Origin of the sequence: Pseudoxanthomonas putridarboris (genome assembly GCF_038321125.1) — a bacterium.
In the GTDB taxonomy this organism is placed as follows: domain Bacteria; phylum Pseudomonadota; class Gammaproteobacteria; order Xanthomonadales; family Xanthomonadaceae; genus Pseudoxanthomonas_A; species Pseudoxanthomonas_A putridarboris.
Genome location: NZ_JBBWWT010000001.1, coordinates 229,035 through 344,377 on the forward strand (window position 1 = coordinate 229,035; position 115,343 = coordinate 344,377).

At 65.1% G+C, this 115,343-nt stretch carries 93 protein-coding genes (2 of these 93 cut by a window edge); 31 read left to right on the forward strand and 62 right to left on the reverse strand.

The window, feature by feature from the left end:
- Positions 1–105, reverse strand: the 5' end (the start) of a protein-coding gene (locus tag AAD027_RS01055; protein WP_341724161.1) for a rod shape-determining protein. Its footprint begins 942 nt before the window's first position; the window shows 105 of its 1,047 coding nt (coding positions 1–105); the start codon lies at positions 103–105; its stop codon lies beyond the left edge, outside the window.
- Positions 106–430: 325 nt separating this feature from the next.
- Between AAD027_RS01055 and AAD027_RS01060 the strand changes: the two genes are divergently transcribed.
- Entirely contained in the window at positions 431–1,363 is a 933-nt protein-coding gene (locus AAD027_RS01060) for a carbohydrate kinase family protein (protein WP_341724162.1), read from the forward strand.
- Between the two features lie 320 nt (positions 1,364–1,683).
- Here the strand turns inward: AAD027_RS01060 and AAD027_RS01065 are convergent, their stop codons facing one another.
- Complete coding sequence (locus AAD027_RS01065; RefSeq protein WP_341724163.1) at positions 1,684–2,994, reverse strand: dipeptidase; 1,311 nt, start codon at positions 2,992–2,994, stop codon at positions 1,684–1,686.
- A 483-nt stretch (positions 2,995–3,477) separates the two neighbouring features.
- Here AAD027_RS01065 and AAD027_RS01070 point away from each other — a divergent pair, with 483 nt between their 5' ends.
- Positions 3,478–4,932, forward strand: coding sequence for a GGDEF domain-containing protein (locus AAD027_RS01070; protein WP_341724164.1), 1,455 nt, complete (start codon positions 3,478–3,480; stop codon positions 4,930–4,932).
- Between the two features lie 112 nt (positions 4,933–5,044).
- On the opposite strand, the gene AAD027_RS01075 is transcribed toward AAD027_RS01070, so the two are convergent.
- From AAD027_RS01075 to AAD027_RS01095, 5 genes are all read right to left on the reverse strand, one after another.
- Complete coding sequence (locus tag AAD027_RS01075; RefSeq protein WP_341724165.1) at positions 5,045–5,770, reverse strand: hypothetical protein; 726 nt, start codon at positions 5,768–5,770, stop codon at positions 5,045–5,047.
- A 26-nt stretch (positions 5,771–5,796) separates the two neighbouring features.
- Complete coding sequence (locus AAD027_RS01080; protein WP_341724166.1) at positions 5,797–6,735, reverse strand: alpha/beta fold hydrolase; 939 nt, start codon at positions 6,733–6,735, stop codon at positions 5,797–5,799.
- 43 nt (positions 6,736–6,778) lie between these two features.
- Positions 6,779–8,692 (reverse strand): M1 family metallopeptidase, encoded by a 1,914-nt coding sequence (locus AAD027_RS01085; RefSeq protein WP_341724167.1) that lies wholly within the window; start codon positions 8,690–8,692, stop codon positions 6,779–6,781.
- Positions 8,693–8,826: 134 nt separating this feature from the next.
- Positions 8,827–9,603: a bifunctional demethylmenaquinone methyltransferase/2-methoxy-6-polyprenyl-1,4-benzoquinol methylase UbiE gene (gene ubiE / locus AAD027_RS01090; protein ID WP_341724168.1), complete on the reverse strand. Its 777-nt coding sequence runs from the start codon at positions 9,601–9,603 to the stop codon at positions 8,827–8,829.
- Between the two features lie 44 nt (positions 9,604–9,647).
- Positions 9,648–11,288, reverse strand: a complete 1,641-nt coding sequence (locus tag AAD027_RS01095) for a metallopeptidase domain-containing protein (protein ID WP_341724169.1) — start codon at positions 11,286–11,288, stop codon at positions 9,648–9,650.
- Positions 11,289–11,443: 155 nt separating this feature from the next.
- Here AAD027_RS01095 and AAD027_RS01100 point away from each other — a divergent pair, with 155 nt between their 5' ends.
- Positions 11,444–11,899: a nucleoside deaminase gene (locus AAD027_RS01100; RefSeq protein ID WP_341724170.1), complete on the forward strand. Its 456-nt coding sequence runs from the start codon at positions 11,444–11,446 to the stop codon at positions 11,897–11,899.
- A 289-nt stretch (positions 11,900–12,188) separates the two neighbouring features.
- On the opposite strand, the gene AAD027_RS01105 is transcribed toward AAD027_RS01100, so the two are convergent.
- Positions 12,189–12,533, reverse strand: a complete 345-nt coding sequence (locus AAD027_RS01105) for a zinc ribbon domain-containing protein YjdM (protein ID WP_341724171.1) — start codon at positions 12,531–12,533, stop codon at positions 12,189–12,191.
- A gap of 364 nt (positions 12,534–12,897) precedes the next feature.
- On the opposite strand from AAD027_RS01105, the gene AAD027_RS01110 reads away from it, so the two are divergent.
- Complete coding sequence (locus AAD027_RS01110; RefSeq protein ID WP_341724172.1) at positions 12,898–13,347, forward strand: hypothetical protein; 450 nt, start codon at positions 12,898–12,900, stop codon at positions 13,345–13,347.
- A 90-nt stretch (positions 13,348–13,437) separates the two neighbouring features.
- Here AAD027_RS01110 and AAD027_RS01115 read toward each other — a convergent pair whose 3' ends face one another.
- On the reverse strand, positions 13,438–14,301 hold the full coding sequence (locus tag AAD027_RS01115) for an MBL fold metallo-hydrolase (protein ID WP_341724173.1): 864 nt from the start codon (positions 14,299–14,301) through the stop codon (positions 13,438–13,440).
- Positions 14,298–15,122, reverse strand: a complete 825-nt coding sequence (locus AAD027_RS01120; protein WP_341724174.1) for an MBL fold metallo-hydrolase — start codon at positions 15,120–15,122, stop codon at positions 14,298–14,300. Before AAD027_RS01120 ends, AAD027_RS01115 begins: the two co-directional genes overlap by 4 nt.
- Positions 15,123–15,223: 101 nt before the next feature.
- On the opposite strand from AAD027_RS01120, the gene gcvA reads away from it, so the two are divergent.
- Positions 15,224–16,177 carry a transcriptional regulator GcvA gene (gcvA, locus tag AAD027_RS01125; protein ID WP_341724175.1) on the forward strand — a complete coding sequence of 318 codons (954 nt, stop codon included), beginning with the start codon at positions 15,224–15,226 and terminating at the stop codon, positions 16,175–16,177.
- A gap of 76 nt (positions 16,178–16,253) precedes the next feature.
- On the opposite strand, the gene hslU is transcribed toward gcvA, so the two are convergent.
- From hslU to AAD027_RS01175, 10 genes are all read right to left on the reverse strand, one after another.
- Positions 16,254–17,639 (reverse strand): ATP-dependent protease ATPase subunit HslU, encoded by a 1,386-nt coding sequence (gene hslU, locus AAD027_RS01130; RefSeq protein WP_341724176.1) that lies wholly within the window; start codon positions 17,637–17,639, stop codon positions 16,254–16,256.
- A 112-nt stretch (positions 17,640–17,751) separates the two neighbouring features.
- The gene (gene hslV, locus AAD027_RS01135) at positions 17,752–18,303 is read right to left on the reverse strand and encodes an ATP-dependent protease subunit HslV (protein WP_341724177.1); all 552 of its coding nucleotides are present in this window, start codon (positions 18,301–18,303) and stop codon (positions 17,752–17,754) included.
- 146 nt (positions 18,304–18,449) lie between these two features.
- Positions 18,450–19,334 carry a tyrosine recombinase XerC gene (gene xerC, locus AAD027_RS01140; RefSeq protein WP_341724178.1) on the reverse strand — a complete coding sequence of 295 codons (885 nt, stop codon included), beginning with the start codon at positions 19,332–19,334 and terminating at the stop codon, positions 18,450–18,452.
- A gap of 138 nt (positions 19,335–19,472) precedes the next feature.
- Complete coding sequence (locus tag AAD027_RS01145; RefSeq protein WP_341724179.1) at positions 19,473–20,147, reverse strand: DUF484 family protein; 675 nt, start codon at positions 20,145–20,147, stop codon at positions 19,473–19,475.
- Positions 20,144–21,007 carry a diaminopimelate epimerase gene (gene dapF / locus AAD027_RS01150; protein WP_425605363.1) on the reverse strand — a complete coding sequence of 288 codons (864 nt, stop codon included), beginning with the start codon at positions 21,005–21,007 and terminating at the stop codon, positions 20,144–20,146. Before dapF ends, AAD027_RS01145 begins: the two co-directional genes overlap by 4 nt.
- Positions 21,000–21,221 (reverse strand): LPS translocon maturation chaperone LptM, encoded by a 222-nt coding sequence (gene lptM, locus AAD027_RS01155; RefSeq protein ID WP_341724181.1) that lies wholly within the window; start codon positions 21,219–21,221, stop codon positions 21,000–21,002. The genes dapF and lptM overlap by 8 nt, the downstream gene beginning before the upstream one ends.
- A gap of 39 nt (positions 21,222–21,260) precedes the next feature.
- The gene (locus AAD027_RS01160) at positions 21,261–21,683 is read right to left on the reverse strand and encodes a YbaN family protein (protein ID WP_341724182.1); all 423 of its coding nucleotides are present in this window, start codon (positions 21,681–21,683) and stop codon (positions 21,261–21,263) included.
- Between the two features lie 240 nt (positions 21,684–21,923).
- A complete protein-coding gene (locus tag AAD027_RS01165) occupies positions 21,924–24,107 on the reverse strand; it encodes a S9 family peptidase (protein ID WP_341724183.1) in 2,184 nt (727 codons plus the stop codon).
- Positions 24,108–24,264: 157 nt separating this feature from the next.
- A complete protein-coding gene (locus AAD027_RS01170; RefSeq protein ID WP_341724184.1) occupies positions 24,265–26,370 on the reverse strand; it encodes a prolyl oligopeptidase family serine peptidase in 2,106 nt (701 codons plus the stop codon).
- Between the two features lie 77 nt (positions 26,371–26,447).
- Positions 26,448–26,783: a hypothetical protein gene (locus tag AAD027_RS01175; protein ID WP_341724185.1), complete on the reverse strand. Its 336-nt coding sequence runs from the start codon at positions 26,781–26,783 to the stop codon at positions 26,448–26,450.
- Positions 26,784–26,918: 135 nt separating this feature from the next.
- Between AAD027_RS01175 and AAD027_RS01180 the strand changes: the two genes are divergently transcribed.
- Complete coding sequence (locus tag AAD027_RS01180; RefSeq protein WP_341724186.1) at positions 26,919–27,500, forward strand: lipocalin family protein; 582 nt, start codon at positions 26,919–26,921, stop codon at positions 27,498–27,500.
- A gap of 444 nt (positions 27,501–27,944) precedes the next feature.
- Positions 27,945–28,472 (forward strand): IS1595 family transposase, encoded by a 528-nt coding sequence (locus AAD027_RS01185; protein ID WP_425605379.1) that lies wholly within the window; start codon positions 27,945–27,947, stop codon positions 28,470–28,472.
- A 242-nt stretch (positions 28,473–28,714) separates the two neighbouring features.
- Here the strand turns inward: AAD027_RS01185 and AAD027_RS01190 are convergent, their stop codons facing one another.
- Positions 28,715–29,686, reverse strand: a complete 972-nt coding sequence (locus AAD027_RS01190) for a helix-turn-helix transcriptional regulator (RefSeq protein WP_341724188.1) — start codon at positions 29,684–29,686, stop codon at positions 28,715–28,717.
- A 214-nt stretch (positions 29,687–29,900) separates the two neighbouring features.
- On the opposite strand from AAD027_RS01190, the gene AAD027_RS01195 reads away from it, so the two are divergent.
- The 3 genes from AAD027_RS01195 (at position 29,901) to AAD027_RS01205 (ending at position 32,286) form a co-directional block, all read left to right on the forward strand.
- Positions 29,901–30,536, forward strand: a complete 636-nt coding sequence (locus tag AAD027_RS01195; protein WP_341724189.1) for a hypothetical protein — start codon at positions 29,901–29,903, stop codon at positions 30,534–30,536.
- Positions 30,537–30,586: 50 nt separating this feature from the next.
- Positions 30,587–31,219 carry a hypothetical protein gene (locus tag AAD027_RS01200; protein WP_341724190.1) on the forward strand — a complete coding sequence of 211 codons (633 nt, stop codon included), beginning with the start codon at positions 30,587–30,589 and terminating at the stop codon, positions 31,217–31,219.
- A 281-nt stretch (positions 31,220–31,500) separates the two neighbouring features.
- On the forward strand, positions 31,501–32,286 hold the full coding sequence (locus AAD027_RS01205; protein WP_425605380.1) for a DUF481 domain-containing protein: 786 nt from the start codon (positions 31,501–31,503) through the stop codon (positions 32,284–32,286).
- A 207-nt stretch (positions 32,287–32,493) separates the two neighbouring features.
- Here the strand turns inward: AAD027_RS01205 and hemC are convergent, their stop codons facing one another.
- From hemC to AAD027_RS01225, 4 genes are all read right to left on the reverse strand, one after another.
- Entirely contained in the window at positions 32,494–33,402 is a 909-nt protein-coding gene (gene hemC, locus AAD027_RS01210) for a hydroxymethylbilane synthase (RefSeq protein WP_341724192.1), read from the reverse strand.
- Between the two features lie 95 nt (positions 33,403–33,497).
- Entirely contained in the window at positions 33,498–34,229 is a 732-nt protein-coding gene (locus AAD027_RS01215) for a LytR/AlgR family response regulator transcription factor (protein WP_341724193.1), read from the reverse strand.
- Between the two features lie 93 nt (positions 34,230–34,322).
- A complete protein-coding gene (locus AAD027_RS01220; RefSeq protein ID WP_341724194.1) occupies positions 34,323–35,012 on the reverse strand; it encodes an alpha/beta hydrolase in 690 nt (229 codons plus the stop codon).
- 36 nt (positions 35,013–35,048) lie between these two features.
- Positions 35,049–36,044, reverse strand: coding sequence for a TonB family protein (locus tag AAD027_RS01225; RefSeq protein ID WP_341724195.1), 996 nt, complete (start codon positions 36,042–36,044; stop codon positions 35,049–35,051).
- Between the two features lie 323 nt (positions 36,045–36,367).
- On the opposite strand from AAD027_RS01225, the gene AAD027_RS01230 reads away from it, so the two are divergent.
- Both AAD027_RS01230 and arsC read left to right on the forward strand, forming a co-directional pair.
- Positions 36,368–38,572 (forward strand): sensor domain-containing protein, encoded by a 2,205-nt coding sequence (locus AAD027_RS01230; RefSeq protein WP_341724196.1) that lies wholly within the window; start codon positions 36,368–36,370, stop codon positions 38,570–38,572.
- Positions 38,573–38,663: 91 nt separating this feature from the next.
- Positions 38,664–39,083: an arsenate reductase (glutaredoxin) gene (gene arsC, locus AAD027_RS01235; RefSeq protein WP_341724197.1), complete on the forward strand. Its 420-nt coding sequence runs from the start codon at positions 38,664–38,666 to the stop codon at positions 39,081–39,083.
- 9 nt (positions 39,084–39,092) lie between these two features.
- On the opposite strand, the gene AAD027_RS01240 is transcribed toward arsC, so the two are convergent.
- From AAD027_RS01240 to AAD027_RS01275, 8 genes are all read right to left on the reverse strand, one after another.
- Entirely contained in the window at positions 39,093–39,926 is an 834-nt protein-coding gene (locus AAD027_RS01240) for an NAD-dependent protein deacetylase (RefSeq protein ID WP_425605364.1), read from the reverse strand.
- A gap of 89 nt (positions 39,927–40,015) precedes the next feature.
- The gene (locus AAD027_RS01245) at positions 40,016–41,539 is read right to left on the reverse strand and encodes a tryptophan halogenase family protein (RefSeq protein WP_425605381.1); all 1,524 of its coding nucleotides are present in this window, start codon (positions 41,537–41,539) and stop codon (positions 40,016–40,018) included.
- On the reverse strand, positions 41,536–42,555 hold the full coding sequence (locus tag AAD027_RS01250) for a cupin-like domain-containing protein (protein ID WP_341724199.1): 1,020 nt from the start codon (positions 42,553–42,555) through the stop codon (positions 41,536–41,538). Before AAD027_RS01250 ends, AAD027_RS01245 begins: the two co-directional genes overlap by 4 nt.
- Positions 42,539–43,246, reverse strand: coding sequence for a SapC family protein (locus tag AAD027_RS01255; RefSeq protein ID WP_341724200.1), 708 nt, complete (start codon positions 43,244–43,246; stop codon positions 42,539–42,541). The genes AAD027_RS01250 and AAD027_RS01255 overlap by 17 nt, the downstream gene beginning before the upstream one ends.
- Before the next feature lie 90 nt (positions 43,247–43,336).
- Positions 43,337–44,890, reverse strand: coding sequence for a tryptophan halogenase family protein (locus AAD027_RS01260; protein WP_341724201.1), 1,554 nt, complete (start codon positions 44,888–44,890; stop codon positions 43,337–43,339).
- Between the two features lie 128 nt (positions 44,891–45,018).
- A complete protein-coding gene (locus tag AAD027_RS01265) occupies positions 45,019–48,024 on the reverse strand; it encodes a TonB-dependent receptor (protein WP_341724202.1) in 3,006 nt (1,001 codons plus the stop codon).
- Positions 48,025–48,154: 130 nt separating this feature from the next.
- A complete protein-coding gene (locus tag AAD027_RS01270; RefSeq protein ID WP_341724203.1) occupies positions 48,155–48,307 on the reverse strand; it encodes a hypothetical protein in 153 nt (50 codons plus the stop codon).
- Between the two features lie 118 nt (positions 48,308–48,425).
- Positions 48,426–49,436, reverse strand: coding sequence for a LacI family DNA-binding transcriptional regulator (locus tag AAD027_RS01275; RefSeq protein WP_341724204.1), 1,011 nt, complete (start codon positions 49,434–49,436; stop codon positions 48,426–48,428).
- A 372-nt stretch (positions 49,437–49,808) separates the two neighbouring features.
- Between AAD027_RS01275 and AAD027_RS01280 the strand changes: the two genes are divergently transcribed.
- Together AAD027_RS01280 and AAD027_RS01285 are read left to right on the forward strand one after the other, a co-directional pair.
- Positions 49,809–51,275: a glycoside hydrolase family 30 protein gene (locus AAD027_RS01280; protein ID WP_341724205.1), complete on the forward strand. Its 1,467-nt coding sequence runs from the start codon at positions 49,809–49,811 to the stop codon at positions 51,273–51,275.
- 15 nt (positions 51,276–51,290) lie between these two features.
- Positions 51,291–52,118: a polysaccharide deacetylase family protein gene (locus AAD027_RS01285; RefSeq protein WP_341724206.1), complete on the forward strand. Its 828-nt coding sequence runs from the start codon at positions 51,291–51,293 to the stop codon at positions 52,116–52,118.
- 83 nt (positions 52,119–52,201) lie between these two features.
- Here the strand turns inward: AAD027_RS01285 and AAD027_RS01290 are convergent, their stop codons facing one another.
- Positions 52,202–53,047, reverse strand: coding sequence for an oxidoreductase (locus tag AAD027_RS01290; RefSeq protein ID WP_341724207.1), 846 nt, complete (start codon positions 53,045–53,047; stop codon positions 52,202–52,204).
- A 176-nt stretch (positions 53,048–53,223) separates the two neighbouring features.
- Positions 53,224–53,964, reverse strand: coding sequence for an SDR family oxidoreductase (locus AAD027_RS01295; RefSeq protein ID WP_341724208.1), 741 nt, complete (start codon positions 53,962–53,964; stop codon positions 53,224–53,226).
- 201 nt (positions 53,965–54,165) lie between these two features.
- Here AAD027_RS01295 and AAD027_RS01300 point away from each other — a divergent pair, with 201 nt between their 5' ends.
- The 5 genes from AAD027_RS01300 to AAD027_RS01320 all read left to right on the forward strand — a co-directional run bounded on the left by AAD027_RS01300 (position 54,166) and on the right by AAD027_RS01320 (position 60,008).
- On the forward strand, positions 54,166–54,342 hold the full coding sequence (locus AAD027_RS01300) for a hypothetical protein (protein WP_341724209.1): 177 nt from the start codon (positions 54,166–54,168) through the stop codon (positions 54,340–54,342).
- A gap of 289 nt (positions 54,343–54,631) precedes the next feature.
- Positions 54,632–55,384, forward strand: coding sequence for a trehalose-phosphatase (gene otsB / locus AAD027_RS01305; RefSeq protein ID WP_341724210.1), 753 nt, complete (start codon positions 54,632–54,634; stop codon positions 55,382–55,384).
- 11 nt (positions 55,385–55,395) lie between these two features.
- Positions 55,396–56,838, forward strand: a complete 1,443-nt coding sequence (locus AAD027_RS01310; RefSeq protein WP_425605365.1) for an alpha,alpha-trehalose-phosphate synthase (UDP-forming) — start codon at positions 55,396–55,398, stop codon at positions 56,836–56,838.
- Positions 56,835–57,893, forward strand: a complete 1,059-nt coding sequence (locus AAD027_RS01315; protein ID WP_341724211.1) for a glycosyltransferase family 4 protein — start codon at positions 56,835–56,837, stop codon at positions 57,891–57,893. Before AAD027_RS01310 ends, AAD027_RS01315 begins: the two co-directional genes overlap by 4 nt.
- A 3-nt stretch (positions 57,894–57,896) precedes the next feature.
- A complete protein-coding gene (locus tag AAD027_RS01320; RefSeq protein ID WP_341724212.1) occupies positions 57,897–60,008 on the forward strand; it encodes an amylo-alpha-1,6-glucosidase in 2,112 nt (703 codons plus the stop codon).
- A 205-nt stretch (positions 60,009–60,213) separates the two neighbouring features.
- On the opposite strand, the gene AAD027_RS01325 is transcribed toward AAD027_RS01320, so the two are convergent.
- On the reverse strand, positions 60,214–61,365 hold the full coding sequence (locus AAD027_RS01325) for an alpha/beta hydrolase (protein ID WP_341724213.1): 1,152 nt from the start codon (positions 61,363–61,365) through the stop codon (positions 60,214–60,216).
- A 62-nt stretch (positions 61,366–61,427) separates the two neighbouring features.
- Positions 61,428–64,361 (reverse strand): TonB-dependent receptor plug domain-containing protein, encoded by a 2,934-nt coding sequence (locus AAD027_RS01330; protein ID WP_341724214.1) that lies wholly within the window; start codon positions 64,359–64,361, stop codon positions 61,428–61,430.
- Positions 64,362–64,789: 428 nt separating this feature from the next.
- Here AAD027_RS01330 and AAD027_RS01335 point away from each other — a divergent pair, with 428 nt between their 5' ends.
- On the forward strand, positions 64,790–65,494 hold the full coding sequence (locus AAD027_RS01335; protein ID WP_341724215.1) for a GntR family transcriptional regulator: 705 nt from the start codon (positions 64,790–64,792) through the stop codon (positions 65,492–65,494).
- A 64-nt stretch (positions 65,495–65,558) separates the two neighbouring features.
- On the opposite strand, the gene AAD027_RS01340 is transcribed toward AAD027_RS01335, so the two are convergent.
- The 5 genes from AAD027_RS01340 to AAD027_RS01360 are packed head-to-tail and all read right to left on the reverse strand — an operon-like array spanning position 65,559 to position 69,909.
- Positions 65,559–66,200, reverse strand: a complete 642-nt coding sequence (locus AAD027_RS01340) for a ChuX/HutX family heme-like substrate-binding protein (protein WP_341724216.1) — start codon at positions 66,198–66,200, stop codon at positions 65,559–65,561.
- A gap of 46 nt (positions 66,201–66,246) precedes the next feature.
- Positions 66,247–66,927 (reverse strand): class II aldolase/adducin family protein, encoded by a 681-nt coding sequence (locus tag AAD027_RS01345; RefSeq protein ID WP_341724217.1) that lies wholly within the window; start codon positions 66,925–66,927, stop codon positions 66,247–66,249.
- Positions 66,924–67,781, reverse strand: a complete 858-nt coding sequence (locus tag AAD027_RS01350) for a VOC family protein (RefSeq protein ID WP_341724218.1) — start codon at positions 67,779–67,781, stop codon at positions 66,924–66,926. Before AAD027_RS01350 ends, AAD027_RS01345 begins: the two co-directional genes overlap by 4 nt.
- The gene (locus tag AAD027_RS01355; protein WP_341724219.1) at positions 67,778–68,695 is read right to left on the reverse strand and encodes a VOC family protein; all 918 of its coding nucleotides are present in this window, start codon (positions 68,693–68,695) and stop codon (positions 67,778–67,780) included. Before AAD027_RS01355 ends, AAD027_RS01350 begins: the two co-directional genes overlap by 4 nt.
- Before the next feature lie 59 nt (positions 68,696–68,754).
- Entirely contained in the window at positions 68,755–69,909 is a 1,155-nt protein-coding gene (locus AAD027_RS01360) for an amidohydrolase (RefSeq protein WP_341724220.1), read from the reverse strand.
- Between the two features lie 241 nt (positions 69,910–70,150).
- Between AAD027_RS01360 and AAD027_RS01365 the strand changes: the two genes are divergently transcribed.
- The 11 genes from AAD027_RS01365 to AAD027_RS01415 all read left to right on the forward strand — a co-directional run bounded on the left by AAD027_RS01365 (position 70,151) and on the right by AAD027_RS01415 (position 80,692).
- Entirely contained in the window at positions 70,151–71,644 is a 1,494-nt protein-coding gene (locus AAD027_RS01365; protein ID WP_341724221.1) for a 2-hydroxymuconic semialdehyde dehydrogenase, read from the forward strand.
- Positions 71,625–72,425 carry a 2-keto-4-pentenoate hydratase gene (locus AAD027_RS01370; RefSeq protein WP_341724222.1) on the forward strand — a complete coding sequence of 267 codons (801 nt, stop codon included), beginning with the start codon at positions 71,625–71,627 and terminating at the stop codon, positions 72,423–72,425. The genes AAD027_RS01365 and AAD027_RS01370 overlap by 20 nt, the downstream gene beginning before the upstream one ends.
- A gap of 4 nt (positions 72,426–72,429) precedes the next feature.
- On the forward strand, positions 72,430–73,371 hold the full coding sequence (locus AAD027_RS01375; RefSeq protein WP_341724223.1) for an acetaldehyde dehydrogenase (acetylating): 942 nt from the start codon (positions 72,430–72,432) through the stop codon (positions 73,369–73,371).
- The gene (dmpG, locus tag AAD027_RS01380; protein ID WP_341724224.1) at positions 73,371–74,399 is read left to right on the forward strand and encodes a 4-hydroxy-2-oxovalerate aldolase; all 1,029 of its coding nucleotides are present in this window, start codon (positions 73,371–73,373) and stop codon (positions 74,397–74,399) included. The genes AAD027_RS01375 and dmpG overlap by 1 nt, the downstream gene beginning before the upstream one ends.
- Positions 74,396–75,163 carry a 2-keto-4-pentenoate hydratase gene (locus AAD027_RS01385; RefSeq protein WP_341724225.1) on the forward strand — a complete coding sequence of 256 codons (768 nt, stop codon included), beginning with the start codon at positions 74,396–74,398 and terminating at the stop codon, positions 75,161–75,163. The genes dmpG and AAD027_RS01385 overlap by 4 nt, the downstream gene beginning before the upstream one ends.
- Before the next feature lie 3 nt (positions 75,164–75,166).
- Positions 75,167–75,364: a tautomerase family protein gene (locus AAD027_RS01390; protein ID WP_341724226.1), complete on the forward strand. Its 198-nt coding sequence runs from the start codon at positions 75,167–75,169 to the stop codon at positions 75,362–75,364.
- 43 nt (positions 75,365–75,407) lie between these two features.
- Positions 75,408–76,754, forward strand: coding sequence for a DUF3100 domain-containing protein (locus AAD027_RS01395; RefSeq protein ID WP_341724227.1), 1,347 nt, complete (start codon positions 75,408–75,410; stop codon positions 76,752–76,754).
- 3 nt (positions 76,755–76,757) lie between these two features.
- Positions 76,758–77,348: a cytochrome b gene (locus AAD027_RS01400; RefSeq protein ID WP_341724228.1), complete on the forward strand. Its 591-nt coding sequence runs from the start codon at positions 76,758–76,760 to the stop codon at positions 77,346–77,348.
- A gap of 17 nt (positions 77,349–77,365) precedes the next feature.
- Complete coding sequence (locus AAD027_RS01405) at positions 77,366–78,748, forward strand: L-serine ammonia-lyase (protein ID WP_341724229.1); 1,383 nt, start codon at positions 77,366–77,368, stop codon at positions 78,746–78,748.
- Positions 78,749–78,802: 54 nt separating this feature from the next.
- Positions 78,803–80,149 (forward strand): putative porin, encoded by a 1,347-nt coding sequence (locus AAD027_RS01410; RefSeq protein WP_341724230.1) that lies wholly within the window; start codon positions 78,803–78,805, stop codon positions 80,147–80,149.
- 252 nt (positions 80,150–80,401) lie between these two features.
- Entirely contained in the window at positions 80,402–80,692 is a 291-nt protein-coding gene (locus tag AAD027_RS01415) for a hypothetical protein (RefSeq protein ID WP_341724231.1), read from the forward strand.
- Between the two features lie 722 nt (positions 80,693–81,414).
- On the opposite strand, the gene AAD027_RS01420 is transcribed toward AAD027_RS01415, so the two are convergent.
- The 20 genes from AAD027_RS01420 to AAD027_RS01510 all read right to left on the reverse strand — a co-directional run.
- The gene (locus tag AAD027_RS01420) at positions 81,415–81,681 is read right to left on the reverse strand and encodes a GNAT family N-acetyltransferase (protein ID WP_341724725.1); all 267 of its coding nucleotides are present in this window, start codon (positions 81,679–81,681) and stop codon (positions 81,415–81,417) included.
- Positions 81,682–82,046: 365 nt separating this feature from the next.
- Positions 82,047–84,818 carry a M16 family metallopeptidase gene (locus AAD027_RS01425; RefSeq protein WP_341724232.1) on the reverse strand — a complete coding sequence of 924 codons (2,772 nt, stop codon included), beginning with the start codon at positions 84,816–84,818 and terminating at the stop codon, positions 82,047–82,049.
- 174 nt (positions 84,819–84,992) lie between these two features.
- A complete protein-coding gene (locus tag AAD027_RS01430) occupies positions 84,993–87,026 on the reverse strand; it encodes a zinc-dependent metalloprotease (protein WP_341724233.1) in 2,034 nt (677 codons plus the stop codon).
- 156 nt (positions 87,027–87,182) lie between these two features.
- Positions 87,183–89,885 (reverse strand): TonB-dependent siderophore receptor, encoded by a 2,703-nt coding sequence (locus tag AAD027_RS01435; RefSeq protein WP_341724234.1) that lies wholly within the window; start codon positions 89,883–89,885, stop codon positions 87,183–87,185.
- A 238-nt stretch (positions 89,886–90,123) separates the two neighbouring features.
- A complete protein-coding gene (locus tag AAD027_RS01440) occupies positions 90,124–91,191 on the reverse strand; it encodes a FecR family protein (protein ID WP_341724235.1) in 1,068 nt (355 codons plus the stop codon).
- Positions 91,188–91,724 (reverse strand): RNA polymerase sigma factor, encoded by a 537-nt coding sequence (locus tag AAD027_RS01445; protein ID WP_341724236.1) that lies wholly within the window; start codon positions 91,722–91,724, stop codon positions 91,188–91,190. The genes AAD027_RS01440 and AAD027_RS01445 overlap by 4 nt, the downstream gene beginning before the upstream one ends.
- Positions 91,725–91,756: 32 nt before the next feature.
- Positions 91,757–92,455 carry an energy transducer TonB family protein gene (locus AAD027_RS01450; RefSeq protein ID WP_341724237.1) on the reverse strand — a complete coding sequence of 233 codons (699 nt, stop codon included), beginning with the start codon at positions 92,453–92,455 and terminating at the stop codon, positions 91,757–91,759.
- An 89-nt stretch (positions 92,456–92,544) separates the two neighbouring features.
- The gene (locus AAD027_RS01455; protein WP_341724238.1) at positions 92,545–92,970 is read right to left on the reverse strand and encodes a biopolymer transporter ExbD; all 426 of its coding nucleotides are present in this window, start codon (positions 92,968–92,970) and stop codon (positions 92,545–92,547) included.
- Complete coding sequence (gene exbB / locus AAD027_RS01460) at positions 92,960–93,682, reverse strand: tonB-system energizer ExbB (RefSeq protein ID WP_341724239.1); 723 nt, start codon at positions 93,680–93,682, stop codon at positions 92,960–92,962. Before exbB ends, AAD027_RS01455 begins: the two co-directional genes overlap by 11 nt.
- 380 nt (positions 93,683–94,062) lie before the next feature.
- The gene (locus AAD027_RS01465; protein WP_341724240.1) at positions 94,063–97,227 is read right to left on the reverse strand and encodes an amidohydrolase family protein; all 3,165 of its coding nucleotides are present in this window, start codon (positions 97,225–97,227) and stop codon (positions 94,063–94,065) included.
- A gap of 152 nt (positions 97,228–97,379) precedes the next feature.
- The gene (locus AAD027_RS01470) at positions 97,380–100,517 is read right to left on the reverse strand and encodes a TonB-dependent receptor (protein WP_341724241.1); all 3,138 of its coding nucleotides are present in this window, start codon (positions 100,515–100,517) and stop codon (positions 97,380–97,382) included.
- Positions 100,518–100,620: 103 nt separating this feature from the next.
- Positions 100,621–101,583, reverse strand: a complete 963-nt coding sequence (locus tag AAD027_RS01475; protein ID WP_341724242.1) for a FecR family protein — start codon at positions 101,581–101,583, stop codon at positions 100,621–100,623.
- A 1-nt stretch (position 101,584) separates the two neighbouring features.
- Positions 101,585–102,154, reverse strand: a complete 570-nt coding sequence (locus tag AAD027_RS01480) for an RNA polymerase sigma factor (RefSeq protein WP_341724243.1) — start codon at positions 102,152–102,154, stop codon at positions 101,585–101,587.
- 697 nt (positions 102,155–102,851) lie between these two features.
- On the reverse strand, positions 102,852–103,811 hold the full coding sequence (locus AAD027_RS01485; protein ID WP_341724244.1) for an SDR family oxidoreductase: 960 nt from the start codon (positions 103,809–103,811) through the stop codon (positions 102,852–102,854).
- Between the two features lie 45 nt (positions 103,812–103,856).
- Positions 103,857–104,450 (reverse strand): TetR/AcrR family transcriptional regulator, encoded by a 594-nt coding sequence (locus AAD027_RS01490; protein WP_341724245.1) that lies wholly within the window; start codon positions 104,448–104,450, stop codon positions 103,857–103,859.
- A 167-nt stretch (positions 104,451–104,617) separates the two neighbouring features.
- Entirely contained in the window at positions 104,618–105,121 is a 504-nt protein-coding gene (locus AAD027_RS19025) for a GNAT family N-acetyltransferase (protein ID WP_425605366.1), read from the reverse strand.
- Between the two features lie 102 nt (positions 105,122–105,223).
- Positions 105,224–108,067, reverse strand: coding sequence for a M16 family metallopeptidase (locus AAD027_RS01495; RefSeq protein WP_341724246.1), 2,844 nt, complete (start codon positions 108,065–108,067; stop codon positions 105,224–105,226).
- A gap of 20 nt (positions 108,068–108,087) precedes the next feature.
- Entirely contained in the window at positions 108,088–108,531 is a 444-nt protein-coding gene (locus tag AAD027_RS01500; RefSeq protein WP_341724247.1) for a fibronectin type III domain-containing protein, read from the reverse strand.
- Positions 108,521–114,148, reverse strand: coding sequence for a tetratricopeptide repeat protein (locus AAD027_RS01505; protein ID WP_341724248.1), 5,628 nt, complete (start codon positions 114,146–114,148; stop codon positions 108,521–108,523). The genes AAD027_RS01500 and AAD027_RS01505 overlap by 11 nt, the downstream gene beginning before the upstream one ends.
- Positions 114,145–115,343: the 3' portion of a VWA domain-containing protein gene (locus tag AAD027_RS01510; protein ID WP_341724249.1), read on the reverse strand. It continues 1,339 nt past the right edge of the window; the window shows 1,199 of its 2,538 coding nt (coding positions 1,340–2,538); its start codon lies off the right edge, out of view; it ends in the stop codon at positions 114,145–114,147. Before AAD027_RS01510 ends, AAD027_RS01505 begins: the two co-directional genes overlap by 4 nt.

The following is a 115,343-nucleotide window of genomic DNA, read 5'->3' on the forward strand; positions in this document are numbered from 1 at the left end:
TTCGTTCAACACGATGCCCTGCCCGCGCACGTAGATCAGGGTATTGGCCGTGCCCAGGTCGATGGACAGGTCGTTGGAGAACATGCCGCGGAGCTTCTTGAACATCGGGAGAAAGGTTCCTGCTGGTGGCGGATCGCCGGGAAGTGGCGATTTTTTGGGCAAAAAAGGGGTCGGCTAGCCTAACAACCCACCTGGGTGCGGGCAAGGAAAAATAGCGTGAATCCCGGACCTTTCGTTGCGCCTGCCCTTGCCTTGCGGCGGCGCGGGCGGCACCGGCGGAGAATGCGGCCGCCGGCACGCCGCTCCGGTCAAGACTGGCCGGGGCCGGTCGCAGCCGGTAACCTTCGCACCGGCGCGCCGGGAATGCGGCGCTCGTCCCGTTTCCCCGGGTGGCCCGGGACGGCCCACCCTCCTCCAGCCGAGCCTGCCGATGTCCGCACTGATCTGTGGTTCCCTTGCCTACGACACCATCATGGTGTTCCCGGACCAGTTCAAGAACCACATCCTGCCGGACAAGGTGCACATCCTGAACGTGTCCTTCCTGGTCCCACGCATGCGCCGCGAGTTCGGCGGCTGCGCCGGCAACATCGCCTACAATCTCAAGCTGCTGGGCGGCGAGCCGATCCCGATGGCCACGGTGGGCCAGGACTTCGGCCCGTACCGAGAGTGGTTCGTGGAGCAGGGCATCGACCTGAGCCAGGTGAAGGTGATCGACGAGCTGTTCACCCCGCAGGCGTTCATCACCACCGACCACGACAACAACCAGATCACCGCATTCCACCCGGGCGCGATGATGCGCAGCTACGAGAACCACGTGAAGGACGTGCCGGGCGTGACCTTCGGCATCGTCAGCCCGGACGGGCGCGAGGGCATGCTGCAGAACGCGGCCGAGTTCGCCGCCGCCGGCATCCCGTTCATCTTCGACCCTGGCCAGGCGATGCCGCTTTTCAACGGCGAGGAACTGCGCCAGTTCATCGAACTGGCGGACTACGTGACCGTCAACGACTACGAATCCAACCTGCTGCAGGAACGCACCGGCTGGAGCGAGGCCGACATCGTCAAGCGGGTGAAGGCCTACATCACCACCCGCGGCCCGCACGGCTCGCAGATCCACACGCCGGACAAGACCTTCGACATCCCGCCGGCGCACGAGCGCCGCGTGACCGACCCGACCGGTTGCGGCGACGCCTTCCGCGCCGGCCTGATCTTCGGCATCGAGAAGGGCTACGACTGGCTGACCATCGGCCGCATGGGCAATCTGATGGGTGCGCTGAAGGTGGAGCACCCGGGTACCCAGAACCAGCGCTTCGACTTCGACGAGTTCAACGAGCAGTTCAAGCAGCAGTTCGGGTATTCGCTGTGAGGCGGGAAAGTCGCCCGCCATGCGGGCGACAGTCGGCGGCTATGCCGCCTGCAAGGGGCCAGTGAAAGCCTGCTCCTGCTGACGGCGCGCCGCAGGCGTGCGACTTGTTCCTAAGAACCTGTTCACGATCTCGAACGGCGCGGCCGGTATTCGAGAAAAAAGACCCGTCATTCCGGCGCAAGCCGGAACCCAGTGTCTTTAGCTCTTCGGAATGCTCGCGTCGACTCAATGAAAGTCGCTGGATTCCGGCTTGCGCCGGAATGACGAACTCACGTTTTCGAGATCGTGAACAGTTTCCAACAGGCGGCGTAGCCGCCGACTTACCTCTCCCTCGCCGCTTCCGCCGCGCGCAGCACGCGCAGGAAGTTGCCGCCCCAGATCGCCGCGATCTGTTCCCGGGCATAGCCGCGCTTCACCAGTTCCGCGGTGACGCTGGGCGCATCCTTCTCGCCGTCGAAGCCATCGACGCCGGCGCCGTGGTCGAAGTCGCTGCCGATGCCGACGTGCTCCACGCCGATGCGCTTGGCCACGTAGTCGATGTGATCGACGAAATCCGACAGCGTCGCCCGCTTCACCTGCGCGCGCAGCGCATCCAGGAACGCGTCGCGCCTGTCTTCCGGCAGGTCGCCGTAGCCGTCGGTCGGCGACTTGAACTCCGCGGACAGGCCATGTTCGACGCGCACCTTGCGCGCCGCGGCCAATTCTTCGTCGCTCGGGTTGCGCAGGTAGGCGCTGAACGGGGTCAGCTGCACCACGCCGCCGTTGGCCTTGATCGCGTCCAGTTCGGCATCGCTCAGGTTACGGGTGTTGTCGACCAGCGCGCGCGCATCCGAATGCGTGGCCACCACCGGCGCGCGGGTCAGCGCCAGCGTCAGCGACAGCGCGGCCGTGGACAGCTGCGACACGTCGATCAGCACGCCCAGGTCGTTGAAGCGCCGCACCGCCTGCTTGCCGAGGCCGGACAGGCCCTGGTGGCGTTCGACCTGGGCCGGGTCGGAAGGACGCGAGGAGTCGGAGAACGCGTTGTGTCCGGCGTGGTTCAACGCGGCCACGCGCACGCCGGCTTCATGGTACCTGTCGAATGCGGCCAGGTCGGTGCCGAGGATGCGGGCGTTCTGGAACCCCAGCAGCACCGCGACCTTGCCGTCCTTGTGGATGCGCTCGACATCGTCGGCGCTGCGCGCCAGCTCCACCTTGCCGTCGCTGCCGGCGATGAATCCCTGGATCGCGGCAAGCTTGTCGTCGGCTTCCTTGCGCGCGGCGGCATCGCCCTCCGGGGTCTCGGGGCCGGGTCCGACCGCGATCGACAGCACCACCGCATCGACGCCGCCTTCGACCAGTTGCTCCAGGCTGGCGCGGGAACCGCCATCGGGCGCGTAATAGCGCTTCGGGGTCTCCGGTAGCAGGACATCCACATGGCTGTCCAGCACCAGCACCGCATCGTGGATGGCGCGCGCGTCCGTTGCCGCCGCGCCCGGTGCGCCGCCTTCATCATTGCCCGCACCGGCGCTTCGGCCCTTGTAGTAGTAGAACGCCCCGGCCGCCAGCGCGACGACGACCACTGCGGCGACGACAAGCCCCTTGCCGCGTTTCCTGCCTGCGCGCACAGGCACGGTTTCCGTTTCGCTCACGATGTCTTCTCCACGAATCGATATACCGTCGAAGCGACGGGGGTTCGTGGACGAATCTAGGACGCCGCACCCATCGCACATAACAACGATTGGTAATGACCTGGTAACGCTACGGCACGACTTGTCTCCCAAGCCCTGCCTGGACCGGAGGAGCCGGATGGCGCTGCGCCTCCTCTCCTGCTCCAGCCAGGCCGCCAGGTCCCACCGGCCGATGCCTGCGCGGCAGGTGCGCTGAAGATCAAGTCCCCCGGCAAGCAGAACCGGCGCCTCGACCTCGATACGTCAACGAGCAGTCCAGGCAGCAGTCCGGCCACCCACTCCGACCGCACGGCAGGCCGGACCCGCCCGGTGCCCGCAGCATCCCCGATCCCGGGATCACCCACGCGACTTGTCTCCGGGCCTTGGAACTGGCGTAAGGTAGGCGCCAGGGGGAAGCCAGCGGTTACCGCGCGTCCCACGCAGTCGGCAGCAGGCAGGGGCAGCATGGTCGGGCAGCAGGAACCCAGCACGCAGGAGCAGGCCGTCCGCGCGCCCTCCGATGTCCAGCCCCACCGCCTTGTGTTCAATGCCGTCCTGGTCGCCGTCGTGGTTTTCCTGGCCAGCGGCCTGGGCATCCTGAGCCGTCCCGAACATCAGCTGGCCGCGTTCTGGCCGACCAATGCGCTGCTGCTGGGCCTGTTCGCCCGCCGTCCCGCGCTGGCGTCGCCGGCCGGCTGGGCCGCCGCCGCGCTGGGTTACGTGGCGGCCGACCTGCTGACCGGCAGCAGCCTGCCCACCACCCTGCGCCTGACCGCGGCCAACCTGGCGGGCGTGGTGGCCGGCTACCTGATGTTCCGCCGCATCCGCCTCGAGGACCGTCGTCTGCAGCATCCGCTGTCCATGCTGTGGGTGCTGGTGGTCTCGTTCGTGGCGGCGGCGGCGGCCACGGTGGTCGGCAGCGTGACCGCGCACATGCTGGTGCACATGGACCTGCCCAAGGCCATCGGCATCTGGTTTTCCGCCGAACTGGTCAGCTACGTGGCGATCCTGCCGGTGGTGCTGCTGGCCCCGTCGTTGCCCGCGTTCGCGCGCGAATTCCGCCAGTACCTGGCGCGCGTGCGGCATACGCCCAGCCTGGCGCTGCCGCTGGCCGCGCTGGCGCTGGCCATCCTGCTGGGCGTGTTGATCGGGGGACCCGGTGCGATCGCGTTCCCGGTGCCGGCGCTGCTGTGGTGCGCGCTGGCCTACCGACTGTTCACCACCGCACTGGTGACCCTGCTGCTGTGCGTGTGGACATTGATCGCGATCGCCAATGGCGCGATCGACCTGCAGCTCCAGGATGGCGGCGGGCTGTCCGTCATTTCGCTGCGGATGGGCATGGCACTGCTGGCGGTGGCGCCGCTGACCGTGGCCGGCGTGAACGCGGCGCGCAACCAATTGTTGGCCGCGCTCAACCACGCCGCCAACCACGACGCATTGACCGGTGCGTTGAGTCGCAGCGCCTTCCTGCGACGCGGCCGCGGCATCCTGGAACAGGCCGCGCGGTCGCAGGGCACGGTGGTGGCGATGATGCTGGACATCGACCATTTCAAGTCGGTCAACGACCGGCACGGCCATGCGGCGGGCGACGCGGTGCTGACCGCCTTCGTGCAGCGCGTGCGCGCGCAGTTGCGCGACGACGACCTGCTCGGCCGATTCGGCGGCGAGGAATTCGCCGTGCTGATGCCGGGCCGCGATGCGTCCGCCGCCAGCGCCGTGGCCGAACGCCTGTGCCAGGTCGCCAGCGAACCGATCCCGCTGGACGATGGGCGCGTACTGGACATCACCGTCAGCGTGGGGCTGGCGGTGCTGGCCGGCGAAAACGAAGCCAGGCTGGAAACGTTGCTGAACCGCGCGGACAACGCGCTTTATCGCGCCAAGGCGATGGGACGCAACCGGGTCGCAACCGCAGACCCGTAGGGTGCGCCCCGGCGCACCATCGCAGAGTCTTCACGGCATCATGCTCCGGAACCGGAACCGGAAGCGAGGTGCGCCAGGGCGCCAGGGCGCACCCTACGTGCTTGTTCCGCGCTCAATCCCACCCCGGCATCTGGCTGCCGTCCAGCCCGCCGGTCTCGAACACCACCGTGCGCGTGCCGCCGGCCTTCACCGGGAACTCGACCTGCACCACCCTGGCCTTGCGCACCAGCCGCCACAGCGCCTTCTGGTCGGAGACGAACATCGCGATGGCCTCGTCGGTGTCGGGGCGGTCGGCGGCCATGCGCTTCGGCGCGGCATCGTCGGCCGTCACGGTCACGTTGCAGCTCCGGTAGCACTCCTTCGCGAAGTCGCCGCCCTGCAGCACCAGGTAGCTGCTGCGCTTCCACTCGGGATGGTCGCGGAACACCAGTTGCACCGGCTTGGCGCCGCTGCCGTCCACGTCCACCGGCTCCTTGCTCAGGATCGCCGCCGAACGCTGCGTGCCGCCCTTGGCGGCCACCTGCGAGTAGTCCCACAGCGCCTCGACGCGGCGCTGTTCGCGCGCGTCCGCGGCCTTGGCCTTCACCTCCTCCAGCGCCGGGCCGATGCGGGCGGCGGCCTGGCTCTGCGGATACTGCGACACCAGCGCCACGCCGTGGATGCGCGCCATGTCCCAGTCGTTGGAGACCACCGCGCTGTCGTACTTCTTCGCCAGCTCGTCGGCCTGCTGCTCGATGGCCGCGGCCTGCGCGGCGGCGGCGGCCTGGCGTTCCGCTTCGCGGTCGCCGCAGGCGGCCAGCGCCAGCAGGCAGGCCAGCACGATCAGGGGTCGCTTCATCGGGGTGCTCTTCATCGAGGTGTTCTTCATCGGGGTGTGCCTTGCGAGATCAACCGGGCGACCGCGGCCGCCACGTCGTCGGGTTTTTCCATGATGGACATGTGTCCGCAATCGTCCAGTGAAACCTGGATGGCCTGCGGCATCTGCGCGGCATACAGCGCCATCGCGCTGGGATCGATCACCCGGTCCTGCCGGCACCACAGCAGCAGCGCCGGTTGCCGGATCGCCGCTGCAGCCTGGCCGGGCAGGAAGCGCTGGTCGCTGCGGCCGATGCGGTCCAGCACCTGTTGTTCGAACGGCGCCTGGCGGATGCGCCAGCCGATCACCGCTTCCGAAACGGGCCACGGAAGCGATGGCTGCACCGCCCTGTCGTGGAAGACAGTGTCCAGGTAGCGCTGCAGCGATGCGGCGTCGCTGACGGCGAAGGGATTCTCGCCCGCCAGCACGTCGATGCCGAACTGATTGTCCTGGAAGCGCACGCCGGCGGCATCGATCAGGCCCACGCGCGCGACGAGCTGCGGATGCTCCGCCGCGGCGATCGCGGCGATGCCGCCGCCCATCGAGTGGCCCAGCAACACGATGGGGCTGCCGTCGCGGCGGACGTGGCGCAGGAAGTCCGCCAGCCGCGCGGCCTGCGCCGCGAAGCCGTAGTCGGCGCCGTCGATACGCTGGCTCTCGCCCCAGCCCGGCAGGTCGGGAACGACGAGGCGGTACCGCCCGCCCAGCCGCTCGGCCAGCGGATACCAGTTCTCCTTGCCGCCGGTGAAGCCGTGCACCATCACCACGGTGGGCGCACCGGCGACCTTCGCCTCGCGTTCGTCGTAGGCCCAGCGGTGGTCGCCGATGACCGCGTGCCTTTCGGACAATCCGATCCACCTGCCCTGCACCGCCAGCACGCCGCGCAAGGGCGCCATCGGGTCGCGCCACGCCCACACGGCCAGTGCGCAAACGAGAACGGCCGCCACTGCGGCGACCGTTCTCTTGCGGGGAAAACCCGATGCCATCGGCTTACTTGCCTTCCGATGCCTTGGCCAGCAGCGCCTCCACCGAGGCGGTGGTGATCGGGTGATAGCCCGGGCGGGCGCGGGCGAAGGATTCCTGCGCGAACGCCAGCCCGTCCGGCGTCTTCGCCAGTTCCTCGTAGATCGGCATGATCAGCTTGCGACGGCCGACGCGCTCGATGAAGCGGGCGATCTCCGGGCGCGCTTCCAGGTAACCGCTGCGCACGGTGAGCGGGTACCAGCGCATCGCGATCTCGCCGTTGGGGGTGCCGGTGAACCGGTAGGCCTTGTCCAGTTGCGCCAGCTGCTCGATGGTGAGCGTGTCGCCCATGCCTTCGATGAAGTGGACCCACTGCTGGGTCACCCAGTCGCCGGTCACCTGCGGGTTGGGCAACTGGCCGCTGCCCAGCCAGGCGATGCGCGCGGTGTCGGTGTTGGAGAACCCGCGCGACTGCGCCATCGGCGCGTTGACCGGGATGCCCGGGCCGTAGATCCAGGCCTGGATCTCGTCGTCGCCGACCAGGTTGGGATGCTTGGCGAACAGGTTCTTCTTCGCGTAGTCCAGGAAGGTCTCGGTGGTGATGCTCTGGAACGCGAAATGGTCGAAGTAGCCGCGCAGGAAGGCGTCGAACTCCTCCCGCCCGAAGCGCTCCTCCAGGAACTGCAGGAACCACGCGCCCTTGTCGTACGACACCGCGCTGAGCGCGTCGTCCGCGTCCAGCTTCGTGCCCGGCTTGACCGCCAGCGCCTGCGTGGCCTCCGGCATCGTGCCGATCTCCTTCTTCAGGCCGTTGCGGGCGATGGCGAATTCCATGTTGCTGAATTCCTTGCCGTACAGCGACTCGACGATGCGGTTTTCCACGTAGCTGGTGAAGCCTTCGTTCAACCAGCCGTGCTTGGCGCTGGAGAAGGTCACCAGGTTGCCCGACCAACTGTGCGCCAGTTCGTGCGCGATCAGCGACACCAGCGACTTGTCGCCGACGATCACCGTGGGCGTGATGAAGCTCAGGCGCGGGTTCTCCATGCCGCCGAACGGGAACGACGGCGGCAGCACCAGCATGTCGTAGCGCTCCCAGCGGTAGGGACCGTACAACCGCTCGGTGGTGGCGATCATCTTCTCGGTGTCCTCGAACTCCTTCGTGGCCTTGTCGACCATCGCCGGCTCGGCCCACACGCCGCTGCGCGCGGAGATCGGCTTGAACACCAGGTCGCCGGCGGCGATCGCCATCAGGTACGACGGGATCTTCTGCGGCATCTTGAACGTGTAGTCGCCATCGCGCGCGGCGGCCGGGTCGTTGTCGGCGCTCATCAGCACCATCACGTCCGGGCGCGCCGTCACGTGCGCGGTGTAGGTGTAGCGCACCTGCGGCGTGTCCTGCAGCGGCACCCAGCTGCGCGCATGGATCTGCTGCGACTGGCTGAACATGAAGGGCAGCTGCTTGCCCTCGGTCATCTCCGGGGTCAGCCATTGCAGGCCGGATGCCTCCGGCGAGCTGCGGTAGCTCACCCGCACCCTGGCATTGCGCTCGGGCGTCTCGATGGTCAGCCTGCTGCCCAGCACCGGGTCCTTGTCGGCCAGCGCGAACGGCAACGGCTGCCAGGCGCCATTCGCCTCGCCCTCGACCTTCTCGATGGCCAGGTCGCGGGTATCCAGCACCAGCTGCTTCGCGGCGGCATCCTTCCACTGCAGCGAATAGGTGGCCGTGCCGCCGATGGTCTTCGCGTCGAAGTCGATGGCGATGTCCAGGGCCAGGTCGTCGATGGCGACCTTGTCCGGCTCGGCGTAGGAGTGCTCGTCGTGGTCGGCGATCTTCACGGCGGCGGGCCTGGCGGACGGGGCCTGGGGGGCCGGGGTGGATTCGTTGGAACAACCGGCCGCCAGCACGGCGGCGCAGGACAACAGCAAAGCCAGTGAACGCATCAGGGGTTCCTGCATTCGGGGGAAACGGTGAGTTTACCCGCCCGCGCCCTCATCTCGCCCGCAGGAGCGCCCCATGGGCGCGATGCTGTTGTTTTTCAAGAGCATCGCGCCCATGGGGCGCTCCTACGGGCAGGCTAGACCTTGTAGCCGGTATGGATGGCGACGATGCCGGCGGACAGGTTCCTGAAGCTGGTCCGGACGAAGCCGGCCTCGTCCATCATGGCCTTCAGGGCTTCCTGCGGCGGATGCTTGCGAATGCTCTCGGCCAGGTACTGGTAGCTGCCGGCGTCCTGCGCGAACAGCTGGCCCAGCTTGGGCAGCACCTTGAACGAGTGGAAGTCGTACACCGGCTTGAACCAGTCCACGGTGACTTCGGAGAATTCCAGCACACGCGCCTGTCCGCCCACCTTCAGCACGCGGTGCATCTCGCGCAGCGCCGCCTCCTTGTCGGTGACGTTGCGCAGGCCGAAGGCGATGGTGACCAGGTCGAAGCTGGCATCGGGGAACGGCAGCGCCTCGGCATTGCACTGCACGTACTCCAGTCCCGCGACCAGGCCGCGGTCGGTCATGCGGTCGCGGCCCACCGACAGCATGCCGGCGTTGATGTCGCCCAGCACGACGCTTCCATCAGTAGCCGCGCCCGTATCGCCCACGCGGTCCTTCAACAGCGCGGCGATGTCGCCGGTGCCGCCGGCCAGGTCCAGCACGCGGTCGCCGCGCTTGACCTGGCAGGTGCCGACGAAGTAGCGCTTCCAGACCCGATGGATGCCCAGGCTCATCAGGTCGTTCATCAGGTCGTACTTGCTGGCGACCGAGGTGAAGACTTCGCCGACCAGTTTCTGCTTGTCCCTGGCGGCGACGTCGCGGAAGCCGAAGTGGGTGGTGCCGGTCTTGTAGGGGGATTCGCTCATGGCCGGATTATCGCATTACCGGCCGCGATGGTCCGTACCCGCCACTAGCGCACGCTGCACCGGACCCGTCCGCGCGCCATTCCCCGGGCGTCTCCGCAGAGCTCCTGACGCACCGGCACCGCAGCCGGCGCCACCGGCGCGGCGGCTCCCGCGGCGGAAGGCAGGGACGGCGCCGGAACGGGCGAGGGCTTCAGCAATGGCGGCAATGGGCTGCTCATCACCCGCGGCGGCACCGACGGACCGACGGTCAGGCGGAATCCCGTGGCGGTCGCGGCATCCACATGGATCGCGTGCGATCCGTCCGGCGTGACCCAGCGCTCGCCCACCTTGAACATCGAACCTTCGTTGTTGGACCGGGTGGCCGGCGGCACGTCGGCGTCGATGCTGTAGGCCGTGCCGGAATTCTCCACCTTGTGGATGATGACCGCCGTGCCGGCCAATGCGCCTTCGTACGCCCCTTCCGGCTTGCGCGCCTCCACCGTGTACACCACGGTCGCATAGGGATCGGGCTGCGGCGACAGGGACAGCACCAGCATCTGCGTGCTGCCGGAGCCCGCGAGATGGGCGAAATCCAGGTCCACCTGTCGCGTCGCGGTGTTGCCGTAGGGGATCACCAGCCGCCGCGCGCTATCCACCCAGCTCAACCGGTGGCGCTGGAAGATGTTGATGTGCTTCGGCCGCGAACCGTAGGTGGCATCGCGCACGGCATTGCTCCAGCTGTCGCTCATCACGTCCCACGGATTGTCGTAGGTGTCGTCGTCGCCATCGGAGTTGTCCGAATGCGGCAGCCCGTAGCCATGCCCCATCTCATGCGCCAGCGGCGCCAGGTTGTTGAACGACCATGGCGGGTTCCAGGTCACGCGCGTGCAGAAGTTGCGGCCTTCCAGCGTGGCGCAGCTGCTGCCGCCCCATGCGAATCCGTCCAGCTCGCCGTTGAACATCAGGTTGATGCCCTGCACGCCGTTGAAATCGACGCTGGGGTCGGCGGCCGCGCCGCAATCGGCGAACAGCTTCTTCAGGTCCGCCTTGTCCTTGCCATCCACTTTCGTGACGTAATGGGAACGCGGCTGCGGCAACGCGAACCAGCCGTGCGCCGTGCTTCCGGCCAGGTTGATCTTGTCGTACGAAACCTCTTTCCAGTAGTGCCCCAGCTGGCCCACGGCCTCGCCGTACTGGGACTGGAAGAAGCTCAACGCCTTCTGTTCCTCCGTGATGTCGCCGAACCTGCACATCAGCGTCACCCAGCGGGTGGTGCCGGTGACCGGCGCCGCCGCCATCACCCGCCCGTCCGCGCCCACCGCCGGTGCGCCCTGGGTCAGCCGGTCGGCCGGCACGATGACCTCGATGGCCGGCGCGGACGACATGACCCGCGTGGACGAGGCGAACGAAATGGCGACGCGGCGGTTCGCCAGCGCGTACAGGTCGCCCGCCGCGCGATGCGCCTGCGCGACGTCCAGTTCGCGGCGCGAGCCATCGTCCTGCTGCAGGTAAGCCACCAGTTGCGGCGCCTGCCTCGGCTGTCCCGGCACCGCCGGCGGCGGATCGCCCCACTGCAGTTGCAGCAGGCCTTGTTCGATGGATTGCGCCCAGGCGGGCGATGTCCCCAGGCATGCCAGTCCCAACAGGAACACACGACGGACCGGGGCCCACCTGGCTGCATCCACCTTGCCATCACGCTGCTTCATTGCACTCCCCTCATCCACCATCCCTGACGCGACCGATGCACCGGCAGGCATGTTTCCGGGCGTCACGGCGCCGGCTCCCCGCAGCAGCGCGATATCGCTCCCCCATCGCGCATGACACCATGGCGTCCCCACGTGCCACTGCCGCAAATTAGCCTATGGGCCCTTCCCCTGACTTCGATGCACTTCTCGAAACCGCCATCGCGGAGGCCCGCCAGGGGCTGGCCGAGGGCGGCATCCCGATCGGCGCCGCGCTCTACCGCAACGATGGCCTGCTGCTGGGCTGCGGCCACAACCGCCGCGTGCAGGAAAACGACCCGTCCGTGCATGGCGAGACCGATGCCTTCCGCAAGGCCGGCCGCCAGCGCCGCTACCAGGACACGATCATGGTCACCACGCTGGCACCGTGCTGGTACTGCAGCGGCCTGGTGCGGCAGTTCAACATCGGCACCGTGGTGGTCGGCGAATCGGTGAACTTCCGCGGCGGCATCGACTGGTTGCGCGAGAACGGCGTCAACGTCGTCGACCTGCACAACCAGGAGTGCATCGACCTGCTGGGCGACTACATCCGCGCGAATCCGGAAATCTGGAACGAGGATATCGGGGAGGATTGACGCGTCCTCCACAAACGGCGGCTTCGATGAAGGCGGCACGCGGAATCTTGTATACCGGCGTGCACCACATTGGCGGATCGCGCTTGCCGCCGAATGGCCCTCGGGCGGTGCGTTTCACCGGACAAGTCGAGCATCGAGCGCCTGCAGCGGGCCGCGCATGACCTGCTGGTCGAAGGACACGCGATGCCGCGCGACGGAAGCGCACGCCGCCCCGCAAACCCACCGACGACCGGGAAGAACAGCCTGCGATCGCACCTGGAGTGCCGGCGCGCCCGTCCGGCTCTCCGCCTCAGGCCTTGCGGACGAACTCCGATTTCAGCTTCATCGCGCCGATGCCGTCGATCTTGCAATCGATGTCGTGGTCGCCGTCGACCAGGCGGATATTCTTGACCTTGGTGCCGACCTTGACCACCAGCGAGGAGCCCTTGACCTTGAGATCCTTGATGACGGTGACGGTGTCGCCATCCTGCAGCACGTTGCCGTTGGCGTCCTTGATGACGCGTCCGTCCTCGTCGCTCGCGGCGGCCGCCGCATCGGCCGACCACTCGTGGCCGCACTCCGGGCAGACCAGCTGCGCGCCGTCCTCGTAGGTGTACTCGGACTGGCATTGCGGGCAGGGAGGCAGCGTGCTCATGGGCTCTCAAGAAGTGGGAAGAACGGACGCGATTATAATCGACGCCCTCCCTCGGCCCGGCCGCGCGCGAAAAACCCGCCTTTCCGTGGATTTCTCGGCATGCGGCGATCCCGCGTCCAGAGGATGTGGCGGCTCAGGTCCGGTTCCCGCACCACTCCGCCCGGATGCTGGATACGCAAGCCGTCCGTGCTGGCGGCCGCGAAAGCCCGCCCGCCAAGCGATAACGCCGCGGACAGACAGGAATTCCCTGCGTCCGATGCGGCGGCCGAACAGCTGGCCGTCGTTGCTCATGCGCGACCCTTCCCTCGCGTAAACATGCCGTCGTATAGGATGGAACCTCGCTTCCATCCACGAGGACGACGACATGAGGATCTCCCCCGCGCAGGCGGCCTTGCTGAACGCACGCGAGCGGCAACTGCTCGACACCAACGGTCCCTACGAAATCAGGCAGCTGGTTTCGCTGATCAAGCGTACTCGCGAGCTGCGCGACAAGCAGCGCGACCTCGCCCAGCGGCATCGCATCGCGGCCACCGGACGCAGCCAGTCCAAGGATTCGGCCGCCGTCGTTCGCACCCGGCAGAAAGAACAGCTGTTCGACAAGGCGCTCAAGCACTACCAGGCGCACCTGGAAAAGCTCGACCGCGAGTGCGACGCGGCCATGGACGAACTCGGCATGGGGAAGCAGGCGGCCTCCACCAAGCGCCGGACAGCGAAGACCACGCACAAGGCGGCCGCTCCGGCCAAGCCTGCGAAAGCCGCGAAGGGCCGCGCCGCCGGCAAGGCGCAGGCACGCCTGCAAGCGGCCTTCCGCTAGATCTCGCCAGCGACGCCCTGCACGGAACCCGCTTTCGCGCGGGTTCCGGGTTTCCCGCAGGCAAGGCTTACAGTCGGCGCACGCCCTTCTTCATCGCTCCCAGTCCACCCACGCCCCAGGCGCCAACGGCTGGACTTCGATGGGCTTTTCGCGGGTCGCCTCGCGCAACCGGCCGATCGGATCCTCGATCTCCACGTACTGTTCCATGCCGGATACGCCGTAGTGGATGGGAACCAGGCGGCGCGCGCCCAGGATGGTCGCGGCCGCCACCGCCTGCTCCGGGGTCAGCACGCCCGGCTGGCCGCTGACCGGCTCGCGAAAGCCGAAGCGCGCGCCGTTGACCGGTAGGAAGGCGGCGTCGAACGGGCCGAACTGGCGGCCGATCCGCCACCAGTGCCCGTGCCAGAGCGTGTCCCCACCGTGGAAGATGCGGCGGCCACCGGCCGACACCACCCACGACACCTGCGGGTCGCCGTAGCCGTCCGAGGCGGGCACGGCGGTGGCGGTGAAGTCGCCGAGCAGTTGCGGTTCCCACAGCGCGCTCGGCCGTGCCCGGGCCCCCTGGGGAACCGGCAGCGGATTCGTCCCGGCCGGATGCACCAGGGCGCCGCCGTTGCCCAGCGCATCGGCCACGGCCATCGCGTCGAAATGGTCGCCGTGCACATGGCTGATGAGGACATAGGTATCGCCCACGGCATCGCCGACCGGAATCAGCGGGTCCTTGAGCGCGGTTCCCCACGCCTCCGGATTGACCAGCGGGTCGATGAACAACGTCGCCTGCGGGAGTTGCAGGCGGATGCCCGCCCATGCCAGCCGCTGGATGCGCAAGCCATCCGCGCTGGCGGCCGCGAAAGCCCGCCCAGCAGGCAGCAGTGCCGTGGCCGCCAGGCCGGCGCAGGCGGTCAGGAATTCCCTGCGCCCGATGCGGCGGCCGAACACCTGGTCGTTGTTCATGCGCGGCCCTCCCGTGAGGCGATCGCGGTGTCGAGCGCGAAGACCGACTGCGCGACGACGGCCTCCAGGTTGTGCTGGTGCCATTCGCGTTCGAAACCGGTCGGTTCGACCCGCGGCGCCAGGCAGGATTCGATGGAAATCGCGGCGATGCGGTCTTCGGCCTCCTGCGCCGACGCATCGGTGCGGATGCGGACGACGGCGTCCTGCAGCCGGTCCAGGTAGTGGGTCGCGTTGTCGAGCGCGGCGGCGGGGAACCGGCCCATGTGCCCGCCGATGACCGTGCCCCGGCCGAACTGGCGCATCCGGCCGATCGCGGCGCGGATCAGCGCGGGGTCCGCCTTCGACAGGTAGACGATGTTGCCGACGATGTTGTCGCCGGCGCAGACCAGATCGGCGCTGGGCACGTCCACGCTGACGTGGTCCATGGTCTTGCCGGGGTTGTGCAGGAAGCGCATCTCGTGCCGACCCCAACGCAGAGCCATCGCGCTGTCGAACACCACCCGCGGTTCGCGGTAGAACGCATCGACCCGCCGGTTCTGCGACAGGAAGGTGTGGCGATGATGCCGGTGCGCGATCGTCAGCGCGTCCGGGAACAGCGACATGCCGGCGATGTGGTCGCTCATGAAGTGGGTCGCGGCGACGACACGCACCGTCTTGCCCATGTCCCCGCACAGGATCTGGCGCAGCCAGTGCGCGTCCTCCGTGCTGCCGAGCGAGTCGACCAGCAGCGCGTCGTCGCCGTCGAGGAACGCGGTGGCGACCGACTCGTGGTCGTCGCCGACGAACATCAGCACGTCGGAATCCAGCGCTTCGAATCTCATGATGACCGCCTATTGTTTCGAGGGGCCCATCATTGCCAGCGCCGGCGGCGGCGACAAACGAGATGTTTTCGCGGCCGCATTAGAAAAAGTAACTTGGTAGGATGCGGCTCCGCAGCCGCAAGCCCGAGGCGTTCGTGAAGCCCCGCCACCCTGTCCCGCTCAACGCCCTCCGCGCCTTCGAAGCGGCCGCGCGATGCCTCAGTTTCCAGGCGGCGGCCGAACAGTTGTTCGTCACCCCGGCGGCGGTCAGCCATCAGGTGAAGCGCCTGGAGGCGTACCTGGGCGTGAAGCTGTTCCACCGCGGCCATCGCGCGGTCGAACTGACCGCCGAGGGCGAGGCGCTGGCCGCGTCGCTGGGCGAGCTGTTCGGCCTGCTCGACCTGGCCCTGGACCGGGCCACCGCGCCCACGGCCGCGGACCTGCGCGTCAGCACCATGGAGTCCTTCGCCGCAAAATGGCTCGCGCCCCGGCTGCATCGCTTCCACCGCGACTGCCCCGACCTCAAGGTGCGCATCGAGACCGGCAACGAGCACGCCGATTTCGTCCGCGACGGCATCGATGTCGCCATCCGCTACGGGCGCGGCGGCTACACCGGCGTCTCCGCCGAGCGGCTGATGGACGCACCGGTGTTTCCGGTCTGCGCGCCTGCCTTGCCGGGCGACGGACGATGGCCGCTGGCGGTCCCCGACGATCTGCGGCACCACACGCTGCTCCACGACGAAAGCGCCGCCGGCCGCCCCGGCGTGCCGGACTGGCCCGCGTGGCTGGAAGCCGCCGGCGCGACGCGGGTGGACGCGGCGCACGGTCCGGTCTTCGCGAGCATCTACCTGGCCCAGGAGGCCGCCGCCGCCGGGCACGGCGTTGCGCTGGGCGTCGCCCCGCTGGTCGAGGAGGACCTGCACCGCGGTCGTCTGGTCAAGCCGTTCGATGATGCCCTGGACAACGCTTACGCCTTCTGGATCGTCCGTCGGCATGGTGCCGACAATAGCCCCGCTGTCGATGCCTTCTGCCGGTGGCTGCGGAAGGAGGCATCCGGGGAAGCGATGTCCCCGTGATGCCATTTTCCCGGCATGCCAGAACGGAACGGCCCGCACTGCGCGGGCCGTTCGCAATGGCAAGTTTTCCGCCGGCTCAGAGGATGTAGCGGCTCAGGTCCGGGTCCTGCACCAGTTCGCCCAGGTGCTGGTCCACGTAGGCACGGTCGATGCTCAGGCTCTGGCCGTCGCGGTCCGGGGCTTCGTAGCTCAGCGTGTCCAACAGGCGCTCCAGCACGGTGTGCAGGCGGCGCGCGCCGATGTTCTCCTGGCGCTCGTTGACCTGCGCGGCGATCTCGGCCAGCCGTTCGACCGCATCGCCGGTGAACTTCAGGTCCACGCCCTCGGTCTTCATCAGCGCTTCGTACTGCTTGACCAGCGCCGCGCGCGGCTCGGTCAGGATGCGGATGAAATCCTCCTTCGACAGCGCCGACAGTTCCACCCGGATCGGGAAGCGGCCCTGCAGTTCCGGGATCAGGTCGCTGGGCTTGGCCAGGTGGAACGCGCCGGAAGCGATGAACAGGATGTGGTCGGTCTTCACCGTGCCGTACTTGGTGGACACGTTGCTGCCTTCCACCAGCGGCAGCAGGTCGCGCTGCACGCCTTCGCGCGACACGTCGCCGCCACCGATGGTGTCGCCGCGCTTGGCCACCTTGTCGATCTCGTCGATGAAGACGATGCCGTGCTGCTCGCAGGCCTCGATGGCGGCGATGCGGATGTCGTCCTCGTTGACCAGCTTGGCGGCCTCTTCCTCGACCAGCTGCGGGCGCGCGGCCTTGATGGTCACCGTGCGCTTGTGGGTCTTGGCGCCGCCCAGGCTGGAGAACATCTGGCGCAGTTGCTGGCCCATTTCCTCCATGCCCGGCGGGGTCATGATGTCCACGCCGACGTTGGCGGCCAGTTCCAGTTCGATCTCGCGCTCGTCCAGTTCGCCCTTGCGCAGCTGGCGGCGCAGCTTCTGCCGCGTCTCCGACTCCTTCGACGACGGTTCGGCGCCGATGTCGACCGTGGTCGTGTCGGCGCCGAATCCGAAACCGCTGCCCGACGCCTCGCGACGCGGCAGCAGCGCGTCGAGGATGCGGTCTTCCGCGCGCTCCTCGGCCTGCGTGCGCACGCGCACCTTGGCCTGCTCGCGGTACATCTTCACCGCGGTATCGGCCAGGTCGCGGACGATCTGCTCCACGTCCTTGCCCACGTAGCCCACCTCGGTGAAGCGGGTGGCCTCGACCTTGACGAACGGCGCGTTGGCCAGCGTGGCCAGGCGTCGCGCGATCTCGGTCTTGCCGACGCCGGTGGGGCCGATCAGCAGGATGTTCTTCGGCATCACTTCGTTGCGCAGGTCCTCGTCCAGCTGCATGCGCCGCCAACGGTTGCGCAGCGCGATGGCGACCGCGCGCTTGGCCGCGTGCTGGCCGACGATGTGGCGGTCGAGTTCCTGCACGATCTCGCGCGGGGTCATGGTGGATGAGCCGGGATTGGTCATTGGGGATTCGGGATTCGTTGGCAAGGCGGGATGGGGGAGTCGGGATGGGGGATTCGCAGAAGCGGGATGCGGGCTTTTACGAATCCCCCATCCCGAATCACGAATCCCGGCTTCACAGCTCTTCCACCACCACGTTGCGGTTGGTGTAGATGCAGATGTCGCCGGCGATGCCGATCGCCTCGGTGGCGATGGTCCTGGCGTCGAGTTCGGTATGCGCCAGCAGCGCGCGTGCAGCGGACAGGGCGTAGGAACCGCCGGAACCGATGGCGATGATGCCGTCCTCCGGCTCGATCACGTCGCCGGTGCCGCTGATGATCAGCGAGGTTTCCCTGTCGGCCACGGCCAGCAGCGCTTCCAGCTTGCCCAGGCGGCGCTCGGTGCGCCAGTCCTTGGCCAGTTCGACGGCGGCGCGCTGCAACTGGCCGTGCTTCTCCAGCTTGGCCTCGAACAGCTCGAACAGCGTGAACGCATCGGCGGCCGCGCCGGCGAAGCCGGCCAGCACCTGGCCGTCGCGGCCCAGCCGGCGCACCTTGCGCGCATTGCCCTTCATCACCGTGTGGCCCAGCGTCACCTGGCCGTCGCCGGCGACGGCGACATGGCCGTTGCGGCGCACGGAGATGATGGTGGTGGCGTGGAAGACGTTGGGGTTCTGGCTGGGGTCCATGGGGCCTCCGGGGGTTCCTCCGGAGGTGGGGGCTCCACCCCCCGGGTTCAAGCATGACCTCCGGCCCACCGTAGGAGCGCGCCATGCGCGCGATGCTCTTGGTTGACGCCGAGGGAGCCAAAAAGCATCGCGCACATGGCGTGCTCCTACGGATTGCGGCCTTTCCGCTTGGCCCGCGGATGCGCGGCGTCGTAGACCTTGGCCAGATGCTGGAAGTCCAGGTGCGTGTAGATCTGGGTGGTGGCGATGTCGGCGTGGCCCAGCAGTTCCTGCACGCCGCGCAGGTCGCCGGAGGATTCCAGGATGTGGCTGGCGAAGCTATGCCGCAGCATGTGCGGGTGCACATGCTTGAACAGGCCCTGCCGCTGGGCCAATTGCTTGATGCGGATCTGCACGGCGCGCTGCGAGATCGGTCCCTCGCCACGGCCAGGGAAAATGTGGGCGTCATTGCCGGCAGGACGCTCCTGCCGCCACTCCAGCAGCGCATTGCGCGCGTGCGAGCCCACCGGCACCTTGCGCTCCTTGCCGCCCTTGCCCAGCACGGTGACGAAACCGCCCACCAGGTCCAGGTCGCGCCAGCGCAGCGCGCACAGCTCGCTCAGGCGCAGGCCGGAGGAATAGAACAGTTCCAGCAGCGCGCGGTCGCGCAGGCCCAGCGGCGCGTCGGTGGACACTTCGACCAGTCGCACCGCTTCGTCGGCATCCAGCACCTGCGGCAGCTTGCGCGGCGCCTTGGGCGCGCGCAGCACGGCGGCGGGACTGGCGGCGATGCGGCCGTGCTTGAGCAGCCACTGGTAGAAACTGCGGCAGGCCGACAGGCGCCGTTGCAGGCTTTTCGGCGACAGGCCACGGCGGTGTTCGGCCGCGACGAAGGTGCGCAGCTGTTCGGCATGCACGTCGGCCAGGTCCGCGATGCCCTGCGCGTTCGCCCACTCGGACAGCGCGGTCAGGTCGCGGCGGTACGCATCCAGCGTATGCGCCGAGACGCGGCGCTCGACTTCGAGATAGGCGAGGAAATCGGTGACGGACATGAACCTTCCCTGCCCCGTCATTCCCGCGAAAGCGGGAACCCAGCGACTTTGCCCTTCGTAAAGCCCGCCATACGCTCGGCGAAAGGCACTGGGTTCCCGCTTTCGCGGGAATGACGGGGGAAAATCACGGAGAAGGCTTCAGCCATCGAACCGCTTCAACGCCGTCGCCAGCGTCTCGCCCATCATGCGCAGGAACAGCGTGCCCATGCCGGGGTAGAAGCGGTTGCCGTCGCGGCTGCCGACCGCCACCAGGCCGATGCCCGGCAACGGCAGCAGCGCGGACGAGGCGACTTCCTCGGCGCGCGCGCCGTACAGCAACACGTGCTTCTCCGGCTGCAGGCGGCCGCAGATCGGTTCGCCGTCGCGCAGGCAGTCGCGGAACGGGCCCATGTGCGGGTTGTCGGCCGGCACCACCTGCAGCCATTCGTTCTCATCCAGGCCCGGCACCGGCGCCAGCATCACGATGCTGACGCGGTCGCCGTTGAAATCCTCGGCCAGCGAAGCGGCCATCGCGCGCAGCGTGTCGGCGGCGGTGCCCTGCTTCATCAGGGTGAGCGCCAGCTGGTGCGTGCGCACGGCCAGGCGCTCGTTTTCCTGCGCGTTGGCGAACAGGTCGTTGAGGCGCTTGGACAGCTCGCGGTTCTTGTCGCGCAGCACGTCCAGCTGGTAGCTGGCCAGCGAGGCGGTGGGGCCTTCGTCGCGGGGCACGATCATGCTCAGCGCCAGGTCCGGGAACTGCTTGAGGAACGTGGGATGGCGGCGCAGCCAGGCCGCGACTTCGTGGGCGCCCAGTTTTTCCTGTGTCTCGCTCATGCTTTCCATTCCCCTTCGAATACGAATGCCGCCGGCCCGGCCATGATGACCTGCGCGCGGTCGTCCGGCCAGCGGACATGCAGGTCGCCGCCGGGCAGCGAAACGATGGCGTCGCGGTCGATGCGTCCGCGCCGGACCAGCACGGCCGCCGCCGCGCAGGCGCCGCTGCCGCAAGCCAGCGTCTCGCCCACCCCGCGCTCGAACACGCGCAGGCGCACGCGGTCGCGCGACACGACCTCGGCGAAGCCGATATTGGCCGATTCCGGAAAGTGCGGCGACTGCTGCAACAAGGCCCCGTAGTGCGCGACCGGCACCCCGTCCACCGATGGCACTTCGATCACCGCATGCGGGTTGCCCATCGACACCGCGCCGAAGCGCAGGCGCAGGCCCTCGTCCACGTCGGCCTCGTACTCGTCCTGCGCGTGGTCGAAGCCGAGCAGCGGGATGCGCGCCGGCGCGAATTCGGGCACGCCCATGGCGATGGCGTAGCGGTCGTCGCCGATGCGTTCGACCGCGTGCGTGGCCAACGGACTGTCCACCTCGAACGCGCCGCCCTCCGCCACGCCGTCGCGCACCAGCCAGGCGGCCACGCAGCGTGCGCCGTTGCCGCACTGCTGCGACGGCGAGCCGTCGGAGTTCCAGATGCGGTAGGACGCCACCGCGCCTTCGCTGCGCGGCGCTTCGATGGTCAGGATCTGGTCGCAGCCCACGCCGAAATGGCGGTCGGCCAGCCGTGCCGCCAGCGCGGCGTCGGGCGGCCGCTGGCCGTCGCGCAGGTCCAGCACGACGAAGTCGTTGCCGGCGCCGTGCATCTTGGTGAAACGCATCGCCCTGGCCCGCGGGACGGGAGCGTCAGCCATTCCCGTCGGTGGCCGGCACGGTCGCCGGGTCGATCGGGGGCGTCGGCGGCAGGCCGTCGGTGGCGGGCGTTTCTTCGGTCGTCGCCGGTTCGGCGGGCGCGATGGGCGCTTCCTCGACCGGCTTCTCCGGCAGGAACAGCGGTCCCTTGGCACCGCAGGCGGACAGGACCGCCATCAGGGCGGCGGCGGTCAGGAGGCGTGTGTTTCGGCTCATGGCGCGAGTATAGCCAGAGCGCGATGAACGCGGCGCCGGTCAGCGCGGCTCGGGCCGCCGCCACAACCATGTCGCCACCGCCGCCATGCAGACGATGGGCAGCGCCGCCATCCACCAGCGGTGCGCGCCGGTCCACAGCATCACCGCCAGCAGGATCCCCGCACAGGCGAGCATCGCCCAGGTGGCCGCCCATTTGCCCCGCCGCGACACCGCGCCGCTGCGCTGCCAGTCGTGGATGGCCGGCCCGAAGCGCGGATGCGTCATCAGGTAGCGGTGCAGGCGCTCCGAGCCACGCGAGGCGGCGTAGGCCGCGATCAGGATGAAGACGGTGGTCGGCAGCCCCGGCACGAACACGCCCAGGATGCCCATCCCCAGGCTGGCATAGGCCAGCAGCCACCATGCCCAGCGGAAGCGGGTGCGTACCCTGTCAGCAGCAGGCGGTGGGGTGTCGGCGTCGTTCACCGCCCCCTTTTACCTCAACCGTGGGAGCGACGTAAGTCGCGACCGGTGGTTGGTTCTCCCGCAAGCCAAGGCCTTGTCCACGGATCAACGCGGATGGGCGCGGATGAAGCATCCTGTCTGTAACGGGTTCGATCCGCGTTCGTCCGTGGCTGCATTCCCCTTGCGGTCTTTGTCGCGACTCACGTCGCTCCCACAGGAAAGCGGGCCGGCTCCTTCCTTGAGCGGAAGGAGCCGTGGCACTCAATTCGCGGCGGGCGTGTCGGCCACGCCCAGCTGGTCGAGCATGAAGGCGAACATCTCGGCGCGCTCGCGGTACTGGCGGAAGCGGCCCGACTTGCCGCCGTGGCCGGCTTCCATGTTGGTGCGGAAGACGACCGGCCCGGTGCCGGTGTTCAGGTCGCGCAGGCGGGCGACGTACTTGGCCGGCTCCCAGTACTGCACCTGCGAATCCCACAGCCCGGTGCCGACGAACATCGCCGGGTAGGCCTTGGCTTCCAGATTGTCGTAGGGCGAGTACTTCAGGATGTAGTCGTAATAGCCCTTCTCTTCCGGGTTGCCCCACTCGTCGTATTCGTTGGTGGTCAGCGGGATGGTCGGGTCGAGCATCGTGGTCACCACGTCCACGAACGGCACCAGGGTCAGGATGACGCGGTACTTCTCCGGCGCCATGTTCGACACCGCGCCCATCAGCAGGCCGCCGGCGCTGCCGCCCATCGCTGCCACGCGGTCCTTGGCCGCATAGCCTTCCTTGACCAGGTAGTCGGTGACGTCGATGAAGTCGGTGAAGGTGTTGATCTTGTTGTAGAGCTTGCCGTCGTCGTACCACTTGCGGCCCATCTCCTGCCCGCCGCGGATGTGCGCCAGCGCGTAGACCACGCCGCGATCCAGCAGGCTGACGTTGGTGACGCTGAAATTGGGGTCCATCGACGCGCCGTAGCTGCCGTAGGCGTACTGCAGCATCGGCGCCGTGCCGTCGCGCTGGAAGCCCTTCCTGTAGACCAGCGTGACCGGAATCTTCGTCTTGCCGTCGCGGGCCGGCGCCCAGACGCGCTCGGTGACGTACTGCGAGCGATCGTAGCCGGGCACCGGCTGCTGCTTCAGCTGGCGGCGCTCGCCGGTCCTGGTGTTGATCTCGTAGGTCGTGGCCGGCGTGGTCTGCGACGTGTAGGTGTAGCGCAACCAGTCGGTGTCGGTTTCCGGGTTGGCGGACAGGCCCATCGAATACGCCGGCTCGTCGGCCTTCACGTACTCGCTGCCGCCGTCGGCCTTCAGCACGCGCAGGCTTTCCAGCGCGTTGGCGCGCTCGGCGACCACGCTGAAGCCGTCGAACAGCTCGAAGCCCTCGACGAACACGTCGTCGCGGTGCGCCACCCAGTCCTTCCAGTCCTGGCGCGAGGTGGTATCGCTCGGCGCGGTGACCAGCTTGAAGTTGGTGGCGCCGTCGGCGTTGGTGCGGATGACCCAGCGGTCGCCCAGGTGGTCGGCGTCGTATTCCACGTCGCGCTCGCGCGCCGCCAGCACCGCGAAAGACTGCGGGTCCGCGGCCGGCGCGTAGCGGTATTCGTTGGAGACCGTGCTGCTGAGGCCGATGACGATGTATTTGTCGTCGCGGCTGCGGCCGACGCCCATGTAGAAGCTGTCGTCCTCTTCCTCGTACACCAGGGCGTCGTCGCCGGCCGGCGTGCCGAGCACATGCTTCTTCACGCGCTTGCCGAGCAGGGTTTCCGGATCCTTCTCGACATAGAACAGCGTGCGGTTGTCGTCGGCCCAGATCAGGTTGGCCTCGACATTGGCGATCTGGTCGGGCAGCACCTCGCCCGTTTCCAGATTCTTGAAGCGCACGGTGTACTGGCGGCGGCCGTTGGTGTCGTCGGCATAGGCGAGCAGGCGGTTGTCCTGGCTGACATCGAAGTCGCCGACGCTGTAGTAGTCCTTGCCCTCGCCCAGTGCGTTGACGTCCAGCAGCACTTGCTCGCCAGCGAAATCGCCGGCCTCGTTGGCCTTCTGGATCGACAGCGCATCGACGCCCGGGCCGTCCTTGCGGCGCGCGTGCACCGGGTAGTCCTTGCCGGCCACGAAGCGCGAGTAGTACCACCAGCCGCGCTCGCGGTACGGCACGCTGCTGTCGTCCTGCTTGATGCGCGCGACGATCTCGTCGTAAAGCGTGTCCTCGACCGGCTTCAGCGGCGCCATCACCGTGTCGGTGTAGGCGTTCTCGGCCTTGAGGTAGGCCAGCATCTCCTCGTTTTCGCGCTTGTCGTCGCGCAGCCAGTAGTACTCGTCGTTGCGCTCGGCGCCGTGCGGTGCCCTGACGATATGCGGCTTCTTGGCGACGTCGGGCGGAGTGGCGGAAGCGGCAATGGCGGAGGTGATCGGGGTGCTCATCAGGACGGTCGCGGCAAGAAGAAGGGAGATCGGCTTCATGGATGGGGTCCGGGGTGGCGGGATGCAATGGTCGGAGATCGGCCCCCTCCCCCGCGCGCGGGGGAGGGTTGGGGTGGGGGCGAGCCCGGGAAACTACAGCCTGAGAGCGCCCCCATCCCAGCCTTCCCCCGCAAGCGGGGGAAGGGGCGGTTCACGATTACTTTGCCAACTGTTGCCACAGGAAGGTATAGGCCAGCGCATTCATGTGCGCCTGCTGCGCATTGTTGGCCGCACCGCCGTGGCCGCCCTCGATGTTTTCGTAATAACGCACGTCCTTGCCGGCCTCCAGCATCCTGGCCGCCATCTTGCGGGCATGGCCCGGATGCACGCGGTCGTCGCGGGTCGAGGTCATGAACAGCGTGGGCGGGTAGTCCTTCTTCGGGTCGAACAGGTGGTAGGGCGAGAAGGTCCGGATGAACTCCCAGTCCGCCGTGTCGGGGTTGCCGTACTCGGCCATCCACGAGGCGCCGGCCAGCAGGTGGCTGTAGCGTTTCATGTCCAGCAGCGGCACCTGCACCACGACCGCGCCGAACAGCTCCGGATACTGCGTCAGCATGTTGCCGGTCAGCAGGCCGCCGTTGCTGCCGCCCTGGATGCCCAGGTGCCGCGGCGAGGTGATCTTGCGGGCGATCAGGTCCTGCGCGACCGCGGCGAAGTCCTCGTAGGCCTTGTGGCGGTTGGCCTTCAACGCGGCCTGGTGCCAGCGCGGGCCGTATTCGCCGCCGCCGCGGATGTTGGCCACGGCGTACACGCCGCCCTTCTCCAGCCAGCCCTTGCCCACGCCGCCGGAATAGCCCGGGGTCAGCGAGATCTCGAAGCCGCCATAGCCGTACAGCAGCGTCGGCGTGCTGCCGTCGTACTTCAGGCCTTCCGGCCGGACCAGGAAGTACGGCACCCGGGTGCCGTCCTTGCTGGTGGCGAAGTGTTGTTCGATCACCTTGCCGGAGGCGTCGAAGAACGCCGGCATGGACTTCAACTGCTCGGGCTGCTGGCCGATCTCGGCCAGCGACAGCGTGGTCGGGGTCAGGTAGTCGGTGACGGTCAGCCACACCGCATCGCTTTCGTCTGCATCGACCGCGCCCACGCCGATGGTGCCGAAGGTCGGCGCGCCGGTGAAGGCACTGGTCTTCCAGCCACTGGCCGACGGCGTCAGCACGCTCAAACGGTTCTTCACGTCCTCCAGCACGTTCAGCACCAGATGGTTCCTGGTCCAGCTGAAGCCCGCCAGCGAAGTCTTGTCGGTCGGCGCGAACAGCACGTCGAAGTCGCGCTTGCCGGCCATGAAGTCGTCGAGCTTGGCCGCCAGCAGGCTGCCGGCCGCGTAGGTCTCGCCGCCCACGGTCCACGGCTCGCGCAGCTCCAGCGTCAGCCATTCGCGGTTGGCGCCCTTGTTGGCGGAGTTGGGCGCGTCGATCCTGGCCAGCGTGCCATCGGCGGCGCGCAGGTACAGTTCGTCGTTGTAGAAGGCCAGCGTGCGGCTGACGAAATCGCGCTGGAAACCCGGCGTGTCGTCGTGGAAGGCGGCGATGTACATGTCGTCCGGCTTGCCTTCGTACACCACCGTGGCGGCATCCAGCGGCGTGCCCCGCTTCCATTCCTTGACGATGCGCGGGTAGCCGGAACTGGTCAGGCTGCCGGCGCCGAAGTCGGTGTAGACGTAGACGGTGTCGGCGTCCTTCCAGCCCAGCGCGCCCTTGGCTTCGGGGCGGTAGAAACCGTCCTTCAGGAACACCTTGTTGACCAGATCGAACTCGCGGGTCTCGTCCGCGTCGGCGCCGCCGCGCGACAGCGCGATCAGGCAGCGGCTGTAGTCGGGCTTGCGGCAGTCGGCGCCGTGCCAGACCCAGTTCTTGCCTTCGGCCTGGTTCAGCGCGTCCAGGTCCAGCACGGTTTCCCACTGCGGCTGCGACTTGCGGTACTCGGCCAGCGTGGTGCGGCGCCAGATGCCGCGCTCGTGGTTCTTGTCCTTCCAGAAGTTGTAGTAGTAGTCGCCGATCTTCTGCACGCCGGGGATCTTGGCGTCGGAATCCAGGATGGCGCGGATGTCCGCCTCGAGCTGCTTGAACGCGGGGGTGGCGGCGATCTCGGCTTCGGATTTCGCATTCAGGGACTTCACCCAGTCCAGCGGCTTCTGGCCTTCCACCTCTTCCAGCCAGGCGTACGGGTCATGCGCCACGTCGGTCTCCTTGGCCTGGGCGGGGGCCGAAACGGCACCGGCAACGGCGAGGCCTGCCGCCAGGCAGGCATGGGCGAGTTTGGACATCGAATACGGCTCCGGGGGTGCGATTCATGAGCCTGCAAACCTAGCACAAGGCCCGGAGGGCACCCCCATGCCGAAGGTCAGGCCGCCCGGGCTCCCGCCCGCTGCGCCGGGCGGGAACGCCGGCGGGCCTGCGCCCGGCCCCGGCCCCGGCCCCGGCGACGGCGACCGGCAGGCGCCGCGCCAGCCCCCGGCCAGCGCGGCAGGCGGAAGCGGTGCAGCGCCCACCAGGCCGCGGCCGGCATGCCCACCAGCCACAGCGGCAGCCAGCCCAGCCAGGCGGTGTTGGCCCGGGCCAGCGGAACCAGCAGGACGACGACCAGCCCGGTCAGCACGGCGTTGCGCAGCGCGCGGTCGAGCCGGGGGTCGGGGGCCTGGTGGGGTGCGGCGGGAACATGAACGTGGAAGGTCGGCATGGCACTGGCTCCGTTGTGGCTCCATGTCACAGTGATGCATCGACATCTCACGGGTTGCGACGTCACCGGTTAACATCGCGCTCGCATCCTGGCAGCTAGCCTGTCGTCGACCTCACCGGGAGGAAGGAACCCCGCATGCCCACGCCACGCATCTCCCGCAGGTTGCACGCGCTCACCGGCCTGCTGCTGGCCTTCGCCCTCGCGGCGTGCGCCAGCCGTCCGCCCGCGGAGGGGCCGGCGGCGGTGGACCTGGCGCGCTTCATGGGCACGTGGCATGTGGTCGCGCACATTCCCTATTTCGCCGAACGCGGCCACGTCGCCGCGCGCTACGAATACGCCTTGCGCGAGGCCGACAAGATCGGCGTGGCCTATCTCTACCGCGAAGGCTTCGGCGAGCCGGAACAGACGCGCGAAGCGCGCGCCACGGTGAAGAGCGGCACCGGCAACCGCGAATGGACGCTGTGGTTCGTCGGCGTGGTGCCGGCCAAGCTGCGCATCCTGGAAGTGGCGCCGGACTATTCCTGGGCGCTGATCGACTACCCCGGCCGCGACATGGGCTGGATCTTCGGCCGCGAACCGGTCATGGACGATGCGCTGTACGACGGGCTGGTCAAGAAGATGCGCGACCACGGCGTCAACGCCCGCCAGCTGGTGCGCGTGCCGCAGGTGCCGGAGCAGGTGGGCAAGCCGGGCGTCGCGGGGCCGAAGGTGCCCTGACGGCACACTGTAGGAGCGGCTTCAGCCGCGACCGCGAGAACAGAACAAACGCAGGCCACGGATCACGCGGATGAACACGGATGAAGCTTGTTCGCATCCTATCTGTGTTAATCCGCGCGATCCGTGGTCAACAATGGCTTTTCTGTTTGGTAATTCCCAAGCAAACCGGACCAAATCTGAGAGGATTTGGTCATGAAGCAATGTCCTGCTTGCGGTGGTAGCCGACACTACGGCCTGTCGGATGGACGACTGAAATGTCGCGCCTGCGGCAAGCGGTTCACCTGGACATCGGTGTGGGACTCGGTGCGCTTACCAGGCACCAGCAAGCACCGCCTGCTGGAGTTGTTCGTGCTCGGTGTGCCGTCCTACCGGCAGCGTTTCCGGAGTGATACCACGGCCGCCACCCGTGAACGGTTCTACCGGCTGGTGCGTGCATGCTGCGCGATGGTGGAGCAACTGCGGGAGCCGTTCGAGGGCACGCTGGAACTGGACGAAACCACGTTTGGCGGCTCCAGGAAGGGCAAACGTGGTTGGGGTGCTGCCGGCAAGGTGATCGTCTTTGGACTGATCAAGCGCAACGGTCAGGTCAAGGCCATGCCGATCGCGGCGCATGACCGGGCCTCGGTCATGCAGCAGATCGATGCGCACAGCCGTGAAGGTTCGCTGTACTACACCGACGAGTGGCAGGCCTACGCCACCTTACGCTTGCGCGGCGAGCATGTGATGATCCGCAAGGAGAAGGGACGGCCTCTCGGACGTGACCACATCAATGGCATCGAGGGCTTCTGGAGCTATGCCAAGAACTGGCTGTATCCCTACCGGGGCGTGCCCTCCCAATACTTCCATCTGTACCTGGCCGAAGTTTGCTACCGCTTCAACCACCGCCAGCAGGATCTCAAACCCCTGCTTTTCAGGCTTTTGAAGGCCACTTCGATCCAGGAAATGCGGCCCATTCTGGTCCGGAAAGCTTAGGAATTACCTTTTTTCATGCTCCCCGTCGCGGCTGAAGCCGCTCCTACAAGGGCACGGCTACTTCTTCTCGTCGTTCGACAGCGACGTAGGGTGCGCCCTGGCGCACCGCTACGTGACACGTCATGAAAGCCTGCCTGTTCACCATTCGGGCGCGCTGCGGCGCGTTCATCATCAAGCGGACGGAATGGCCATCGGGGCGCGGTGCGCCAGGGCGCACCCCACGCGCTCCTACGGGGCTGCGGTCATTTCCCGGCGTAGTTGGACAACGCCAGTTCCAGCAGCGACTTGGCCTGTTCGCGCAGCACGGCGGGTTCGACGATCTCCGCGTCGGCGCCGTAGTGCAGGATGTCCATCAGCAACTCGCGCGAGACGCTGTAGGGAATCCTCAGTTCGTAGCGGCCGTCCGGCAGGTGACGCCCCTGCTGCTTGGAATGCCATTGCTCGTCGGCCACCCAGCGCGCGGCCTTGGCGCTGAACAGGATGGTGGCCCAGCCCTTGGGTTCGCCGGAGAAGATGCCGTAGCTGGAGGCCAGGTGCTGGTTCAGTTCGTCGTTGGGCAGGTCGCGTGCCGGCTCATCGCCCAGCCGCGCGTTGCCGATGCGGTCCACGGCGAAGCTGCGCAGCGCATTGCGCTCGTGGTCCCACGCGTCCAGGTACCAGTTGTCGCGGTAATGGGTGATGCGCTGCGGCGACACCGTGCGGCGCGTGCGTTCGTCGGTGGAGCGCGCGCGGTATTCGAACTGCAACTGCTTGCGCTCCAGCACGGCCGAAGCGACGCTGCGGAAACTGGCTTCGTCCAGCTTGCGGCCACGGTGCGGGATCACCCGCACGCGGTCCACCGGCCAGTGGTCGACGCCGGCATGGTCGGCCAGCAGGCCTTCGATGCGCTTCTGCAACGGCGCCAGCGCGCCGGACAGCACGCCGCCGCCGGTGCGCACCAGCAGCTGCTGCGCGGCCAGCAGGGCATAGAGTTCTTCCGAACTCAACCACAGGCCGGGCAGTTCGAAGCGCTCGCTCTCGGCGGCGTGGTAGCGGAAACCGGCTTCGCCGTCGCCCTCGATCGGCGCCATCAGCGCATCGCGCAGGTAGGCCAGGTCGCGGTAGACGGTGGCGCGCGAGCAGCCCAGTTCCTCCTGCAGGCGCTTCACCGTCACCGGGTAGCGCGCCGCCTTCAGGATGCGGTGCAGGGCAGTGATGCGTTCGATCTTGTCCATGGGGGGAGCGGCGGCAAGGCGGGCTTGGCCGGATTATCGCCGACCGATGGCCGTTTTCGTCGCCCGACTGCCGTTGTGGTGAAAGCAAGCCCGACGATTCCCGGCGGCTTGGGCCCGTGCGGTGCCAGGCGATGCGGCGTGTATCCCCGCTGCGGCGCCTCCAACGCACGGACCCAAGCCGCCGGCCCGCCGCGTTCCTTCCCGGGAACCCGCCATGAACCCAGCCCGCCGCACCCTGATGTTCGCCGCGCTGTGGACGCTCGCCGCCTGCCAGCCCGCGGCGGCGCCCGTCCAGCAGGTGCCGGCGACTTCGCCGACGCCCGCCACCACTCCCGCCGCGGTGGACGCGGTGCAGGAAGTGAAGGCGTCGATGAACCGCTTCCTGTCCGCCCGCAGTTTCCACGCCCGCATGGTGCTGGAAGGCGGCAGGCCGATGGCCAGCGACATGGACTACGTGGCGCCCGACCGCTACCGCATCACGCTGCCTACAGGCACGCAGACCGTCATCGGCGACACGCTGTACATGGAACTGCACGGCCGCGTGACTCAGGTGCCCTTGCCCAGGGAAACGCTGGCGCCGTGGCGCGATCCGCTGAAACTGCAGCAAGCGCAGGCCGGCCTGTCCGCCGAACGCGTCGGCAGCGATACCGTGGACGGAAAGGCCGCCACACGCTACCGCGTGCGCCATGCGCAACCGCAGGCGACGGAATTCGACTACTGGATCGGCCCCGATGGACTGCCGTTGCAACTGCGCCACGCCGGCACCGACAACGACGGCCGGCCGTACACGCTGCTGCAGACCTATTCGCGCTACAACGACCCGACCATCGCCATCGACCTGCCGCGCTGAACGGATAACCATCGATTCATTTCCAGGCCGACACACTCCGCGCACAGGGCATGGAGCGGATCGGCATGGCGCAGGGGAGGCAGGCGCAGGTCATTGCATCGGGCGTGGTGGTCGTGGTGCATCTGGCATTGCTGTGGACATTGTGGGAAAGCGGCAGGCGCACGGCATCGCATGCGGAAAGCGCGCCCTTGCGCGTGCGCTGGGTCGCGCGGCCGCGCGCGGTCGAAGCGCCCGGGCTCCCACCCGACCCGGCGCGCATCGATCCGGCCTCCGCGGGAACCGTCGCGCCAACGCACCCGCGGACGGCGGCCCCGTCCCCGGCCGCACCTTCCGCGCCCACTCCATCGCCGACGGCCGCCGATCTGCCGCCGCGACCCGACTATCTCGCCCAGGGGACGGAATGGGCACGACAGACCGCGCCGCCACCCGACTTCCAGCCGGACCTGCTGGCCAGCCGCGGACCCTCGCTGCCCGGCGGGAGCGGGCAGGAACGCATCCGGATGAAGGACCCCGTGACGCCCGCCAACGTGGTCGGCTTCATCGGCAGGCTGTTCGGCGATCCGGGCGATCCCTGCCCGCGCAAGCGCCGGAATGTCGATGACAGCCTGACCGACACCAGCCCGGAAGGGCGCCGCCGGCTGGAGTGGGAGCTGCGCGAATACCGGGAACACTGCCGACCGTGACGGCGATCGTGAATCCGTCGCCTTCGCATGGCACACTTCATGTCGCAATCCTGAATCGGAACAAGGACTTGGCTTGTGGCTGTTACCATGGATGCCTACCATGTAACCGTTTCCAAGCCGTTCCCTTCCCTGCCGCCCGCCCCACCGAGGCCGCCATGCCACGCCTGTTCGCCCCCGCCCTCCTTGCCATCGCCGTGTCCGCCGCCGCATCGCCCCAGGCCGATGCGATGAACGCGACGCCCCGCAACGACAAGGCGGACCTGGCCGACTCGGCCAAGACGCTGGGGAAGAATGCCTCGGTCGCACCGGTGGCCTCGGTGGCCGTCCGCCCTGCCGTCGAAGCCCCGCAGGCGGCGGCGCCGGCAGCCGCGCCCCCGCCTGCGCACCGGCTGACCGGCGGCGGCGAACTGGGCTTCGCCTCCTCGCACGGCAACAGCACCACCGAGAGCTTCAACGGCCGGCTGGACCTGACCTACACCGAGGGCAACTGGCGGCACAGCGGCAATCTGTTCGGCCTGCGCGCCAGTTCCGAATACAACAGGACGCTGGAGGACGGCAGCGTGCAGCGCGACCGCCGCACCACCGCCAACCGCTACACGGTCAACGCCAACAGCGCCTACCTGATGGACGAGCGCGGCACGATCAACACGGCGTTGCGCCACGAAGAAGACGATTTCGGCACCTACAACCGCCAACAGTCGATCAGCCTGAGCTACGGCAACCGCGTGATCGAGAACGAGCGCGCGCATCTGGACCTGCAGGTGGGGCCGGGTTACCGCCGCGCCCACGACGCGCTGGACGACCGCACCGAATCCAGCCTGATCGGCCGCGGCCTGGTCGACCTGCGCTACGCGCTGACCGACAACACCGAGATCGTCAACAAACTGCTGATCGAATCCGGCGAGTACAACACCTTCGCGCAGAACGACCTGGGCGTGTCGGTGACGATGAACTCGCACCTGGCCCTGAAGGCCGGCTGGCAGGCGCGCCACAACAGCGACGTGGCCCCGGACATCAAGAAGACCGACACGCTGACCACGATGAACGTGGTCTACCGCTTCAAGTGAAATGGCCACCGCGGGGAGTCGTGCACAACGAGCCGCGTGATCCGCGCCCCCGCACGCTGTAGGAGCGGGCCATGCCCGCGATGCTTTTTCCCGCGGCGGCCAGGAAAGCACGCGCCCATGGGGCGCTCCTACAATCGTGGCCGTGGCCGTTTGAGTGGCTTTGCGTAGCGGCGTGGACCGGGACAGCACCCCGGGCACTGCCGGGATTCAGGCGAGGAACTCGCCCGCGCCCAGGTCCAGCAACTGCTTCGCCAGCGCGCGGCCCAGCGACTCCGGATCGGACGCGCTGCCTTCGCCATCGGCGCGGATCGCCCGCCCTTCGGCCGCCGATCCCACCAGGCCCGACAGCGCCAACACTTCACGCTGCAAGCGCGCGAACGCCGCCACCGGCACGTGGCAGCTGCCATGCAGTGCGCGGTTCATCGCCCGCTCGGCTTCCACGCAGGTGCGGGTGGGCGCGTGCTCCAGCGGCGCGAAAAGCGCATGCGTCGCCGCGTCTTCCGCGCGGCATTCCACCGCGATGGCGCCCTGCGCCGGTGCCGGCAGCCAGTACGGCGCATCCAGGCGCGCACGGATGCGCGCCTCGAAACCCAGCCGCTGCAGGCCGGCGCAGGCCAGCACGATAGCGTCGTAGTCGCCGGCATCCAGCTTGGCCAGTCGCGTGTTGACGTTGCCGCGCAGGTCGAGCAGCCGCAGGTCCGGGCGCAATGCGCGCAACTGCGCCTGCCGGCGCAGCGACGACGTACCCACGCGCGCGCCCTGCGGCAACGCGGCGATGCCATCGTGATGATTGGAGACGAACGCATCGGCCGGATCGGCGCGGACCAGGATCGCCGGCAACGCGAACGGGCCTTCCAGTTCCATCGGCACGTCCTTCAGCGAATGCACGGCGCAGTCCGCCTCGCCGCGCAGCATGGCCAGCTCCAGTTCCTTCAGGAACAGGCCCTTGCCGCCGATCGCCGCCAGCGAGCGGTCCAGCACTTCGTCGCCGCGCGTGCTCATCGGCACCAGTTCGACGGACAGGCCCGGATGCGCGGCACGCAGCAGGTCGGCGACGTGTTCGCTCTGCCACAGGGCAAGCGGGCTTTTGCGGGTGGCGATGCGCAGCGGGGTCATCCGGGCATTATCCCGCATGGTGGCGCCGCTGTAGAGCGGAGCGTGCTCCGCCGCGCCATGCGATCCACCGTGGAGCCGGGCCTGTCGCGGCCCGGTCAGAGCATCTTCACCGTTTCGCGCAGGCCGGCCACGCAGCGGCGGCTGACTTCCAGCGGCGCCTTGCCGTGGCGCAGGATGGCCTGCACGTGGCCGTCGCCGACGCGCTTGATCTCGACCAGCTCGTGGCGGGCGACCAGGCAGTTGCGGTGGATGCGCACGAAGCGGCCGTTGAATTCCTCTTCCAGCGACTTCAGCGATTCCTCGATCAGGTCCTCGCCGCGCGCATGGTGGACCACCACGTATTTTTCCTCCGCCTGCAGGTAGTGCACTTCGTCCACCGGGATCAACCGCAGGCTGCCGCGCAGGCGGGCGCACAGGTGGGTGCGCGGTTGCGCGCTGGGCGACGCCGGCGCCTGGCTTTCGCGGCCGGCGATGAAGGTGCGCGCGCGCTCCAGCGCCGCCGCCAGGCGCTCGGCGCGGATCGGTTTCATCAGGTAGTCGATGGCCGCCGCCTCGAACGCCGACAGCGCATGCGCGTCGTAGGCGGTGCAGAACACCACCGCCGGGCGCGGATCGAAGGCGGCCAGGTGGCGCGCGGCTTCCAGCCCGTCCACGCCGGGCATGGCGATGTCCAGCAGCACCATGTCCGGGCGATGTTCGGCGCAGGCCTGCAACGCGTCCAGGCCATTCTCGGCCTCGGCCACGACGTCCACACCGGCGTGTTCGGCCAGCAGCGCGCGCAGGCGCTCGCGGGCCAGAGGTTCGTCGTCGGCGATGACCACTTTCACGGCAGTTCGTCCTCGTTGAACGTTGGCGTGATCCCCCGGCGCATGGTAACCACGGCCGTGGCCGCGCGTCACCCGCCGGGGAATCTGTGTGGATTACAACGCAAAACGCCGATCCATCCAGTCACCCAGGTCACGGATTTCCTCCGCGCAGACCTGGTGCGCCATCGGATAGCGCTGCCACTGCACGTCGAAACCCAGTCCCTTCAGCGCCTGTGCGCTCTGTTCGGCATATGCCAGCGGGATCACCGGATCGCCCGTGCCATGGGCCATGAAGACCGGCTGCCGGGTGGCATCCTGCGCCAGGTGCGCCGCGGCCTTGTCGGCGCCGGGCAGATAGGTGGACAGTGCGATCAGCCCCGCCAGCGGCACCTGCCGGCGCAGGCCGGCCGCCAGCGCGATCGCGCCGCCCTGCGAGAAACCGGCCAGCAACAGGCGCTCAGGGGCGATGCCTCGCGCCTGTTCGCGCGCGATCAAGGCTTCGACCTGGACGATGGATTCCCCGATGCCGGCGCTGTCGGCGCGGGTGGGGAAATCCATGCCCACGATGTCGTACCACGCGCGCATCCGCACGCCGTTGTTGATGGTGACCGCGCGCACCGGCGCGTGCGGGAACACGAAACGCAACGCCGGCCAGCCCGGGCGCACCAGTTCCGGCACCAGCGGGGCGAAGTCGTGGCCGTCCGCGCCCAGGCCATGCAGCCACAGCACCGCCCATTGCGGCGACGGGCCGGTTTCCTGTTCAACGGTGTCGAGTACGGAAGCAGTGGCAGGAATGTCGTTCATGCCGCCATTCTCGCCGCAGACGGCCGCCGACACCAATCATCCGCCGTCGGCGGGCCGCGCGGGCAATCGGTACAGCACCGTGCGGCGCAACGCGTGCGCCTGCCCGGTGGCCTCGAAACGCCAGCGCTGCGCCACCGCCACGGCCGAGGCGTCGAACACGCCCGACGGCGTGGACGAGACCACCTGCACGTTGCGCACGCTGCCATCGGGCTGGATGGTGAAGGCGACCTCGGCCTGCCCCTCCGTGCCGGCGCGCAGGGCCGGCAACGGATAGCGCGGCGCCGCGTCCTGCAGCAGGCGCGGCGGGCGCACGGCGGCGACGCGCGCGGCCGGCACGGAAGCGGCGGGCGTCGTCGTGCGGGGCGGCCCTTCGGTCTGTACCGCGGCATTCGCGACATCGTTCGCATCTTCCGCGACGGCATGCGGCGTAGGTACGACCGAAGGAGGATCGAAAGGAACATCGGATGCCGCCGGCGAAGGCGAAGCCGCAACGACGGAAGCCTGCGCATCGACCGGCGACGCGGGCAATGCCGGCGTCGCGGCGAGTGCCGGCGCCAGGGTTTCCTCGCGCCGCGCCCGCTCGGCCAGGTCGCGCCGCGATCCCGCCAGCGTCGTGCGAAGGCGCGGCAGCGCCGGCGCCTGCGGATCGGCACGCGACAACAGTCCCAGCAGGCGGTCGGCTTCCGGCACGTCCCCACGCGCCAGCGCCTGCTCCACCGCGATCAGCAGGTACGGCTGCAATTCCACCAGCGCCGCCTGCGCACGCCCGTCCTGCCCATCCTGCGCGCGCGCCGCCAGGTAGTACTCCACGGCATTGTCGCCGCGCGGCGACACCATGCGCTGCTCGGCCAGCGCCTGCGTGGCGCGCTGGTGCAACGCCGCGGTGCCGGCCGGCTGCGATGGGGCGGATGGCGCATCCGGCACCTCGACCGCCGCGCCATCGTGCTGCGCGGGCTCTCGCGCTCCATTCCCGCAAGCCGCCAGCATCGCGAGCGACGTCGCCGCGCCCGCCACATACGCCATCCACTTCATTCCAGCATCCCCTGAAAGCGGGCGGCAGGTTACGGAGCGATGATGACCGTGATGCGTCAAAGCGCGCTTGCCGCGGCCGCCGGCGATGCGCTTGCCCGCGCGTCGTCCGCGCCACGTCCGACAAGCGTGATCGTCATCACGCTTGTCGGACACCGCGGCGCTGTAACCGCTTGCGGCGCCGGTCGGGAAGCACTTCGGGTAAAGTGCGGCGGTCAGGGGCCGATACCGCAACGTATCGCCATTTTTCGGGGCGTTTCCGGCGGATGCCCATGCACCGCGCGGCCCCGGTCCATCCGGAAACCGATCCTGGGGAAGTCGTTGCCGTGAGGCCATCCGCCGCTGCCGCCGAGCCACTCGTTCCATCGTCCGCACAGGACGCGCTGCTGGTCGTGGACCATAGCGACAATGCCGTGGTGGTCTGCGACGGCGCCGCCCTGATCACCTACGTGAACCGGGGCTTCGTGCGGATGCTGGGCTATGCGCCCGAGGAAGTCATCGGCCGCCGGCCCAGTGATTTCCTGGCGGGCCCGCACACCGACCCGGAAACGCTGGAATGGGTACGCAGCCAACTGCATTCGCAACAGGGCTACCGTACCGAATTGCTGGTCTACGCCAAGAGTGGCGTGCCGCTGTGGATCTCGGCGGTGGTCAACCCGGTCTACGACGCCGAACGCAACGTGCGGCACATCCTGGGCATCTACACCGACATCACCCACAGCAAGCTGCACGAGGAACTGCACCGCAAGGTGCTGGGCGCCATCGTGCACGAGCAGCCCATCCACGACGTGTTGACGCAGGTCTGCCGCGAAGTGGAGAAGATCATGCCGGAGGCGGTCGCCACCGTCGTCGGCCTGGACGAATACGGGCGCCTGCATCCGCTGGCCGCGCCCAGCCTGCCCGACAGCATCGCGTCGGTGATCGAGGGCGAACTGGCCGGCCCGATGGTCGGCGCCTGCGGCAGCGCGGCGTGGAGCGGACAGGCCGTGTTGAGCACGGACATCGAGCGCGATCCGCGCTGGCAGGCGTACAAGGCGCCTTTCCTCAAGCTGGGCATCCGCGCCTGCTGGTCCAGCCCGATCAAGGCGAGCGACGGGCACGTGCTGGGCACCTTCGCGCTGTACTACTGGGAAAGCCGCGCGCCGGACGAATTCCACCAGCGCGTGGTGGACGTCTGCCTGCACCTGTGCGCGCTGGCGCTGGAGCGCGAACGCACGCGGGCGCACATGCACCAGCTGTCGTTCTACGACACCCTGACCGGCCTGCCCAACCGCCTGCTGTTCAACAGCAGGACCGAGCAGATGCTGCTGGCGGCCGCGCGCCGCGAAAGCACGGCGGCGGTGCTGTTCATCGACATCGACCGCTTCAAGATCGTCAACGACACCCAGGGCCATGCCGCCGGCGACGCGCTGCTGCGCGAACTGGCCAAGCGGCTGGGCGCCGAACTGAGCGAGGTGGACGTGGTGGCGCGGCTGGCCGGCGACGAGTTCGTCATCGCCGTGCCGGACTGCAGCGCCGAGGAAGCCGCCAACCTGGCGGAACGCCTGATGGCGCGCCTGGCGCAACCGGTCAACGCCGGCCGGATGATGCTGTCGCCGCAGGCCAGCGCGGGCGTGGCGATGTTCCCCAGCGACGGCTGGGACGTGGATTCGCTGGTGCGCCATGCCGACATCGCCATGTATCGCGCCAAGTCCGAGGGTGGCGCGCGCATCGTGTTCTACAGCCTGGAGATGAACCAGGCCATGCAGGAACGCCTGGCGCTGGAATCCGCCCTGCGCGAAGCCGTGCGCAGCGGCCAGTTGCGCCTGCACTACCAGCCGCAGGTGGAGATGGACCGCGACATGCGCCTGCACGGCGTGGAAGCCCTGCTGCGCTGGCGCCACCCGGAGATCGGCGAGATCTCGCCGTCCACCTTCATCCCGATGGCGGAGGAATGCGGGCTGATCGACGAACTCGGCCGCTGGACGCTGGAGGAAGCCTGCACGCAGATGGCCGACTGGCGCCGGCGCGGCATCCCGGTGCCGCGCGTCTCGGTCAACCTGTCGGCGATCAACTTCGAGCAGCAGGACCTGCCCGCCTTCATCGGCAACGTGCTGGGCAAGTGCGGCCTGGCGCCGGAAGAACTGATGGTGGAAGTGACCGAGAGCGTGATGCTGGCGCAGAAACCGGAAGTGCTGGCCAACATCGATGCGATCCACCGGATGGGCGTGCCGCTCTCGATCGACGATTTCGGCACCGGCTATTCCAGCCTGAGCCATCTGCACCGCCTGCCGATCAGCGAACTGAAGCTGGACATGAGCTTCGTGCGCGACCTGGAGCACAGCGCCTCCGCCCGCTCGCTGACCACGTCCATCCTGCGCATCGGCGAAAGCCTGTCGCTGAAGGTGGTGGCCGAAGGCGTGGAGAACGAAGCCCAGCGCGCCGTGCTGGCCGGGCTCAACTGCGCGGTGCTGCAGGGCTACTTCGTCTCGCGCCCGCTGTCGCCGCACTCGCTGGAGCGCTGGATCAGCCTGCAGGACACCGGCGACTGACCCGGCATGCGCCTCCGTCGCGGCCGCGGGTCCAGGCCCTGGCCGTACTATCCGCCTTGCCGCCCCACCGCTCGCGTGATGAAGTAATGGCATGGACGTCGTGATCTACCACAACCCGGCCTGCGGCACGTCGCGCAACGCACTGGCGCTGATCCGCCACGCCGGCGTCGAACCGAGGGTGATCGAATACCTGCACCAGCCGCCCTCGCGCGAGCGGCTGCGCGAATTGATCCGGCAGTCCGGCCTGGGCGTGCGCCAGGCGATCCGGCAGAAAGAGGCGTCCTACCTGTCGCTGGGCCTGGACGATCCCGGCCTGGACGATGAAGCGCTGCTGGACGCGATGCTGCGCGAGCCGATCCTGATCAACCGGCCGTTCGTGCAGACGCCGATGGGCACGCGGCTGTGCCGTCCCTCGGAAGTCGTGCTGGACATCCTGCCACCGGTGACGCGCCCGTTCGCCAAGGAAGACGGCGAAGTGGTCATCGACGCAACCGGCCGGCGCGTACGTTGAAAGCGCCTCTCAGGCCGGCGCGACGGCCGCCGGCGCATCCAGCAGGAAGGCCAGCGCCTGTCCGCACGGTTCCGCCACGCGGAACCGCAACAGGTCGTCGCCGCGCGTGCGGCCCAGGTTGACCGCCGCCACCGGCTTGCCTTCGCGCACGGCCGCCTGCACGAAGCGGAAACCGGAATAGACCATCAGCGAGGAGCCCACCACCAGCATCGCGTCGGCCCGCTGCAGGTGGTCCATCGCGGTGTCGACGCGCTCGCGCGGCACGCTTTCGCCGAAGAACACCACATCCGGCTTGAGCAGGCCGCCGCACGCAATGCAGTCGGGCACGTCGAACGCACTGAAGTCGCGGCCTTCCAGGTCGGCGTCGCCATCCGGTGCGGTGGCCGCCGCCAGCCCGGCCCAGTCGGGATTGCGCTGCGCCAGCCGCGCCTGCAGTTCGGCCCGCGGCGTGCGCGCTTCGCAGGCCATGCAGCGCACCACGTCCAGCCGACCGTGCAGGTCGATCACCGCGCCGCTGCCGGCCGCCTGGTGCAGGCGGTCCACGTTCTGCGTCAGCAGCAGCTCGCATCGTCCGCTCGCCTCCAACCGCGCCAGCGCGTGGTGCGCGCCATTGGGCCGCGCCTGCCCGATGCGCGGCCAGCCGACCAGGCTGCGCGCCCAGTAACGCTGGCGGGTGGCGGGCTCGCCCATGAAGGCCTGGAAGGTCACCGGTTGCGCCCGCTTCCAGCCGCCGTCCTCGTCGCGGTAGTCCGGTATGCCGGAATCGGTGCTGCACCCCGCCCCGGTCAGCACGAACAGGCGACGGTGCGTCGCGATGAATTCCACCAGTCGTTCGTCGGTCATGGACAGAGCATAGTCCAGTGCGCCGCGGCCCACGATGCGACCACGGCGTACCCGGAAGCCGCCGAGGTCATCCGTATCCTGCGGTCACATCAGGGCTTGGGGCCGGGACAATAGCCTCTCAGGTAATCCATGTGCGCGGGCAATTGCCTGACGGTGTTGTCCACATTCGCACGGATGTCATCGAGGAAGCGCGCCAGGTCGGGCTCGCTCATCACGTCGGCGGTGGGATGGTACTGCTTCGGCACCACGCCCTGGCCCATCATCACCTGGATCCACGAATTCTCGGCGAACAGTTCGTCGGGCACGCGGAAGACGTGGCCGGTCTCGCGGAACAGTTCTATCCGGTGCTTCAGCGTCGGCGGGATGTCCATGTTGGCGATCGCGCGCCAATAGGGCGTGTCGCGGCGGTTGGTGAGGTGGTAGTGGAGGACGACGAAATCCCGCACGTGCTGGAGTTCGGAATCGAGCTGGGCGTTGTACTGGTCGATGTCGGGCTGCGCGATGACCTGCGGGAACATCCGCAGCAGGTGGACGATGCCGCGCTGGATCAGGTGGATCGTGGTCGATTCCAGCGGCTCGATGAAGCTGCCGGCAAGGCCCAGCGCCACGCAGTTCTTGTGCCAGCATTTCAGGCGCTGGCCGGGGCGGAACCGGATCGGCCATGGATCCTTGATCACCTCGCCTTCCAGGCTGGACAGGAATTCCTGCTTGGCCTCGTCGTCGCCGATGTAGCGGCTGGAATAGACGATGCCGTTGCCGACGCGGTGCTGCAGCGGGATGCGCCACTGCCAGCCGGCCGTGCCCGCGATCGCGCGCGTGTAGGGCACCGCGTCGCGCACGGCCGTGGTCTGGGTGGCCAGCGCGCTGTCGTTGAACAGCCAGTGCGACCAGTCCTCGAAGCCGATGTTGAGCGTCTTGCCGATCAGCAGCGCGCGGAAGCCGGTGCAGTCGATGAACAGGTCGCCTTCTATCGTCGAGCCGTCCGCCAGCTTCAGCGCCGTGATGTAGCCCGATTCCAGGTCGGTCGCCACTTCGACGATCTTGCCTTCGACGCGCCGCACGCCATGGCCCGCGCTGAGGGTACGCAGGAACCTGGCGTACAGGCTCGCGTCCATGTGGTACGCATAGTTGATGCCGCCGCGCGGCAGGTGCGCGAAACGGTCCTGGAGCGAAGCCTTCAGTTCCACGCAGTAGTCTTCATAGCCGCTGGCGATCCCCAGCTCGCGGCCGCGCAACCAGAAGTGCTGGAATCCGGCCGACCAGTGGTCCTTGCCGGACGTGCCGAACGAGTGGATGTAGCGGTGGCCGACGTCGAGCCAGTTCTCGAACGAGATGCCGAGCTTGATCGTGCCCTGCACGGCGGCCATGAACTCCTGCTCCTTGATCTCGAGCAGGCGGTGGAAGGTCACCAGGGTGGGAATGGTCGCCTCGCCGACGCCGACCGTGCCGATCTCCTCCGATTCGACCAGGGTGATGTCCAGCACCTTGCCGAGTATCCGCGACAGGGCCGCCGCGGCCATCCAGCCCGCGGTGCCGCCGCCGGCGATGACCACGCGCTTGATCGGTTTCTGTCGGATGTCGCTGGCGTCATTCGTCACGTCGGGTTTCCTCAGCGGTTCAGTCGTTGCAGCAGGCGCGCGCGCAGGCTGCGCGCCTTGGTTTCGTCGAGCGGCGACAGCACGCGGCGCGCGTCCTCGGGAATGTGGCCGGCGGTGGCCTCGCCCGGCTGGAAGACATAGTGGCGGAACACGTCCTCCCAGACCGCGCGCTGTTCCGGCGGCAGGTCGCGCACGGTCATGATGGCCAGCATCAGCGCGTTCATCGGCGTGTCCATCCACGCCGGGGTCCGCCGCCACCAATAGTTGACCAGCACGTTGAAGGTCTCCAGCGCCTCCATGTGGTGCCACCACATGCTGGGGATGAACACCGCGTCGCCAGGTTCCAGTTCCGCCGTCTGTGCGTGTTCCAGCGCCTGCGCGAAATTCGGGAAGCGCTGGTAGTCGGGCGCGGAGAAATCCACCAGGCTGATCGGCTGTCCCGCCGGCGTGTAGTCGAGCGGCCCGATGTACAGGTTGGACAATTGCTGCGGCGGGAACAGCGTGACCCGGCGGCGGCCCGCCACCACGCAGGCGAGGTTGTCCGGCACGTCCTGGTGCGCGGCGATGCGCGTGCGATTGCCGATCCAGATGCTGGCCAGCGGTTCCCTGCCGCCCCAGGCGAGATGGTTCTCGGCCTGAAAACCAGGCAGCCAGGTGTCGATGGTGGTGGAGCCGATATAGATCGTGGGCGGGTTACCGTCCTGCGCGTACTTGAGCAGCGTGTTCAGCGCCACGCCCAGCGGTACTTTCTCCTGGCGGAAATTGAAACCGCTCAGGTCCGCGTTGTAGAAGAACCGCCCTCCGATCTCCGGCGGGCCGACCATGGCCGCCACCGGCGGCGCCCCTTGGCGCTCGAAGCGGCGCAGATAGGCGACGGCGGCCTGCGCCGATGCGCGGCCCGCCTGCGCCATCGGCCATCGGGCGACCACGCCCCGCAGCACCACCGGCTCGGTGGACAGCAGCACATCCTCCGGCAGCGCCCGCGGATCGACGTCCGCCCGTTCCCCGATCTGCCTAATGGCCGGCGACACGGCGGCGGTTCATCCGTTCGATCAGGTCGCGGAAACGCGACACCGAAGCGACCGCCATGTACACCGGTTCCAGGTGCCCGTCGCGGTGCAGTTGTTCCAGCGCGGCGCCGTCCAGCGCGCGCAGGCGATCCTCGTTGATGGTGTAGAAGCCGACGAGCCGGTTCAACGAGCCGTCGTCCAGTTCCACGTCGAGCGCGAACGACTCCAGCAGCTCGTGCCGCAGCAGCGCGTCGACGAAGGCGGGAACGCGCTCCAGTCCGTTGTGCAGGCTCAGCAGGACCGAGGTGATGCGATCCATGAACTCCGTGGTGCCGCCCTGCTCGCGGAACAGCGGCTCGCCGCTGTCGGTACCGACGCGCGGATTGTCGAGGTCGATGTGGACCATCAGTTCCTCGCCGTCCCGGCCGATCAGGAACGGCTGGCGCTCGATCGCCAATGGCAGGTAGGTCGCATCCCATCGCCCGTCGTCCAGGAACAGGTTGCTCCCTTCCTGGAAGCCGAACAGCGCGACCGGCTGGAAGGCGCCTTCGGCGGTCTTGCGGAAGACGATCGGGTACTGCGCCTGCACGTTGCGGAACTCGGCCGGGAAGGTCAACGCGAACATCACGTCGTCGCCCAGCGCGGCGGTGCGGCCGGTGTCGATGCGCAGGTCCTTGTGGTCGATGTTGTTGAGCAAAGCGTGGTTGGCCATGGAATTCCCGGGTTCAGGGGAGGTGCCGAGAGACACCGTCCTCTACGTTATCTCAAGTCGCCGGTCCGCACATGCCCGGACCGGCTGCCGCTAGATGCGCGGCATGCCGCGCGTCCTGACGTGATCGAGCATCTCGCGATGCCCCGGCAACGCCGCCAGCATCTTGCGCGTCAGTTCGGCGGCCTCGCGGAAGTAGTCTTCGGCGCGCCGGGCATCGTCCATGCGCCGCGTCGCGGGCCGCTCGTCCGGGCGGAACCCCATGCCGTACAGGATGTACTGGTAGCTGGCCGACGGGAACACTTCCTCCACGCGGTACAGGTCGTAGCGCGACGGCGGCTGGTGGCGCCAGAGTTCCATCAGCTCGCGCAGCCGGTCCGGGATCGTCTCCGGGCGGCAGTTGTCCCGCCAGTAGTCGGTGTCCGTGCGCCGGGTCAGCACGTAATGCAGCTTGAGGAAATCGACCACCCGTTCCCAGCGGTACTCGAACGCATCGTTGAAGCGGCCGGCGACGATGTCCATGGCCGCGCGCGTGGCCGGCATCTGGTCGCTCAGCATGCCGGCCGCCAGTTCGACCAGCACCAGCGACGAGGCCTCCAGCGGCTCCATGAAGCCGCTCGCCAGGCCGATGGCCACGCAGTTGCGATGCCACGACCTGCGCCGGAAGCCGGGGCGGATGGTGATCTTCGGCAGCGTGTAGACGTCCTGCTCGCGTCCGCCGGTGGCCACCACGTAGCGACGCAGTTCCTCGGCCGCGGCCTCGTCGGTGGTGTGCGTGCTCGAGTAGACGTGCCCGACCCCGCGCCGGGTCTGCAGGCCGATGTCCCAGATCCAACCGCTGCTCTGCGCGGTGGAGATCGTCTGGCAGGCGATCTCCACGGTGGGATCGGCATAGGGCACCTGCAGCGCGATGGCGCGGTCGTTGAACAGCACGTGCTTCTGCGAGTCGATCTCGATCCCGTAGTGTTGGCCGATCAGCAGCGCGCGCATGCCGGTGCAGTCGACGAACAGGTCGCCGGCGATGGCACCGTGTTCGCGGGTCTGCAGCGAGGCGATGTCGCCGTTGTCGTGCGTGTTGACCCCGGTCATGTGGTCGGACACGTGGCGCACGCCCAGCCGCTCGACGCAATGCTTGCGCATGAAGGTGCCGAGCTTGCCGGCATCGAGGTGGTAGGCGTAGTTGGCCACGGCGGCCCATTCGGGCGTGGAGAACTGCTTGGGCGCCTTGCCGGCCTCGCACAGGTGCGGCTGGAAGCTCACCAGCTTGCCGAACGGCACCTCGCTGCGCTCCATCCAGCCGGCGACCACGTTCGTCTCCAGGTAGCCCTGCGGCAGCACGAACGGGTGGTAGTAATAGTCGTCGTCGCGGTCCTCGGTCCAGCGCGCGAACTTCGAGCCCTGCTTGAAGGCGCCGTCGCATTCGCGGAGGAAGTCGGTCTCGGCGACCCCGGTCCTGCGCAGCGTATCGCGCATGGTGGGCCATGTCCCCTCGCCCACGCCGACGGTGGCCACGTCCGGCGATTCGATCAGCGTCACCTTGAGGCCGGACCCGCCGGCGGCGTCATGATCGGCCGCCAGCACCGCCGCGGTCAGCCAGCCGGCCGAACCGCCCCCCAGGATCACGACATGCTTTATGGCTTCACTCAATCGACCATCCCTCCGGACATGCTGCATGCGATCGTCGGCCAGGGGATTGCAGGACGAAGCCGCCGTTGCCGGCGGCTTCGCGACTGCCTGCGGAGTTGCCCGCTACGCAGCTCCCCTGACGCTTCCGATCACTTGAAGTTATACCGGAACCCGAGCATGTAGCGTGGCCCGTTCTGGGTCGCGTACAGCAATTGGTTGACGTGGCGGCCATGGATGCGCTGCGTCTCGTCGGTGAGGTTGATGCCCTCGAACTGGATCGAGAACTGGTCGCTCACCTGGTAGCCGATGCTCAGGTCGAACTGGCCGTATGCCTCGGTGTAGTTGGGGTTCGGGATGCCCGAGCCATCGAATGCGCCGGACAGGAACTTGTCGCGCCAATTGTAGGCCGCGCGTATCTGCCAGGGCCCCTTGTCGTAGAACGCCACCAGGTTGGCCGAATCGCTCAGGCCCAGCAATGCGAACTGCCCGCCCAGCGCGTAGTTGTCGTAGTTCAGGTTCGGACTGTCGACGATGGTGTAGTTGGCGGCCAGGCCGAAGCCGCTTTCGCCGAACACATGCTGGATGTTGATTTCCCAGCCGTCCAGGGTGGAGGATCCGGTATTGGCCGGCGTGGTGATGCGGAACTCGGCGAGCGGGTCGTCCGGCTGGCCGACAATGGTGCCGTCGGCGGCGTTCACGCCCGGCTGGCCGTCGAAATTGGCGAAGATGTAGTCGCGTATGCAGACCACGTCCACCGCCGTACAGCCGCTGGACAGCGCCGCGTTCCAGTAGGCGCCGCCTACCGGCGTGCGCAAGTTGAACGGCGTGGTGCCATCGCTGCCGCCCACGTCGATGATCTGCGTGGTGCCGATGTAGTTGTCGATGTTCTTGCGGAAGTAGCCGACCGAGAAATAGCTCGACTCGCCGTAGTACCACTCGAACGAAAGGTCGAAGTTGTCAGACACCAACGGTTCGAGCTGCGGGTTGCCCAGCGAGCCGGTACCGCCATCCACGCGCACGATGCGGTCCAGGGTCTGGCCGCCCTGCGTGTCCGCCCAGCCGGGCCGACCGATGGTGCGGCCGTAGCTGCCCCTCAAGAGCATGCCGTCGGTGAGCTCGACGCTGACGTCCAGGTTCGGCAGCCAGTAATCGTACTTGCCCCGCAAGGTGCCGAATGCCGAGCCGTCGAAGACGAGATTGAGCTCGTTCGCGGCGCCCCAGGAAATGGCGGACGCGACGGGCACAAGCGCCGAGGAAGTGATCTCCGTGTCCTCGTAGCGCACGCCCACGGCCAGGTTCACCGGCATCGACCAGTTCCAGCTCGTACTCCATTGCAGGTAGGCGCCCTTCGATTTCTCGGTCGTGCGGATGTCCCGCTCGAACACGTCCGGCGCGCGGTACCAGTCGTCGCGACCCGTCAACTCCGCCGCACGGTTGCGCAGCCGGTCGAAATCGAACAGCAGGAAGCGGTCGGTGAACTGCGAACTGTTATGGCCGGAGAAGGCGTCGAAATAGCGCCCCATGTTGTCGGCGAACCAGATGTCGTCGGCATAGTCGTCCGGCGTGCCGACGCCGCCCCAGGTGTCGCGCTGCATGAATCCGTAGGCGGTCCGGTTCTGCACTTCCGTCGAGGACACACCGAAGTCCAACCCGGAATAGTCGCCGAACTCGAATCGTCCGCTGATCTGGGCCTGTTCGATCTCCGATCTCGTGTAGGCATTCTGGAATACCGAGCCGGTGACCAGCGCCTGCGAAGGCGCTACTTGCGACACGCCAGGCGGCAGCGCCACGGTCAGCACGGGGAAGTCACGACTGAAATCCGCCGTGGTGTCGCCGCGGACGAATGCCGATGCGCCCAGTACACCCGCCGAGCCCCACGGGCTGTCGGGACGGGTTTCCGCCGAGGAATCGTGGTAGTCGAATGTCAGGCTGAGCGAATCGTTGACTTCCCATTCCACGTTGAAGCCCAGCGACTTGTTCTCGTTCTTGTTGGCCAGGCGCATGCCGCCCATCGAGAGGTCGCTGTCCGCCGAGGGAATCGTTTCGGAGTAGATGATCGGCGCGGCCACCGGGCCATCGGTCCACGAACTGACCGAAGGACCGTAGTTGAACCACACCGACAATTCGTTGCGCTGCTGCTGGATCTTGTTTTCCGAATAGGTGTAGTCCAGCGTCGCCTTGACCCGGTCCGTCGGCGCGTACTGCAGCGTTATCTGCCCGTTGGTACGCTGGCGCTGCACGCCGTTGACGCTGTAGTTCAGGTTTTGCGGCACCGAATAGATGTCGTTGGGACCGGGCCGGTTGATGATGTCCTCCGAACCCGGATCCCCCGGCTGCGGGATCGTGCCCCAGTCGTTCTCATCGCCGCGGAACGGACGCCAGCCGCCGGGAACCGAGACTTGGCTGTATCCGAAATCGCGCTCCTGGTAGCTGCCGCTCAGCGCGATGCCTAACTTGCCGTCGGCGTAGGTCTGGCTGAAGATGCCCGACAACTCGCCGGTGAAATCCTTGCCCTGCAGCGAATCGGGGAGATTGCCGTTCGAAGTGTCGTGGACCGTCTTCAAGCCGACATTGGCCACCGGGCCGGAATCCAGCGGGCGCGCCGTCTTGATGTTGATCGTCGCGCCGATGCCGCCCGGGGGCGTACTGGCACGGCTGGTCTTGTAGACATCCACGCCGGAGATCGATTCCGAAGCCAGGTTGGCGAAATCGAAGGCCCTTGAGTTGGAAACCCCCGCACCGCTCGAGTTGCTCGACGCCGGCATCTGCCGGCCGTTCAACAGCACCAGGTTGAAGTCGGGGCCGACGCCGCGCACGGTGACGCGCGAACCTTCGCCCAGCGAGCGGTCGATCGACACGCCGCTGATGCGTTGCAGCGATTCGGCCAGGTTGGTGTCGGGGAACTTGCCGATGTCCTCGGCCACGATGCCGTCCACGATGCCCTGCGCATCGCGCTTGATGTTCATCGACGACTGCAGGCTCGCCCGGATGCCTGTCACCACGATCGTGTCCAGTTCGGTGGGATCGGCCTCGGTCGCACTCGCGGGCGCGGTTTCGGCCTGCTGGGCATCCTGCGCCCACGCCGGTCCCGCCAGGGCCAGCAGCAGCGCAGACGTCAGGACTCGCTTCTTCGGAATGGACTGCACTTGCTTCATGGATATTCCCTCCCCGGAATTTCACTGGATGACGTGATGCATTTCAGACGCGACGTCACGTGCCGCCTCTCACATTGGGCCGCATTGGACGCCCGATTGACAGCGTTGTCAACTTTTCCGGCCTGGGCGATCAATATTGAAAAAACGGCTTGTTTTCAGCGCTTTTATCGATGCTGCGGCGCAACTGAAATCGTTTTCTCGACTTCGCCCCGGGAAATTTTTTTGGAAGGAAAGCGGCGACCGGCGACGTCGTCGACGGCTTGTCGATGAACTGCCGGATCATCGAGTCGACGATGTTAGCGCTACCTATCGACGGACGAAGGCGCGTGCGCGATGACCGCGTCGCCTGCGCGACACAATGCATCGTCTCGGCAGGAAGGAAATGCCGCGCGCGTGGCGCGTCAGCGACGCGTCGGCGGCTGCGTGGATTCGCGGAACAGCACTTCGTGCTCGACGCGCACCATGTCGCCAGCGCCCTGCGAGCGGATGCGCGCAAGCAGTTCGACGGTGGCGAGCCGGCCCATCTCCGATGTCGGCTGGCGCACCGTGGTGAGCGCGGGATAGATGTGGCGCGCGATCGGCGTATCGTCGAAACCGCAGACGGACACGTCGTGCGGCACGGCCAGTCCGCGCTGGCAGGCGGCGCGGATGACGCCCGCGGCCATGTCGTCGTTGGCCGCGAAGATCGCGGTGGGCGGCCGCGGCAGGTCCAGCAACTGGTTGCCGGCCTCTATCCCGGACTCGAACGAGAACGCGCCCTGCGCGACCAGCCCGGGATCGTAGTCGATGCCCGCCTGGCGCAAGGCGTCCTTGTAGCCCTTGAACCGCCACTGGCAGGCGCCGTGGGCCGGCGGGCCCTTGATGTGGCCGATGCGGCGATGGCCCCGCGCGACCAGGCCCTGCATCAGTTCGAGCACGGCGGCCGTCTCGTCCATCATCACGCCGATGCGGCCCTGCGGGTGCTTGGGCGCGATGCAGGCGAAAGGCACCTCGTGCTCGTCCAGGAAGTCCAGCACGCTGGCGTCGTCGGTCAGCGGGGGAATCAGGACGACGCCGTCCGGCGCGAAGTGTTCGAAGACCACCTTCAGGTCGTCGGTCTTGCGCTGCCTGGGACTGCCCACCGGCGCCAGCACCAGGTTGTAATGGCTGTCGCGGCAGGCGTCGAGCATGCCGCTCTGGATCTCCATCAGGTAATTGCGCGACGGATTGTTGTAGACCAGCGCGACGACGTACGAGCGCTGGCCGGCCAGGCTCCGCGCCGACAGGTTGGGTCGGTATTTCAGCTTCTCCACCGCGCGCATGACGCGCTGGCGCATCTCGTCCCGCACGTTGGGCTCGTTGTTAAGCACGCGCGAGACCGTCTTCATCGACACACCCGCCGCGGCAGCCACATCCTCGATACGACTACGCATAGTGCACTTCCTGCTCCAGACCCGATCCACCCGGCGGGATGACGCGACAGATTCTGACAGCGCCGCGCGTGGTTTTGTAGCGACGACCCTGCCCCGCCGCGGACGACGAGGCAACGATGCCGGGCCGATGGACCGGACCGAAGGGCGACCGGCCGCCCTTCGGTTGCGCAACGCGCATGCTGCAAGGCAGCACATCATCGCACGCGGATCGCTCATCATCGGAAGCGACGTCGAATCCGCCTTGCTGTCCACGGCAAGTTTGACATCACTGCCGGGCGATTGTATGACAGCGCTGTCAAGCAATCCTTCCCGCATGTGGGCACGACGTCGCCGGCTTCCGCGACGCTTGCCCGATCAGAACGAGGTTCGCCGATGAAGCACCGCTCTCTCTTCGCCACCGCCACCCTGGGTGCGTTGCTGGCCGGCATCGCGCCGGCCCACGGCCAGCAAGGCACCCGGGAGGCATCCACGGATCCCGGTCGATCGGTGAGCATCTTCACCACCGCGCAAGGCACGAACCAGCGACTGAGCGACAGCGGCCAGGTGCTGCTGCAGCCAGGCCATCCATTGACCGAAGCGGAGAACTCGATCTTCGTGAACCCCGGCAAGCGTTTCCAGCCGCTGCTGGGCATCGGCGGTTCCATCACCGATGCCAGCGCGGAGGTGTTCGCCAAGCTTGCGCCGGCCGAGCAGGAAGAACTGCTGAAGGCCTACTACGACCCGCGCGACGGCATCGGCTACACGTTGCTCCGCACCACCATCCACAGTTCCGACTTCAGCTCCGCCAGCTATACCTACATCGAGGAAGGCGACAAGGCGCTGTCCACCTTCTCCATCGACCACGACCGCAAGCTGCGCATTCCGCTGATCAAGCGCGCCATCGAGGCGGCCGGCGGCTCGTTGACGACGTACGCCAGCCCGTGGAGCGCGCCCGCCTTCATGAAGACCAACCGGCACATGCTGCGCGGCGGCTCGCTGCTGCCCGAGTACGCCGATGCCTGGGCGCGCTACTACGCCAAGTTCATCCAGGACTATGAGGCCGAAGGCATCCCGATCTGGGGCATCACCGTGCAGAACGAACCGATGGCCACGCAGACCTGGGAGTCGATGCTGTACACGGCCGAGGAAGAGCGCGACTTCCTGAAGAACCATCTCGGCCCCACCATGCACCGCGCCGGCTACGCCGACAGGAAGATCATCGTGTGGGACCACAATCGCGACATGATGGTGCACCGCGCGCGGGTGATCTTCGACGATCCCGAAGCCTCGCGGTACGCCTGGGGCATGGGCTTCCACTGGTACGAGACCTGGGCCGGCGGCGAGCCGATGTTCGGCAACGTCGCCGCGGTGGCGCAGGCCTACCCGGACAAGCACCTGCTGCTGACGGAAGCCACGGTGGAGAAGTTCGACCCCGCCCGCTACCAGCACTGGCCGAACGCCGAGCGCTACGGCACCGCCATCATCAACGACCTCAACAATGGCGCGGAGGGCTGGACCGACTGGAACATCCTGCTCGACCAGCAGGGCGGCCCGAACCACGTGGGCAACTTCTGCTTCTCGCCCATCCACGGCGACACCACGACGGGCGAACTGATCTATACGCCCAGCTACTATTACATCGGCCATTTCTCCAAGTTCATCCGTCCCGACGCCCGCCGCGTCAGCGCGGTCAGCAGCCGCAGCAACCTGCTGACCACCGCGTTCGTCAACCCGGACAACCGGCTAGCCACGGTCGTGATGAACCCCACCGACCAGGACATCACCTACAACTTCTACGTCGGCGACCAGTCCGCCAGGGTCACCATTCCCGCGCGCGCCATCCAGACCCTGCTGCACTGAGCGCCGGAGCGGACCGTGAAAGGATCCCTTGCGGTAACCGCGGTCCTCTTCGCCGGCATGTGGCTGGCATGCTCTCCCGCGCTGGCGCAACAGGCGCCGTTCGCGTGGCCGGACGGCAGGAAGGCCGCCGTCAGCCTGGCCTACGACGACGCGCTGGACTCGCAACTGGACAATGCGATCCCGGCCCTGGACCGGCACGGATTGAAGGGCAGCTTCTACCTGCAACTGTCGCGCGACCCGGTCCGCCTGCGGCTGGAAGAATGGCGCGGCGCGGCCCGCAACGGCCACGAACTCGGCAACCATACGCTGTTCCACCAGTGTGCCGGCTCGCTGCCGGATCGCGACTGGGTGGAGCCGCAACGCGATCTCGATACCACGTCCGCCGCGCAGATGAAGGACCAGGTATTGCTGGCGAACGTCATGCTGACCGCGATCGACGGCCAACGCGAACGCACCATGACCGTGCCGTGCGGCGACGCGGTGGCGCGGGACGGGAACTACATCGGCCTGGTGGCGCCCGAGTTCGTCGCGATCAAGCTGGGCAATGCCACGGTCGTGGAGGACATGCGCACGCTCGACCTGCACGCGGTGCCGGTGGAAGTGCCGGTCGACGCCACCGGCCGGCAGCTCATCGCCCAGGTCGAAGCGGCGGCCAGGCAGGGCACGATGGTCAACTTCACCTTCCATGGCATCGGCGGCGACTACCTGGCCGTTTCCGACGAAGCCCACGAGGAACTGCTGCAATACCTCGCCGCCCACCAGGACACCTACTGGGTGGATACCTTCCTCAACCTCATGCGCTACGTGCGCGACCGGCGGACGGACGAGGGCGCTCGGCCCTGATCCGTGCGCCGGCGCCCGCCATCAGGGCGAGTCGATCGCCCGGACGGCCGGCAAGCTGTCCGGCCGACGCATCCAGCCGCCTGTCATTCGCCGGGCGGGAAGTCGGCGCCGAGCGAGACGTCCGCCCAGCGCGCCAGCTCCGACTGGCGCGCGCCCAGGTTTTCGCCGACCTGCTTGAAGCCGCTCGTGCCCAGCACCAGCCGGCGCGGCGGCGCGTCCGAGGCGACCACGCGCATGATGGCGGCGGCGGCCCGGGCCGGATCTCCCGCCTGCCTGCCGTTGCGCTGCGCCAACGCTTCGCGCATCGCGCCCGCGCTCGCCTGGTAATCGTCGATGCGCGTCTCCGCGCGCACCATCGAGCTGCCGGCCCAGTTGGTGCGGAACGGTCCGGGCTCGATGGCGATGACGCGGATGCCCAGGTGCGCGACTTCCTGCGCCAGCGAATCGGTCAGGCCTTCCAACGCATGCTTGCTGGCGTTGTAGAGGCCGATGCCGGGATAGGCCAGCAATCCGCCCACCGACGTGATGTTGACGATGTGCCCGGACCGTCGCGCGCGCATGCCGGGCAGCACGGCCTTGATCAGGGCCAGCGCGCCGAAGAAATTGACGTCGAACTGGTGCCGTGCCTGCGCCAGGCTGGTTTCTTCCACCGCGCCTTCGAGGCCATAGCCGGCGTTGTTCACCAGCACGTCGATGGCGCCGTACTTCGCAACGGTTTCCTCGACCGCCTGCTGTACCGCGTGCTCGTCGGTCACGTCGAGCAGGACGCCGTGGGCCAGGGAAGGGGCGAGCGCGTCGAACGCGGCCCGCTGCGCTTCGTTGCGCAGGGTGCCGACGACGCGGTTGTCGCCCGCTAATACCTGCGCGGCCAGCTCGCGCCCGAAACCGCTGCTGACGCCAGTGATGAACCACGTCTGGGGGACGGACATGATGCGCTCCTTTCGATGCTTGATGGATGGGAGCCACTTTAGGGCGCGGCATCGCGATTGATAACGGCGCAGCGACCGCAAGGGCTTTCAACCGACGCTTCACAATGGCGTGCCGAAGGGTTGGGACCCTGTGCCTTCTCGTGCGATGCGGTCGTCGGACGGGCTCGATGGGAGGGTCAGACCATGCCGCCGTTGGCGCGCAGCACCTGGCCGTTGATCCATCCGCCATCGGGGCCGACGAGGAAGGAGACCGCCGCCGCGATGTCCTCCGGGGTGCCGAGCCGTTCGAGCGGGTTCATTTTCGACATGCGCTCGATCAGTTCGGGCGACTTGCCGTCGAGGAACAGGGCGGTGGCGGTCGGGCCGGGAGCGACGGCGTTGACGGTGATCGAGCGGCCACGCAGTTCCTTGGACATGATGGCGGTCATCACCTCCACCGCTGCCTTGGTCGCGGAATAGACGCCGTAGGTTTCGAGCCGCAACCCGACGACGCTGGTCGAGAAGTTGACGATGCGTCCGCCGTCGCGCAGGCGGCGGGCCGCTTCGCGCAAGGTGTTGAACGTGCCCTTGAGGTTGACCGCGACCTGGCTGTCGAACAGCGCATCGTCGCTCTCGGCCAGGGTCGCCAGCTTCATGATGCCGGCGTTGTTGACCAGCACATCGACCCCGCCATACGCGGCCTCCGCGGCGTCGAACATCCGCGCGACGGCGCCGGCGTCGCTGACGTCCGCTTTCGCCGTGACCGCGCGGCCGCCCGCTTTTTCGATCGCTTCGGCCAGGGTTTCGGCTTCGGCGATGCCGCCCGCATAGTTGATCACGACGTTGAAGCCGTCGCGGCCCAGTCGCCGGGCGATGGCGGCGCCGATGCCACGCGAGGCACCGGTGACGATGGCTACTTTTCCTGCGTTAGTGCTCATGTTTTTTCTCCGGTAGATGCCGCCAGAAGCAGCGGGCAGGCGAACTATGGGCGCCGGAAAAAGAAAGATAATCGGCCCTCGATTGCCATCACTGTTCCGTCAGAACGAACAGTCGAGGCGGCTCCTTGCATGCCGGCCCCACCCTCTGGCGAAGCCGGGCGGACCGACAGCTTCCGCGTCCTTCATGCAATGCGGCCTCGAATGACCGCTCCGGAACACGCCGGAATTCCGGTACCGGAACGGGAAGCGTGGTATCGCCGCGCGCCGAGACAGCCGGCCGCCTTGTGTTTGCATCGCCGCTTCTCCGCATTCATGGCCGCCGATCCGCGCAGCGCTGCCATTGCCGGGGTGTTTCGCAGCGCGGGAATCGAAGAGTGAAATCCTGCGCTCTCGTGCCCGAGCCCTAAGAGCCTGTTCACGATCTCGAGCGGCGCGGCCGGCTCGAGCAGCGCGGCCGGTATTCGAGAAAAAGACCCGTCATTCCGGCGCAAGCCGGAACCCAGCGACTTTCATTGAGTCGGCGCGAGCATTCCGAAGAGCCAAAGACACTGGGTTCCGGCTTGCGCCGGAATGACGAACTCACTTTTTCGAGATCGTGAACAGGTCCTAACGTTTTTTATACGTTGCTGCACATGCACATCACACAGGCGCGCATAAGGTTGACCGCATGAAAGATGCAGACGCCGACAGAATTCCCCCTGCTCCGGATGCGGATTGGGCCCTGTTCCTCGACGTCGACGGCACGCTGACCCATCATGTCGACACGCCCGACGCCGTCGTACTCGGCGAACAGGTGCGGCCTGCCCTGCAGCGACTCGATGCCATGCTGGAGGGCGCCGTCGCGCTGGTGACAGGACGCAGCCTCGAGGCGCTCGACGCGTTGCTGGATCCGCTGAGGATGCGCCACGTCGCCGGGCTGCATGGCCTGGAATACCGTCCCGCCGGCACGCCGGGCTCCGGGGCCGCCCCGATTCCGCACCGCTTCGTCCAGGCCGCCCGTGAGCTGGCGGCGCGCCACGACGGCGCTCATGTCGAAGCGCATGGCGCCTGCCTGTACCTGCACTGGCGCGCCGCGCCCGCTGCCAGCGGGCCGATGACCCGCCTGGCCGAGGACATCGCGGCCGGGCTGGCCACGCATCGGCTGCATCGCGGCGCGCACGGCATCGAGATACGCCCGCGCGGGATGGACAAGGGCCTCGCGATCCGGCGCTTCATGGCAATGCCGCCGTTCGCGGGGCGCACGCCGGTGTTCGCCGGCGACGATCCCGCCGACGAACCCGGGTTCGCGGTGGTCAACGAGATGGGAGGCATCAGCGTGTGCGTCGGTGCACGGCGTCCTAGCCTGGCCCGGTTCGCACTGGCGGACGCCGGCGCGGTGCTGGACTGGCTCGCCCTGCATCAGGCGCACGCCGTCAATTGAGGAGAAGGAACGTGGGCAGGTTGTTCGTCGTATCCAATCGAGTGGCGCATCCGGGCGATGTCCAGGTCGGCGGCCTGGCCACCGCGCTGCGCGCCGTGTTGCGGCAGCAGCGCGGCGTATGGATGGGCTGGAGCGGAGCGTTCGGCGAAGGCCCCCCGCACGTCCACATCGGCGATGGCATCCGCTACCACACCATCGATATCCCGGAGCAGGAATTCGATGCGTATTACCACCAGTTCGCCAACCGGACGCTCTGGCCGCTGCTGCACTACCGGGTCGACCTGATGCACTACGAGCGCGAAGCGCACGAAGGCTACCTGAAGGTCAATGCGCGTTTCGCGGAGGAACTGGCGCGCGAGCTGCGCGGCGACGACCGGGTCTGGGTCCACGACTACCACTTGATCCCCCTGGCGCACGCGTTGCGCCGGCGCGGCGTCGGCCAACGGATGGGCTTCTTCCTGCACATTCCCTGGCCGTCGTGGGACGTGCTCTCGATGCTGCCCGGGCACCGGGAACTGCTGATGCAGTTGGCCGAATACGACCTGGTCGGCCTGCAGACCCAGGCCGACGTGGACAACCTGCGCCGTTGCTTCGAGGGGATCGGACTGGATGCTCCGCGCTGCGCGCTGGATGCCTTTCCCATCGGCATCGATACCGAGGCGGTGGCGCACGCGGCGGCGGCCCCGAAGGCGCTCGAGGCGGCGCGGGAGCTGCGCCGCAGCCTGTCGGGGCGGAAGCTCGCCATCGGCGTGGATCGCCTGGACTACTCCAAGGGCCTGCCCGAACGCTTCCGCGCGCTCGCCCGGCACCTGGAACGCGACGGGCACCAGCAGCCCGAGCTGACCTACCTGCAGATCGCGCCGCCGACGCGTGAGGTCGTACCCGAGTACCAGGCACTGCGCGACGAACTGGAGCGCCTGGCCGGACACATCAACGGCCGCCACGCGCGACCCGACTGGACGCCGATCCGCTACATCAACCACAGCTATCCCCACGCGATGCTGACGGGGTTCTACCGGGCCGCCGACCTGGCCCTGGTGACGCCCCTGCGCGACGGCATGAACCTGGTGGCGAAGGAGTACGTCGCCGCGCAGGACCCGTCCGATCCCGGCGTGCTCGTGCTCTCGCACTTCGCCGGCGCCGCCAACGAGCTGTGCGAGGCCCTGCTGGTGAATCCGCACGATATCGAAGAGACCGCCGACGGCCTGCGCCTGGCTGTCGCGATGCCGCGCCACGAGCGGCAGGAACGCTGGGCGGCGATGATGGAACGGCTGCGGGAGAATGGCATCCACGCGTGGACGGCGCGCTTCCTGCAGCGCCTGCACGACACCGGCCGCCCGGAAGCCCCCGGCGGGAGCGACAGCGACGACGCGTTCCCGCCCTATCCGGCCGTACCCAGGCGCAATGGCCTCGAACTCGCGCGGCCGGTGGCGACCGACCGGAGGGTGCCATGAGGATCGCGCAGATCGCCCCCCTGTTCGAATCCGTGCCGCCGCGCCTGTACGGAGGCACCGAGCGGATCGTGTCCTACCTCACCGAAGCGCTGGTCGCGCGCGGGCACCACGTCACGCTGTTCGCGTCCGGCGATTCGGTCACCTCGGCGAACCTGACCAGTTTCCGCGACACCGCGCTGCGGCTGGACCCGGCGCCACTGAAGTCGCCGGTGGCCGCGCACCTGTCCATGCTCCAGGGCATCCGCGAACGCGCGGCCGAATTCGACGTGCTGCACTTCCATATCGACCTGCTGCCGCTGCCGCTGTTCGCCGACGTCGCGCACAAGTGCGTGCACACGCTGCACGGCCGGCAGGACAAGCAGGACCTGCCGCAGGTCTATCGCCGGTGGTCCGGCTACCCCCTGGTGTCGATCTCCGACCGCCAGCGCCGGCCGATGCCGTGGGCGAACTGGTGGCGGACCATCCCGCACGGGATGCCGCTGGACCTGCTGACGCCACCGGCGCTGCCCCACGGCGACTATCTCGCCTTCCTGGGCCGAATCTCCCCCGAGAAGGGTCCCGACCGCGCCATCGAGATCGCGCGCCGGTCCGGCTTGCCGTTGAAGGTGGCGGCCAAGGTGGGCGAGGCGGACGAGCGCTATTTCCGCGAAACCATCGAACCGATGCTGGCCTCGGCGGACGTCGAGGTCGAGTTCGTCGGCGAGATCGGCGATGCGGAGAAACCCGGCTTCCTCGGCAACGCCGCCGCGCTGCTGTTCCCGATCGACTGGCCCGAGCCGTTCGGCCTGGTGATGATCGAGGCCATGGCCTGCGGCACGCCGGTGGTGGCCTGGCGCGAAGGGTCGGTGCCGGAGGTCGTCGACGACGGCGTCACCGGCTTCGTCGTCGATTCGATCGAAAGAGCCGTCGATGCCGTGCGCGAAGCGCGCGCCCTGGACCGGCATGCCGTGCGCCGACGCTTCGAGGAACGCTTCGGCGCGGATCGGATGGCCGCCGACTATGAAGCCCTGTACATCCGGATGGTGGAGGGTAAGCCGCAGCGGATGAAAGCCTGAGCGATGGAAACCGGCGACGCCGCGCCGCTGACGCGCTATGTGCTGAAGGACGGCGACAGCTTCCTGGTCGCCAACAGCCTGGGAGACATCTCGGCACCCAGCGAGGGATTCTTCGTGCACGACACGCGCATCGTGTCGCGCTACGAGCTGCTGCTCGGGGACCTGGAACCCGCTCTGCTGAGTTCCGCGGTGACGCAGGACAACGTATTGTTCGTGGCGCACCTCACCAACCGCGCGCTGTCGGCGATCGACGAGATGGGCGCGCCGGAGGGGCTGATCCACATCGCCCGCAGCCGGTTCCTCTGCCGGGAGCGCATGTTCGAGCGCATCACCTGCATGAACTACGGCGACCGCACCACGCGGGTGCCCCTGAGGTTCCGGCTCGCCGCCGACTTCGCCGACATGTTCGAAGTGCGCGGCAGCCGCCGCGACGCGCGCGGGCGGCTGTTGGGCCCGGAGAGCGACGAATGGGGGTACGCCTTCCGCTACGAGGGCCTGGATGGCGTGGCGCGTGCGTCTTCGGTGGTGTTCTCGCGACCGCCCTCGCCGGTCGCGCCGGGCGAGGTGGAGATCGTGGTCATGCTCGAGCCGGGCGCCGTGGAAGAGCTCTACACGGAAATCGGCGTGATCCGCGAGGGCAGGCCGGCGCGCGCCCGCTATCGCGACGAGGCATCGCTGGCGCGCCGGAACATGCGCCGCCGCCAGCGGCGCGGCGCGCGCGTGGCCAGCGGCGGCCCGCTCTTCGACCAGTGGATGCGGCGCTCGCGCTCGGACCTCGCGTTGCTGACCAGCGAGCTGGACACCGGTCCGTATCCCTACGCCGGCATCCCGTGGTTCTCCACCCCGTTCGGCCGCGATGCCGTGATCACCGCCCTGCAGACGCTGTGGCTGGACCCGGGGCTGGCCAAGGGCGTGCTTACCTTCCTCGCCAAGCACCAGGCGAAGGAGGAGTCGCCTTTCCTGGACGCGGCGCCCGGCAAGATCATGCACGAGACGCGCAAGGGCGAGATGTCCGCGCTGAAGGAACTCCCGTTCGGCCTGTACTACGGCGGCGTGGACACGACGCCCTTGTTCATCGCCCTCGCCGGCGCCTACCTGAAGCGGACCGGGGACACGGACACCGTGCAGACGCTCTGGCCCGCGCTGCTGGCCGCCGTGCAGTGGATCGAGCGCGTCTGCGACGCGGACCCGAACGGGCTGCTGGTGTACGCGCGCGCCAGCGAGCGCGGCCTCGCCAACCAGGGCTGGAAGGACAGCGGCGATGCGGTGTTCCACGCGGACGGCCGCCTGGCCGAGGGGCCGATCGCCCTGGTCGAAGTGCAGGGCTACGCCCATGCCGCGCTGCGCACGATGGCCGAACTCGGCGAGCGCTGGGACCCGCGCGCCGCCGCGCACTGGACGCGGCGGGCCGACGAACTGCGCGCGACCATCGAAGAGCGGTTCTGGATGCCCGAGCATGCCTACTACGGCCTGGCGCTGGACGGCGCGGGCGAGCTGTGCGCCGTGCGCACCAGCAACGCCGGCCACCTGCTCTACGTCGGCCTGCCGCCGACGGAACGCGCGATGGCGGTGGCGCAACAGCTGATGTCGCCGGCCTTCTTCACCGGCTGGGGAGTACGCACCGTCGCGCGCGGCGAATCCCGGTTCAACCCGATCTCCTACCACAACGGATCGGTCTGGCCGCACGATTCGGCGGTGTGCGCCAGCGGCATGGCCCGGCAGGGCATCCGCGGCGCGGCCACCAAGCTGTTGCGCGGCGCTTTCGAGGCCGCGGTGCACTTCGACATGCGCATCCCGGAACTCTTCTGCGGCTTCGCGCGCACGCAGGGCGCCCCGCCCGTCGCCTATCCCGTCGCCTGCCTGCCGCAGGCCTGGGCCGCCGGTTCGGCGTTCATGCTGCTGCAGGCCTGCCTGGGCGTGGAGATCGACGGCGCCAACCGCACCATCCACGTGCATCGCCCCGAACTTCCACCCGGCATCCAGGACGTGGTGGTGCACGATCTGGCGGTGGGCGACCAGCGCGTCGACCTGGTGTTCCGCAGTTCCGGCACGCGCGTGGCGGCCTTCATCGACGGCGATGCGGACGGTGCGGTGTCGCTGCTGGTGCGCAACTAGGGCGATGCGCACCGGGCAGGCGCGATGCCCCCGGCTTGCGACAGGCGCAACGACTCCCGGAAGGCGAATCCCATCCTGCCGGACGAGCAGGATGGGACCGACTCGCGACCCACTCCGCCGCAGGAGCGCTCGGCATGATGCCTGCCCAGCGCCTTCCTAGAAGACGCAACTCGCCGGGCTGATTTCCAAGGTTCTATTTCTGGCTCTACTCACTCGCATTGACCGCGTGCGGTCGGGTGCCGTTCTCGGCATCCATCCTGTTGCGCTCATCATGCAGCATCTTCGCCTGCGCGGCCGTCAGCCCTTCGTGCAGCGTCTTCTTGAGTTCGTTCAACCAGGGAATGCGCACGTTGTCCGGCAGGTCGCGCACGCGCAGGCGCAGGTCGTAGCGCTGCTCCGCCGTCATCCCCAGGTAGGCCTGCGCGGTCGGCACGTCCGGTACCGGCAACGGAGGCGCGAGCATGAAGGAAACCGCGCGGCCGATCGCCGCCGGAATCACGGTGCCGTGATCCTCGCCGGCGATCTCGTCGAATCTCGCCTCCACGCCCGCGGCCCTGGCGACCAGTTCGACGATGCCGCGCGCGCTGTCGACCTGGCGGCGTTCCCGCAGGACGCCCATCATCCGTTCGGCATGGGGATGGGCGCGCATCGACGGCGAAGGCGTCTGTTCGTACTCGCCCGCCGTGACCAGCAGCCTGGGCGCGCGATCGCCCGGCGCGCCTTTCTCCACCATCGCCGCCAGTGCGTCGCGGATCGCCGGATCGGCGAACCAGACCGACGGACTGGCCGCCATGTAGGACTGGAACGCCTGCGGCCGGTTCGCCAGCGCATGCAACACGAACAGGCCCCCGAAGGAATGCCCGAAGATGCCCTGCCGGTCCGGGTCGATCTTCGCCATCGAGGCGACCTTGGGTTTCAAGTCGCGCTCGATGAATGCAAGGAAGGCATCGGCGCCGCCGCTCGGCGCCTGGATGCGTGGACTGCCGCTGCCGGCCGGAGTCAGGTCCAGCGTGCGCTCGGTGCCGATGTCGACGCCGTCGGGATAACCGATGCCCACCACGATCGTGGCGAGATCCTTCGGCACATCGGGGCGACGTTCCAGCGCGCGCACCGATTCCAGCGCGGTCAAGAACATCGCATTGCCGTCCATGACGTACAGCACGCCGTAGCCGGCCGCGGGCGCCGGCTTCGAGGGAAGCCCCACGAATACGCGGTAGGTCCGCTGGCTGGCGCTCGCGGTCAGGTCGAACTGCTGCGCATCCGGCACGGCCAGCGGCGCCGCCGACGCCTGCAGCGACGACCCCCACAGGCACAACGCCGTCGCCAGCCACCGCCCCGTCCTCGCCCATCCCGTCATCTTCAACTCCGGCTCCCGTGTCGCGGCACGCATGCGCGGGCGTGCCGCGCATGCAGCACAGATTACCAGCGCTTGTCGAAGGCCAGCACCAGCGTGCGGCCCAGCACCGTGGCGTTGGCCGGGTCGTAGGGATCGGCCAACGCATCGTTGGCCGCGGTGCCGCCATCGATGAACGGCGGGGCGCCATCGGTGAAGTTCAACGCGGTGAAGTTCACCCTCGAATCGGTGAAGAAGCCGCCCAGGCCCGTGAGGTCGTAGCTGATGTTGAAATCGAAGGTCTTCCAGGAGTCGATCCTGACCGGGCTGGTGATGGCGACGGGGACGCCCGCGGCGTTGGGACGGAAGCAGCCCGAGGCGCACTCGTAGTCGTCGACGTAGTTCATCGTCAACGAGGCGTTGAGGTTCCCGTAGTTCCAGCGTATGCCCTGCATGGACCGCAGCGGCACGGGGTTGCCGACCGCGCTGTACTTGCCCAGCTGGTCCACGTAGCCGGAGCCGGGCGTGGCCTCGACCTCGTACGAGTTCAGCCATGTGCCGCGCGCGAACAGTTCGAGCGAGCCCGCACGGTCGGTGTCGAAGCCGTAGCTCAGGTCGAAGTCCACGCCATTCATCTTCAGCGAGGCCAGGTTGAGCTGGGTCGCGTTGACGATCATCGCCACGTCCGCCGCGCTCTGCACCGGGCCTGCGCCCAGCTGGCCGAGGTAGCGCGGATCGTTGTCGATCAGGTCCTGCACCCGCGCCGCGCCCGGATTGATCTCGAGGCTGTTGATATACGGCGTTGTGCCGGTGGCGAACAATTGCGCGAGGATGCCGCCGAGCTGCCCGGCCTGGATGCGCACGATGCGGTCGTCGATCTTCAGGTTGAAGTAGCTGGCGCCGACATGCAGGCCCGGGGCCCATTCCGGCTTCCAGTCGAAGCCGAGGGTCCAGGTGGTGGCCTCTTCCGGACGCAGCGTGGGGCCGGCGCCGCCGGAGACCACGATCGCGGTGAAGGTGCAGCTTCCCGGACCGCCCGGCGTACCGGTCACGCCGTTGAGCGGCACCAGGGTGGTGGTGCACGGCGCGGTGTACAGGTCGGCGCGCATGAAGGCGCCGTTGCCGCCGGTGATCGGCTGCACGCCGTTGTAGGCGTAGCGCATCGGCGGGGCGTGGAACGAGGTGCCCCAGCTGCCGCGCAGGGTCAGGCCGTCGGTCGGCTTGAAGTCGATGCCGACCTTGGGATTGAACGTGGAGAAATCGCCCAGGCCGTTGCCGCGCTCGTAGCGCCCGGCGATGGACACGTCCAGCTTCTTCGCGAACGCGCTCTGGTTGTCGTTGCCGATCAGCGGGAAGTACAGCTCGGCGAACAGCGCGCCGACGTCGCGTTCGGTGCTGCCGAAGGCCTCGTGCCGGTCGGAGGTGCTGCGCCAGTTGAAGTCCAGTTCGCCGCCGATGTTCTCGCGGCGCCAGTCGATGCCGGCCGCCAGCTTGGCGGCGCCACCCCCCATCCGGAACAGGTCGCCGTCGACCTTGAAGCTGGCCTGCGCCAGCCACGAGGTGAACTTGAGGTCCTCATAGCCGATCAACTGCGCCAGCACCGCTTCGGGCAACGCATCGGTCGTGTACGGGTTGAAGTACTGGTAGTTCAGGCCCGCGCAGTACACCTGCGCCGCCGGGCTCGCGTTGGCCGCCAGGCCCTGGCTGCACTGGATCGCGGTGGGCGCCTGCACCTGCGAGCCGCCCGGGCCGGGCAGGTAGTCGTAGATGTTGGCGTTGCGCTGCACGTCGGAATCGCGGCGCTGTTCCTCGCGGCTGTAGGACAGGGTGGCTTCGCCGCGCCAGCTGCCGCCGAGGGCGAAGCCCGCGCCGAAGGTCGCGGCCAGGCTGTCGGCCTCGATCTCGCGCCGCAGCGGGCGGTCGTCGATCAGCACGCCGTAGTTGTTGGCGACGCCGGGGATGGCATAGGGGTTGTTCGGGCCGAGGGTGCCGTACAGCGCCAGATAGCCCTGGTTGTAGGTGCCGCGGCGGCGCGAGTAGCGCAGGTCGCCGTACAGCGAGGTCGATTCGCCGACATCCTGCTCGAAGCCGACGAAGGCGCTGTGGCGGTCCATCTCCGGAAGGATGTCGACCTGGTCCCAGGCATTGTGGGTGTTGCCCACGCCGTCGGTCACCGCGATCAGGTCGCCCGCGTTCAGGCCGGTGCCCGCCCCGCCCGGCACGCGCGAGGACACCACGCCGTTGCCGGCCGCGGTTCCGGTGAACAGGTTGGCGGCCGAGCCGGCGCGCGCGGTCATCCGGCGCCAGTTGACGCCGCCGCGGTTGCTGAAGTCGCCGCCGTTGTAGATGTCGCGGTCGTTCGCCAGCACGTTCTCCTGGCCGTTGAACTCGTAGCCGACGATCAGGCCGCCGCGATTCCAGCGGGTGCCCCAGGTCTGGCCGACCTGCACCTGCTCGCCGCCGCCCTGGCTGGTGCCGCCCACGCGCACGGTCGTGTGCGCGCCTTCGTCGCTGCGCTTGGTGATGATGTTGACCACGCCACCGACCGCATCGGAGCCGTAGACCGCCGAGGCGCCGTCCAGCAGCACCTCGATGTGCGAGACCGCATTGGTCGGAATGGAGGAAATGTCGACGAAGTCGCCGTACTGGCCCGCCGCCGCCACGCGTCGGCCGTTGACCAGCACCAGCGTCGACAGCGCACCGAGGCCGCGCAGGTTCACGCCCTGGCCGCCGGTCATGTTGGAACCGGCGACGCTCGAATCCTGGCCGCCCTGGACGTTGTCGCTCATGCCGACGCCGCCGGCGAAGTTCGCCGGCAGGTCGCGCAGGAAATCGCCGACGGTGGCCTTGCCGCTGTCGCGGATCTGCTCGGCGCTGATCACCTGCACGGCGTTGCCGGCGGGTTCGGCCCCGCGGATGTTGGTGCCCGTCACGATGATCGTGTCCAGATTGGTGGCTTCCGCCGGCGCAGCCTCCTGCGCATGCAACGCTCCCGCGATGCACATCGCCAACACCGACATGCCGCCGGCGACCCCACGCGTACGACCTGCTCGACTGCTCATCATTCCCCCAAGGCTCGATTGGCTGACAGATGGATCGGTTGCTTGCCGGTTCCCGCATCTCCGCATGGCGCCGCGTGCGTCCGCCCGCTCTTGAGGCCGATCCACCGACCCACGCTGAGAACCGGAAGAAATATCGTTAGAACGACGGTTGGATGACAGCAAAGCGACAGAGCGCTGTCAAGGATAATTACGATATTTTTTTAGGGTATCGGCACGAATACGAAATTGTTTCCTATGAAACAGAGTCAATAAACATATAAATCAATCATTTAACAGTTTTGGTTCCGCGACTGCGTTAACGGAGTTGTCGAAATTTCATTTCAGCCCGCTGCGCCGCGATATCGGGATGTGCTTGATTTTCGAAATTCACCCCGCACACTTGCGCCATGAACGCTCAAGTCGCCACCTCATCGGCACGCACGCTGGCACGCCGCGCCTACCACTGGCTGCGGCGCGACATCGTCCACGGCCAGCTCGCCGCCGGCAGCAAGCTCAAGCTGGAGGCGCTGGTCCAGCACTACGAAATCGGCATGTCGCCCTTGCGCGAGGCCCTGGCGCGCCTGGTCGGCGACCAGCTGGTCAAGACCGAGGACCAGCGCGGCTTCTGGGTCGCGCCGCTGTCGCTGGACGAACTGGACGACATCTCGCGCGTGCGCGACCTGATCGAGACCGAGGCGTTGCGCCTGTCGATCGAACGTGGCGGCGTCGAGTGGGAGAACCGGCTGCGCGCGGTGTTCGAGGCGCTCAGCGAAGTCGAGAAGGACGTGACCGAACTCGCCCCGCAACTCCCACAGCAGACGCTGGACGAATGGGAGGAACGCAACCATGCGTTCCACTACACGCTGATCTCGGCCTGCGAGTCCCCGTGGCTGATCAAGCTGCAGGAACTGCTGTACCACCAGGCCGAACGCTACCGCCGGGTCTCGCTCAGCGTGTCGCACGGCAAGCGCTTCGTGCACGACGAGCACCAGGCGATCTTCGAGGCCGCCATCGAACGCAATGCCTTGCGCGCCTGCCGCCTGACCCACGACCACCTGATGCGCACCTACGACGAGGTGCGCAAGGCGGTGGCCGCCATGGATCCGGCCTAGGGCCTGCTGAAGCTATCGGTACAGGCCCTGCAGGAAGCCACGGCGGCGTTCGCCGCCGCATGCCTCATCCGGGCGAACATATCCGCGGCTGGGTCTTCAGCAATTCACGGGTCTTCTCGAACCCGGCCACCGCCTTGGGATCGAACGCCTTGACGCCCTCGGACACGTACAGCCCGACGATCAGGTCGCCCTGCTTGCCGTAGAAGGCCAGGATGCGGGTGAACTTGTCCGCCTCCTTCGTCGGCAACTGCAAGGCCCAGATCTGGTCGACCTCGCCCGGGGTGATGTGGCCATGCACGCCATCGCCGTTGTCGGCGTACATGTCGTACCAGATCGGGCTGCTGGTGGACTGCGTCTGCGGCACCTTGCTGGGGAAGTTCCAGGCGTGCTGGCCGCCGGAGGTGAACACGATGCCGACCCGGGTGTCGGCACCCCAGGCGTCGACCGATTTCCACACCTCCTCGAAGAACAGGCGGTTCGATCGCACGCCGTAGGCCTGTGCCGGCGCCAGCGCGCTGACCACCGTCGCCTCCTTCATGCGGAACAGGCGGCCCACCGCCGGCGGCGGCGCGCCCGGACGGGTCTGGGCGTAGTAGTGCTGGATCACCTTGGCATCGTCGGCCGAGGCGCAGGTGTCGGAAGCGTGCGCGCGGGCGGACAGGCCCAGCGTCGCGAGTAGCGATGCGGTCAGCAGCAGGGTCTTCATGCGGATTCTGGATTCCGTGTGGAGGGGAGGAATGGCGGGAACCGGCTCAGCCCTTCAGTTCGGCATCGCCGGCGGTGAGGTAGTCCCACATGCGGTCAAGCAGGCGTCCGTTCCACGTGGCGCGCGCGTCGGATTGCGCGTCGGTGTAACGGGTGGGTTCGATCCGCGTTGACAGGCAGTCGAGTTCGACGCGCGCCGCGTCTTCCAGGTACCACGCCAGCACGACGGCTTCCTGCAGCGATTCGCCGACGGTGACCGCGCCGTTGCCGCGCATCACGATGGCGCGCGCGGAATCCAGCTGCGCCGCCAGGTGCGCGGCCTGCTCGTCCGAACGCAGCAGCATCGGGTCGTCCCGCAGCGGCGGCTGCGGATGGAAGTAGCTGCCCAGGCCGTGCCGCGCCACCGGCGTCAGGCCCAGCACGCTCAGGCTCATCGTCTTCGGCGGCTGCACGCGCGCCACGCCGCCCACGTCGGGACGGCGGCGGTAGATCTCGCGATGGATCCGCACTTCCGGCAGCACGCCGTCGGGCAACGGCCCGTCCAGCGGCACCACCGTGCACGGCTGCCCGGGCGCGACCAGGCCGAGCGGGCGCGACGGCGCCACCAGGAACGACACTGCATCGATGCGCGCACTGCAATGCCCGTAGGCGTGCACCAGGCCGTGGCGGCCCAGTGCGCGCGCGGCGACGCGCACGGTGCGCGCCAGCGCTTCACGGTGAGCGCTCACGCCTTGAATTCCTTGATCTCCGGCTTGGCGCCCCATTCGCAGAAACCGGGCGGGCCGAATTCGAACTGCCGCTCTCGGTACATCAACTCGTCGGCGATCGAACGCACGCCCGAGGAATACTCGTAGACCATGCCGTCCGGCCCCTCGAAGTAGAGGAAGCGGGCCGAGGACGTGGGATGCCGGCCGGGACCGAACACCACCGGGATGCCGCGCTCGCGGATGAAGTGGAACGAGCGCTGCACGTCGTCGGAGCTCTCGACCTGGTGGTTGATGTGCTGGATGCCCGCGCGGCTGGTCGGGAACAACGCGATCTTGTGGTGGATCTCGTCGATGCGCAGCAACGGCGCATCGCCGATGCGGTCGCTGACGCGGGCGTTGCAGACGGTGGTCCAGAACGCTTCGTCGCGCGCCGCGTCGGTGGTGCACAGGCCGACGTGGCTGAAGCCGGTGATGCCGGCATCGCGCTCGCCGTGGTAGCGGCGCGCGCCCATCTGCGGGCGCCAGGCCAGTTCGATGCGGTTGCCGGTAGGGTCGCGGAACGCGATGAAGTCGCGCACCTTGCGCTGGCCCGCCTCCGTGGCCGAGCCCCGATGGACCGGATGGCCCAGCCGCTCCAGTTCGGCTCCGGCCGCATCGAGTTCGGCGCGGCCGTCGACCTCGAACGCCACGACCTGCTCGGCCGGATCGCCATCGAAATAACAGAGGGTGTGTTCGCGCTGGTCGGACTTGAAGTAGACCGCGCCGCGGCTGCGCTCGCTGATTTCCAGCCCGAGGATGGCGGTGGCGTAGCGCGTCGCGCCGTCCAGGTCGCGCGTACCGAGCCTGACGTAGCAGACATCGCGCAGGCGGATCATCCGCGCAGCACCCCGCGCAACGCCGGGCGCGCCGAGGGCGCCAAGGGCGCCGCCGTGCGGCCGTCCAGTTCGGGGACGCGGCACGCGCTGCCCCAGGCGCAATGCGACTCCGGCCCACCGCCGAACTGGCGCGGCCGTGGCGGTGCGGAAGGATCGACCTGCCGGCCTTCGGCGACGAAGGCGTACAGCACCTCGTCCGGCCCGCTGAAGGTCAGGAACACCTGTTCGGAAACCGGGCGACGGCCCGGCCCGTGCACGATCGCCTCCGGCACCGGCCGCAGGCGATGGAACTGCTGCATCACCTGGTTGATGCCTTCCACGCCGAACTCCACCGCCAGCACGCCGGCGCGCGCCGACGGATGCAGCGACAGCCGGTGATGCGCGGCATCGAAACCGAGATAGGCCGCATCGCCGACCCAGTCGCCGACGCGCATGCCGAACACCTCGATCCACAGCGCCTCGTCGGCGGCGACGTCGGTGCTGCGCAGGGCCACCGCGGCCAGCCCGGTGATGCCGGCGTCGCGCTGCGGGAAGAAGCGCCACGCCTGGTTCTGCGGACGCACCACCAGTTCCACCCGCAGGCCGCCCGGCGTGGTGAACGCCCCCAGCGCGCGCACGTTGCGCCGCGCCGCTAGCGCGGCCTCGCGCACCAGCGCGATGCCGCGCGCCTGCAATGCGTCGGCGGCCGACTGCAGGGCCGCTTCGTCGCGCACTTCCAGCCCGATGGCCTGGCGGCGCGCATCGTCGCGCGCGTAGACCACGCTGTACTGCCGCTCGTCCGAACGGAATGCGATCTCGTCCGCACTGTCCTGGACCGCCCGCAGGCCCAACTCATCGGCGGCGAAACGGCCCGCGGCCTCCAGGTCGCGGGTGCCCAAGGCGACGTAACGCAGCTGTTCGATGGTGATCGGCATGGCATTGCCTCCCGGGTCGGATAACGATGGATGGCCGCATCATGCGCCCCGCGGCGGGATCAGCCCAACCGCCGCCGCACGATGCGGGCGAACACGCTGGCGGCCACCGGCAGCAGCTGGTCGTCGAAACGGAACGTGGGGTGGTGGCACATCGCGCTGTCCATGCCCAGGAACAGGTAGGCGCCCGGCCACTGCTCCAGCATGTACGAGAAATCGTCGGAGAACGGGTAGGCGCGCATGTCGGTCTTCACGTTCTCGCGGCCGAGCACGTCGCCGATCGCCTCGGCCGCCAGCGCGGCCTGTTCCGGCGCGTTGATGCACGGCGGGCACGAATGCGGGATCGCCAGCGACACCCTGCAGCCGGAGATATGCGCATAACCCTCGCACAATGCGCGCAGGCGCCCGAGCAGCTCCTCGTGCACGTCCTTCGACAGCGCGCGGACGGTGCCGCTGAGCGCGGCGGTGGACGGGATGATGTTGTGGGTGGTGCCGGCCTGCAGCCTGCCGACGTTGATCAGCGCCGGCTCCATCGGGTCGATGTGGCGGCCGACGATGGCGGAGATGTCCACCGCCAGGCGCGCGGCGACCTGCAGCGGATCGTTCGCCTTGTGCGGGGCCGCCGCATGGCCGCCGACGCCTTCGATCTCGATCTCGAACACCGCCAGCGACTGCAGCGTGGCGCCGCTGCGCACGCTGGCCTGTCCCGGCCCGAGCAGCGGCATGTTGTGGAAGGCGTAGACCTCGTCGCAGGGGAAGCGCTCGAACAGGCCGTCCTCGACCATCCTGATCGCCCCGCGCCCGCCCTCTTCGGCCGGCTGGAAGATCAGCACCACCCGGCCGCTGGCCGGCGGGTGCGCGACCAGGTATTCGGCGGTGCCCAGCAGGGCGGACGTGTGGCCGTCGTGGCCGCAGGTATGCGCCACGCCCGGGCGTTGCGAGCGGTATTCCAGGTCGTTGTGCTCGTCCATCGGCAGGGCGTCCATGTCTGCGCGCAGGCCGATGGACGGGCCGGGCTCGCCGCTGTCGATCACCGCCACCACGCCGGTGCCGCCCAGGCCGGTATGCGCCTGCAGGCCCAGCGCGCCCAGCACCTCGGCCACCAGCGCCGAGGTGCGCTCCTCCTCGAAGCCCAGCTCCGGCCAGGCATGGATGCGGCGGCGCCATTCGGTCATGCGGGGCGCAAGGGCGAGCAACGGGTCGAGCACGGCGGGCATCTGGAAGCGGAACTCCGACAGGAAACGGTTTGGGCAAGGCGATCAGACCAGAGCCTTGCCCGTGTTGTCAAACATAATTTCGATATTTACGCGACATCTATCCGAATTTCATGCATCATTGGCCTCGAAGATTGACGAATTTCGACTTTTTGCTTAGGTTCCCCACGAAGGCGTCTCCACGGCCGGACTCGACACCTCCGGGAATTTCGTAAATCCGAATGGAATCCATCACGGACAGCCCATGAACAACCCTGCAGCGCAGCCCCAGCAGTCCCCGCTTCCCATCCTGACGCATTACATCGGCGGCCAGCCGGTCGTCTCCAACCGGCCACCGTTCGCCAACATCGACCCGGCCACCGGCGAGATCGCCGCCCATGTCCACGAGGCGGACACCGGCATCGTGGACCAGGCGGTACAGGCCGCGCGGGCCGCGCTGCACGGCCCCTGGGGCCGGTTCACCGACCCACAGCGCGCGGCCGTCCTACGCAGGGTCGCCGACGGCATCCGCGCGCGCTTCGACGAATTCCTCGCCGCCGAGATCCGCGACACCGGCAAGCCGGCCGAACTGGCCAGCCACCTGGACATCCCGCGCGGCGCGGCCAACTTCGACGTCTTCGCCGACCAGATCGCCAACCTGGCCACCGAAACCTTCCGCAGCCCCACGCCGGACGGCCGGGGCGCGCTGAACTACGGCCTGCGCACGCCGCGCGGCGTGATCGCGGTGATCTGCCCCTGGAACCTGCCGCTCCTGCTGATGACATGGAAGGTCGCCCCGGCGCTTGCCTGCGGCAACACGGTGGTGGTCAAGCCGTCGGAGGAAACGCCCAGCACGACCACCCTGCTGGCCGAAGTGATGAACGACGCCGGCGTGCCTCCGGGCGTGTTCAACGTGGTGCACGGCTTCGGCCCCGACAGCGCGGGCCAGTACCTGACCGAACACCCGGGCGTGAACGGCATCACCTTCACCGGCGAGACCCGCACCGGCACCGCGATCATGAAGGCGGCCGCCGTGGGCGTGCGCCCGGTGTCGTTCGAACTGGGCGGCAAGAACGCGGCGCTGGTGTTCGCCGACTGCGACCTGGACGCGGCCGTGGCCGGCGTCACCCGCTCGGCGTTCCTCAACGCCGGCCAGGTCTGCCTGGGCACCGAGCGCGTCTACGTGGAGCGGCCGGTCTTCGACGAATTCGTGCGCCGGCTGAAGGCCGCGGCCGAGAAGCTGCAGCCCGGCGATCCGTACGCCGAGGGCACCACCTTCGGCCCGCTGATCAGCCGCGGACATCGAGACAAGGTGCTGTCGTATTACGCGCGCGCGCGCAACGAAGGCGCCACGGTGGTCACCGGCGGCGGCATCCCGGCACTGCCCGCGCCGCTGTCCGGCGGCTGGTGGGTGGAACCGACGATCTGGACCGGACTGCCGGCCGATTCGACGGTGCTGACCGAAGAGATCTTCGGGCCGTGCTGCCACATCGCGCCGTTCGATCGCGAGGACGAAGCCGTGGCCGCCGCCAACGACAGCCCCTACGGCCTGGCCACCTCGATCTGGACGCAGGACCTGACCCGCGCGCACCGGGTAGCCGCCGCGATCGAGGTCGGCATCGCATGGGTGAACTGCTGGTTCCTGCGCGACCTGCGCACCGCCTTCGGCGGCGCCAAGCAATCGGGCATCGGCCGCGAAGGCGGCGTCCACGGGCTGGAGTTCTACACGGAGCTGCGCAATGTCTGCATCAAGCTCTGACACCGGCATCCGGCGCGCCGCCGCCCTGCTCGGCCAGGCATCGGGCGACCGCGTCCCGTGCGATCCGGTCAAGCCGTTGATCGAGGAACACGGTATCGATGCCGCCTACGCGGTGCAGGCGTTGCTGACGCGCGCGGCCGAGCAGGAAGGCCGCAGGGTCGTCGGCCGCAAGGTCGGCCTGACCTCGGTCGCGGTGCAGAAGCAACTGGGCGTGGACCAGCCGGACTACGGCATGCTGTTCGACGACATGGGCTATGGCGACGGCCAGGAAGTGCCGCTGTCGCGACTGATCCAGCCCAAGGTCGAGGCCGAGATCGCGTTCGTGTTCGAGCGCGACCTGGACGTCGAGCGGCCGACGCTGGGCCATGTGCTGAATGCGATCGGCTACGCGTTGCCTGCCATCGAGATCGTCGACAGCCGCGTGCGCGACTGGAAGATCAGCATCTTCGACACCATCGCCGACAACGCCTCCTCCGGCCTGTACGTACTGGGCGGCATGCCGAAGAAGGTCGACGTGCTGGACCTGCGCCTGTGCGGCATGAGCCTGGAAAGGGCCGGCGAACCGGTCTCGCTGGGCTGCGGCGCCGCCTGCCTGGGCAACCCGCTCAACGCGGTGGTGTGGCTGGCGCAGACCGCAGCGCGCACCGGCCGCCCGCTGCGCGCCGGCGAGATGGTGCTGTCCGGTGCGCTGGGGCCGATGGTGCCGGTGGCCGCCGGCGATGTCTTCGAAGCCCGCATTTCCGGCCTGGGCCGGGTGTCGGCCGTGTTCTCCAGGGAGTGAAACGATGGGCAAGATGAAGGTCGCCATCATCGGTTCCGGCAACATCGGCACCGACCTGATGATCAAGCTGTTGCGCCACGGCAGGAACCTGCAGATGGCCGCGATGGTCGGCGTGGACCCGGACTCCGACGGCCTGGCGCGCGCGCGCCGCCTCGGCGTGGCCGCCACCCACGAAGGGCTCGACGGCCTGCGCGCGATGCCGGAGTACCACGACATCGGCCTGGTCTTCGACGCCACCTCGGCCGGCGCGCACCTGCACCACGCGGAAGTGCTGAAGGCCGACGGCAAGCGCGCGATCGACCTGACCCCGGCCGCGATCGGCCCCTACGCGGTGCCGGCGGTCAACCTCGACCAGCACATCGACGCGGACAACCTCAACATGGTCACCTGCGGCGGGCAGGCCACGATCCCCATCGTCGCCGCCGTCTCGCGGGCGGCGCCGGTGCGCTACGCCGAGATCGTCGCCAGCATCGCCAGCAAGTCGGCCGGCCCCGGCACCCGCGCCAACATCGACGAGTTCACCGAGACCACCTCGCGCGCGATCGAATCGGTCGGCGGCGCGACCAAGGGCAAGGCGATCATCGTGCTCAACCCGGCCGAACCGCCGCTGATGATGCGCGACACCGTCTACTGCCTGACCGAAGGCGGCGACGAGGCGGCCATCCGCGCGTCCATCCAGCAGATGGTCGCCCGCGTGGCCGGCTACGTGCCCGGCTACCGGCTCAAGCAGGACGTGCAGTTCGAGAAGCTCGACGCGGCCGCCTGCGCGGCGATCCTGCGCGAACCGTCCGCGGCGGCGGGGCTGAAGGTGTCGGTGTTCCTGGAAGTCGAAGGCGCCGGCCACTACCTGCCGGCCTACGCCGGCAACCTGGACATCATGACGTCCGCCGCGCTGGCCGCGGCCGAACGCATGGCCGACCTGTCGCTGCGGAAGGAGGTGGCGTGATGGACCAGCTCTACATCCAGGACGTCACCCTGCGCGACGGCATGCACGCCATCCGCCACCAATACGGGCTGGACCACGTGCGCGCGATCGCCCGCGCGCTGGACGCCGCCGGCGTGGCCGCGATCGAGGTCGCGCACGGCGACGGCCTGGCCGGTTCCAGCTTCAACTACGGCTTCGGCCGCCACACCGACCTGGAATGGATCGAGGCGGTGGCCGAGAGCGTGCAGGCGGCCAGGCTGACCACCTTGCTGCTGCCCGGCATCGGCACCGTGCACGAACTGCGCGCCGCGGTCGCGGTGGGCGTGCGCTCGGTGCGCGTGGCCACCCACTGCACCGAGGCCGACGTGGCCCGCCAGCACATCGAGGAAGCGCGCCGGCTCGGCATCGACGTCGCCGGCTTCCTGATGATGAGCCACATGACGCCGCCGGCCGCGCTGGCCGAGCAGGCGAAGAAGATGGAGAGCTACGGCGCCTACTGCGTGTACGTGACCGACTCCGGCGGCGCGCTGACCATGGACGCCACCCGCGACCGCGTGCGCGCCCTGCGCGATGCGCTGAAGCCGGAAACCCGGATCGGCATCCACGCCCACCACAACCTGTCGCTGGGCGTGGCGAACTCGATGGTCGCGGTGGAGCACGGCGCGACCCGCGTGGACGCCTCGCTGGCCGGCATGGGCGCCGGCGCAGGCAATGCGCCGCTGGAAGTGTTCATCGCCGCCGCCGAACGCATGGGCTGGAACCACGGCTGTGACCTGTTCACCCTGATGGACGCGGCCGAGGACCTGGTGCGTCCGCTGCAGGACCGGCCGGTGCGGGTGGACCGCGAAACCCTGAGCCTGGGCTATGCCGGCGTGTATTCCAGCTTCCTGCGCCACGCCGAGAAGGCCGCGGCCGACTACGGCCTGGACGTGCGCTCGATCCTGATCGAGCTGGGCGAACGCCGCATGGTCGGCGGGCAGGAGGACATGATCGTGGACGTCGCGCTGGACCTGCTGGCGCGCAAGAACACCCGGGTGGAAGCCGCATGATGCAGTACGACCTCGACGCGCTCGCCGAGCGCCTGGACGGCGCCGCGCACGGCGCCACCGCCACGCCGCAACTGGAGGAAGCGATCTCGCTGGACGACGCCTACGCCATCCAGCGCCTGAGCATCGAACGTCGCCTGCAGCGCGGCGAGCGCCGCATCGGCATCAAGATGGGCTTCACCAGCCGCGCGAAGATGGTGCAGATGGGCGTGTCCGACCTGATCTGGGGACGGCTGACCTCGGGCATGCTGGTCGAGGACGGCGGCAGCATCCGCCTGCGCGACTACGTGCATCCGCGGGTGGAGCCGGAAGTCGCGTTCCTGGTCGGCCGGCCGCTGTCCGGCCGCGTCACCGCGCCGCAGGCGCTGGCCGCGGTGGACGCGGTGGCGCCGGCGCTTGAGATCATCGACTCGCGCTACCGGGACTTCCGCTTCTCGCTGACCGACGTGGTGGCGGACAACAGTTCGTCGTCGGGCTTCGTCGTCGGCCCGTGGCGCAGCGCCGCCACCGACCTGGACAACCTGGGCCTGGTGATGGCCTTCGACGGCCGCCCGCAGGCCTTCGGTTCCACCGCCGCCATCCTCGGCCATCCGCTGCGCTCGATGGTCGCGGCCGCGCGGGTGATCGCCGACGCCGGCGAAACCCTGCAGCCGGGCGACATCGTGCTGGCCGGCGGCGCCACCGCCGCCAGCGCGCTGTCGGCCGGCATCCACGTGTCGCTGGAGGTCGAATCGCTCGGCCGCTGCGGCTTCCACGTCGAGGACTGAGCCATGCCCATCCTGCACGCCCACATCCTGGCCGGCCGCACGCAAGAACAACAGCAGGCGTTCGCGCGCGCGGTCACCGAGGCCGCCGTGACCCACCTCGGGGTGCCGCCGACCGCGGTGCGGGTGCTGATCCACGAGATCCCGCCGGCGCAGTGGTACACCGCCGGCGAACCGAAATCGCCGCCACCGGGCGCCCGCTGACGCCGCGACCACTGCCGCCAATTCCTCCGAAGCGAATCCGAGCATGTCCGAATCCGCATCCACACCGCGCCCCACCCCCGGTTCGCCGGCGTTTCCGCAGAAGCTGTGGCTGCTGGTGCTGACGGTACTGGCGGTGACCGCCGCGACCGAATGGATCGGGCCGCTGTCCGTGCCGCTGTGGTCGGCGAAGACCGTGATCCTGCCGATGTTGATGGCGTTGCTGCTGACGACGACGCTGGCGGCATTCCATGCGCGGTTCCCCGCAGGCCTGCGACTGGGCGTGCCGCTGCAACGCTACGCGGGCAAGCTGCTCAATGCCGCGTTGCTGCTGTTCATCGTCAAGCTGGGCCTGATGGCGGGCGGTTCGATGCCGCAGTTGCAGAAGGTCGGCTGGGCACTGGCGTTCCAGGAACTCGGCCACGCCTTCGGCACGATGGTGCTGGCCTTGCCGCTGGCCCTGCTGCTGGGCATCAAGCGCGAGGCCGTCGGTGCCACCTTCTCGATCGGGCGCGAGAACAGCCTGGTCATCATCGGCCAGAAGTACGGCATGCAGTCGGCCGAAGGCCGTGGCGTGCTGGCCGAGTACATCACCGGCACCGTGCTGGGCGCGGTGTTCATCACCTTGCTGGCGAGTTTCGTCGCGTCGTTGAACATCTTCGATCCGCGTTCGCTGGCCATGGGCGCGGGCATGGGCTCGGGCAGCCTGATGGCGGCGGCGCTGGGCGTGATCACCGTGGGGCAATCGCCGGAGGCGATCAAGGAACTGACCGCGATCGCCGCGGCGGCGAACCTGATCGCCGGCGTGGCCGGCTTCTACTTCGCGGTGTTCATCACCCTGCCCCTGTGCAACTGGATCTATGCGCGGCTCGAGCCGGTGCTGGGCCGGACCGCGTTCGCGCGGCGCGCGCCGTCGGCCGACGACCTCGACCCGGCGGCGGCCCTCGAGGACGAGGACGAGCATCCGACCTTCGCCGACAGCATCATCGCCCTGCTGCTGATGGTGGCCGGCATCGCCATCAGCAACCACATCGGCCATGGCGTGCCGGTGCTGCAGACCCTGCCGGGCGCGGCGGTGATGGTGGGCATCGTGCTGATCGGCCTCCTGCTCAAGCGCATGCTGCGCAAGCTGCCGCTGATGCTGTTCCTGGCGGTGTCCGCCACGCTGGTGACCATCCCGGGCGGCTGGCCGCTGGCCGGCGCCATCGCCGAGACCATCGGCCAGGTGCAGTTCATGAGCATCACCACGACGGTGCTGGCGCTGGCCGGGTTCTCGGTGGCTCGCAAACTGCCGATGTTCCGGCGCCTGGGCTGGCGCATCGTGCTGGTCTCGCTGACCGCCACGGCCGGCACCTTCATCGGTGCCGCGGCGATCGCCGAGTTCTTCCACTGATGCATGCGACGCGTCGCCATGGCCGCTGAAGGCACGATGCAGAGGCGGCCTCCCACACACTGGGCGTGGCAGGTGCGACTGCTGCACTGGCTGGGCGTGCTGCTGATCCTGGCGGTAGCCGGCATCGGCCTGGTGATGGTCGACCTGGAACGAGGAACCGACCTGCGCAAGACGCTGTACGCATTGCACAAGTCGCTGGGCATCACCGTGCTGGGCATGGCCGCGCTGCGCGTGCTGGTGCGGCTGTCCACGCGCGCGCCGGCACCGCTGGATGGTCCGGCCTGGCAGTTGCGCCTGGCGCGCGCCAGCCACGCGTCGCTGTACGTGCTGATGATTGCGGTACCGCTGTCGGGGTGGCTGCTCAACTCCGTTGCCGGACAGCCACTGCCCTGGTTCGGCATGGTCGACCTGCCCGCGCTGGCGGCGAAAAACGCCGACCTGCGCAAACCCGCCGATACCGCGCACGTCGTGCTGTTCTGGACACTGGCGGGACTCGTGTGCGTGCACGCGGCTGCCGCACTGCATCACCATTGGATGCGCGGCGATGCCACCTTGCGGCGCATGCTGCCGCCGCCCGCGCGCCGGGCCGGCTGAGCCGCGGCAAGACCGTCATGGCAGTCAGTACGTTCGACCTATTCAAGATCGGCATCGGCCCCAGTTCCTCGCACACGGTCGGCCCCATGCGGGCCGCCGCCCGTTTCGTCGCCCGCTGGTTGACCGAACCCGGCCGCCTGCCCGAGGTGGCCCGCGTCCGCGCCGAGGTGTTCGGCTCGCTGGCCCTGACCGGCCGCGGCCACGGCACCGACAAGGCCGTGCTGATGGGCCTGGAAGGCCACTCTCCGAATGAGATCGACCCGGACATCATCCCGCTGGCGCTGGCCCGCATCCGCGGCTCCCGGCAGGTGCGGCTGGGCGGCACCCACGCCATCGCCTTCGACGAGAAGCGCGACCTGCTGATGAACAAGCGGCAGAAGCTGCCCTACCACACCAACGGCATGCGCTTCACCGCCTACGACGCCCACGACGAGGTGATCGCCACCCGCGACTACTATTCGGTCGGCGGCGGCTTCGTGGTCAACCAGGACGATGCCGCCTCGGACCGCATCGTCGCCGACGAGACGCCGCTGCCCTACCCGTTCCACAGCGGCGACGAACTGCTGGCCCAGTGCCAGCGCAGCGGGCTGAGCATCGCCCAACTGATGTTCGAGAACGAGAAGTGCTGGCGCGGCGAGGAGGAGATCCGCGACGGCCTGCGCGAGCTCTGGGGCGCCATGCAGGCCTGCGTGGCGCGCGGCATCCGCGAGGAAGGCACCCTGCCCGGCGGCCTGCACGTCTCCCGCCGCGCCCCCAGCCTGCACCGCGAGCTGTCCGGCAAGCCCGAAGCCGCGATGCGCGACCCGCTGACGGTGCTGGACTGGGTGAACCTGTACGCGCTGGCGGTGAACGAGGAGAACGCCGCCGGCGGGCGCGTGGTCACCGCGCCCACCAACGGCGCGGCCGGCATCATCCCCTCGGTGCTGCATTATTTCGACCGCTTCTGTCCAGGCAGCAACGAGCAGCGCATCTTCGACTTCCTGCTGACCGCGGCGGCCATCGGCATCCTGTACAAGGAGAACGCCAGCATCAGCGGTGCCGAGGTCGGCTGCCAGGGCGAGGTGGGCGTGGCCTGCTCGATGGCCGCCGGCGGGCTGGTCGCCGCGCTGGGTGGCAGTCCCAGCCAGATCGAGAACGCGGCCGAGATCGGCATGGAGCACAACCTGGGGCTGACCTGCGACCCGATCGGCGGGCTGGTGCAGATCCCGTGCATCGAGCGCAACGCGATGGGCGCGGTCAAGGCGATCAACGCCAGCCGCATGGCCATGCGCGGGGACGGCAAGCACAAGGTCAGCCTGGACAAGGTCATCAAGACCATGCGCGACACCGGACGCGACATGCAGGACAAGTACAAGGAAACCTCTCGCGGCGGACTGGCCGTCAACGTCATCGAGTGCTGACGCGTTATCCACACTCGGCCTCCTTCTTTCCCTCTCCCTCCGATGAGGACATCCATGCAACCGACCGCCCCTCGCATCCGCATCCGTCATTCGCTGCTCTGCCTGGCGCTCGCCGGCGCCGGCATCGCGCCGGCATTCGCCCAGGACGCCGGCGACCGCGCCGAGATCCTTCGACAGATCGCGCAACTGCGCGACCAGCAAGCGCGCATCGCGCAGATGCAGCGCGACAACGAAGAGGCATTGCGCGCACTGGAAGCGCGACTTGGCCTGGCGCCCGCGCAAACCCCGGCACCGGCGACGCCTGTACCCGCCACGCCCCATGCCGCAACGACAGCCGCGCCGACGGCTTCCGCGCCACTCGCCGCCAGCTCCGCAACCGAGCCACGCCTGAAGATCAGCGGCGATTTCCGCGTGCGCGGCCAGTTCGACAATTCCGATGACGACGGCCGCAACCGCAGCAGCAGCCAGGTGCGCGGCCGCCTGGGCGCGACCTTCGCCGTCAACGACCGCGTCACCGTGGGCGCGCGGCTGGCCACCGGCGATTCCAACGATCCCAACAGCACCGACGTGCAGTTGTCCAACTGGGTGGACGACCTGGAAGTGAGCCTGGACCAGGCCTACCTGCAGTTGGCCTTCGGCCAGCTGAAGGTGTTCGGCGGCAAGATGCCGCAACCGTTCACCCGCACCGAACTGGTCTGGGACGGCGACGTCAATCCGCAGGGCGTGGCCGCCACCTGGCGCCATGCGCTGGGCAGCGGCGGCGCGGTGCGCGCCAACGCCTTGTTCTTCGTCGTCGACGAGCAGGCCGGCGGCCCCGACAGCACGATGATCGGCGCGCAACTGGGCTACGACACTCCTGCCCTCGGCCCTTGGCGTTTCGATGCCTCGGCCGCGTACTACGACTACACCCTCGACAGCATGGCCGGTGCCGATGCCGGCGATTGGCGCAGCAACCTGCTCAATCCGGACGGTACGTACGTCTCGGACTTCCGGCTGGCCGACCTGATCGTCGGCGCCACCTACACGGGACTGGGCGAACGCTGGCCGCTGCGCATCGTCGGCGACTACGTGAAGAACACCGCCGCCCGCACCGAGGGCGACACCGGCTACAGCATCGACCTGACGCTGGGCCGCGTCAGCCAGGTCGGCGACTGGCGCCTGAGCTACGGCCATGCCGTGGCGGAGGTGGATGCCGTGCTCGCCGCCTTCTCGCACGACAACATCGGCATCGGCACCAACTACCGCATGCACTCACTGGGCATCGACTACATGCCCTGGCACCGGACCACGCTCAGTGCGATCCTGTACCGCTACCGCCCGGACGCGGCCGCCTACGCCGGCAGCAACGATCCGGACGACTGGCTCAACCGCTTCCGGGTTTCCCTGATGGTCGCTTTCTAGCCGCCATGGCTTGGAGCCGCCTTCCAACCGGTTCCTGCTCCTCCTTGGTGCCATGGCGCTGGCGGCCTGCCTTCCACTTCCGATGATGGCTGCGGTTGGAGCCGCGGTGAGGCGCATCATCATCGCCTCACCGCCGATGCGGACTCGCTCGCCATCCACATCCGCGCTTCACATGGCCATGAACGGCCCGCATTTAAGCTGACAAGCATGGTCCGTCCACCGGACTACTCCCCTATCCCCCAGGAGTGGCCCATGCGAATACTCATCCTGCCGATCGCGCTCACGCTGGTGGCCTGCACGCACCAAGCCGGCGGGCTTGCCCGCGACAGTGCGCCGGAATGCGCCGATGTCGCCGAGAAAGCGCGCGCCCATGACAAGGCCAACAAGGACTACGAATCGATCAGGCAGCGCACGGTGGAGACGCCCACCGAACAGAATCAACGAAAGTTGGCGGCGGCGGCGACAGACACAGCCAAGGCGGCAGCGGACCTGTCCGCCGCAGAAGCCGGAGCGGGCGCCCATTGCCAGCGCTCCGGAAACTAGCCGACCGCAAGCTCGTCCGGACTACGCCGGATCACATCGTTGGCCTCAGTCGGCATGTGAGCAAACCCGTCGTGAGCAATGCGGCCCACTGCCAACTTCCTACTCGCCACCTTATTCATTTTCGTCGGAGCAACCGGACAGCATCGGACGCCTTCGAACGGAAGACAGGTCGATTCTCAGTGGTTTCGGAGGATGTGTGGGTGCGATCGAACGCCATTGGACGGCTATATGGTGGCCCACCAGCACACGAATAACTATTGCATCCACTTGTTCTATCAAGAATTTCATTGAACAAGATAGGAATTCGACTCACTTTTTGACTCACTTTTGAGTCGACGTGAATCGGACGTCATTGGACGACCTCGAACAGTTTGAGGGCAAAGCTGCCACAACCAAGCACGCCAGTGTCGCCCGCATGTGCTCTGCGAGCCCCGACGAAACAACACCCGCCTCCCAATCCCGAGCATCTCTGCTCTCGTCCGACTCCCACGCGCACGCCGGTGGGATTGATCACCAAGACCGATCCGCGGGACCAGCCGGCCGATGCTGGACGGCAGATATAAGGAATGGCGGTTTTCGGCCAGAAGCGGACATCGAGCCATTATCTTCATGCGCACGGGAGTATCGCCCGCGGATAGTTCAGGAAGCTTCTTCATCGCTCTCTCAGGCAAAAATCCGGAAGTCTTCGAAGAACGTCTTGCTGACGAAGAGTCCTTTGAAATTCATCCCGGCAGCCGGAGCTGCGGGCCCGAACGCACTCGCTCCACCACCACATATCCAGGCAGCACCCCTGGGATGCGTTGGATTCGCTCCCTTTCAGAGAGTGGCTGGAATTCCCAGCGGTCGAGGAAGCGCTCCGCCTTCACGTTGTGAAGTGGAAAGCTACTCAGCAGGCGATCTTGCCATGGCTCGGCGGCTGCCCATTGCAGCGCCGCCTCCATAAGGTTGCGCGACACACTGGTTCCTCGATAGCGCGGACGGACGTACAGTCACCAGAGCCACAGGTGGCTGTGCAGAATCACATTGAAGCGTCTCGATGCCGCCATGACACCCACCAACGCCCCATGGTGCTCAACCCCCAGTGAATGCGTGGCTGCTCCTGCAGGAACACTGAGGCAGACCCAGCATCCACGGCTTGGTCCAGCTCACGCTCCACATCGAACGTCAGCGTGTCAGGCTCGTCCTTGGCAGCCTTGCTCCGCAGGTCAAGATATCGTTTGGCGTCTTGCGGCCCTAGAACCCGTGCAAGCATGAAGCGTCCCAAAAAAGATGCCCTGGCGGACCAGGGCAAGGGGATTGAGAGAGTTTGCGTCGTTCTAATGGGGATGTCCGCGCCATTGGGCACGGAGTGAGCTCAGCGCGCAGGGTTGCCGTCAGCGTCGATCACTCGAATCTCACCGAGCTTCAGTGCCCGGATCTGCGCCTCGATCTTCGATCGGTCGCCCACGACCACCCAAGTCAGAGGGCGCTTGCCCAACAAGTTCTGGGCTTCTTGATCAATGGCATCCAGCGAAATATCGGTGACCTTGCGGGGGTACGTGGCGTAGTAGTCTTCAGGCAACCCTGCGACCTCCTGGTCGACCAAATAGCTTGCAATGCCGCCACTGGTGGCCCAGGCACTGGTCAGGCCCAAGCTCATGTCATCGCGCGCCACAGCCAGTTCTTCCACTGTGACCGGGCGAGCCCCTGTGATCTCGCTGAGCGCCTTGGCAATCTCGGTCATGGATTCGGCTGTCTTATCAGCCTGCACCGAGGCGCTTGCGGAGAACACCTGCGATCCGTTCCCGCCGCCAATACTGCTACGCGCGCCGTAAGCCCAACCCTTCTCCTCGCGCAGTTTCATGTTGAGGCGAGAGGTGAACGAGCCGCCCAGCACCGTATTCATGGCGTCGCGAGCGATGGCATCCCCCTCTTTGCGGGCAGGCGCGACCATCGCCGCGCGGATCACCGTCTGCGGGGTGCCGGGCTTGTCGATCAAGTACACCACCGCCTCCTGCGGTCCATCCGAGGTTGGAACCAACGTCTCGTCCAGCGCGCCTTCCTTCCAGTTGGCGAACGCAGCTTCGATCAGTGGCCGGATCTCTGCAAGGTCCGTGTCCCCGGTCACCACCAAGGTTGCGTTGTTGGGATGGAACCAACGGGCGTGGAATTGGGCCACATCGTTGCGGGTAAGGGCGTCCGCATCGGCTTCCGACATCAATCGCCCATAGGCGTGATCGGGACCAAAAAGCAGCCTCGACGAGAGACGGCTGGCCATCTTGCTCGGGTCTTGCTTGGTGGCAGAAATGCCGGCGCGTGTCTGCCCCTTCAAACGGTCAATATCCGCCTGCGCGAAAGCTGGATTCATGATCACATCCGCATAGAGATCCAGCGACTTGACCAAGTTCTGCTTTAGCGCAGACATCGAGACTTGGCTGGTCTCCCCGCCACCGCCTGCCTGTAGGGTTGCACCAAGGCTGGCAAGCGCGTCAACGAGTTGCTCACTGTTGAGGCGCTTCGTGCCCTCATCAAGAAGAGCCATCGTCAGCGCCCCCGTTCCAGACTTGATCGATGCGAAATCCTTCGGCACGCCAGTTTTCAGTGCCATGGTCATGTTGGCCAGCGGCACACCCCTGCGGCGGGCCACCACGAGCTTCATGCCGTTGTCTAGGGTGGCGCGCTCAACGATTGGGAAGCTCGCCGGCACGACCGATGTCGGCATGGGCATTGCTTTGCGATCCGCTCCCTCCTTGGCGGCTTTCAGGTCACCAAACGGGAGAATGTGAAGGACATAGTCACCATCGCTGAGCCAGTTGCGTCCCGCATCACGCACTTGCGCCGGGGTTGCGGCCAAGTAGCGGTCGTACCCTGCTTTCCACGCGTTTGCATCGTCCAAGTATGTCTGGCTTTCCGCCAGCAGACCGGCTTTGGCCGACAGGCTTTCCATGGAGCGGATGAACGATGCGGTGGTCGCGGCGCGCACACGATTCAACTCGGCCGCTGACGGTCCTTCGGACAGCAGGCGCGCGAGCTCTTCCGAGATGACTTTCTCTACTCGGCGAATGTCGCCACCTGGTTTGACATCCGCCGCGACCGAAAATTGGCCGCCGAGCACCCGTCCCCACACGCTGGCACTGACACCCGTGGCCAACTGCTCGTCAATCACAAGGCGCTTATAGAGCCGTGAGTTCTTGTCCCCTGACAGCAGCTGACCGAACAATTGTAGGTAATCGTTGTCCGGCGATGCATACTCCGCCGTATTCCAGACCCTGTAGATGCGTGGCTGGGCCACGCGATCGTAAGCCACTTCCCGCACCGTGCCGGTCTTGCGCGCCACCCAGCTGGTTGGATGGGACACCGGCACACCAGGCGCAATGTCGCCGAAGTATTTCTTGGCCTTGTCCTTGGCCTCCGCCACGGTGATGTCGCCAGACAGGACGAGTACCGCATTGGACGGGCCGTAATAAGTGCGGAACCAGGCATGCACGTCGTCGAGACTGGCCGCATCCAGGTCATCCATCGAGCCGATGGTACTGTGCGCATACGGGTGACCGACCGGCATCATCGCCCGCATGATCAGATCAGAGGACAGCGCGTAGGGCTTGTTGTCACCCTGCCGCTTCTCGTTCTTCACGACCGAACGTTGTTCATCGAGCTTGGCCTGATCGATCGCGCCAAGCAGGTGGCCCATGCGGTCGCTTTCCAGCCACAGAATGGAGTCCAGTGCCGCTTTTGGCACTGTCTGGAAGTAGTTGGTCCGATCGACGTTGGTCGTGCCGTTCTGGCTGCTAGCGCCAATGCGCTGCGTGGCCTTGAAGAAGTCGTCATTGAAGTTCTCCGATCCGTTGAACATCAAGTGCTCGAACAGATGTGCGAAACCCGACTTCCCTTCCGGCTCGTTCTTGGAACCCACGTGGTACCAGAGGTTCACATGCACCAAAGGTGCGGAGTGGTCCTCATGAACAACGACCGTCAACCCGTTCTCCAGCTTGAACGAGCTAGCTTCTAACGCGAGTTCACGCTGCGCCGGCGACACGGGACTGGATGCCGCATCAGCGTCACTGAGGGCCAGGCAAGCCAGAACGACGAGTGACACTCCACAAATTCGGCGAATGGACGGCATACCAGTTCTTGCGGTGTAGTTCACTAACAACTCTCCAGCGAGTTCATGATTGAGCGCGGGCCCAAAAGGCGCGCACGGCTAACAGGCGCCGAGGCCTGGCGTCTGTAGTAAGGATTCCGGAAAGGGCTGATACCCTACCTTGGTGTCGCAATCTTCGGGGGCGTCATGAAGGTTCTGCTACTTCGGAAGATCTGGCAGCTAGCGCACGACGCATTCACGTAGTTCTCGCAGCAAGTCATAAGTCCCGAAGTCCCTCTCTGCATTAGGGCGATTCGTACCAACATCACGCAATACTTCAATGCGAGATCTTTCAGCGATCGACAACCCGTACATCTGTTCCCTTGCCAGTCGGATCTTCTCCTCAGCAGCTGACGTCGTCAGACCAGAGCGCCGAAGGAAGTTTCCTTTGACAAGGAGGTCAGGCACCTTCTTGAAGAACCCAGTACACAGGTGGCGAATCGCTGCCCGCTGCTGATCACTCGGCACTAGCGATACACCCGACTCACGGACCGACTCTGGCTCGCCAATACTATTTAGTGAAGGATCAAGCATTTTTCCACCAATCAGAGATACAACTTGGCGGTTCATGTTGACCCACTGCTGGAATGCGGCGTCATACAACGCTTTGGGTCCAACCAGCTCGGCGATGTCGGGGTCAGAGCTTGATATTTCGCGATTCGAGATCAATGCAATTGATCGCTCGACATTCTTCCAGCCAAGCTGTGCTCCAGCCACAGGATCAGAAACACCAGGCGTCTCTATTCCGTCATAAGGGCCCTTGACCCGGGAATCGGTCCGCCTATACCTGTAAAGCGATTTGCTGTTCCACAGCGCATCCAGTTCGGCGGAAGAATCAGATTTCGAGTAGCCCCACCTAATCCAGAACCTGTCGGCAGAACCAATTCCCTGTAGCAGACTTGGCACTGGAACGTTGTCTTCTGGTTGCGCGACATAGTTGAACCTTGCGTAGTTCATTATGCTTGGGCTGAAGCGATTCGACTCCAACCAAGAACGATCACGAAGTTGCTCCGTGCTGTAGCTGAACGTTCCGTACGTGCCATCTTTCAGCCCAAGAAGATGTCCGATCTCATGAGCAGCAACCTGTCGCACGAGGCTGCCCAACAGATCATCGGGTAGTGTTTCTTCAGCTGCCCGAGGATCCAATGCCGCCATGTTGACAAGATATCTTGGCAGCAAGCTTGGGAGCGACTGATCTGTAGAGTGAATCTGAGCCTGCAGGATCTCACCGGTGCGTGGATCAAAGATGTTCCACCCACATGCCTCACGCTCACCCCAGCAGAGAGCGGAGTTTCGGAGATCGTCGTAGTCCCATCCCCCAACAGACAGCGCGTCGACTGCGGCTATCGGAGTTCCCAGCCCAGCCGCAAGAAAAGCTTCATTCCACGACTCAACGCCCTTCTTGACCCATGGCTTCCAGCGTTCTGGCGTGCTCGGAGCGAGATAGACGACGATTGAACTGGCTTGCTTGGCCGCTTCGCCAGATAGCTTCTGGCCGTCGATTCTCCAACGCTGAACGACTTCCTGCTGCCCATCCTTGATGTCTCCGAAAGGCCAGGCCTCCAGGAATCCAGGATGCATGAATGCACTTCGGGGAAGAAGCTTCTTCGTCTCCATTCGAATTCCGGGAAGTCGGACGAAGTTCCACCGCATGCTGGCTTCTACAGAAGACCGCGCATGACGTCTTGACGTTGTCAGAACAGCATTGCGAGGGAACATTTTTGGAGGATCGAAGCGTAGCGCGATACTGGCGCTGACTTCTTCGTGTCCCCAACCTGATGGGTAGGCCGCCCGAAACAGCCTGGTTACATTCACCTGGTACCGACCATTGACCAGAGATCTTGCCGGGAACTTTGCCACGACGGCCGCACCTGTCTCCCAGTCTGAAGAGAGTTCTGCGTCTCTGCCTGCGGTCGACCTGAGCACTATCGAGTCGCCCTCTTTGGACCAGCGGATTAGCTGCCATGGCGCGGCCTTGCCTGTAGAAGGCAACTTCCACACCACGTAGTCCTGATCAAGGTCCGATGGAAGGAGATTGAAACTGACGTTCTTATCAGAAACCTCAATCTCCCAGAATTCTTCAGGCCCCTGCACCTGCCCATCTGGCTTCTGCTGATTGTCGCGCGGTGCATTGTCTATAGCCTTGGCCGGGAAGCCCACGACAAGCAGCAGCACATAGACCGAAGCCAGATGGGAAGCCGAGATTAGTTTCATGTACAGAGTCCATCCTCCAAGACCCTAATGCCTTGGGGCGCCGAGAAAGATTCAGGCAAGCGACGTGGTTGCGCTTGTAGTTGTTGTTGGATTTGTCTCAAGGCGCATGCAACGCCCTCCATCGCTCGCCCAGCAGAACTGGGCGAGCACACCTGCTTAGAACCTTCCCCTCAGGGAGAGCATGTACGAGCGCGGATCGCCAAACCAGTTGCCGCCGACCGTGGTCCCGACGGTCCTGTAATAGGTCTTGTCTGTCAGGTTGTTAAGGTTTAGAGCGATGCTCCAGCTATCCGTCAACTGGTAGGCAACCCGGGCTGAGAAGACCGTGTACCCACCTTGCGTGAACTCAAACGGAGCGCTCCTCAAACATTGGGTTGTGAGTGATCCCTCAGGGTTCGTAATGGTCCTGAACTCCACACACGCAGACCCACTGGTGTACGAGCTTGATTGAGAATTCACGCCCGCACCAATCGTTAGGCGGGAGAGATACTCGCCCGAGTCAAACCGATACGTGGCCCACAGTTTGAGCAGGTGCTCCGGCGCGAGAGACACGAGAGGCTGCCCTTGTCCCGTTCCGTAATACGAACCCTCCTGAGACGTCTTGTTGTAGGTGTACCCAAAGGCGACCTGCAGACCAGGCATGACCTGTCCGGTTACTTCCACGTCAAGTCCCTTGCTCAAACGTTCTCTATCTGCCTCGTTGTTATAGCAGCAGGAGTGAAGTCCATCGGGAAGCACGCCAAACGTATCCTCGTAGTCCCCATAGCCAACGAACAGAGGGAAGTTCACTTGTTTAAGTCGGAATGCTGACATCGATGCATTCAAACCACCGTCTCGCGACTCCCACTTCACACCCACTTCCATGTTCGATCCCGTCAATGGATCAATAGGATCACCAGAGTTGGTGACGTAAGTGGATTGCTCCTGGTAGATGTCTGTGTAACTGGCGTAGGCCGACACCGATTTCCCGAATGCGTACGAGATGGCCACCAGCGGCGGCCACGAGGTATCGGAGGTCTCGTATTTCGTGTTTGTCACTCTCCTGACGTTACCGATTGCACTGCAACCGATAGCAGGGCTTACCACCGTGCAGAGGCCATGAGCTATGGCATCGTACTCATAGTGGCTGTACCTGACTCCGAGGTTCAACCTCAGTGGATCAAGGAGATGAAGCCCCAGCGTCACATAAGCGCCGTACTGGCTAATCTCGTGCTTCTTTCGAAACGTTGTCGGTTGCCCCGAGGCTGGCTCTAAATAGGCCCACGGATTGAAATCGAAAATGTTGACCGGCTGCGCAGGAGGGCTGGCGAAGAAGTTGGCGGATGAGTAGCCACCTGCGCCATCAGCAGTCATGTAGTTGGCACCCAGAGTCAACTTCTGCTCGCGGCCGAACATTGTGAAGGTTCCACTGACAGATGCGTCAGCCGCAAGTTGGTCGCTCCCCGTAGTAGCCGTCAATCCACCCGCGAACACCGGACCGGCCAGCGTTGAACTATTCACGGCACGCGTCACAGTACCGATCTTTTGCGTACGGAACTGCTTGAAGCTAGTCACATTCAGCTTGGCGGACCATGCCTTGTTGAAGTCATGGTCTATACCGATGAAGTATTCATCGGTATCAGCAACGCGGGTGTTCCATGGGAAGCATAGGCAAGTGGCTCTATCGAGTCGGAGATCACTTCCGTCTTCATATCTCGGCAGACCTGCTCCGAACGGGATAGAGTCCGCCCTGGTGATGTTTAGCCCACCGCGCACCACGGTGTTTGGCCCCACAAGATAGTCAACGATACCGTAGAGTGTCGTCCGACTGCTTTCTGCCACGCCGTAGAAATAGCTCCTATCTTCGTTGGAGACCACCACTCTTCCCCGAAGCCTTTCGCTTAACCCGAGTGGACCAGCGGCATCCACCATGAAGCGCGCGTTGGACCAAGACCCATAGTCTGCCTCTATGATCACCTGAGTGTGGTCCAGCGGCTGCTTTCGCACGAGATTGATCACCCCGCCCGGGTCACCGAATCCGTTGAAAAGTCCGTCTGCACCGCGCAGGATCTCCGCATGATCGTAGATCGACATATCAAAAGACGATGTACCACCGTTAACGGTGGAGTCGGAGATACTCAATGGAGCGCCGCCGTCCACCTGCACCCTCGTGATCTCGAATCCGCGTGAGTAGAACCTTCTGGACTCAGAGTCATTCCCTGCCACCACGCTGATGCCAGTTGCTTTGTCCATCAACGACCTGAAATCAGTGATCTTCTGATCTTGAAGTTGCTGCTGCGTGACCACGCTGACAGACTGAGGCGTGTCCTTGATCGATTGAGGTGTCTTGCCCGCAACCGTCATTGCACCCGTTGTGTAGCTATTGGTGCCCTCGGTGGCCGTGACATCGCGACTGCCATTGGTCCCATTGACCGCCGAGCCACTGCTTGCGCCTTCTATACGCAAGGGACCCAACACACGCGCATCCCCCACATCGGGCGCGGCCTCGATAACCACGGTGCGGGGGCCTGCGAACCGAAACGTCAGCCCGCTCCCCGAGAGAAGCGTCCTGAGCGCAGTTTCTGCGGACAGACGTCCTTTCACACCTGCACTGCGCTTGCCGTCCGTGAGGTCGCTTCCCACATTGAACTGGAGACCCGACTGCTGGCCAAAGCGGAGCAAAGCAGAGCTGAGCGGGCCAGCCGGAACATCGAACTCAATGACTTGTTCTTGCTGCACCGTGCCGCTTTGAGCGAGCGCCGGAAGCACGCTTCCCACCGACATCGCCGTGGCCAGCGCTAGCGCGATGGCAAGCCCGTGGCGGCTGGGCGCCGCGCCATTGTTCCCCCTGACCGCTTCTCCCGCATGAAGCTTCTTCATTCCTATCCCCGTGATTAGCATGTGCGTGCCGGCGTGAGCTTGGAAGCACCCGGATCGATGGATCGCACGTCGAGTCAAGCAACGCGCATCCCTCACTCAATGCATGGGGGAAGCGAATTTGACAATTTCGTGTCGAGAAGTTCCTTTTTTGGGAGGCGCCAGAAATGAAGAAGCCAGATGATTGCTCATCTGGCCATTCGCGCGCTTGAAGCCATGGCGTCGCTTGCACACTCGGCCATCAGCCATTGGGTTTCGCCTTGGCTGCTTCACTGATCCAGACGACTGGACCCATGCGCTTGACCTCAACAGGCAGTGATTGTCCAAGAGTGTCATACCACTCATCAAGCCGCGCCAGATCGACCACGGAACTCACCCGCAGGTTGTCGCCCTTCGGGTAGCGCACGACAACGATCCGTTTGTCGTAGCGCCTAAGCTCTTCGAAAACCTGGCTAATAGGTCTATTCTCAAACATCACGCGGCCAGTCCTCCAAGCAAGCGCACGGCTGGCATCGACCAGCTCCACACCTCCCAGATTTCCGCCGCTCGTGACGCGCACGCTTTGATCTGTCGTCAACACCACCTGAGGCCCGCTCAAGCCTGTCACCTCCACGCGGCCACGTTGCACGGTCACTACCGTGTCGTCGCCATCGCGATACACGCCAAACGCAGTGCCGAGGACTTTGATCTGTCCAGGCCCTGCGTTGATCACAAAGGGACGTCTAGCATCGCGCGTGACATCGAAATATGCCTCTCCACGGGCCAAGGTCACATGGCGCGCTGCGGCGTCAATCTGGATGTCTGCTGCGCTGCCCGTGTTCAACCACATGGTACTTCCATCAGCCAATGCGACGGCCCGTTGTTCGCCGGTTCCCGAGACCTCGTCGTAGCGCCAGTTCGTGCCCCACTGATGCCCAAAGCCCAATGTCAGCAGCAGTGTGGCTGCCGTGGCCAACAGTGGTTGCCAAGGGCGTTGTGAGCGGCGGCGTGCCCGTGGGATTGGCATGCTCTCCAAGGCAGGGGCGTAGCGCGCCTCCAAGACACCGCCCATCATTAGCCAGAGCTTGCGGGCTTTTGCTAGGGCTGCCTCGTTCCTGGAATCGGAGTCGCGCCAACGCTCGAACTCGAGGAGGGTGTCGGCGTCAGCTTGGCCGGAGGCCAATCTCGACACCCACAGGTATGCCTGATCGTCTGGATCGCACGGATCCAGTTCCAGATCGAACTCGGTCGCCTTGTCATCGTGAGATTTCATATTGTCCTTAACACCTGCCGAGACTGCGATTGGCAACTCGCCACTGCGTCCGTTCATGTTTCTTCCAGCTTCTTGGCGCAGTGCTTCAACGCCAACACCACGTACTTGTTCACCAGGCTAAGCGACACCCCTAGTCGAACAGCCACCTCTTCACGAGGGAGGCCCTCAACTCGGGTCAGATACAGGACATCGCGACACTTTGCGGGCAGTTCGGCCAAAGCACGCTCTATGGTTTCCATGCGATCACGGGCATGTGCATGCTCCTCGGGATCAGCCACGTGTCCCTCAAACAACGTCAGGGCTCCCGCCAGCAACTGGACGTGCCTTGACTCGGTGCGATGGTGATACAGAGCTGCATGGATCGCCATGCGCATCAGATAGCGTCGTGCATCCTCTTCTTGTGGAAGAAGATCAGAAATGCGGTCCAGCTTGAGGTAAATGTCCTGTGCCAGATCTTGTGCCGTGTCGCGGTCATGGATGCGCCGTTCAATGGCGCGTTCCAAGTTCGGCCTGATCTCCAGGAAGATGCGGGTGAGCTCTTCGGTGGTCAGCCTCGCCGCACACTTCTTGCCGGCCTCATCACCCGGCATCACTGTGTCCTGCGCACGAGCGGGCCACCATTTCACGTCCCAGCCCTCGCCACCCGCCTACGGAGGAAGAACTCAACAGGAACGACCATCTCGACGGTGTTTCCGCCCACTCCCTTTGGTGGCACGGGCAGTGGTGATGCACGCTGAATGAGGGCATTCACTTCACCATCAAGCAGGGTGTAGCCATTGCTTCGCTCGATGTTCCAGTTCAACACCTTGCCACTGCGGTCCATCGTGAAGCGCAGATACACCACGTCCTCTTGGCGCCTGGCCTGGGCGGCACCCGGGTATCGCTTGTAGCGCTCCAGGTGGGTGAGCAGTGCGTTCTCCCATGTTTGTTCTGCGCTGCTGGCCTGATCACTGGGCGCGCCTTCGATCAGTGCCTTGAGTGCATCCTGCTCCATCGCAACACTCGTCGGCGTGTCGGTGGTGCGATCGGCCGCGTCCAGCTGAATTTGCTCTTCCTGATCTGGCTTGGCGGCCAGCGCATCCTTGGGAGGCTTATGCCGCGCCTCGAGTGGCGGATCGAACAAACGTTGCTGGGGCTTAGGCTTGGGCTGGACTTTTTTCTCCACCTGCTGCGGGCCAAGCGGCATCTCGGTTTGCTTTTGCTCCATGGCGGAGGGCATGGGAGCCAACTCCACGGTCATAGCGGCCATCGGAGGCGCCACGGGCACGGGCGGACGACCAGAGAAGTCGACCAGCAGCGCTGTGGCGGCGGCCAGATGCACGAGGGTGGCTCCTGTGACGCTTGCCCCCCACCCCACAAGCTCCTTCCGCTTGGGACGCGTGGACCACAGATTGGGACGCTCTTGGCCCATCAGCCACCCCCAGACTGATCCAAGGTGACCAACGCCACTTTGGTGTGGCCGGCCTGGCGCAATATATCCATGACCTTCATCAAGTCACCATAGGACACGCCTTTGTCTGCGCGCAAGAAGACACGCTGGTCGGCGCTGGCGCCTAAGGCCTTCCGAACTGCCGCACCCAAAGCAGTCTCATTGGTCGGCTGCTCCCCCACGAAAAGCGCTAGGTCCGCTTGCACGCTGACCACCACCAGCTCGCTTTCGTCTGGCGGCGCCTCCGTGCTTGATACAGGCAGATCCAGAGGGACGTTCACCGTGGCCAAGGGCGCGGCCACCATGAAGATGATGAGCAGCACGAGCATGACGTCGATGAACGGCGTGACATTGATCTCGCTCAGCCCGGCGTCGTCGTCCTCCCCTCCCGACAGCTTAAACGCCATGGAGGGCTCCCACGGGCTTGCGCGCGGCGTCTTCCCGGTGACCACGGTCATCCAGCTCGCGGCTCAGCAGGCACATCACCTGCACCGAAGCATCGTCTAGCTTCACGCGATAGCCCGCGATCGCACGGACCGTGGCGTTGTAGAGCAAGACAGCGGGGATGGCCGCGACCAGCCCGAATGCAGTGGCCAAAAGGGCCTCAGCAATACCTGGCGCGACGACCGCCAAATTGGTGGTCTGCGCCTTGGCGATGCCGATAAAGCTGTTCATGATTCCCCACACCGTGCCAAACAGGCCGATGAAGGGCGCTGCAGCGCCCACGCTGCCGAGCACGCTAATACCTCGGGACAGTTGGCGCTGGCGGCTGGCACCAATTCGCTGGATCACAGCGGCCACACGCTCCTTGATACCTTCTGTTGGCAAATGGCTCTGATGGCGGGCTTTGGGGTAGCGATCCAACTCGCTGAGCGCGGTTTGGACCATCGCCCGGGCCGCCGAATCGGGAATCTCTTTGACTTGCTCCAAACCCGACGCAACGGTCAGCTGATCCAACGCGGCCGACATGCGCCGGCGCCGAATGAGGATTTCCCAGCCCTTGTAGAGACCGATGGACAGTGATGCCACCGACGCCAGGACCAGGGTCCACATGACGGATTTGACCACCCAGTCGGCTTGGGCGTACATCGACTGAACGGTGATGTCGGTGGTGGGCAAATGTCCCTGCGCCGAGGCCGTCCCCGCCAGCAACCAAAGGGGTGCCATACAAATCAATACCTTGCACTTCAAAGCATCTCTCCAGATCGGCCGTGCGGCAGACCCTGGCGCCCATGACTGGGCACCGGGGGAACGAACAGCCCTCCCTAGGGGCGGCTGTCATATGGAGGTAATGCTTGGGGGTGGCCGAACTGACAACAGAATTCCCGGTCTCGTGCCTCCGTTCCGCCCATGAACGGCGAGACATGAATCCCGTTAGACCAAATGTGCTTTTGGCTAGAACAAGCGTGCAATCACCAAAGCGATACCGGCCCCTCATGACACAGAAGACTGCGACGTGAGGGTCGGTATGAAGTACATCTTCCGGTGATGCTATGAGCTCAATGCTGGCTCATAGGTGGGCCGCTCTCAATCGGCAGTGACCTCTGAACAAACCAGTCCTTGCACTGCGACCAATCGCTGCTAGGCGTCCAAGAGCTAGGCCATGCGCTGCCTCTAGGCCAAGTGATCTCCCTTCCGCGTCGAACAACAGTGGCGATATCCTGACTCAGGAACATATCGTCAAGCGGATTGGAATTCAGGATTACCATATCTGCGTCCATGCCAGCTCGCAGCGCACCGATACGATCCTCCATGCCTAGCTTCTCCGCGCCGTTCACGGTGGCGGCACGAAGAACTGACATCGGACTGGCACCTCCAAGCGCCAGTGACCACATCTCCCAGTGAGCAGCGAGGCCCGGCGGCTCGCTGTGAGATCCTATTGACACTAGAACTCCGTCTTCCAGAAGCTCCGCATACTGCCTGAAAGCACGAAGCTTCCATTCGGGAATGACAGGACTCCCAGACTCCCACCCGGGACCTGTCTTAATGCTTGAAACTCTCGAGATGACGCTACCATCCACTAAGCAGCGATAAGCCACACCCTGGTTTGATCTCGATAGGAGGTAAGGCACTGTCGCCGTTGAGTCGACGTCAAACAACGTTGGCGTGATCGAAACCCCACTCAACTTAAAGAACGACCTGACATCATGGTAAAGCTTCCTTGGTCTAAGGAATATTTCGTGCTCCATGCCCGTGTATCCTTCTTGAATTGAAGACAACTTAGATCTCATCGTGTACTCAAGATGAGACGTGACACCCAATCCATACTCGTGAGCAGCCTGCACGATCCAACGCCGAACGACAGGGGTTGGATTCAGATACTCTTTTAGAATTGGAACATTGCTCGTCGCCAGCCTTCCTACGTAGGCTCGCGCATCCTCGATACCATTGATTCGCGCGGATGCAGGATGACCATAGTTCCCCAAAATTGCTTGACCGGCAGAGTAGTACGTCGCACCGTTGTAATCATCCGCAGTGGACGCGAAAGTAAGATTGCTCGTCTCTGCCAGGGACTGTGGCGAAGGATCGTATACCGTGGTGACTCCATATGCCGCGAGAGAGAACAGAATTCCATCTTCTGTAGATTCATTGGCATTATTGAATCCAGTGGTGTGAAGATGCGTATCGATGATTCCAGGAATGATGGTCTTACCGCGAACGTCGATGATTGAAGCGTTCTCAAGCCTTGCACCAGATGCGCTCCCAACGTATTCAATTCTGGTTCCCGACGTGATGATGACACCATCTTCAATCACCTCATCTCCGTTCATTGTGATCAGGCGCGCGCCCACATACGCACGCCGGGACATGTCCTTCCTCAAAGGCGAACCCAAAGACTGAACGGACCCAATTCCGATATCGGGCTGATCGAGACTGACTTCATACACCTTATCTTGAACAACACTTATCAAAGATCTTTCGCTCTTCCAAACAGCATAGTCAAATGGCTTGCGGATAAAGTGCGGCAAAGACTCTATGACTTCGAAAGAAAGATGAGAGTTTTGATTGGATCCGCCAGCAAAAATCAATGGAATCACGGCGAATCCATTTCGGTAGGAAACGCCAACACTCTTGTAATCTGGAGATATCAAGAATTCTGTTATCTCAGGATCGCCTGACATGACCAATGTTTCATCAGATCCCGCCTTCTTGTGAACAAACCTCTTCTCACGAGACATATCTATAGAATAGAAGACACCAGTATCGTCGATATCCCACTGAGGAGCTGGATGATATCTCTGTGTGTATTTAGCCGGCGACATGACCCTAGCAATCTCTACCGGCTCACCACCTTTGAGATCAATGGAAAGGATCTTAGACTCCGATTTCGACTTAAAGCGGGTATCTGTAAGCGAGAACGCTACTTTGCAGTCGCAGTTCGCCCAGTTTGGGTTTGCATGAACGAGCATGTTAGAACGATGAATATTCCTCGATCTTCCCGACTTCATATCGAACATCTTGAGGGTAGACACACCACCTTCTACCTCAACGTACACGAGCTTACTTCCCGACTTGGAGAAAGCAGGCATCGTTTCAAATGCGCCAACAGACGATGTAAGACGTCGAACCTTGTTGGTTGCTAGGTCAAGAATCCATATCTTGTCTTTCGATGAAAATGCGACTTCATTCCTGCTCGCACTGTACGCTGGAAGCAGAATCTGGGGCAGGAACTTCATCTCCCTGGTTGGTCGGATGCGCGACTCAACAGTGAGCTCTAGTTTTGCTGAGACTGGCACCTCCCGCTCACCACTACCGATATCGCACCTGTAGAATTTCCCGTTGCGCGACAGCAGGGCAAATTCCGCGTCGGATGAAAGTGTGTATGTAGAGTCAACAAAGACGTTCTTGAAGCTTGCTGCTGCTTGTTCCAGCTTGCAGGTAGTTGCAGCGTTGCGACGGTCGGCGATGCGAATGACATGCAGGTCCCCCAAGCTCCCGCTTCTGTAGCCAACATGCATCCCATCTTCGGACACTTGAACCTGGGAAACGTCATCCGGAAGAAGGTTCTCTATAGAGCTCTCCTCTCCCGTCATAAGATCAACCCTTTTCAAACCCCTTATCGGGCGCGAGAACAGGTGCATGAAGCGCCCCCCGCTCGAAGTTCCGACCAATGCATCCTCTACACCCCGCTTGATAGGAAGTCCCATAAGAGACGCCGCAGGGCCTATCGTTCCGTGACGAGCTGCAGACACTTCCAGCGAATTTCGATGCCCTGTGAGATTGTCGCGCCCTGTCCATATCAGGGCATCACCCATCGACCAAGCCATTTCAAGCGGGTCGGTTGCAAGGTTGTCAGTTGCTGGAGTTGGTGCGCCATCGGCTTTCAGATCTTTGACCCAAACTCTCCAGACCCCGTCAACATTGTTGCGGTAGGCGAGTTGCGTGCCATCGCTTGATACAGTAGGCAAGTCTTTCCATCCACCGCCAAGCTCAAGCTTCTCAGCAACTCCGCCGGCTATGGGGGCTTTGTATATTTCGCCGAGAGAGTTGAAGTAGAAGCTACCCGATTTCTGCGACAGCGGTACCTTGGGAAGTGTAAATTCCGTTGAAGTGAAGCTAATGGTCTTTGGATCCATGAACTTCTGTTCAACCAATGATGCTTCTGAACCTGACGCGCTGGAGGCTGAAGCTATCATCAGAAGTGTTAGTGCGTGCGTCTTCATGTCTTCCTTCTTTTTCTCTTGTTATCGGCAAGCACCTGCCACCCAGCAGGTGATGGCCTGCTAGCGCCAGCTACCACTGTTAGGTTCATTGACTCTGGTCTGAGTGATCCATGCGGGCATCATTGAGAGATGCCCGCATGGCAAACAGGCGTTTAGAACGTCATCTCGAAGTTGATGACATAGGTTCTCAGCCTCGGATCACCGAACGTGCTGTATCCGCCGTATGGGTTGCTTGACGCAACGATGGGCGGCATCTTGTTGAATACGTTTCTAACTCCAAACGAAACCCAAGATCCGGATAGGAAGCCGCGATCAAAGCTGTACCGATAATTGACATCGGCATACGACTGAGAGGGAATTCGATCACTTCCCTGCCACATCGTCACTTGGTCACGGCTCGATTGTGGGTACGTCGAGGCATAGACATGGTAACTATCGTAGTACTGGGTATTCATCGAAAGAGTGGACTGCCCGATACTCCAGTCAACACCCACATTTCCTCGAACTGGCAGTATTCCATCCATGTATCCGATTCGGTCCACCCAAGGGCTCGACTCCAGCACTCGGGACGATAGCTCGTTCTGCTTGCTGATCACGCCGTAGAAATGCACGCTTCCGAACTTACCGAAGTCCCTGTCAATGTCGACCTGGAAATCGATCGCATCAACGTTGCTTCGTGCAACATTCACACTACTGGCATCAATTCGATTGATGACGCCCGCCCATCCAGCAGGATCACCTGGAAGGTTGGCTCCACGACCGACACGATCAGGAAAAGCAGCTTCCAGGTCTACGATCTGCTGAGGAGTCAAGGTAGCAATCTCGTCCTTTTTCCGAATTCGGATGTAGTCCACCGACAATCGGAGCCATTCGGCATAGCTTGGCGTGTAGATCAAACCGAGGGAGATGCTCTGGGAGGTTTCGGGCTTGAGCGAGTCATCTCCACCACCGCGAACGTTCTCAACTCCGGAATATAGCGTCCGCACTCCGTCGCGCATTGGATCGATGAGGTACACAGAGTACTGAGACGAGGATTTTCCCAACTGAGAGATGGAGGGAGGCAGGAATCCCGTGCCAAAGCTGCCCCGGAACGTCAGATCTTCAATTGGCGCGTACCTCAAGCCGACTGTGTAGTCGGTCGATGACACTCCATTCGTTACATAACGGTACGCGGGGATCTCCCCTGTGATCGGGTCAAAGGGAAGATTGGTTCCGATGGGTATGGCCGTCGTTGCATAGCGATCATGGCGTACAGACACTTGACCATCCAGCTTCGACACAAATGGGATGCCTTGTGAACTAGACACCATTGGAACAAACGCCTCTACATAGGCAGAGTCCACCTCCTGACCACGCGCAGGGTAGAAGACCGTCCTAGACCGCGCACTGCTCGCCCAGTCCTTGCGCGTCGCGAGCGACGCCGTCAGGCTTGCTGAACCCGCAGCGTAACTGGCGATTGGGCCTCCCACTCGCACAACATACTCTTTCGTGCTTCCCTTGGATGGCCCGTAAGCACTGAGATTCTCCACCTCAAATGCTGACAGGTCGATGGGATACATTGTGGTATCCCTGAACACATCGATCGCTCCGCTCCTTATTTCCGCTTGCACGGCCGTTGAGTCGTATGCAATCGACGTCCGAGTGTTCTTGTTCTCAGAGCTGTTCCTATTTGCCTCCACTGAAACTGCCCAGCCACCAGGAAGCTTGTAAACAAACCCTGCATTGACACGATCCGTGTCCGAGAAGTACTCGGACTCAGAAGACACTCCGGCGGTGAAGTTGACGCTAACGACGTTGTTGAATGGGTTTCCAGCGTCGGTCGGAAGCAAAGTGACGCTATACGCATCCGTGGAGTACCCCATTGAGGTTCGATTTCGTGTTTTTCCGAACTCTACGAATGCCCTGAGGTTGTCTGTGAATTCTCGCGTTATTGAGCCCATGAACGACGATGTCGTTGGAGATGAGATTAGACTGTTTGCCTTTCCTGGGATCGATTCTGGGATGGAGAAGTCGAAGGTTCCCGCTCCCGATACGAGCCCAGCGCCACCGTCTGTTTGATATCCGCCATAGCCAATAGGAACTGAGCCGATCCCGCTCCCGAGACTCGTTCCATTGCGAAGAGTCAGAATAGTTCCGGGATTGGCAGAGAAGTTTGCGCGGTTTCCCCGCATCATGTTTGCACGAGTCAATGCGCTGTCGCCGAGATTGCTAAGCAAAAGTTCTCGGCTTCGCTCGAGAAATGGGCGATCCCTAGCCAAGAGCTCGTTGGATTCGGAGTAGCTTCCCGACAGAAGGAGCTGTGTTCTTCCTTCTTCCAGCGAGAACCCTTTGGTGAAACTAGCCTTCTGGCGCGCACTATCGGTGTCGAAGGAGTTGTCATAGGTGAACCTGACAGACCCATCCTTGTATTCGCTCTTTAGGATGACGTTAATCACGCCCGCAGTGGCGCTGCCGCCATAGATGCCCGACGCTGTGGCGGGGAGCACTTCGACCCTCTCCACCATAGCGATAGGTATGCCGTTCAGATCAGGCTGATCCATACGGCTGCCCGAAAGCTGAGCAACGCCAGCCATGCGGCGACCGTTGATTAGTATCAGTGTCTGATTGGCACCAAGTCCTCGGAGGTTGAACTCACTTCTGTTGCCCCGACTATTGGTTGTCACATCCTGCGCTGCCGTACCCATCGTCTGGGACATGGGAAGCCGCCGCGACAGGAACTCCTCCAGATTTCCCGACATAGATGTCTCTATCTCCTCTTTCGAGAAGACGACGTATGGCTGGATGTCATCCTTTGTTCGCTCGATGTCGGCATTGAATGAACGCTTGCCATTCACCAGCACCTCGGCAAGAGAGGTCACATGACCACTCTCCGCCCCCCCTTCCGGTTGGTTGCGCGCCTCTTTCTGTCGACTCTTGTCAGGGGCCTTGGCCGGTGCGTCCTTTAGAACGTATGTCCGCTCATTGACGCGCTCATATACCAGGCCAGCAGCCGATAACAGCTGCCTCAATGCATCTGAAGGAACAAGCGCACCTTTGACCGCGACAGACTTCTTGCCCGCAATCAGCTCTTGGCGATACATGGCTTGAATGCCACTTTGGGTACTGAATCGCTCCAGCGCAACTGCCAGATCGCCTGCAGGAATATCGAAACGAACCGATGCTTCGCGCACGGCTTCTGGATTCGCAGCCTCCACCATGATCGGCAAGCATGCCGCTATCGCCACAGCGAGCGCGACAGCCCTGTACGAAGTGGATCTAGCAACCTTCAGCTTCGTCTTGCGTTGATGCATACAACCATTCTCCCCGGTAGGTGGCGGGCACAGCGCCCAATGTCTCCCCAGAGAAGGTTGATGACACCTTTGTCAAACCCCCTACCTAAGAATCATTACAGGATCATTTCGGCATGAGGATAATTTCCCCTGCGCGCCTCTCGATCCGCACCGGCAGTATCATGCTGGCAGCATCAGCGATCGAATCGGCATCGCCAGCACGAAAGTTTCCACCGAACTGCACGTCTGCCAGGCGGGGATCGCCCAGGCGGAGCTTCTTCGGTGAATACCTATTCGATTCCACGATTACTTCGGCAAGTGGCGTACCCCGAAAACGCAGCCAACCATCAAGCCAACCTGTGGCCTGCTCCGGATCGATCGATGCGATTGAGAGCCCATTCCGAGCGGATAACACAGCCCGCTCGTTAGGCTTTAAGACATGGCGTTCGTCGCGCTGTGCTACTGCAACGCTGCCCTCAAGAAGCGTGACTATGGTGCTTCCAGCGTCACGCCGCACCTGGAAGCTGGTACCCAGAGCAGTCACTGATGCACCATCCACGCTGACCACAAAGGGCTTTTCTGGATCCTTTGCGACGTCAAACTGCGCCTCGCCGCGCACCAGTTCAATACTTCTCTCATCACCGGAATAGACCACTGACACAGCCGAGTCTGTGTTGAGCACGATTTCGGTGCCGTCAGGCATGACCTCTGTCCGTCGCTCACCAAGCTCGGTTGCCAGCGTGATGGGAAGCGTGGCTCGCTGGATGTTCAACACTATGTAGCCCGCGCCGACGAGCATCACCAGTGTCGCCGCGACAGCCAGAAAGCGCTGCGGGCGAAACCATCGGTGTCGGCGCACGGCGGCCAGATCCCTTGATCTCAATGCTTGGAGCTCAGGATCGTTGGCCTGATCACCACTACGGTCCCAGATCCGCTGAAAGTCAGCGTAAGCCTCAGCGTGCAGGGGATCTTCTTCCAGCCATTGTTCACGTTCCCTGCGATCTGCTGGGGTCGCGCCACGGCGCTTGGTGAAGTACTCAGCAGCTTGCTGGGCAACGCGGTCAGAATGCTTGTCCATGTCATTCATCTCAGAAATCTCGATCGCCAACGGCCGCACGGCATGCCAGCAATGCTTTGGTGATGTGCTTTTCAACCATCTTCACGGAAATGCCCATCTCTTCGGCAATTTGCGGGTAGCTCATGCCATCAAACCGACTGAGCATGAACGCGAGGCGGCATTTTGGCGGCAGTTGGGTGATTGTTCGTTTGAGAAGCGTGTCGATGGCTTGCCGCGCATCGATGGTCACTTCGACAGGCGGGTCTGGCGCGCGCAGCGGGCCCGTGTCTTCCAGCGAGTAATGGGAATCCGCGCGGTGCCGCTGCCGGGTTCGGTGGTGCTCCAGGAGTAGATTGTTGGCAATGCGAAACAGCATCAGCCGATGGTCATCAATCCTACCTGAGTCGCGATACTTCATCATGCGCGACAAAGCTTCCTGGGTAAGATCTGCGGCTGCGTCCTGATCCCCGAGGCGTTTACGCAGATACTGCATCACCTCGTTGCGGTGCAGAGCCAAAGCGGCGTCGAAGGCATCCCGTTGACCTTCGGAACCTGGCGCGTTGCATTGATTGTCGGGCGTCGGCTCGGAGGGGGTGCTCATTCGCTTCTCGCTTCGCCTGCCAAGCGGCGAACTGCCAGCCTCTCCAATGAAGTCCAGCACGCGACACAAGGCTGCAACCTCAGCATCCACCAGCCATGCCCTCGCCTGCAAGTGAGCAGCATGAGAACGGAATGTCTCGCTGGGTGATCAACACGGTCATTGGCTCCTGAGGCTGGCTGGGCACAGCACCAATGTGGCGCTACCAGCAAGAGTGATGGCAACCGGCAGCATCCCCCTACCTTCGGCGGACCATTTGATAGCTGTCTATCCAGAAGTCGCGGCACGGGCGAGGCGCCAGCCTATTCATGCGCTCGCTTTGGGGTCAACCCTATGGCCTCTTCTCCAAGCTTCCATCCAGGAACCCCAAGGTGACCGGATTACGGTGCGTTGCTCGCCCTGCTAAGACACAGCTGCTGCCTTATGGGGCGCCGATGTTCCAAATTGCGGGTGTCCGCGTTGGGTCGAAAGTGGTCATCCCTACCCCCGATAGCGCAACGGGCTCAGGTGCGAGAACGGCGGCTGGCCCCCCTCCCCATTCATGGCTGCTACCGGCCAGGAGCGGTCGCCCTCGCGCTTTTTACGCTCGAAACTCTCTACGACACACGGCTGCGATATCAGACGTCTCGCCGAAGCGTTCCAGCGCAGCGTCACCCTCGATGGCCTTTACCATGTCAGCGTTCTCACGGACGGCAGCAGTCTAACGCTGACCTCTACCAGCACCATCACGAACTCCAAAGGCCTTAAGAACAAAGCCGCGCCAAGCGCGCTCCGTAAGTAGTCGGCGAAGAGTTAGTAAACGCCCCGCATCAGTGGCGGTGTAGCGGAGTCTGTCAGACGGATCGCGTGCGACAGCGAGCAGCGTCCGGGCCGCCTCTTCAGGCGATGCCGCGGCCTGCAGCCCCTTCTCCATGGCGTGGAGCACCTGGCCCGCGGCCGGCTGGTAGCTCTCGCCCGCCACCCACGGATGGCTGAACGAGGACTTCATTCCACCGGGCTCGAACAGCTTTACCCTGATGCCCAATGGCTTGAGCTCGAAGTGCAGGGACTCGGTCAATCCTTCGATGGCAAACTTGCTGGCGCAGTACGGGCTCAGGTAGGGCAGGCCCACGCGCCCCGCCGCCGAAGAAACATTGATGATGAGGCCCGCGCCTCTTCTTCGCATGCGTCGCGTGGCTTCCTGGCAAACCGCCGCGACGCCCACGAGGTTGACCTCGAGCTGCGCGCGGAATCGATCCAGTGGAATGTCCTCCAGTGCACCGCCCAGGCCCACGCCCGCGTTGTTGACCACCACATCGACTCCACCAAACCGCAGCTCCGCCAGGTCGAACGCCTCACCCACCGAGGCTGCGTCCGCCACATCCAGGCGACACCGAACAAGAGAATCCGACACGCCCCCCGGAAGTACCGCGGCGGCATCCCGCGCGGTAGCCACCACTTTCCACCCGTCCTCCAGAAAGCCTCGGGCAGCGGCGGCTCCGAGCCCGCTGGATGTTCCGGTCAGCAGTACCGTCCGCCCCCCGGGCGATTCGAAACGAGGTACGGGGGTCTTGCCGGCTGACTTCTCATCGGTACCGTGTCGCATGCCCTGTCTCCAGTCGGTGGAATGAATCTGATCGTGGATGTTTCCGGCCAGCAGTCCGGATATTGTGGAACGCATGTTCCATATTAAGGCGCGGAGCCGCGGCACCCGCCTATTGATGCTCTAACGTGCCGCTAGCTGATCCGTGGCGAAGCGCGCCATCTTCCGGATCTCCTTGACGCTTGCCCCCCCGCGCGCGGCAACCTGGATGCCTGCCATGGTCATCAGCACATGGCGCGCCGCCTGCTCCGCATCCAACGTGGCTGCCACCTCGCTGCGGGCTTGACCGTCACGCAGCCGGGCAAGCACCCGGCGCGCGAGCATGCGACCGGTTTTTTCCCTCAGGCGGGCAAGGTCGGCATCGGCCGCACCGAACTCGCAAACCGACCCGACTCCCATGCATCCCAGTGCCCTTACCTCATCGTCGGGTGCCGCGAGTCCTGCGAGAAGATCATGGATTCCCTCTAGCGGAGACGCTGGCGCATCCAGCCTCGCCAAATGTGCCGATGTGGTGGCATGTTGATAGGCCCTGAGGGCCTCCAGGTACAGCTGTCGCTTGTCGCCGAATGCGTTGTAGAGACTCTGTCGACCGATTCCCATGGCGCTCACGAGATCTTCCATCGACGTGGCAGCGAAGCCCTTGGCCCAGAACACCTTCATCGCACCCTGAAGAGCGAGTTCTCGGTCAAATTCCCTCGGTCTACCAGCTGCTTTCATGTTCACGGTATATACCGCCCCAAGCTCGTCAAAGGCGAATCTACCAATTTATTGACTAATCAGTCAACATGAACGACAAGGACGAGAAGCAGTCCGATGCCGACCTGCGTCAGCCTGCTCCGACTTCGGGCGTCCAGGTGCTAGCAAGATTGAACCGGCATTTGGCCTTACCTGCGTAGCCTCTCGACAACGGTGTAATCTGAGGGAACTCGGGAGACGCTTGGGCGCGACTGGGAAACCGGACTAAAGCCCCACCGCTGGAGGAGCTGATACGCTCGGCGGTTTTGAGCCGGAAAGCTACTAAACAAGCGGCTCTGCTTTGGTTCCCCGTCACTCCAAAGAAGCGCAGCCTCCATTAGCGCTCGGGATACACCCGTGCCTCTATATCGCGGTCTTACGTACATACCCCAAAGCCAGAGATAGCTGTGCAAGGTGGCGTCGAATCGTCGCGTGATTGCCAGTAATCCAACGATGGCCGCATGATGCTCTACGCCCCAGTAGATCCTTGCAGGGTCTGCGGGGAAGATGGCGGCGCTTGGATTCTCATTACTCAGCCCTTCCAGCTCGCTTTTCACATCAATTGTTACGGAATCAGGCTCTTCCTTAGCCTGCCGTCTTCGAAGATTGATATAGAGCCTGGCATCGGCCGGCGTCAGAACTCGGGCGATCATCGTGGCAACCAATGGGGAATAACGAAGGCAATACTTGCCCACATTCCCCGCCCACTTTTGGAGCAGGCGGGGAACATGCTTACTAGGTCCTGTCTTGCAGGACTATCTCTTATCCTCAGGCAGCGAGATAAACTGCGACGCGCGCTCGGATGGCAAATACCTCTTGGCCAACGCATTAATATCAGCCACGGAGATGGATTCGAAATCCGCCTCGCGACTGCGATGCCACGCCAATCTGTCGGGCTCTTGGCTCGTTTGCGCGATCACTGTAAGCCAGTAAGCATTGACCCGATTCGAATCTCGCACATGCGCAATAAGCGGCCCCTTGATTCGATTTAGCTCGTCCGGTGTTACCCCGTTGGTCACCAGATCTTCGGCAACTTCCATGATTGCCTTCGAGACCGCTTCGGCCTGGGCAGGTGCAACGCTCGCATTGGCCACGATGAAACCATAGCCAGTGAAAGTATCGGACAACTGGTCCTGAACATTGGGACTGTAGGCCTGACCCAGTTGCTCTCGAAGCTTCAGGCGGAGGCGATCGGAGAAGATCCCGGCCAAGACGCGGATCCGTCGTGCCACTTGGATATCCGATTGGTCAGTTGTCGGCCAACGAACGTCTACTAGCCCACGCTCGATCTCCGTGAGTACCCGATACTCTTTCCGAATCGGAGAACTCGGGTAAGCGACTTTCCGTTCTTCCGTGTAAGCCGGACGCGTCGCACGGGATGGCAGCGTCGCAAAAGTCTGGGCTACCGCCGCAATGGTTTTCTCGACATCCAGATCGCCCACCATGGCGATCTCAATCGGGCCATGAGCCAACTCGGGATCCAGCCACTGGTGGAGTTCCTCATAAGTCCGGCCCAGCACAACATCCTGGTTCTCAGGCATCCCAAAGCGCGAGTCTCCATTGGCCATCAGACGCGGAATCTCCATTCCCTGAGGGCCATTGATTGAATGTGTTGCCTGTTCATAGCCCTGCTTCACCGCCCGTCTGAAATTGCTCAAAGGCTCCGGCCGGAACGCCGGATCAGTGATGAATGCCCTGGCAACCTGGAGTTGGAGGAGAAGGTCATCGGGCGTTGTCGCTCCCCCCATGGCAAACGCGTCGGAAGCCACGCCAAATCCATAACTTACGTTCTTCCCTGCGAGCAATGTATTGAGCTCGTCCACATCGTGCTTTCCTAGACCACCAGCAGTAAAGGTACTACTAGCCAGCAATGGCAAACCGGGCTTGTCCCGCGGAGCGCTCAACAGCCCACCGCCAATGCGAATACTTGTCAGGATACGACCGGATTCGAAATTGGTCGGCTTGAGGTTCAACCTGACGCCATTCTTGAATTCCACAATAGTCACGTCCAGGTCCTCGACGTGGCGACGTAGGGCGACCTCACCTGCTTGTCCCGTTACTGCGTAGGCGAATTCTCGCCCAACCTTCTTGTCTGTCCGTTGTACAGGAACGGACGCGCCCTCGTTGAACGCCGCCAGCACCTCGGTATCTGAAGCCTTGATGTCGCCGGCGACAAAGATGCGCGGACTACCGTTCGCAAGCCATATTTTGCGCAGCGCCTCCTGGCATTGCTCGGGCGTGAACTTCGGCAGCACCTCGGTCCACTTGGCAAGATCGGATTCGGGAGAGTTGAAAACCTGTTCATCCATGATGGCGCGAAGCGCAACTGCCGCCAACCGGCCGGAGTTTCGTGCATCTGCTCGACGTGCGGCTTGGCCAATTTCATTCAGCAGACCAGCCACGACTTCGCTCAACTCCTCTTGGCTGAATCCCTGTTCGATAGCTGAACGTACTTCCCGTTCAACGGCAGAGACGCAGGGACGCCACTGCTCTTTGTCCCGGCATACCGCATCTGCGCCAACACTTCTGGCAAACCCAAACGAGTCGGAGACTCTCATCTGGGCCCCAACGATGGGCGCATCCGCCTTGCGAGATTGGATACCAAAGCGGCGATTCACCATGGCGATGGCAAGGTTGACGGGCATTTCCTCGATTCGCTGCGCCCACGTATCTGGTTTACGCTCGTATGGCGCAACACTTCCGATGCTGACGGTAACAGCGCTTGCTTCGGGCTCGTGATAGAACTTGGCTTGAGGCTGATCCAGCGCAGTGAGTTGCCCCCGGTCGGGCCGTGGACGACCGGCACTCCGTGGCTCCAACCGGGAGAACCGCTCCACAATCTTCCGCTCAACAGCTCTTGGATCGAAGTCGCCAACCGCAATAATCACGATGTTATCGGGCCTGTACCAGGAGTCGTAGTACTCTTTCAGCTGGGCGCGCGTGGCCCCGCGAATAACCTCTTGCTGACCAATTGGCAATCGACGAACGAACAATGCGTTTGGTGCAGCGAACTCGCTGCTTGCCAAAGAGCGCCGCGACGCCTGCGAGTCGCTGTCGCGATACTCGCTCAGAATGATCCCGCGTTCTTTTTCAATGGACGCTTGCTCTATTAGCAACCCGTCGGCGAAGTCCCCAAAAAGTGTGAATGCCGTATCGATCGTTTCCGACTTCGTATCTGGCAGCTCCACTTGATAAACAGTTCTATCAAACGCCGTCGTAGCATTTGTGTCACCGCCAAAACTCATTCCGAGACGCTGGAAGTATTCGACCAGACTCCCCGGAGGGAAATGCTTGCTTCCATTGAACGCCAGGTGCTCCACGAAGTGGGCAAGGCCCCTCTGATCCTCGGTCTCTTCCAATGATCCTGCCATCACGCCAAATCGAAGAGACGCGCGCCCCTTTGGAGTGGCGTTCTGCATCACCGCATACCGCAGGCCGTTCTCGAGTCTTCCCCAGCGAACCCCCGGATCGGACTTGATGTCACTGATTTCATGCGCAAACCGGGGCGCGGTGTCGGCTGTTTGGCCCAACGCCGCCGCCCCTGTTTGAAGCAGGAGCAGCACTAGGATGAAAGCTATTCTCTGAAAATGCTGGGTCATGAACCTACTCGGTCTGGATGTTACTTGTGATCTTTCGAGGATGCCGGCGCAGCATCTGACTCCGGCGTGGTCACCGTAGTGGCGTCGGAGTAGCTGGCAGGAAGATTAGGGGCGATCGCCTGTACTCGATAGTTGTAGGTAGATCCTGGATTGAGATCGCTATCGGTAAAGGTCTTTGTCTTGCTTGTGCCCACGACCTTGAAGAACATGCAGCGTTCGCGTTCACCTTCACATCGGTCGATGCTGTAGTGCTTGACGCCTGCTTCCCTAGCGATGTCCCAGGCCAGCGTGACTTCGGTGCTGGACACCGAGGTGATTCTCACGTCCTTGGGCGTTGTAAGCGTCATCGGATCAGCACTTGCTGCAGCCCCTGAGTTTGCACCGCTGGACTGCGCGAGGACGGCAATCGACGGGACAGCGGCGATCGCAATAAGCGCACTAACTGCCAATGCCTTAGCTTTCATTTGGAGCCTCCTGTAGGTTGTTATTGCTGGACTTGATGGGATGCGATTTGCAAGGCGATTCCGAATGGGTGATGAGCGCGATCCGGCCTTTCGCAAGTGAGATCGCAGTAACGCCTGTGGACCGTTTAATCGATCCATCGACGACCCATTCCTGGAGTGATGAAATCAGTTCATCCAGCCACGCCTGCTCGCCCTGGAACGGAACATCCTGGGTATCAAACAGTGGCTTCAACAATTCCCGGTCCGAAGCCGGCCCGAAGCTCAGACTCCTGACTCCCAACATGTCTGCATACCCTCCGGATCCAACCTCCGCTGTGTTGGTCACGCCGTTCTCCAGTCCCGTGAGATCACGCTCGAACATGCCTTTCAACAGGCTGAGCGCCGCCGTCCGTTCTCCCTGCCGGGATAGGTTCCGCGCTGCGCGGACAACATCTTCGCGCTGGAAGGTGCTGCCTTCATCGATCAACGAGCGCAATGCAGTCTGAGCCACGCCGGAGTCGGGATCGATGTCGAGCAGGCTAAGAACAAATTTCGCATAAGTTCGATGCCGTGACGGGCTGCCATCCGGCCGGTAGAACTTCAGTATTGAACTGAAGAATTCCTGCCTTGTTCCAGAGTCAAGGTGAGCCCTTGCATCGGCTGCTATTTCGAGGACCGTGATACTTCTAGTCGATACTGTCTTGTCGGAGAACAGAGACAGAACCGCATTCTGGTAGTCGGTATAAGCTTGCCGGTAGTTCCCAGTGCTTGCGTGGAGCCTGCCGAACAACATGTGTGGATAGGCCGATTCAATGCTGGCTCCCTCGAGTTTGTGTTCCGCCAATGGTAGATATTCTTTGGCTTGTTCCGGTGCCAGTCTTCCCAGTTCCTCGATCCACAGAACGAGCTCCTTCACCCCGCTTGCTCCCTCCTTGATCCGTTGAGCTCGCTCGCTTACATCCTGCAACAACGTCTGCTCCCGGACATGGGCCTTCGCCAACGCCACGTAAAGCGGCCAATGAATATCCATCGAAGCCGGATCCACCATGTTTAGGATCGCTTCCAGTTCACGGGCCGGAAGCCCGTTCTCTGCAAGGTGCTCCACGACGGTGGCATCGCCCAACTTCATGCCGAAAAGCCACGGGAACTCGAACTGGACCCAGTGCTCGCCCATGCTGAATTCCGCGGATGGGGGCAGGCTGCGGTCCCAGATCAGCGATCGTCGGGTAAGTTCCCGTAACGCTATTACTGCGTCTTCCACCTGGCCGCCATTTCCCACAGACAGCAGATTTTCAATGGCACGCTTGAGCGTCCTGTTGTCCGAAAGCCTAAGCAATCGTTCGCGCTGTTCTTCTGCCATCTCCGTGGAGTCACTGGACGGCAACGGACACATTGGTGCAGGTGAAAGACTCTCGGCATGAGCGACGTGGTCTTGCGAGCTCGACTCGACCGGCTTCTGGACTCGCGGCTGCTTCTGGCGAATCGAGGCTTGCAACGTTGCGGCACCAGCTCGTGGATCGAGCGAGCGCAGTACCTGCTGCAACGCGGCGCTAGCCTCGGATGATCCTTCTCGGCGATCGATCCCGGCAGCCAAGGCAATGACGGCTTCACTGTTCTTCGGGTAGATCCACGCAGCCTGTTCGCGCAGGTAATCCTCCATTGCATTCCGGCCAAGCCCGGCGGCGTCGCCCTTGTATAGCGATAGTGCACGCTCCAGCACGAGCGGCAGGGCGTCGTGTTCGCGTCCTTGGTCGATTAATGCATTGGCTTTAAGGATGCCGGGATAAGCCTGGCCTGGAAATGTCTTGACCAAGTAGTCATCCCAGCTGGCCAGCAACGTGAAGTTCGCCGATCCGATGCCATCGCCAAGCCTCGCCTGTGACAGCGCAGCCAGCGCGGCACCGGCATTGGCGGGCTTCTCTACGATGGTACGTCCCAGTCCCTCTTTGAAGACCGTGTCCAGACGCGCCGCGTCTGCGGAACCCAGCGGACGACTCAACGTAGCCCGAAGGGTTACAACGACATTGTTCCAATTGACCAAACCGCGCTGATCGACCTTGAGCTGCCGTTGCAGCGCTTCGAGCTGTTGATCCTGGCTCATCCGGCTGGCCAGATACATGGCGTCCATCTGTGTCTGCGGAAGACCGGATGACGCAATGATGCCCCTGACCTGCGATTCGCTCAGCAATTGCCGGCCGATTATCTTTTCCATGTCAAGAAGGATCGATGAACCGGACTGCCAGTTGAAATTTGAATACAGGAGATCCCTCGCATACTCCGGATGCGCTTGGATGGCGTCGGACACGAAACGCACGAACTGGCGATATTGATTCCCGTCCAGGCGCGCCCGCGCTTCCAGCACGATCTCGGGCGTCGATCGGATCAGGCCACGGGACCCCTCGTCTATCACCGAAGGCGGTGCCATCGCCAGGAACCACTGTTGGTACAGTGGCAGCAATTGGCTTTGGTCGGCTCGCATCATCGCCCTTGCGATCCGCTGCGAGTAAGAACCCTCTGCATTCCGTGCAGGACCGTCAGCATCGCTCGATGATCTGGACAATCCCCATGCCCGTCGCTCCCCGGAGATTGACGCCTGCAGGGACGAATCGTTCTGGAAGGTGTCGAGCAGCTTTTGCTCAATCCTGTCTACCAGCACATAGTTGCCCGTCCGGAGCCCCAGCGACCGCGCAAACCGCGAAGTTGCGTTCAGTCTGGGAAAGTGGGCCACGGAAAGATCGGTTCTCCCTCCATCCGCCACGGCGTCGCTCAACGCACTTTCGAAAGCCTGCTCGGCTTCCTGAAAACTGGACTGTGTGTCGATAGGACGTGTGGCAATCACGCTGGCCAGGAGTGGCCGATACTGCGAGAAGTAGCTACCGGTTGTGGTTGCAATCAAGCTGGCGACGTCGCTGCCTGCCGGAGAGTCGGCTTTGGGGGGTTGCGCCTTGAGCAGCATCAATGCCGCCTTCAGGTACTGCGCGTGCGCGTCTTCGAGCCTGCCTTGGCCCTGTATGGCCTCGGCCAGCTTGGCCAGAGTCGAAAGGTTGCCCGTGTCGCTGATTAGGGCCCTCTCGTACTGAGCCGCCGCTTCACGTGAAAACCCTTCAGCGGCGAACATGTCCCCAATGTCTGCGGCAGCTGATTCACCATCCTGCTCGGCCACCAGGCCGAACGCGCGCTCCGCACCGACCGCGTCACCGCTTTGCAAGAGCGCCCGCCCGGTCTGCAGATAGACGTCTGGCGGCAACTCATCGGCCAGCGCAATGAGACGTCGGCTGTAGCGCACGCTGCGTGAGAGTTCGCCCTGCGAGTTTTCGGGTACTTCTGTCGTTCCTGCCGCACCCATCAACTCGCGCAGCAAGACCGAACGACGCTCGCCAGCGTACGGCAGGCTGTTCTCCATAGCGCGGAAATACTGCTCGGTATCGCGAGCCTCCTGGGCAAGCTCGGCAAACAGGTCATACAGATAGAGTTTGTCGCCACGCACGCTCAATCGCTCAAGCACACGCCGCTGCGCCCAGTAGATAATCTCCGGATCCCGTGGCTGCATGTTGAGGATGCCGTCTATCCCGACCATGAAACCGTCATCGTTGACCGCGTACTCGACCAGGTACTGCAGGCCCGCAATAGCTTCTTCTGTGCGGTCGGCCTTCTTCAGGAGATCGGCTAGCAGCAGATAGTTGTCCGTATGATCTGGATTGTCGACCAAGGCGCGTCGATAGGTCTCAATGGCCTGATCGTTCATCTTGGCCAGTACCAATACGCCTGCCTCGAACTCGGCGCTGCCGGCCGGGTTGGACTTCCGAAGCTCATCCAGCCATTTGCGGAGCTCGTTTCCCTGCGGATCGTTTTCAGCAGCGACCGCGCTCTCAACGCGGTTGAGGATAAGGCTCTGCAGGTAATCCGTCCGATTGTCCGGATCCAATACCAACAGTTGGCGATATACATTCTCGAATGCTTTGCCCTGACCAATCGCGCGGTAGACTCGGGCCTGCTCAGCGAGGCTTGCGATCTGCTCGGTCCTGGAGGTCGGCTTACGCCCGAAATACTCCAGTATGGTTTCGACGGCAGCGGCCGAATCCTCTGCCTCGGTATAGATACGGATCAACAGCGTCACGTCCTTCCAGCTTGCCTTGCCGCTGGCCAGCCGGCTTTCCAGATCCACGACCAGATCTCCCAGCGAGCCGGTTTCAGCCGACAAGGCAAGGATCCTGTCCTCGATGATGCGGCGGGAACTCGCAGACGCCGCTTGGTCCCACATGGCCTTCCACAGCGTCAGCGCCTTGTCCCGCAAACCGCTGCTGTCGTAGAGCCATGCCAGCCTGATCTTCTCATCGTCACCCAGGCCGCCCGGCAGGCGCACATCAAGAGCTTCGAGTACGGAAATGGCGCGCTTGGGCTGCTTGATACGTTCAAACGAGTAGGCCAGTTCTATCCGACGCTTGTCGTCAGCCGTGAGTGCCTTGTCCAGATCATCCAGCGCGCTCCCTGCTTCGTCACTGTCCCCCTTGGCGCGATACATCTCGAACTGGAACATGCGCGCATCCGTCCTGTAGGCCGGATTGATCCGAATGCTCTTGTCGGCCGCGGCACTCGCCAGGTCAAAAAGGCCGAACCGGCCCATGATTCGCGCCGCTGCGAGGAGCTTCGCTGGATCGGTGGTACTCACGATGAGCTCGTTCCACACTTCGCGGACGGCGGCCAATTCATGCTTTTCCAGAAGATATTGGCTTAGCCCCTCTGGCCAGATCAGCTCCCCTGGTTCGGCACGGATCAACCTGCGGTATTCGGCCACCATTTCATCCTCTCGGCCGGCATCGGCATACAGCCGGAGAAGCTGGCGCCGCGATTCGGCCGACGCGGTGCCTTCGCGAGTGTCCTTGAAGGAAACGATGGCCTCGTCAAAGCGTCCCAGTCTTCTCAAAAGCCCGGTCCGCAGCAGTTGCTCGTCTTCGCTCAACCAGGGCTTGGCGCTGAGTCTGTCCAACAACTGCGCCTGGGATCGGTCGAGTTCGTAGGCCTCGTCAAGCAGGCTGATGGCGTATTTCCTATCCCCTTTTGTCGCCGCAAGTTCGACCGCCTTCCAGGAATTTTCCTGCGCGACCTTCGCCTGTCCCGTATTGATGGCCCACTGCGACAGCTGCACGCGCTGCCTATATCCCAGCAAGGCGGAGGGTGTTTTTCCGAGCAGCCCGACCGCCTCGGATTCATGTCCCAGGATGGACATCAGGACGGCCCACTGCCTCTTCGAACCGGGCCCGTCACGCCCGGCCAACTCGGCGAGGGCCTGTATGTTCTTCTGGTTGGACTCAAGCAGTGTCAGGCGCAGTTGCAGCGCCGATTTGCGATCCGTATCGCCGGTCAGACGGAGGGCCTTTCCGTACCATTCCTTGGCCTGCTCGGGCTGCGAATCCGCCTCTAACAGCTCGGCCTGCGCCTGCGCGAGGTCGGCTGTCACGCCCCCTCTGAGCGCATCAGCGATCGTGGCTTTGGCCTTGGCCATATCGCCGGCCTGCCACTGGCTATGGCTAAGTGCGATGGCGCGTGCGCCGGTGGCTTGGCACCACGCTGCACCGCTCGGGGACAACGTGATCGCCAGTGCCAGCGCAAGGCCAGAGAGCCAGTTGAAACGGTTCATTGCGCAGTTCCCGGCAAGCGACGGTAGATGATTTCCGACAGGTAGAAGATCAAGGCCAACAAGGCCAGGGGCCACCAGAGCGTGTTGGCGCGCAAGGCCCCTTGTCCTGCTTGGGCAGTGGCGACCTGACCGGACGTGGCAGCACTGAGTTGCTCCAGATCCAGGCCAAGCGCTGGATCCACCTGTGCTTCGTCCGCGAGCTCATCCGAGGGATTGGAGACCAGCAAATTTCCAGAACCGAGCGTGGCGCCCTGCCCGTCGACGCTTCGGGTGCTCAACCTGATTTCCTCCGTGGGCAGGGCCACGACCGTGGCTTCGAAGTAGTCGGGTGCGAGCTGTGCGAACCGAGCCTCTGCTTGGTTGCGCTTGCCCGAGGGCAAGATGGTGGCGATCGGGTAGGCATCGCTTGCTCCTGCATAGCGCCTCGCCTTGACGATGACCGTGCGTTCGGTCCGCTGGGTGCTGAACATGAAGGACGGAATGTCATTGGCCGTCCGTTCCAGAACGCGCGCCAGCCAACGTCCGTAGCCATCCCATGTGCGCCAAGCTTCGCTGCCTGGCCCTACCGGTTCCGTCATCAGTGCCGTGACGCTGCCCAGGCCATAGCGCCAGGTGGCCAACACGGGCTGCTTGCCGTCGGCCACTTCGACCAGTACTTCGGCCCGTGCACGCGCGCGTGTCTCCACGAAGCCCGAAACCGGCGGAACGCTAGCGGGATCCACTTCACCCCACCAACCACTCCGTCCGCGCGCGGCCACGGCGAAGCTACCTGCCTTGTATTCGGGTAGCTTGGTTGTCGAGGGTTCCTTGAATTGAAGCTGCGGCAGCGCATAGCGATCCGAGGCGGAGTAGAACCGGCCCCTGCCATAGGCGGCGATGTCCATCAGGCTCTGATTGTGGGCCTGTGGCCCAACCAACACCGTCGATACCGCAATCTTGGCCTGGACGATCCGCTGTAACAGCGCTTCGAAGTCCGCGCTTTCTATGCCACCGTCGGTAATGACGAGAATATGCTTGAAGCGCGTTTTTGCATTCTTCAACGCATACAAGGCTTCTTCGATAGCCGGCAGAAGAACTGTTCCGCCACCGGCCTGCATGCGTCCGAGCGCACGATCTATCGAGATCTTGTCTGCGGCGGATTGTAGCGGCAATGCCCATTGCTTATTACCGTAGAACTCCACGATTCCGACTCGGT

Excerpts from the sequence above, each read along its gene's own strand:
- AAD027_RS01060 (WP_341724162.1), top strand. The coding sequence starts at position 431 with ATGTCCGCACTGATCTGTGGTTCCCTTGCCTACGACACCATCATGGTG.
- AAD027_RS01070 (WP_341724164.1), top strand. The coding sequence starts at position 3,478 with ATGGTCGGGCAGCAGGAACCCAGCACGCAGGAGCAGGCCGTCCGCGCG.
- AAD027_RS01075 (WP_341724165.1), bottom strand. The coding sequence starts at position 5,770 with ATGAAGCGACCCCTGATCGTGCTGGCCTGCCTGCTGGCGCTGGCCGCC.
- AAD027_RS01085 (WP_341724167.1), bottom strand. The coding sequence starts at position 8,692 with ATGCGTTCACTGGCTTTGCTGTTGTCCTGCGCCGCCGTGCTGGCGGCC.
- ubiE (WP_341724168.1), bottom strand. The coding sequence starts at position 9,603 with ATGAGCGAATCCCCCTACAAGACCGGCACCACCCACTTCGGCTTCCGC.
- AAD027_RS01095 (WP_341724169.1), bottom strand. The coding sequence starts at position 11,288 with ATGAAGCAGCGTGATGGCAAGGTGGATGCAGCCAGGTGGGCCCCGGTC.
- AAD027_RS01100 (WP_341724170.1), top strand. The coding sequence starts at position 11,444 with ATGGGCCCTTCCCCTGACTTCGATGCACTTCTCGAAACCGCCATCGCG.
- AAD027_RS01105 (WP_341724171.1), bottom strand. The coding sequence starts at position 12,533 with ATGAGCACGCTGCCTCCCTGCCCGCAATGCCAGTCCGAGTACACCTAC.
- AAD027_RS01110 (WP_341724172.1), top strand. The coding sequence starts at position 12,898 with ATGAGGATCTCCCCCGCGCAGGCGGCCTTGCTGAACGCACGCGAGCGG.
- AAD027_RS01115 (WP_341724173.1), bottom strand. The coding sequence starts at position 14,301 with ATGAACAACGACCAGGTGTTCGGCCGCCGCATCGGGCGCAGGGAATTC.
- AAD027_RS01120 (WP_341724174.1), bottom strand. The coding sequence starts at position 15,122 with ATGAGATTCGAAGCGCTGGATTCCGACGTGCTGATGTTCGTCGGCGAC.
- gcvA (WP_341724175.1), top strand. The coding sequence starts at position 15,224 with ATGCGGCTCCGCAGCCGCAAGCCCGAGGCGTTCGTGAAGCCCCGCCAC.
- hslU (WP_341724176.1), bottom strand. The coding sequence starts at position 17,639 with ATGACCAATCCCGGCTCATCCACCATGACCCCGCGCGAGATCGTGCAG.
- hslV (WP_341724177.1), bottom strand. The coding sequence starts at position 18,303 with ATGGACCCCAGCCAGAACCCCAACGTCTTCCACGCCACCACCATCATC.
- xerC (WP_341724178.1), bottom strand. The coding sequence starts at position 19,334 with ATGTCCGTCACCGATTTCCTCGCCTATCTCGAAGTCGAGCGCCGCGTC.
- AAD027_RS01145 (WP_341724179.1), bottom strand. The coding sequence starts at position 20,147 with ATGAGCGAGACACAGGAAAAACTGGGCGCCCACGAAGTCGCGGCCTGG.
- dapF (WP_425605363.1), bottom strand. The coding sequence starts at position 21,007 with ATGGCTGACGCTCCCGTCCCGCGGGCCAGGGCGATGCGTTTCACCAAG.
- lptM (WP_341724181.1), bottom strand. The coding sequence starts at position 21,221 with ATGAGCCGAAACACACGCCTCCTGACCGCCGCCGCCCTGATGGCGGTC.
- AAD027_RS01165 (WP_341724183.1), bottom strand. The coding sequence starts at position 24,107 with ATGAAGCCGATCTCCCTTCTTCTTGCCGCGACCGTCCTGATGAGCACC.
- AAD027_RS01170 (WP_341724184.1), bottom strand. The coding sequence starts at position 26,370 with ATGTCCAAACTCGCCCATGCCTGCCTGGCGGCAGGCCTCGCCGTTGCC.
- AAD027_RS01175 (WP_341724185.1), bottom strand. The coding sequence starts at position 26,783 with ATGCCGACCTTCCACGTTCATGTTCCCGCCGCACCCCACCAGGCCCCC.
- AAD027_RS01180 (WP_341724186.1), top strand. The coding sequence starts at position 26,919 with ATGCCCACGCCACGCATCTCCCGCAGGTTGCACGCGCTCACCGGCCTG.
- AAD027_RS01185 (WP_425605379.1), top strand. The coding sequence starts at position 27,945 with ATGGTGGAGCAACTGCGGGAGCCGTTCGAGGGCACGCTGGAACTGGAC.
- AAD027_RS01190 (WP_341724188.1), bottom strand. The coding sequence starts at position 29,686 with ATGGACAAGATCGAACGCATCACTGCCCTGCACCGCATCCTGAAGGCG.
- AAD027_RS01195 (WP_341724189.1), top strand. The coding sequence starts at position 29,901 with ATGAACCCAGCCCGCCGCACCCTGATGTTCGCCGCGCTGTGGACGCTC.
- AAD027_RS01200 (WP_341724190.1), top strand. The coding sequence starts at position 30,587 with ATGGAGCGGATCGGCATGGCGCAGGGGAGGCAGGCGCAGGTCATTGCA.
- hemC (WP_341724192.1), bottom strand. The coding sequence starts at position 33,402 with ATGACCCCGCTGCGCATCGCCACCCGCAAAAGCCCGCTTGCCCTGTGG.
- AAD027_RS01220 (WP_341724194.1), bottom strand. The coding sequence starts at position 35,012 with ATGAACGACATTCCTGCCACTGCTTCCGTACTCGACACCGTTGAACAG.
- AAD027_RS01225 (WP_341724195.1), bottom strand. The coding sequence starts at position 36,044 with ATGAAGTGGATGGCGTATGTGGCGGGCGCGGCGACGTCGCTCGCGATG.
- arsC (WP_341724197.1), top strand. The coding sequence starts at position 38,664 with ATGGACGTCGTGATCTACCACAACCCGGCCTGCGGCACGTCGCGCAAC.
- AAD027_RS01240 (WP_425605364.1), bottom strand. The coding sequence starts at position 39,926 with ATGACCGACGAACGACTGGTGGAATTCATCGCGACGCACCGTCGCCTG.
- AAD027_RS01255 (WP_341724200.1), bottom strand. The coding sequence starts at position 43,246 with ATGGCCAACCACGCTTTGCTCAACAACATCGACCACAAGGACCTGCGC.
- AAD027_RS01265 (WP_341724202.1), bottom strand. The coding sequence starts at position 48,024 with ATGAAGCAAGTGCAGTCCATTCCGAAGAAGCGAGTCCTGACGTCTGCG.
- AAD027_RS01270 (WP_341724203.1), bottom strand. The coding sequence starts at position 48,307 with ATGATCCGGCAGTTCATCGACAAGCCGTCGACGACGTCGCCGGTCGCC.
- AAD027_RS01275 (WP_341724204.1), bottom strand. The coding sequence starts at position 49,436 with ATGCGTAGTCGTATCGAGGATGTGGCTGCCGCGGCGGGTGTGTCGATG.
- AAD027_RS01280 (WP_341724205.1), top strand. The coding sequence starts at position 49,809 with ATGAAGCACCGCTCTCTCTTCGCCACCGCCACCCTGGGTGCGTTGCTG.
- AAD027_RS01290 (WP_341724207.1), bottom strand. The coding sequence starts at position 53,047 with ATGTCCGTCCCCCAGACGTGGTTCATCACTGGCGTCAGCAGCGGTTTC.
- AAD027_RS01295 (WP_341724208.1), bottom strand. The coding sequence starts at position 53,964 with ATGAGCACTAACGCAGGAAAAGTAGCCATCGTCACCGGTGCCTCGCGT.
- AAD027_RS01300 (WP_341724209.1), top strand. The coding sequence starts at position 54,166 with ATGACCGCTCCGGAACACGCCGGAATTCCGGTACCGGAACGGGAAGCG.
- otsB (WP_341724210.1), top strand. The coding sequence starts at position 54,632 with ATGAAAGATGCAGACGCCGACAGAATTCCCCCTGCTCCGGATGCGGAT.
- AAD027_RS01315 (WP_341724211.1), top strand. The coding sequence starts at position 56,835 with ATGAGGATCGCGCAGATCGCCCCCCTGTTCGAATCCGTGCCGCCGCGC.
- AAD027_RS01320 (WP_341724212.1), top strand. The coding sequence starts at position 57,897 with ATGGAAACCGGCGACGCCGCGCCGCTGACGCGCTATGTGCTGAAGGAC.
- AAD027_RS01325 (WP_341724213.1), bottom strand. The coding sequence starts at position 61,365 with ATGACGGGATGGGCGAGGACGGGGCGGTGGCTGGCGACGGCGTTGTGC.
- AAD027_RS01330 (WP_341724214.1), bottom strand. The coding sequence starts at position 64,361 with ATGTCGGTGTTGGCGATGTGCATCGCGGGAGCGTTGCATGCGCAGGAG.
- AAD027_RS01335 (WP_341724215.1), top strand. The coding sequence starts at position 64,790 with ATGAACGCTCAAGTCGCCACCTCATCGGCACGCACGCTGGCACGCCGC.
- AAD027_RS01340 (WP_341724216.1), bottom strand. The coding sequence starts at position 66,200 with ATGAAGACCCTGCTGCTGACCGCATCGCTACTCGCGACGCTGGGCCTG.
- AAD027_RS01350 (WP_341724218.1), bottom strand. The coding sequence starts at position 67,781 with ATGATCCGCCTGCGCGATGTCTGCTACGTCAGGCTCGGTACGCGCGAC.
- AAD027_RS01355 (WP_341724219.1), bottom strand. The coding sequence starts at position 68,695 with ATGCCGATCACCATCGAACAGCTGCGTTACGTCGCCTTGGGCACCCGC.
- AAD027_RS01360 (WP_341724220.1), bottom strand. The coding sequence starts at position 69,909 with ATGCCCGCCGTGCTCGACCCGTTGCTCGCCCTTGCGCCCCGCATGACC.
- AAD027_RS01365 (WP_341724221.1), top strand. The coding sequence starts at position 70,151 with ATGAACAACCCTGCAGCGCAGCCCCAGCAGTCCCCGCTTCCCATCCTG.
- AAD027_RS01370 (WP_341724222.1), top strand. The coding sequence starts at position 71,625 with ATGTCTGCATCAAGCTCTGACACCGGCATCCGGCGCGCCGCCGCCCTG.
- AAD027_RS01375 (WP_341724223.1), top strand. The coding sequence starts at position 72,430 with ATGGGCAAGATGAAGGTCGCCATCATCGGTTCCGGCAACATCGGCACC.
- dmpG (WP_341724224.1), top strand. The coding sequence starts at position 73,371 with ATGGACCAGCTCTACATCCAGGACGTCACCCTGCGCGACGGCATGCAC.
- AAD027_RS01385 (WP_341724225.1), top strand. The coding sequence starts at position 74,396 with ATGATGCAGTACGACCTCGACGCGCTCGCCGAGCGCCTGGACGGCGCC.
- AAD027_RS01390 (WP_341724226.1), top strand. The coding sequence starts at position 75,167 with ATGCCCATCCTGCACGCCCACATCCTGGCCGGCCGCACGCAAGAACAA.
- AAD027_RS01395 (WP_341724227.1), top strand. The coding sequence starts at position 75,408 with ATGTCCGAATCCGCATCCACACCGCGCCCCACCCCCGGTTCGCCGGCG.
- AAD027_RS01400 (WP_341724228.1), top strand. The coding sequence starts at position 76,758 with ATGCGACGCGTCGCCATGGCCGCTGAAGGCACGATGCAGAGGCGGCCT.
- AAD027_RS01405 (WP_341724229.1), top strand. The coding sequence starts at position 77,366 with ATGGCAGTCAGTACGTTCGACCTATTCAAGATCGGCATCGGCCCCAGT.
- AAD027_RS01410 (WP_341724230.1), top strand. The coding sequence starts at position 78,803 with ATGCAACCGACCGCCCCTCGCATCCGCATCCGTCATTCGCTGCTCTGC.
- AAD027_RS01415 (WP_341724231.1), top strand. The coding sequence starts at position 80,402 with ATGCGAATACTCATCCTGCCGATCGCGCTCACGCTGGTGGCCTGCACG.
- AAD027_RS01430 (WP_341724233.1), bottom strand. The coding sequence starts at position 87,026 with ATGAAACTAATCTCGGCTTCCCATCTGGCTTCGGTCTATGTGCTGCTG.
- AAD027_RS01435 (WP_341724234.1), bottom strand. The coding sequence starts at position 89,885 with ATGAAGAAGCTTCATGCGGGAGAAGCGGTCAGGGGGAACAATGGCGCG.
- AAD027_RS01440 (WP_341724235.1), bottom strand. The coding sequence starts at position 91,191 with ATGAACGGACGCAGTGGCGAGTTGCCAATCGCAGTCTCGGCAGGTGTT.
- AAD027_RS01445 (WP_341724236.1), bottom strand. The coding sequence starts at position 91,724 with ATGCCGGGTGATGAGGCCGGCAAGAAGTGTGCGGCGAGGCTGACCACC.
- AAD027_RS01455 (WP_341724238.1), bottom strand. The coding sequence starts at position 92,970 with ATGGCGTTTAAGCTGTCGGGAGGGGAGGACGACGACGCCGGGCTGAGC.
- AAD027_RS01465 (WP_341724240.1), bottom strand. The coding sequence starts at position 97,227 with ATGAAGACGCACGCACTAACACTTCTGATGATAGCTTCAGCCTCCAGC.
- AAD027_RS01470 (WP_341724241.1), bottom strand. The coding sequence starts at position 100,517 with ATGCATCAACGCAAGACGAAGCTGAAGGTTGCTAGATCCACTTCGTAC.
- AAD027_RS01475 (WP_341724242.1), bottom strand. The coding sequence starts at position 101,583 with ATGAATGACATGGACAAGCATTCTGACCGCGTTGCCCAGCAAGCTGCT.
- AAD027_RS01480 (WP_341724243.1), bottom strand. The coding sequence starts at position 102,154 with ATGAGCACCCCCTCCGAGCCGACGCCCGACAATCAATGCAACGCGCCA.
- AAD027_RS01485 (WP_341724244.1), bottom strand. The coding sequence starts at position 103,811 with ATGCGTTCCACAATATCCGGACTGCTGGCCGGAAACATCCACGATCAG.
- AAD027_RS01490 (WP_341724245.1), bottom strand. The coding sequence starts at position 104,450 with ATGAAAGCAGCTGGTAGACCGAGGGAATTTGACCGAGAACTCGCTCTT.
- AAD027_RS19025 (WP_425605366.1), bottom strand. The coding sequence starts at position 105,121 with ATGATCGCCCGAGTTCTGACGCCGGCCGATGCCAGGCTCTATATCAAT.
- AAD027_RS01495 (WP_341724246.1), bottom strand. The coding sequence starts at position 108,067 with ATGACCCAGCATTTTCAGAGAATAGCTTTCATCCTAGTGCTGCTCCTG.
- AAD027_RS01500 (WP_341724247.1), bottom strand. The coding sequence starts at position 108,531 with ATGAAAGCTAAGGCATTGGCAGTTAGTGCGCTTATTGCGATCGCCGCT.
- AAD027_RS01505 (WP_341724248.1), bottom strand. The coding sequence starts at position 114,148 with ATGAACCGTTTCAACTGGCTCTCTGGCCTTGCGCTGGCACTGGCGATC.